Genomic DNA, 113,963 nt, shown 5'->3' on the forward strand with positions numbered 1-113,963 from the left:
GCCAGACTCCCGTGTTGCCGCGGTGCGGCCCGTCAGACCGGCCATTCGTCCACCCCGCAGCATTTTCGAGGGTCGGATGTCAGCTGAGCGGACAAACCAGACCTTCATTCCCTCGGACCTGCGCGTCAGAATGTGACGACGATCTTCCCGGGTAGCTTTTCCCTGGCATAGGCCACAACGGCCTCGACCGCGTGATCGAACGGGAAAACCTTGCTGATTTCTACGGTCAGCTCGCCCTTGCCTGCGGCCTCCGCGACGTCCGGCATGCCTCCATACACGCCGTCCATATCCAGCATGAAATGATACTCCACGTCGTCACGCCCAAGATCAGCTACGGTTGCAGCAGGGTGCATGATCGAGAGGAGCTTGCCCCCAGTTCTGAGGCTTGCAGCCGCGTGCCAGATACGGTCTTCGAAAAGTGCCATGTTAAAGACAGCATCCACATCCTTGGGATAGTCTGCAGGATCATGACCAACTGTGGAAACAGCGCCAAGACGCAGCAACATGTCCGCCTTTTCAGATGAGCCGGCCGTTGCGGTCACGCGGATGCCCTGGTTTGCCAGCAGCGATACCAAAGACGTGCCGGACCCACCGGTCGCCCCGATGATCAAGGCGGATGTTCCTGCTTCCATCTGAGCGATCTTCATGAGCGCGCGGGCGGTCATTCCCGAAATCGCCAAGGCTGCTGCGGTTTCGACCGGAACTGAATCGGGTCTGTGCGCAAGCAGGGGAGTGTCCGCCTCGAAGACTGCGTATTCAGCCAGGGAGCCTGTGCTGACAGAGGGTTTGGTGGGCGAGCACGCCGCCCGCAGATCCCGCGGAAGGGCCTGACCGAAGACTTCGTCCCCAACCTCGTAGGCCGTTACGTCCTTGCCGACCTGGGTGACGATGCCTGCGAAATCGTTCCCCGGAACATAGGGAAAGCTCACCGGAAGCATGTCCTTGTATCCGCCTGTGATGACGCGCAGATCGGTGGGATTGATCGTCGCCGCCTTGATCCGCACCTGGATCTGCCCGCGACCCGCCGACGGGATAGCGCTTTGGATCATCACCAGGTCTTCCGGGCGGCCGTAGTCCATCGCCGCCAGTGCTTTCATCGTCGTGTTGGTCATCTTGAGGTCCTTTTGATTGACCCCTCTCAGATATACGCCGTATATCTTAGCGCAAGAACGCACCTTGGATAGCCTAGATATGATCGACGATACCGACCTCGCAGCCCGTGCCAGCCTTGCACTTGAAGATGTGCCGCTGATCAGGCCAGTTCTCGACAAGATTGCCGACAAATGGACGATCTTGATCCTGATCGTCCTGTGCGCGGAACCCGTGCGCTTCAATGAGCTTAAACGGCGTCTGAACGGCATCACGCACAAGTCGCTTGCAGATGCGTTGAAACGGCTGGAGCGCGACGGATTCATCAGCCGCAAGGTGCTTCCGACGCTGCCTCCGGGCGTCGAATATGCGATTACACCTCTAGGGTATTCGCTCCGGCAACCTTTCGAAGAGCTATGCCTTTGGGCCAATGAGCATCAACGCGAACTCGGCGGTTCCTGAATGCCTGCAAAGGGCTCACTGCCGACCTTCGCTGCACTTGCAAACGAAATCAGCGTCAAACCGGAGGGCGAGCGGCGGCACTGCGGACTTTCCTGCCGTTCGCTGCCGTTGCGAAAGATCGGCTGGTGCTGGCTCAGCGGACGTTATGTTGGGCGGAGATCCGACATTCGCCACGAGCGCGAGACAGCCCCACTGAGCCGTCGGGTCCCGACATTGGCGGAACTCCGAAATCTGGCGTCGTGCTGCGCCGCCGCAAGGCGGCTCCGAGCCAGAGTGACCGCGGCATGCTAAACCCTCTTCACATGGGCAACAGTCCATTTCGTCGTAGTCGTAGATGGGCGACAGCTGGCGCTCCCGCCACCGGAGTATGAAGCATAACGCGTTACGCATCGGCGGGGTGTCTGCCGCCACGATGGCAAAAACGCTTTTTTTCACAAGGGCCCGACGTCCTAGATGCGAGCGGCGCTTCGTGATATGAAGGTTTACGATGGATACCAAGGCGCGTTAAATACTCATCTTGGATGAAGCGTCAGGGGGCCCCTCCATGGAACTGGAAACGATCTGCTTCTCCTCGGACTGCCGCAGCCGCGGGCTATTCGATCAGATCGCCGACAAGTGGTCGGCAATGGTACTGGCGATCCTGTCCGAGCGACCGCATCGGTTCAACGTCATTCGCAGGCGGCTGGAGGGCGTCAGCCAGAAGGCATTGACACAATGTCTTCGTCGGCTTGAACGCAACGGGTTGATCAACCGACGCGTCGTCTCCCTCTCACCCGTGGCTGTCGAGTACGAGATCACCGAGCTTGGCCTCTCTCTGCAAATGCCACTTCGCGCGTTGCACCAATGGACGCTGGACCATCTCGTCGAGGTCGATGCGGCACGCGAGGTATTTGATGATCGACAATCGGATGAAACTTTCGGCGGCGTTCAGGTTGGAAAGCGTCCGGATTAGGCGCGGAGTGGCGGATTTCAGGTTACCTCGGACCTACTACGTCACTCTTAAGTGCCTAATTGACACCAGGTCTACGATGTATACCTAGACTCCAGATCAACTGGAGTGTCAAATGACCGACCTGAAACTACTGTCCCCGCTGAAGACCGACGCGTTCGAATTCAAGAACCGCGTCTTCATGGCCCCCATGTCGCGAAGCAGGTCACCCGACCGCGTCGCGAACGAACTGACCGCACGCTATTACGCGCAACGCGCCACGGCTGGCCTGATCATCACAGAAGGCACGCAGATCAGCGAGCAAGCGATCGGCTGGACGAATTCGCCCGGGATCTACACCGATGACCAGATTGAAGGCTGGCGAAAGGTCACCCAGGCCGTGCACGAGGCCGACGGCCTCATTTTCGCGCAACTCTGGCATACGGGCCGGGCCTCGCATCCCGACTTCCACGGCGGTGCCCTGCCAGTCGCGCCATCGGCGGTTCCCTTCGACAGCCAGGTTTTTACGCCCGAAGGACCGAAGCCTGCCGTTACGCCCCGGGCGATGACCTTGGAGGAGATCCAGAGCACGATCCAAGACTACGAGACCGCCGCACGCGCAGCAAAAGATGCGGGCTTCGACGGCGTGGAGGTGCATGGTGCCAATGGCTTTCTGCCCGCCCAGTTCCTCGAAAACGGGCCAAACAAACGAACAGACGCCTATGGTGGCCCTGTCGAAAATCGCGCCCGTTTCCTGCTCGAAGCGACCGATGCCGCGATCCGAGTTTTTGGGCCATCCCGCGTGTCCGTTCGTCTTTCGCCGCGGATCCCTTATAACGACATGGGCGATAGCGACTTGGAAGGCACTTACATGTTTGCCGTCGAAGCCCTCGAAGCGCGGAAGGTGGGAATCCTTCACTTCATGGAGCCGGTCCAGCTTCCGGACGGCCTAAAGCTGTTGGCACCCGAAGCGAGAAAGCGGTTTACCGGTCAGTTCATCGTGAACGTCGGATATGATCGCGAAACTGCCGAACAGGCGATAGCCACCGGTCTGGCCGATGCCGTGGCGTTCGGGACGCTCTTCATCAGCAACCCTGATCTCCCGGAACGCTTCCGTCGTGACGTCGCCTTGGCGCCGTCCGACCCCGCCACGCACTATGTGGGTGGCGAGCAGGGCTACACCGATTACCCGCCTCTCGACTGAAGCTTCTGCCAAGGCAATCTTCTCGATCCGGCCGCCCCGTTTTAAACGGATAATGCGAGCGGCCGGATCGAGACATTTACAAGTCTCGTCCCGCTGTCACGTTCCGCCCTTCCTTGTGTCTTTGCCGTTGCAGCGCAAACTGAGAAGGTGCTGCAAACGGCCGCAAAGTCCGCTCTGGTGACCTTCCCCCTCCGAAATGCTGCACGATGGACGAATGGCCGTGAGCACCGATTTCGAATTGCTGCATGGGCGAAATACTGCGCCTGCATAGTCCGGTGGTAAGGGCTCACTGCCGACTTTCGCTGCGGCTGCACACGAAATCAACGCGAAATCGGAAGGCGAGTGGCGGCACTGCGGACTTTTCTGCCGCTCGCTACGCGCGCATCATCTGGCGCTTCGCTACCGCGGTATCCTGAAGAAGGGCGGAAGGCGGTCCTTCGCACTGTGACTGGACCGCCTTGACAGGTGGTCAATCGGCTTCCGCTTCCGCGCGGAACTCCTGCAATTTCCTGCGTTGGTCTCCTGACTCATCGAAGTTCGCGGGTGACAGCCATGCCTCGTAGGCCGACCGCAGCTTCGCCCACTCCTTGTCCAGCATCGAGAACCAGGCCGTATCGCGATTTCGACCCTTCACGATGAGATGTTGGCGAAACACCCCTTCAGGCCGGAAACCAAAGCGCAAGGCCGCCCGTCTGGACGGCAGGTTTTCATTGTTGCACTTCCATTCAAGGCGGCGATAGCCAAGGTCGTCGAAGATGTGGCGGGCGAAAAGGAACAGCGCCTCGGTCGCCGCGGGCCGACGTGACACGAGCGGCCCCCAATAGATGTGACCGATCTCGGCTACTCCGTTTGCGCGATCCACCCGCATGAAGGTCTGCCGCCCCGCAACCTTTCCCGAGACCTTGTCGATCACCGCGTAAAAGATCGGATCTTTGCTGACGGCGGACTGCTCGACCCAATCGCGAAAGACATTGCGATCCGTCGGTGGGACATCGGGCAACCAGCGGAACCGCTCTTCCCCGTCCGGCTGGGCAGAAGCGTCGAACAGGCCATCGGCATGGCGCGCAGCGTCCAGTTTTTCCAGCCGGACGAAATGCCCCTCCATCGGTTCAGTTTGGGGTTCGGGGCGCGGGGTCCAGTGGGACAGGTCTTCGGCCATCTCAGGCTCCTTCTTGCAATTCCAAACATAGATCCGTCTGCCTCAGGCGTCTGGACCGTCAACATTTTCCAGTGTCTCGCCCTGGCCGACGCGCAGGAATACATAGCGCACGTCCTCACCCTCAAGGATCTGGGCGCGGTGGATCACGCGGCGGGGAAAATAGGCGTAATCTCCAGCGCCAAGCTCAAAGGACTTCGTTCCGCCCGGGCCATGATCGACGCGAATACGGCCCGACAGCATATACATGACGCTGTCAAAATCTTTGTGGTGGTGCCACTGGCTGGGTTGATCGAGCGCAGTGACGTGGCATTCGCCGACCCAAAGGTCGCCGACTTCCAGTGCCTTGCGGCGGATTTGGCCTGGCGTGATCGGGCCTTCTTCAAGCTCGTTTGCGCGTATGATGCCGATGTCCGAAAACAGGGGATTGCCCATCTGTGTGCCTTTCTCAGCAGTGATGATCTGACCCGCACTATCAACAGTTCATTGAAAGACAGGAGGACAAGTTTTGTAGCGAAACGGACAGATTTATGCTGGATCGAGGTGGATTGTCCTGGCCTGCGCCGGTGTCATGCCAAAGGTGCGGCGGAAGGCGGTCCCAAAGGCTGACTGGCTGGCAAAACCGACCTTGTACGCGATGAGGGCAATTTCGCCGTCGGTCATCAGAAGGATAAAGGCGACGTTCAGCCGCGCCTGCAAACGCCACTGTCCAAAGGTCATGCCAGTGTCCTGAACGAACAGTCGCGCCAATGTCCGCGCCGATGCGCCGCAAACCTCGGCCCAATCTTCCAGTGTGCGGGGATCGGCGGGAGTGTCCAATATGGTACGGGCTATGGGCGCGAGGCGAGGGTCGCGAAGTTGCGGCAAGCGAGTCATAACGGTCTTGGCCCGTCGGATTTCCTCGATGATGAGCGCGATAAGATGCGGGGTCCGACCTTGTTCGGGCCAGTCGACCGGCTCTTGGCAGATCGCCAGGACCAGTTCCCGCAAGAGGGGGCTGACCGTCAGAACCCTTGGGGCCGAAGCGATGGCCTCGCCAAGACCGCGCGTCATGAACACCTCACGCATGGCAACGTCGCCTTCCATGCAGATGGAATGCTCCACTTCTGCAGGCAGGAACAGTGCTTTCGTGGGGGGAAGCAGAAAACTGGCCTCCGCAGTCGTGACGTGCATCATCCCCGAGATTGCGTAAACAAGCTGGGCCTTGCGATGGCTGTGCATGCCCGACGCCAGCCCGTTCGGATAATCCATCGAAAAACCGACCGCAGAACGATCCGCGCGCTCGTAGCGGTCGATCATCCTCTGTCGCTCCGGCGATAAAAAGACTATCTTTAGCTTCATACGGACGGAGTAGCTGGCAAATGTCAATTTGACAATCACGCGCAAAGTCAGGAGCAACCGTCGGCTGTGGGCTGGTAGCTACCGGCGCGCCCATGCTGCAACTGCGAACTCACTCAAGATCGACGCGGTCAGTTTGGGCTCACTGTCGACCTTCGCTGCAGATGCACCCCGAAAAATATTGTGCGGCGGCCCCGAGCGGCCGCTTTGTTCGGCTTCCCCATTTTAGTTTGCGGGCGCAGCGAAGGTCCGTTCTCCGCCCTTTGGGTCCGGTGAGTTGACGAGGTCACAGGATACCGTGCAGTCGCAGCGAACGGCCGCAAAGTCAGCACTGTTGCCGGTCGGCGGTTAATGGATGATGCACCTGCAGCGAACGGCGGTTTCCATTCGCCGCGCGGCAGCATGGAAGGTCGCCTGATCGCCTCAGAAGGCTGAGTTTGCAACGCCAGCTTTTTGCGCATCTCTGACGGTAGAGTGCTCTGCAGCATCACCGACAGCAGCGTCGCTTTGCTGAGCGTCCGCTGTCTGGATCACAGCCCCTGCATCTCATGGGAGAAACGCCGAGTAGAAGCGTTCTGCCTGCGCGATGTCGTCCGCTCCAACGGTAACGTGAGAAATCATATGTTGGCATTCCTTGCAGCTGGCAGCTGCAACAGGCCACCTGCCTTCAGCCAGAGTGGTCGGTCTGCCCCCGAAACACCGATCTCATTGCAGCCATCCTTGTCAGCTGAGTTCGTTCCCGTGCTCCACATCTTGCCAGTGTTTATTCACCGGAAGCTTTGAGGCACGCTTGGCGATGTCTGTGATCTGCAAGGGGCGAAATTGCCACTGATCCACGCCGACATTCACGCTGTTACGTGAGCCGGGCCATTGGTCATGCACGTGCCCGAACAACTGCAGGGCGCCCCTACGGGCGCCGTTCCAGGTAATCATCGGATAGTGGCACAGAACGAGGCTCTGATCGCCGTCCTGGATCTCGGCCATGTACTCGGTACTGACCCAAGGCAAGGAGATGACGGCTTCGTCGTCGTGGTTGCCAATGATGAGGTGCTTGCGTCCGGGGAGGCTGTGAAACCAGTTCTCGAACTGCGCACTGTCTTCGGCGCTACCGAAGGCGAAATCACCTAGTATCCAGAGGTCGTCATCATGACCAACGCAGGCTTGGAAATTCGCGATCAGGGCTGCGTTCATCTCGCCGGTCGAGGCGAAAGGGCGTTTGCAGAAGTCGATGATGCGGTGATGGCCGAAATGCAGGTCGGCCGAATACCAGTTGGCCATTTCCGTGCCCTCCGTGTTCGTCAGGCTTCAGTCTAGAAGACAGACCGCCACGGCGCAAATGTCTGCCAAGAAAGCAAGGGTCTGGAGGCCTCGGCGCTCAAAACAGCACTAAGTGCCAGTCTTGCCCGGACAAAGTTCCAAGTCAGACCGGATAAGTTCCAATCTTGGGCGAACGTCACAACAGGTGTGAAATGGCTGGGATGGTAGGATTCGAACCTACGGTACACTGTACCAAAAACAGTTGCCTTACCACTTGGCTACATCCCAACGTGGGGGGCTAATTAGTCGCTTGCTGGGAAGTGTGCAAGCCCTTTTCGTGAAATTCTTTGACTTGGAATGAAAGAATTTGCCGGAGGCCCTAACTGCGGTTTCCGATAGGGCCTCTCTCCGGATTTTATCGAGGCGGAGAGAGGATATGCGGGGCATCAGGCGCGGGCGCGGTTTTGCTTTGGTCCCTATTGGCCAAAGTCCGCAAGCGTCACTACGCCGTCGCCTGAGCGGTCCATACGGGCAAACCATTGCGCGCCATTGCCGATGAATTCGTCGCGCGTGACCACGCCGTCGCCATTCATGTCATTGAAGCGTCGGGTCATGGCGTCTTGAACGGCGTCAATGCCGACCGCCATTTGGCTCATGCCTGATCTTGGCTCTGACCCTGACCCATAGCTTGGCCTTGTCCCGGAACACTCCCGTATGCCTCAAGATGCATTTCGCGGTCTGCGGCGCGGGTTTCGTCAAACATGGCATATTCGTCGTCATTCAACATGCCATCTTCATTGGCGTCAAACATGTAAAACAAATCGCCACGACGCTCTTGCACCTCGGCAAGCGTCACTTGACCATTTTCATCCAAATCCCAGTTGGTCATGAACTCCGCACCAAACCCCTGTGCCAATGTGAGGCCGGGCAGGGCGGCGAGGGGGAGGGCGGCCAGCAGGGCAAGCGACAGGGGGAAGCGTTTCATGATGCGATCCTTTCACATTCCGCGTGTTGAATGCTTTTAATACGCGGGGCCTGTGCCACTCCGTCGTGCCAAACTGTCGCAGGGGGGGGCCAAATACAAGGACCCGCACGACCCTTTGCTGAGGGCGGGCCATCATGATTTCAGGTTTAAAGCGTTCCGCCTTTCTCCTGAGACAGGGCAAAGGCGTGACGCCGCCAGACGTATCAATGGTGTGGACGTTTCGCCATAAACCCGTGAGTCAGGTTTATAGCGCAACGCTTTAGGCAGAGACCTGTTCGCGCAACACGGCCGCGGTCAAAGACGCCATCAGATAAATGCCCGAAAACAGCAGCATCGACAAAAGTGTGCTTTCGAATTTGCGCGGATAGGTGGGTTCGTCCGGGGCGATGGGACGCGAGGACAGGGACAGGTAGCGTACCTGACGGTTGGCCTCGATCCGCGCCATTTCGAGCGACTGAATGGCCTGTTGGGCCATCGTCTGACGGGTGGCAAGGTCCACCTCCGCCATCCGCAATTCTGCGGAAATACGTGCCAAGGACCCCGAGGCACCTGTGGCCTGTGTCAACTGCGAGCGCAGTTCGGCAATCAGCGTTTCAAGGCGGCCAATGTCGCCACGGGTGCCATCGACGCGGGCCTGGTTCGGACGCGGGTTGTCCAAAAGCTGTTGCAGTTGCAGTTTCTTTTCCTGAAGCTGGGTTTCAAAGCCGGACACCTGACCCATGATCGCCGCCGTTTCGGCATCGGGCGAGATAATGCCAAGCTGTTCTTGCAGAAGGACAACTTTTTCTTGCGCCGCTTTCATTTTGGCTTCTGCGTCATCAAGACTTTCACGCGCGCCTTTCATTTGGTCTTCGCGCATCCGCTGGGTCAGATGATCCACGCTTTCCTCGGCATATTCGACCAACATGTCACTGAACAATTGAGAGGTCTGGGGCGTCGCCGCGACCACCTCCATTTTCAAAAGCCCTTCGGTCGGATCATAGCCGATGCTGACGCGCTCCTGGTAGACTTTATAGGCTTGTTCATTGGTCGGGTTTTGCGGCAGGCGTTGGATCGGGTCAATCGCGTCAGAGGAAAAATGCGCCTTAAACCCGGCGTCCGCATCCAGACGCAACATGGCGTCGCGGCTTTCAAGAAACTCCTGAACCGCGATCGAATCCTGAGCGCCACCCAGCCCAGACGCGCCCATAAGGCCGCCCAAACCGCCAGCCCCCCCGGCGGAATCCGCCTGTTGGATCAAAAACGCCGACTGCGTGGCGTACATGGGCGTTGCGATTGTATAGAAATAAATCCCGGCCAGAATCGTTGGGATGCCAACAAAAACGGCCAAACGCGCGATCAAAAGCAGCATTTTGCGCCGCCGCCGCCGCGCGATGTCGCGTTGAATGGTGGAAATCTCGTCTTCTCGGGTCAGCCGTTCCAAAATATCTTTGGACGGCAGTTTTGGGGCGTTGTCGATGGTCTTCGGAAGTTTTGGGCCCTCGGTGGTAGTCAACTCCCGTGAGGGCGGTTTGCCCTCGGTCGTGACCAGATCCAATATCGCGGCGCGTTGAAACGGATCAATCCCCTGTTTGCGCAACTGACGCACCGCGTCAAAATCAGAAGTGGCCGCAATGCCGTGCTTTTGCGCCACACGCCGCGCCATGCGCAATTGGCGCCCGGTCAGGCCCTCGCGGCGGATGGCGTCAATTTCGGCGTCAATGCTGGCCTCATCCGCGGGGGTGACATCGCCGGTCAGCGCCGTGTTGGTGTCTGTGGTTTGGCCAAGGGCGCGGCTACGCCGCCTTTGATCCGGCCCCCGCGCCCCGTGGCGGAGGGGGCCGCGTTTTGGGTCTCGGTTCCGGGCGTTTTTTGCGGCGTTTTTTGTGCTGCCGCTTGTGCCGCCGCGGACCCGGCAAAAGGTGCATCGCCAAAGCCATCGGCGCTGGCGTCATTGTCAAACAATTTGTCGTCATCAAAGGCCTTAGTTGCCGCTTCTTTTGACGGGGCTTGGCCTGTGGCATCGACGATGGGGGTCTCTCCCCCTTGTACGGCGGGCGTTGCGGCCCGCGGCGCGCGGCGCACCCGGAATTTTTGAGCTTTAACCTTCGTAGTCATAGAGCGCCTTGGCCTCTTCCAATGTGTCGAACATGTAAAGCTTGCCGTTTCTCAAAACAGCCGCCGAACGACAGAATTTCTCAAGCGTGGCGGCCTGATGCGACACCACGATGATGGTGGCATGTTCAAGCCGCTCGCGCAGAATGCTCCCCGCTTTACGGTTGAAATTCACATCCGCCGTCGACGGCATGCCTTCGTCGATCAGGTAGATGTCAAAATCAAGCGCCAGCAAAAGCGCAAAAGACAGGCGGGATCGCATCCCCGCCGAATAAGTTGCCACCGGCATATCAAAATATTCTTTGAGCTCACAGAGCCAACGGCAGAAGGCCTCGACATAATCGGGATCGAGATCGTAAAGCTCGGCGATAAAGCGGACGTTTTCGCGCGCGGTGTGTTTGCCGATCAGCCCGCCCATGAACCCAAGTGGGAAAGACACACGACAGCCACGGCGAATTTCGCCCTCGTCGGGTTTTTCCAAACCACTCATCATGTTGATGATCGTGGTCTTGCCGGTGCCGTTCGGGGCAAGGATGCCAAGACTGTTGCCAAGTTCCACGCGAAAAGATGCGCGATCAAGGATCACCTTGCGCTGCGTCCCAGTCCAAAAGGACTTACTCACATTGTCGAACTCGAGCATAGTTACGCGCCCTGATACTGCCTACACACCACCCTTAACGGGTTTTTGTTAATGGGGCGTCTTAATCCGCCATTTTGTCGAAATTATGCCGAGACGCCCGCGATAAATCCATCTCAGACTGCTTTCATGTGGCAAAAGTGAGGCCAAACCAGCGTATAGCCCCTGTGGTTTTGCCTCATTTTAGAAACGATTCCGTGATTTTAGCGTGTTTTACGCCGATTGTTTCTGAACGCGGCACAGTTTGCCGGCGACAATCGAGATGATCGCGGCGGCGAAGGAGAACAGCGCGCCCATCTTGGCGGCGGCCTGAACCGGGGTTGACCCAAGCATCGTATCGGCGTCAAAGGCGACCGAGGCGATAAACAGCGACACGGTAAAGCCGATGGCGGCGACACAGCCGATCACCAAAAGATCAATCGTGCGCATCCCGGCCGGAAGGCCCAGTCGGAACACATGCGCCGCCAGCGCTCCCATGATCAGGATGCCCACAGGTTTGCCGATCAACAGCCCGCCCAAAACCAGCCATGTCGGATCACCGATGGCGTTGAATTCAACACCGGCATTGAGCAGGCCAAAGAAAAACAGAATGATTTCAACCGGGGTTTTCAGCTTGTGTTCGATGTCGTTCAACAGATCGGAGAGGTGTTGTTCGGCATCGGCAAACAGGCCAAAGGCGCGGTCGGCATGCGGGATGGTCGGAACAATCGGCAACAGGCCCAAAGCCGGGTGAATACCGGCGCGCATGAAGCCGTACCACGAGATACAGGCGGCAATCAGATAGGGCCAATAGGACAAGGACTGGCGCACCCAGGTCGAGGTTGGGCGGACTTCTTTGCCGGCGTCCAGTTTGCGCGGCAACCAGTTGGCCAGCACAAAAACCAGCACAGCAGCGGCGATAGAGAGCAACAGCCACTGAACGGCCAGTTCGCCGGTCGGATAGAAGATCGCCAAGATCACAAGACCCGCCGCATCATCGGCGATGGCCAAAAGCAACAGAAAGCGCACGGCAGGGTGCCCCGCGCCAAAAACAATCCGGCCGACGAGATAGGAAAACGCGATATCGGTGGCGGTGGGCACGGCCCAGCCGTTTTTGACCGCATCATAGGTGTCCGAGCCCAAAACCATGGCCAGTCCAAGATAGACCACAATCGGCCCCAACATCCCACCCAAGGTGGCGATCAGGGGGGTGGCCGCCTTTTTGCCTCGCAAAGAGCCGTTTTTGAGGATCACAGCCTCCCAGACCTCTTTTGCGGCAATGGCAAAGAAGAAGGCCATGAGCACGTCGTTGAACAGGTAATGCAGGGTCAGGGTCCGGTGAACATGTCCGGCCTCATCCATATGCGGATGACCGATAAAGAAATTTTCCGCCAGAGGGTACTCGACGAAGGCGTGGTAGGACTGCGCATCCGTGTTTGCCCAGATCAACGCAAGAACTGCGCCGATGATCAGCAAAAGCGAATAGTTCGTGACGAAATTCCAGACCTTGTACATATGTGCCCTCCGATCCCTGTACCCATGCGTGCTTGGGGAATAATCCAAGCAAGGGGGTAGGGCAAGCATGCAAACCCCTGTTGCCGTCGAACAGGGGTCAGTTTTCATGGCGATTTCCAAGAGTTGATCAGAAAATAGTCTGGAAACCGGTCCAGATTATTCCGGCCAGCACCGCCCCGATGAGGGCAAAGCCGATATAGGCGGCAAAGACGCGCGGTTTGACCAGTGCCCAGACCGCTACCGCCGCCGGGATGCAGGAAATGCCGCCCGCCACCATGAAAGCCATCGCCGCGCCACCAGACATGCCTTGGGACAAAAGCCCGGACATCAGGGGCACGGCGGCATAGCCATTGAGATAGGCGGGGGCACCGATGGCGGCTCCGATCAGGATGGGGCGTAGGCCGGTACCGCCCATCACTGAGGCGATCATATCAGCAGGTACATAGCGGATCATCACCGCCTCAAGCACATAGGCAACCAACATCCATTTGCCAAGAAACATCAGGTTTTCACGAAAATTGCCGCGGAAACTCTCGATGCGCTTGGACTCGGTCCAGACCTTCCAGTTTGGCGTGCCTCGCAACGCGGTCGACGCACACCGAGACGGCGCGGCGCGCGGTTTCAAAGGGGCCGCGAACAGCGCGGTGCCACCCATGAGTTTGACGCCAAAGCCGCCCATGAGGCCAATGCAGACCGCAGCGAGGGTTTTGGCGATGGCAAAGTCCACGCCCAACCCGTTGGCCGTGACGATGAACATGGCCGGGTCCATCAATGGCGAGGCCAACCAAAAGGCCATGACGGCAGAGAGCGGTACACCAACGGCCAAGGCCCCGGCAATAAAGGGAATGACCTGACAAGAGCAGAACGGCGACACACCACCAACAATTGCGGCCGCCATGATCATGCGCAACTCGCGACCTTCGAAAGCCTTGGACAGCAATGTCTCTGCACCGGAGGCTTTGACATAGGCCGTGGCGAGAATGGCAAACAGCAAAAACGGTGCCGCCGCCCAAAGCGCCTCTGCCGTAAAGAGAATCGTGTCCCACAGCGCCGAGGTGTCAAACAGCGCGACGGCCAAAAGGACCAAACCCGCGAGCAACAGGGCTTTGTCGGTCTTTTTCCACAGCATCGGGAGTTTCGGCGGGGTTTGGCTGAGATCAGTCATGACACTGGTCCTTCATGGCAATGGGCCTCTGGGGTACAGGTGTCTGCGTCGCAATCGGCGCAGCATTCGGACAGAAGGGCGGATAAAAGCCCCTCCAACTCATCGTAATCGGCCGCGATACACAGAATAGATCGCCCGTGGCGCTCTTGTGTCACAAGCTTTGTGGCCGCGAGGATTTTCATGTGATGGGTCAGGGTCGCGCCGGTGATCCCGGTGCGCTCTCCCAGCGTGCCAATGGTCAATCCCTTTGGACCCGCTCGCACCAAAGTGCGCAACACGGTGAGGCGTTGTTCGGAGCCAAGGGCGGCAAAGGTGCTTGCCGCTTCGGCTATGGAAATGTCGTCAGAATGGGGGGCGCTCATGGCGGAGTTTCCTGTGCGTATCTGTGATTCATTTTCATAATTCTAGAAATATAAAAATGAGTCAAGTGGTCAAACCCAAACCGATGCGCTAAAACAAATCCATGAGCCTGACCCAAGAGATACGCGCCTGTCGCCTCTGTACCGACCGGTTTGCCGCCACGGCAACTGCCCACACACCGCGCCCTGTGGTGTGGTTTCGCCCCTCTGCGCGCATTTTGATCGCCGGACAGGCACCGGGTGCGCGGGTCCATGACAGTGGGCGGCCCTTTACCGATCCGTCGGGGGACCGGTTGCGCGCATGGCTTGGGCTGGATGAGGAAACGTTTTATGACCGCGACCGCATTGCCATCGTGCCGATGGGGTTTTGTTTTCCGGGCTATGACGCCAAAGGCGCGGATATTCCGCCGCCCAGACTGTGCCGCGAGACATGGCACGATCAGGTGATGACCGCGTTGGGCGAGGTGGATCTGATCTTGCCCGTGGGGCTGCATGCGATCCGCTATCACCTTGGGGTGAAAACTGCGTTGACAGAGACAGTGCGCAATTGGCGCGACTGGCGCAATCATGCGCCGCGCGTCTTTCCCTTGCCTCATCCGTCTTGGCGCAATACGGGTTGGCTTAAGAAAAACCCGTGGTTTGAGGCCGAACTTTTGCCCGAGCTGCGCGTCTGCCTTCGGGCCAGCCTTAAGGACCTGCCATGACCGAACTCACTGCTTCCGCACAGACCCCCATTGACCGTGCCCATGCCGCGATGCAAGCCGCCCCGGATGACGACACCGCCCGGTTGCGGTTTTTTGAACGTGTCGCGGATGGCGAATGGTTTTTGCTTTTGGACGAAGAACATGACGGCGAAGGTCCGATCACGCCCAAAGTGTTTCCGGTCGAAGAGGATCAGTTCGTCTTGGCCTTTGACCGTGAACAGCGTTTGGCCGAATTCGCCGGTGGCGCGCCCTATGCGGCGATGTCCGGGCGGGTGCTGACCGAAATGTTGGCGGGCTCTGGCTTTGGCTTGGGGTTGAACCTGTCTGTGGCCCCTTCCGAAATGCTCTTGCCGGGGACTGCGGTCGATTGGCTGCACGCCACTCTGGGCAATGCCCCCGCTGAGACCCATGGCAAAGCCAAAGAGATTTTTCCGCCGCATGGCCTGCCCGAGATTTTGGTCACCGCGCTGGACGCCAAACTGGCGATTGCGGGTGGATTGGCGCGGTTGGTCTACCTGTCAGGGGTGACATACGAGGACGGGGTGCGCTCGCATCTCTTGGCCTTCGTTGATCACATTCCCGGTTCCGAAGATGTCTTGGCGCGGCTTGTGTCCGAGGCGTTGATTTTTTCGGGCGTCGAGGCCGGGGCGCTGGATGTGGCGTTTTTCAAATCCTCCGATCCGCTCTGTGCCGCCTTTGCCCGTTTTGGCCTGCGGTTCGATTTGCCAGACCCCGAACCATTGCAAACCGGCCCCGCCGCGCCCGGCATGGACCCGAATGCCCCGCCGAAACTGCGGTGATGTGAGTATTTAGGTCACGGTAAAGGGGGGCTGCGGGGCTCAGTAACCGGCCGCGCGATCGACCAGATGTAAAAACGGTTCACCCGCCTCGCCACGGCGAATGTTTTCCGCAATGACCTCTGAGGCGGTTTTTGCGCGGGTTTCCGCGGCGATATGCGGCGTGACGGTGACGCTGGGGTGAGCCCAATAGGGGTGCTCTTGCGGCAAGGGTTCGGTGCGGAACACGTCCAAAGTGGCGTGACCGATCTGGCCTGCGTCCAAGGCGGTCAGCAGGGCATCATCGTCGATCAAACTGCCACGTCCGGGATTCACGATCCGTGCGCCCTTGGGCAAAAGCGCCAGTGTTTCTGCGTTCAGAGTGTTTTCCGTCTGTGGCGTGTTGGGCAGCAACAGCACGACGATTTCTCCGGTCTTTAACGCCGATTTGAGGCCTTCGGGGCCGTTGACACAGGTCAGGCCTGCGATCTGTTTCGGACGCCGCGACCATCCCGTGACGTGAAAGCCAAGGGCGGCCAGCGCCCGCGCGCAGCTTTGTCCCAGTTCACCCAAACCCAGCACCGTGACAGAGCGGTCGCGCGCCAAAGGCGGGGTGATGTGATCCCATGCGCCATTGAGGCCATGAATATGACGGTCCATCCCAAGGTGATAGCGCATCACATGCCCGACCACATAATCGCGCATCCCCTCCGCCAGGCCGGGATCGACCATTCGGCAGAGCGGCTGGGTGAGCGTGGGGTTGGGGGCGATTTTTTCGACGCCTGCCCAGAGGCTTAGAACCGCTTTGGTGCGGGTGTAGGGGGTGAAATCCGTGAGCATGTCGTTCGGGGCATAGAGGATGTAATCGACCGCATCCGGGCCGGCGCTGCGCGTCAGATCGGCGTCAATCCCCGCCGTTTTGAGCGCCTGAGGCAGCACCGTTTCATAGGCGGGCCATGTCCGATCCGGGGCGGAAAACAACAGGGTCAGGGTCATCGTTTGCCCCTTGGGCGATGGATATGCGCTGATTGGACGATGCCGAAGGCGGCCAAAAGCACCAGCATGGCAGAGCCGCCATAGGACACGAGTGGCAAAGGTACGCCAACCACGGGAGCAAGCCCCATGACCATCGACATATTGACTGCGAAAAACAGGAAAAACGTTGCCGCGATGCCGATGGTCACCAGCGCACCAAAGCGATCTTTGTTGTTCATCGCCGAGACAAGACAAAACAGGACAATCCCCGCATAGAGTGCCAAAAGGGAGATGCCGCCGATAAAGCCGAATTCTTCGGCCAGGGTGGTAAAGATAAAGTCGGTGTGTTTTTCAGGTAGGAAATTCAACCGGCTCTGCGTGCCCTGCATAAACCCGCGACCTGTCCAACCACCTGATCCCAAAGCAATTTTCGATTGAGTGATGTGATAGCCCGCCCCCAAGGGATCGGTGGAGGGATCGAGAAACGTATCAATCCGGGCAAATTGATAGTCTTTCAAAAGCTGCCAAGAGGTGCCGCGCGAGGCGAACACAGCGCCGACAAGACCAACCGCAATACCGGCGACGGCGGCGAAATACCACCAACTGACGCCAGCGGCGAACATCACGATGGCCCCACCCGCGAGCAACAGGATCGAAGTGCCAAGATCGGGTTGTTTGAGCACCAAAGCTGTGGGCATGAGGATCAACACAACAGGGATCAAGACCCACAACGGCTTTGAGACCTTGTCGATGTCGAGCCAGTCGTAATAGGCCGCCAACAACATCACCAGCGAGATTTTCATCAATTCGGAGGGTTGAAGTTTGATCGGCCCGAGATCAATCCACCGTTGCGCACCCATGCCGACATGGCCGAAAAATTCGACGAAAATCAACAGCGTAAACGAGGCGATATAGGCCAGACCGGCGATGTTGCGCCAAAACCAGATCGGCACCATGCCGATCATCAACATCGCCACCATGCCAAGGGCAAAGCGTTTCATCTGTGGCTCGGCCCAGGGTTGGAACGACCCCCCCGCATTGGAATAGAGCATCAAAAAACCGACCGAGGCGGCGGCAGCCAGCAACAGCACCAGCGCCCAGTTGACATAAAGGACTTTTGACAGACCGGTTGGGATGGTTTTGAGGGTGCTTTCAAGATAGCTCATGCACGGCCTCTTGTGGTCTCGTCGCCATCGAGGTCGCGCAGGGGCATGGCCTTGAACCGTTCGCGGATGGTGTTGCGTTGCGAGCTTGGATAGGCGGCCAGAGGTGGCACCGCACCATGGAGGGCATAGAGCATCAAGTCGCGGGCAATCGGGGCGGCGACAGAGGAGCCGCCGCCGCCGTGTTCGACCACGACCGAGACGGCATAGCGCGGCGCATTATAGGGCGCGAAGGCGACGAACAGTGCGTGATCGCGTTCGATCCATGGCACGTTATTGTTGTTCACCACGGCGGAGCGGACCTGTGCCGTGCCGGTTTTTCCCGCCATTTTCGTGGTGTCGTCTTCGATGCGCGCAGAAAAGGCGGTGCCACGATTTGAGTTGATCACCTCAAACATGCCCTGACGTACCGAGCGCAACATGTTCTCATTGAGCCCCAAAGGCGCGCCGCCGAGGATGTGTTGTTCCACCCCGTCGATGGATTTGATCATCCGGGGCAAGATCTCGCGGTTGGTTGCCAAACGCGCGGTCATCACCGCAAGCTGCATGGGGGTCGCTAGGACAAACCCCTGGCCAATGGCGGCGTTCAAACTGTCGCCCACCACCCATTCGGCACCGCGGTTTTCCAGTTTCCATTGCTTATCGGGCATGAGCCCGGAATTGATCCCCGGAAGCGGCAGATCATAGCGCAGACCCAGCCCAAGTTTGCGGCCCATCTCAGCGATGTTTTCAATGCCTGCGCGCTGGGCCATCTCGTAATAATAGACGTCACAGGAATGGCGCAAGGAGCCGACCAAATTGACGTTGCCATGCCCGGCACGTTTCCAACAGTGGAACCGTCGTCCGCCAATTTCGGTGTGACCCAAACAGCGGACCGTATCTTCGGGGGTGACAACGCCCGCTTCAAGCGCTGCCATGGCCGTGACCATTTTGAAGGTTGATCCGGGCGGGTAGGCGCCCTGAACCGATTTTGACGGCAAGGGCCGGTGGTCGTTTTCCAACAGCTCATTATAAGCGGCCGAAGAAATCCCACGCACGAACAGGTTTGGATCAAAGGCCGGGGTCGATCCGGCGGCCAAAATGTCGCCCGTTTCCACATCCATGATCACCGCAGAGGCGCTTTCACCGGCAAGTCGGGCTTGCACGAAATTTTGCATGTTGCGATCCAGGGTGAGTTGCAGGTTCACCCCCGGTTCGCCTTCGTGACGGTCCAATTCGCGAATGATCCGACCATAGGCGTTTTGTTCCACCCGCAGCGATCCGGCCTTGCCGCGCAAAACATCCTCAAGTCGGCTTTCCGCTCCGGATTTGCCAATCTGGAATTTCGGAATGCGGTAAAGCGGGTCGATATTGTCCATTTTCGAGAGGTCATAATCGGACACGGGGCCAACATAGCCGACGACATGGGCGAAATCCTCATGCAGCGGATAATGGCGCGACAGGCCGACCTCCGGCGTTACCCCCGGAAGGGCCGGACCATTGGCGGAGACGGACGAAAACGCTTCCCAACTCAAACGATCGGCGATGGTCACGGGGGCAGAAGGGCCGGCTTTTTTCAACTCGGCGCGCACACGCTCCTGTTCTTCAAGCGGCAGGCCGATCAAGCGCTCCAGTTCGACCAAAACTTGGTCCAACTCACTGGCGTCCTCTTTGCGGATCACGATGCGAAAGGTCTGTTCGTTTTCAGCAATCACCGCGCCGTTGCGGTCATAGATCAACCCGCGCGCCGGGGGTAAAAGCCGGAATTTGACACGGTTTTCCTCGGCCAAAAGCCGGAATTCATCGGCTTGATCGACCTGCATATAGCGCATTCTGAGGCCAAGAATGCCCATAAACGCCAATTGGCTGCCGCCCAAAAACAACGCCCGACGCGAGATTTTGCGGGCAGATTGCGCGGTGTCTGCGGGGGAACGCCTCATCGCACATACCTCATCTCATCGGCCTCAGACGGGGTGATCTTGGTCACATTCATCGCCAAGGCGGATATCAGAACGACGGCCGGATAGGCGATCACCGTCGAAATTTGTCCCAAAATCGTCAACATGAGAGGCGCTTGATCGACCATGAAGAGTGCCAGGACGAAACGGTACAGAAGCGCCATGGCCAGCATCACCCCGGCCACCATCGCCCATTCGACAACAAAGGACATGTCGCGCGATGTCGGTTCGCGCCGACGCAGGAATTCAAGGCCGATCACAGCCAGCGCGGTCCATAGTCCGGGCGGGCGCATAAAGATGAAATCCGCCAAAAGCAGGATCGCGGCGAACAAAAAGACCGGGACATAATCCGGGCGTCTGAGCACCCATGCAAAGGCAAACGCCAACAAAAGATCCGGTCCCGGCCAATGGCCGTATCCGACCTTAAGAGGCAGAAGATAAAAGAAAAACGTTATCATAGAGAGGGCGAGAAACGCGACTCTGTAGCTCCACCGTCGTGTGGTGCGCGGGTCAACCATCGGGATTGGCCTCCGCGTCTTGCGGCAGGGTCGTCAATGGCGTGTCCGGCAGGATCAACCCACCCGGATCGCTGATCTGTTCGCTCTCATGGGTTCTGAGCACCCTCAGATAATCCAGACGTTCGTAATCCGCCGCCAAAATCACCCGCAGGCGCCGATCCGGGCCCATCGCAACCTGTCCGATCAGCAGATCGGTGGGAAACACGCCGCCATCGCCCGACGACACCACGCGGTCGCCGGGACGGACAAGTTCGGGGCTTTCGATGAAATCCAAAGGTGGGCGGCTGCTGTTGTCGCCAGACAGGATGGCGCGTTGGCCCGAGGGTTGGATCGTGGCGGGCAGGCGCGAATTGCTGTCGGTCAGCAGGATCACCCGTGAGGTGTTGGTGCCAACGCCCGAAATCCGTCCAACCAGCCCGATTCCGTCCATCGTGGCCCAGCCATCGCGGATGCCATCGCGCGACCCGACGTTCAACAGCACGGATTGCCGAAAGGGCGAACCCGAATCCGCCATCACCACGCCGGTGACATAGGTGTATTTCGGGTCGATCCGCACTTTGTTGAGGTCCAACAGCTTGGCGTTCTTCTGTTCCAACTGTAGCGCCGCCTCTTTCCACGCCTGCATCTGACGCAGTTCCCGGCGGAGCTCCTGGTTCTGGTCATAGATGCGTTGATAGCTTTGGAAATTCTCTACCATGCCAACGGTTTTGGTCACGGGAACCAAAGCCCATTCGAAAGAAGGCACAAATTTATCAATGAGTTGCGCGCGCATGCGCTCAACGCGCGGACTGTCAATCCGCCAGAGGATGAACAGCCCGACAAGGCACAGCAACAGAATCCCGATCAGCAAACGCCGGATCGGGCGGACATAGTCCTCTGAATTGCCTCTGTCTTTGGCCACGGTTCGCTCCCGACGTCTTCGTCACGGCTCAGCCGAAAAAAAGGCTCTGCACGCGGCAGGGCTTAGCTGTCGTAATCAATAACGTGCCGGAGTTGTTTCTCAAATTCCAGCGCTTTGCCAGTCCCCAGCGCTACACAATTTAGTGGTTCGTCCGCGACGGAGATCGCCAAACCGGTCTGTTCGCGCAGCGCCAGATCCAAATCGCCCAACAAAGCCCCACCGCCAGTCAGCATCACGCCACGGTCGACAATATCGGCGGCAAGATCGGGCGGGGTGGTTTCGAGCGCGGCCATCACGGCCTCGCAAATCTGTTGCACCGGTTCGGCCAAGGCTTCGGCCACCATCGCTTGGTTGATTTCGATTTCTTTCGGCACACCGTTGAGCAAATCCCGTCCCCGGATGACCAAAACCGAGCCACGCCCATCGTCAGGCATTCGCGCGGTGCCGATGGAGGTTTTGATCCGCTCGGCGGTGCCTTCGCCGATCAACAGGTTCTGTTGGCGGCGCAGATAGGCGATGATCGCGTCATCCATCCGGTCGCCACCGACACGCACGGAGCGTGCATAGACGATGTCACCAAGGGACAAAACGGCTACCTCTGTGGTGCCGCCGCCGATGTCGACAACCATGTTGCCGGTCGGGTCGGTGATGGGCATGCCTGCCCCAATGGCGGCTGCAATCGGTTCGGCAATCAGACCGGCGCGGCGTGCGCCTGCGGACAAGACAGATTGACGGATCGCACGTTTTTCAACGGGGGTGGCACCGTGGGGCACGCAGACAATGATCTTGGGCTTGGAGAAGGTGGTGCGTTTGTGGACTTTGCGGATGAAATGTTTGATCATTTCCTCGGCGGTGTCAAAATCCGCGATCACCCCGTCACGCATCGGCCGGATCGCCTCGATGGAGCCGGGGGTTTTGCCGAGCATGTGCTTGGCGTCTTCGCCCACGGCCAAAACCTGTTTGCGGCCATCTTTGACGTGATAGGCGACCACGGAGGGTTCATTCAAAATGATCCCCTTGCCTTTCACATAGACCAGCGTGTTCGCTGTCCCCAAGTCGATTGCCATGTCTGAGGAGAAAATCCCGCCAAATCCCGCCATAGTGTCCCTGATGCCCCGTCGTCGTTCAAAAGGAGAGAATCCCCCATGTCGGAGGACTTATAGAACCGTCATAGGTTTTGTAAAAGGGCGTGGTTGCCAGAGGGTGGCGAAGTCTCGCCACAGGCGACGTAGAGAGGCCTGCCACGTCTCACACGCGACAGGCCGAAATGTTGGGTTTGTCTTATTTCAATTATCTTTGAAGCATAACTCGGGGCACATGTGCCCGATATGTGCATGTTGGCGTTGCGCTACATTTTTACGCGTGCCTCAGAAACCTTCGTTACGGGCGCAATAAAACCTTGCCTTTATGGCTCGGAATCAGGGCGGATTTGACCGCGTTCTGGATTTTTCCAAGCGGGAAAATCGCTTCTGTGTCGAGGGTTAATTTGCCCTGCGCGGCCAATGACATCAGCCCTACAATGAGAGTGCGACGCTTTTCTGGGTCCATCTTTTCGATGACTTTCGCGCCCCAAAATCCCTTGATCGTGATGTGTTTGGTGATCAGCGTCCCGGACGACAGTTTGAGCGGCGCGCCTGTTGCGGTGCCGAAAGTGACCAAAAGCCCCTCCCATCCGAGCAAGGCGGTGAGGTCTTCGGCCAAAGCGCCGCCGACGGAGTCGATGGCCGCGTGCGCACCCATGTCGCGGATAAGCGCCTTGGCTTTGGCGATCCAATCCGCGTTATCAGTGGAGCGGGGAGGGTTTGGTGCGGGAGTGATCAGATACTCAGATACCATGTGCGCAAACGCGTGCCGGGTATGAAAAGGGGCGCACCGAAGCACGCCCCAAAGGATCAAGCCATGTAGCTGTATTACCCGGCGTCGGTGTATTTCACCGTTTTGACATCCGCGTCAGGCGCGGATTTTTCGCGGCGCACCAACAGGCGGTTGAGCGCGTTGACATAGGCCTTGGCCGAGGCCACCACCGTGTCGGTGTCCGCCGATTGCCCGGTGACGATTTTGCCATCTTCCTCCAAACGCACGGACACGGTCGCCTGCGCGTCCGTCCCCTCGGTCACGGCATGCACTTGATAGAGTTGCAGCCGCGCGGTGGTCGGAAACAGCTCTTTGATCGCCTTGAACGTGGCATCGACCGGGCCGTCGCCTTCACAGGTTTTCTGATGCTCGACGCCGTCGATTTCCAAAATCAGATCGGCGGATTGCGGGGCTTGCGTGCCACAGATCACGCGCAGGAATTTCACCTTGATCCGTTCGTTTTGCTCGGCCGCACCAGAGTCGCGCAAGAGCGCGATCAGGTCGTCGTCAAACACTTCTTTCTTGCGATCTGCGAGGTCTTTGAAGCGCACAAACACGTCTTTGAGTTGGTTGTCCGCCAGCGCAAACCCCATCTCATCGAGCTTGGCGCGCAGTGCCGCACGGCCCGAATGTTTGCCCAAAGGCAGCGACGTTCCCGCCAGGCCGACGTCCTGCGGGCGCATGATTTCAAAGGTTTCTTTGTTTTTCAGCATCCCGTCCTGGTGGATGCCGCTCTCATGGGCAAAGGCGTTTTTGCCGACGATGGCCTTGTTATATTGCACCGGGAAGCCCGACACCTGCGACACGCGGCGCGAGATGTTCATGATCTTGGTGGTGTCGATCCTGGTGCTGTAGGGCATGACGTCGTTGCGCACTTTCAATGCCATGACGACCTCTTCAAGTGCTGTGTTGCCCGCCCGTTCGCCCAAGCCGTTGATGGTACATTCGATCTGACGCGCCCCGGCCTCCACGGCGGCCAGCGCGTTGGCGGTCGCCATGCCCAGATCGTTGTGGCAATGGGTGGCAAAGATGATTTCATCCGCGCCCGGCACACGTTGCAACAGCATTTTGATGATGTCGGAGCTTTCGCGCGGGATGGTGTAGCCGACTGTGTCGGGAATGTTGATCGTGGTTGCCCCGGCCTTGATCGCGATTTCTACGACGCGGCAGAGATAATCATGCTCGGTGCGGATCGCATCCATCGGAGACCATTGCACATCGTCGGTCAGATTGCGGGCATGGGTCACGGTGTCGTGGATTTTATTGGCCATCTCATCCATGGTGAGCGCGGTGATGTCGCGGTGCAAGGGCGAGGTGCCGATAAAGGTGTGAATGCGACCACGCGGCGCGTGTTTCACCGCCTCCCAGCAGCGATCAATGTCATTCGTGCTGGCGCGCGCCAAACCACAGATCACCGAATTTTTCGCGTTCAGTGCAATGTCGCGCACCGCCTCAAAGTCGCCCTCAGAGGCAATCGGGAACCCGGCTTCGATGATGTCGACGCCCATTTCATCAAGCAGGCCAGCGATCTCGACCTTCTCATTGTGGCTCATTGTGGCTCCGGGGCTTTGTTCGCCGTCGCGCAGGGTCGTGTCGAAGATCAGGACGTGATCCTGTTTGGAAGTCTGGGTCATTTTGAAATCTTTCTCATAGTCCTCAACGCGTTTTGCGAAAAACCTAGCGCACAGATTTTTGTAAAACGCCGTTCAACATTGCAATGTTGCAGCCCTTTTACACATAATCCGTGTCTCAAATGAATGGCAAAAGGCTTTAGCTGCGTGATCCGGCGCATTTGGTCACCTCTGAGCCTCGCGCCGAAGGCACGCTCAGAGGCAGCTAAGAAGAAGGAGGCCACGACGAAAGCCCGCGCAAAGGCGCAGGGGCTGGGCAGCGATCGCTAAAAGGATATGTGCCTGGTTCGTCATGGGGCGACTATACGCGCCAATGCGGCGTTGAAAACCCCAAAATTGGCTTTTCACTGAATTCAAGTTTATGAATATCAATGCATACAAATCCCGATTGCGCAAAGACTCAGATCAAGTCGGTTCTCTTTAATCGGTGGTATACTGAACCAAAGACCGGGCCCGCGCCCGGATCAAAGCGTTGCGGGAAAACACAAAGGGGAGAAGATTATGGCGCATATCGTTGTACTCGGAGCAGGCCTTGGGGGGACCATTCAGGCCTATGAATTGAAAGAAACCGTGGGGCCGAACGACACAATCACGGTGATTTCCAACAAAAGTTATTTTCAATTTACGCCGTCAAACCCCTGGGCGGGTGTGGGTTGGCGCAAAAAGAAAGACCTGATCATCGAGCTTGAGCCGGTGATGAGAAAGCGCGGCATCGCGTTTATCTGTGATGGCGCTAAAAAGCTGATCCCGCAGGAAAACAAGATCATTTTGGACAGCGGAAAAGAAGTCACCTACGACTACCTTGTCTTGGCCACGGGTCCCGATCTGGCCTTTGACGAGATCGAGGGCTTTGGTCCCAAAGGCTTCACCCATTCCGTCTGTCATGTCGAACATGCCGAAGTGTCGGGCGACGGTTGGGATGCGTTTTGTGCCAATCCCGGTCCGATTGTCGTCGGCGCGGTTCAGGGTGCGTCCTGTTTTGGTCCGGCCTATGAATATGCCATGACCATCGACACCGATCTGCGCCGCCGCAAGGTCCGCGATCAGGTGCCGATGACCTTTGTCACGCCTGAACCCTATATCGGCCACCTTGGCCTTGGCGGGGTGGGCGACACCAAAGGGATGCTCGAATCCATCATGCGCGAACGCTCGATCCGCTGGATCACCAACGCCAAGGTGAACCGGTTTGAAGAGGGCAAAGTGTTCGTGACAGAACATGACGAGGACGGCAAACCGAAGAAAGAGCATGAATTGCCCTTCAGCTATTCGATGCTTTTGCCCGCCTTCCGGGGCATCCCGGCGCTGATGGGGATCGATGGGTTGGTCAACCCGCGCGGCTTTGTTATCGTTGATGAATTTCAGCGCAACCCGACGTTTCCGAACATCTTCGGCATCGGCGTGTGCATCGCGATTGCCCCGAAAGAGCCGACCGCCGTGCCGACAGGCGTACCAAAAACCGGGTTCATGATCGAATCCATGGTCACCGCCACCGCTCATAACATCCCGCTGGTGATGGCAGGCAAAGAGCCGCAAAAACTCGCGACATGGAACGCGCTGTGTCTGGCCGATTTTGGCGATGGCGGGGCGGCATTTTTGGCCATGCCGCAAAACCCACCGCGCAACGTCAACTGGGCGGCGTCTGGCAAATGGGTGCATTGGGCCAAGCTGGGCTTTGAATGGTACTTCATGCGCAAAGTTCGCAAAGGCGTCTCCGAGCCGTTCTATGAGCGGATGGTGATGAAAATGCTGAAAGTGAACAAGCTCAAGAACTGAAACTTGTGCTCTGTTAAGACCGGCCCCTTCCGATCCGCATCGGGAGGGGTTTTCTTTTGGCCAAGCCGCGCCATCTTTAACGCATGTTTAAAAATGCACTCATTCTGGGGGCCTCGGGCGGGATTGGCGGCGCGTTGGTCGCCGCACTCACCGAAAAAGGCACAAACGTCACCGCCCTCTCGCGCAGTCGCGATGGGTTTGATGTCACCGATCCGGCCTCTGTTACGGGTCATCTTGGGGCTCTCAAAGGCCCGTTTGACCTGATCATCCTAGCAACAGGAAAACTCGATGGGGCAGGGCTGCCGCCCGAGAAATCTCTGAAAGCGCTCAGTGCCGAGGCCATGGTGGATCAATTCGCCACCAATGCCATCGGTCCGGCATTGGTGCTGCGCGAACTGCCGCGGCTTTTGCCAAAGGACGCGCCCTCGACAGTGGCCATCTTGACCGCACGGGTCGGATCGATTTCCGACAATCATCTGGGCGGTTGGTACAGTTATCGTGCGGCGAAAGCGGCGGCGAACCAAGTGATCCGCACTGCCGCGATCGAGATTGCGCGCAGCTATAAACAGGCCTGTTTGATTGCCTATCACCCCGGCACCGTGGCCTCCGATTTCACCAAAGACTATGCCCGTGATAAGCTCCCGCCCGAGGCGGCAGCGGCGCATTGCCTTTGCCTGATGTCCCGCCTGAGTGCGGCTCAAACGGGACGGTTTTATGACTGGAAGGGCGACGAAGTGCTTGGTGAGTTACTCAGACGCAGGCGTTTCCGCTGGGGTGTCCTCGGTGTCAGGCGTGGTGGCGGGCGTGTCCGCAGACACCAAAGCGCCATCGACCCAATCGCCCGAAACGGTGCGGCCATCGGCATAGGTGATCGTGCCGCGCCCGTTGGATTTTCCGGCCACAAACAGCCCCTCATAGACATCGCCATTGGCATAGGTCGCCACACCGCGCCCCTGAATTTCACCGCCCGCCCATTCGCCGGTATAGGTGAACCCTGAGGGCATGGTGATCGTGCCCATGCCGTCGCGTTTGCCGGCCACGTAATCGCCCTCATAGACCGTGCCGTCGGCATAGGTGGCGCGGCCTTTGCCTTGGCGCTGACCCTCGACCCAATCGCCCTCATACACAAAGCCATCGACATAGGTCATTTTGCCGGTGCCGTGGTTTTGCGCGTTCTTGAATGTGCCCTCATAGACAAGCCCATTGGCATAGCGCGCCACACCGTCGCCGTCGATCACGCCATATTGCCACTGACCCTCATAGGTGGTGCCATTGGGATAGGTGATCTTGCCGGTGCCGTGCGAGAGGTCATCGAGGAAATCTCCAACGTAAACAGAGCCATCCGGGTAGGTCACCTGACCCTTGCCTTCAATGCGCCCGTCGATCCATTGGCCGGTGTAAAGATAGCCGTCCGAGCCGGTGAAAACGCCCTGGCCGTGGCGTTTGTCATCGTCGAAATCGCCCTCATAGACATCGCCATTGGCATAGGTCACGCGGCCTTTGCCCTGACGTTTGCCAGCAACCAGATTGCCGACGTAGACATCGCCATTGGGCTGGGTGACCGTGCCGGTGCCATTGCATTGGTTTTCAACCCAGTCGCAATCCAGAATCAGCCCGTCTTGGGTGGTCAAAACGCCTTTGCCATGGCGGGTGTCGCGCGACATTTCACCCTCATAGGTGGCGCCTTCGGGATAGGCGATTTTGCCCCGGCCTTCTTTGGCACCATTGACCCAGCCGCCCTCATAGACATAGCCGGAGGGGCTTTCCATCCGGCCCTGACCATGCAGCTTTGCGGCCAAAAATCCGCCCTCGTATTTCACGCCATTGGCATAGACCGCCACGCCTGATCCCGTGGCCTCGCCATTGACCCAATCACCCTCATAGGTGCCGCCATCGGCATAGGTGATTTTGCCAAACCCATGCGGTTTGCCTTTCTCGAACGCCCCCTCATAGACCGATCCGTCGGTGAACCGCGCGATGCCCTGACCTTTGATTTCGCCCTTCACCCATTCGCCGGTGTACTCATAGCCATTGGGCAGGCGGTAGGTGCCAACGCCATCTTGTTGGCCATCGGTAAAGGTGCCCTCATAGACGCCGCCCTCGTCAAATTGGTGGGTGACCACTTTGCCATTGTCCTGAGCGAGAGCCGTCATGGGACTCCATAGGGGCATCCATGCCACCAAAGCCATCAGACTTGTCAGGCCCATCCGGGGGCGCGCGAAACGCTTGCGTGTCACTATGTTGTCCTCATCCCAGTCATGCTGGTCCGTCATATGGGTGGTGGTCCATGGGCCGATCGCCGCACAGCCCTGCGCGCCAAGCCGTTTACTTCAACTCTCGCCGCGCGGTCACGCGCAGCCTAAGGATAAGCGCGGGCCTCTTCAAATGTTTTTGCCCCAATCGGCTTTCCCTTGCCGGTCTTTCTGCTAAACCCAAGGGCAAGGCCAGCGGGTCCGGCCCAAAGGCATGGCCCAACGGTACGCAGAGACAGGACCTGTGAGCATGACCGAGACATTCCGCCTGAGCATGGCGCAACTCAATCCCACCGTGGGCGCGATCGCCGCCAATGCCGAGAAAGTGCGCACCGCTTATGCCGAGGCCAAAGCCGCCAAGGCGGATATGATCGCTTTTCCCGAACTGTTCCTGATCGGCTATCAGCCGCAGGATTTGGTGATGAAACCGATCCTTGTGAACACGGCCATGGCGATGATGGAAGAGCTTGCGGCGCTGACGTTGGATGGCCCGGCCATTGGTCTCGGCGCGCCATATGCTTACGGTGATGCGCTTTATAATGGCTATTGGATTCTGGCGGAGGGCCGGGTCAAACAAGTCCTGCGCAAACATCACTTGCCGAATTTTAATGTATTTGACGAAAAGCGCCTGTTTGCCGAAGGTCCGATTGAGGGACCTTACGCGATCAACCTGTTGCGGATCGGTTCGCCGATTTGCGAAGACGCCTGGCACGAAGATGTGGCCGAGGCGCAGGTTGAAAGCGGGGCGCAAATCCTACTGGTGCCCAATGGGTCGCCGTATTTTCGCAACAAATTCGATGTGCGCCTGACCCATATGGTGTCGCGCGTCACCGAGAACGATGTGCCTCTGGTCTATCTCAACATGGTTGGCGGGCAGGATGATCAGGTCTTTGACGGCGGCTCTTTCGTGCTCAACCGGCATGGTCGCCCGGCGCATATCCTGCCGGTGTTCGATGAATGCCTCCGCCATGTCGATTTCACCCTGACCGACGGGAAATGGGTCGCCGAGGAGGGTGAGATTGCCCATCACCCCGACGCGTGGGAGCAAGATTACCGGGTCATGGTCGAGGCCCTGCGCGATTACCTTGGCAAGACCGGGTTTAAAAAGGTGATTTTGGGCCTGTCCGGCGGGATTGACAGCGCGATTGTTGCCACCATCGCCACGGATGCCATCGGTGCCGAAAACGTTCATTGCGTGATGCTGCCGTCCGAATACACCTCGCAAGGCTCGCTTGAGGATGCCAAAGACATCGCCACGCGGCTGGGCTGTCGCTATGATTTTGTGCCAATCAAGGCGGGGCGGGACGCGATCACCGACACGCTTGCGCCGATCTTTGGCGATCTGCCGTTTGACACCACAGAAGAGAACATCCAATCGCGCCTGCGTGGTCTGTTGCTGATGGCGATGTCCAATAAATTCGGCTCTATGTTGTTGACGACAGGTAATAAATCCGAGGTCGCTGTGGGCTATTGCACGATTTATGGCGACATGAACGGCGGCTATAACCCGATCAAAGACCTCTACAAAACCCGCGTCTTCGAGCAATGCCGTTGGCGCAATGCCAATCACCGTCCGTGGATGAAAGGCCCCGAAGGCGAGGTCATCCCGGTGGCGATCATCGACAAACCGCCCTCGGCCGAGCTGCGCCCCGATCAGCGCGATGACGACAGCCTGCCGCCCTATGAGGTCTTGGACGCGATCCTCGAAGGGCTGGTGGATCATGAGGAATCGGTGGCCGATCTGGTGGCCAAAGGCTATGCGCGCGAGACGGTGAAGCGGGTCGAGCATCTGCTCTATATTTCCGAGTATAAACGCTTTCAATCCGCCCCCGGTCCGCGCCTGACGCTCAAGGCGTTTTGGCTTGATCGCCGCTATCCGATTGCCAATGGCTGGCGTGATCCGAGTTAAACCGTTTCGACGAAAACCTGAGACAGGTTTGAATGGAAACGTCGTGCCACATATCAAGGGTGCGCGCGGTGGGGTCAAAACCGGTGAAGAAGGATTTTTGCCCCGCCGCTTTAAGGCGGATTAAGGCTTTACGCCCACCGCCTCAACGCCTATGACCGCGACTTTCTGATTGAGGAGCGCGTCATGGATCTCACCGTTGGTCTCGATTTCGGCACGTCCAACTCCGCCGTCGGCGTGGCGGTGAATGGGCAGCTTGGCTGGTCGAACTGGAACCCGGTGAAAAGACTTTGCCGACGGCGGTGTTTTTTGATCCGAAAGGCGGGATGCGGCTTGGCTCTGCCGCCAACCGCGCGCTGATTGACGGCGAAGAGGGGCGCTATATGCGGGCACTCAAATCCGTTCTGGGCACGCCTTTGTTGCGCGAAACCCGGCCCATTGGCGGCAAAAGGCAAAGCCTTTTGGATGTAATCGCGCTGTTCCTGCGTGACTTGCGTGTGCGCACCGAAGATCAACTGCGCAACCCGGTCACTGGTGTGGTCTCTGGCCGGCCGGTGCATTTCCATTCCCGCGATGCCGCGATGGACGCACAGGCCGAACGCGACCTGCGCGAGGCCTATACGATGGCCGGATTTTCCGATATTCGCTTTCTGCCCGAACCCGAAGCGGCGGCGCTTTCTGCACGCGATTTGGCCGCGGGAGAGATCGGTTTGGTGGTGGACATCGGTGGCGGTACGTCCGATTTCACTCTGTTTCGCAAAGCGAATGGCCGCGCCGAGGTCCTCGCCTCCCACGGCATCCGTCTGGGTGGCACGCATTTCGACCGTGCGCTCAGCCTGCGCCACGCCATGCCCTTGCTCGGTGCCGGGACCGAGGTGCGCCGCGCCTTGGCAGAGGGGCGTTTGCCCGTGCCCGCCAGCCTGTTCAACGATCTGGCGACTTGGCAGAAAATCCCGTTTCTCTACACCCGTGACACCCTGTCTCTGGCCCGCGATCTGGCCCGTCACGCGGTTGAACCGGAAAAATTGGTGCGTTTGATCGAGGTGCTTGAGGCCGAGCTCGGCCATGACATCGCCTTTGCCGTGGAAGCGGCCAAGATCGGTGCCAATGGCGGCAAGGATGCGGCCGTGAACCTGTCTTTGGTGGAAAAGGGCCTGTCTGCGCCCTTAACACCTGCCGATTTGGCGGTCTGTTTGGCGGGCAACCGGGCCGAGCTGTCCGAGGCGATCCGAGATACACTCGCACTTGCGGGGCTTGCCCCTGACGCCATTGGTGCGGTGGTTTACGTTGGCGGATCTAGCCTGATGGATGTGGTGGCGCGCGCGACCGAGGAGGTGCTGCCACAGGCGCGGGCCTTGCGTGGCGAGGCCTTCACCGCCGTGATCGACGGGCTGGCCTTGGCCTCATCCGAGGCGCGGCAAGGCGCTTAAACCTCGACCAAGACACAGCCGGGCAAAAGCCGCGCCACATCCTGCGCTGAACAGAGCTGCGTGCCCGCCGTCAGCACAGCAGCCGAGGCCGCAGCCGTGCCAAAACAGAGCGCCTGTTGGAACGTATCGCCCCGCGTCAGGGCCATGGAAAACGCCCCGACAAAACTGTCGCCCGCGCCCACGGCAGAGACCACGTCAGCCGGATCAATGGCGCGCGAGGCGTGCCAGCGGCCTGTGGCATTGGCCAAGGTCGACCCGTCCGATCCGCGCGCCACGATGACATTTTCGGCCACGCCGCGCTCGACCAGGGCCTGCGCGAAATCGGCGGTGTCTGTGCGGGTCGGCAAGGCGCGCCCGGCGAGGTCTTCGGCCTCCACATCATCCATTCGCAACACATAGGGATTGGCCGGATGTTTGACCAATTCATGCAAGGGTGCCCCCGAGGTGTCGACAAAAAGCTGAATGCCATGGGCCGAGAGGCGCCGGGAGAGGCGTGCGGTATAATCTATCGGCACGCCGGGAGGTTGCGAGCCGGACAGCACCACGATCCCGTCAACGGTGGCCGCGGCGGCGATGGCATTGAGCGATTCGTCCACCATGTCGTGGTTCCAATAGGGGCCGGGCATGACAAAGCGGTATTGTTCGCCGGTAGATTGGTCGGTGATCGCCATGGATTGCCGGGTATCGCCGCCGGAGACCGAAAAGGCGGTAAAGCGCACGCGTTCTTCGGCCAAAAGCCGCAACAAAAGCGCCCCTGTTTCGCCACCAACAGCAGTGAACGCCGTGCTTTCCCCGCCCAAAAACCGGATCGCGCGCGACACATTGATGCCGCCGCCGCCGGGGTCCGCCTCAGGAGTTGTGCAGCGCAATTTGGGGCCGGGGGTCACAGAGGCGGCACTGGTGGACAGGTCCACAGTCGGGTTGAGTGTGATCGTGAGGATCTGTGCCATCTGCGTCTCCAATTCTGGGTGAGTCACATTTTACATCACTCTAGGCGTGGTAGCGTTAACATCTTTGATGCAGGTCACGAACAACGATTTTTCATCAATTTTTTCGCAAGCTGCGCGCAACAATTAAGCGGAAAGTAATCTGTGGACGTCAGAAAGCAACGAGACGTGCAATGCATGTTCGAGTTTTAATTTTTAGGGAGATGCAAATGGTTCCTGCTGCAACTGACCCGCGCTGGCAGCGCGTTTTGACCTCGGATGGTGATCTTTCAAGCGCCAGCCTCGCCACAAAAATTCTGATCACGCGCCTGCGGCGCGAGGTGCGCAATGCCCCCGCCGCAATTCAGGAAAAGATTGGCGAACTGCGTGCCTATTTTGAGAAAAACGCCTTTGCCCAAGCCGATTTTGCGGCATTTTGAGAGGATAACGACATGAAGAACTCCATGATGTCTGTGGCAGATGCCACGCGTAAAATCAATGAGGGTGCGGTGCTGCTTTTGGCGGGATCGCAAGAGGCTTTGTCGCAACTGCCGAAAGGCAAATGGATTGGTGGCACCTCGGTTTATTTCGTAACCGAAGAGGGCGGTAAAGTGGATCGCGAAAATGTCTTCGTGACCGAACTTGATCAAGCCACCGATGCGCGCGCCGTGATCTATGCCGGGGATGATCTCGCCAACCTGTCGATGAACCGCTTTGACAACGGCTTGTCGATGATCTTGATCCCGGCCTTCTCACAGGCGCATTCGGAATTTGCCATCAAGGGCGCGGAATTTCCGGGGGTTTTCGACCAGCCGCTTTTGGGCTGGATCACCGGTGTGCATCTGGATGATCTTGGTTCCACCACGCCAAAAATCTTTGACGGCGCAACCGGCGCGTCCTTTGAAGAGGGGGCTGCGGTGCTTCACGTCGAAATGCCTGCGGGCTACGTCGCAGACATTGGTATTCTGAACCTGTTCCAACCCGATACAGAGGCGGATCTCATCACCTTCTCCGAGAACGGTTTCGGTGCAAAAACCGCGTCTGTGAATGGCGAGATCGTTGATTTTGCGGCCTATTTGACGCAAAAAGGCATCGACACGAAATTGCCTTTGGTGGCCAATTACGCTGGCGCTATGGTCAATGTGTCGTTCCAGTCGGTGGATGCAGAAAACGGCGTGGCCTTTTATGCGCCGGTTGTCGCCGGGGCGGAATATCACATTGCCAAGCCGACGGGCGACTATGCGGCCAGTTTCGCTGCAAAAGTTGAAGGCGACGGGGCCAATGAATTGTCCTGCAACTGTATCCTCAATTATCTCTATGGTGAGCTTGAGGGCAAAAGCACGGGCACGTTTACCGGCCCTGCGACCTTTGGTGAGATCGCCTATATCCTGCTCAATCAAACGATGGTGCGCGTCGGCGTTCAGCCTTTGGTACAAAGCGCCGTGGCCTGAATTTATTCCAACAATGGCCGCAGAAGCATCTGCGGCCATTGTTGGCCTGAAATTCGTTGGGGGTCAGCCCTCGATCATGGTCTGATAGGACGCCGGGACATAGTCAAACCCACCATCGCGGGCGGCGACATAGCCAAGCGCCGGGAACGGCATGTGATATCCAATGAAGGGCACGCGATCCGTGGCCATCATGTCCAACATGTTGCGCCGGGTTTGTGCGGCCATGGATTTGTCGGTGTCATAGAGCACCTCCCAATCCGGGTGGGCCAATGAATAGACATAGTGGTTGGCGAAATCGGCGCCCAAAATCAGGCGTTCACCTTCGCTCTCGACGTGAAAGGCCAAATGGCCCGGTGTGTGGCCAAAGGCTTCCATTGCGGTGATGCCGGAGGCCACCGCAGAACCTTCTTTCATCAGGTCGAATTGATCTTGGATTGGGCGGATTTTGGCCTCAAACCCGTCGTTGCCGGACATGTCCCAATGGTCCATTTCAACCTCACCTGTGGAATAGCTGGCATTGGCAAAGGTCGGCGCGCCCTCATAGATGCCGCCAATATGGTCGCCATGCATATGGGTGATCACCACGCGGTCGATTTGATCGGCGGTGTAACCCGCCGCCTCAATCGCGGCAATTGTGCCTGCGGGCGATAGACCGGTGTCAAACAAGATCACCTCTGAGCCGGTGTTGATTAATGTGGGCGTAAAAAAGAACTGCGCCGCATCTGTTGGGATGAAATTGGCCTTCGAGGCGGCCGCAAACTCTTCGTCACTGGCGTTGAGACCAAAGATTTTATGGGGATCTGGCACGGTGCGGGTCCCGGCCAACAAGGTGGTGACTTCGAACGCGCCCAGTTTAAAGCGACGATAGGGGGCCAGGCTTGCACCCATCATCGGCGCATCGGCACGGGCAGAAAAGGGCAAGGCAGAGGCCAAGGGCGTGGCAGCGGCGGCCAAAAGCAGATGGCGGCGAGACAGATAGGGTGTGGTCGTCATGTGCGTCCTCCCGGAACAGGTTTCTCGTGTTGGAAACGGGTTTCGTGAAGGCAAAGATAGCACGGTTTGGGCAAAGCCAAACATGAGATCACGCGGTCGTGAGCGGGGCGTCAGTCCCATTCCCACCATTTGTCTATCGAAGCGATGTCCTCGTCCGACCAGCCAAAATGATGCGCCAATTCATGCACGGTCACATGGGCCACCATTTGCTGCAACGTCACATTGCCACGCGCCGCCCATTCATCCAAAATCGGACGGCGAAACAGCCAAATCGTGTCCGGCGCCGTCGCCTGATCCATGGTCGATTTTTCGGTCATCGGGATTCCGGTGTAAAGCCCGGTCAATTCAAACGGGTCCTCGATACCAATTTCTGCCAACAAATCCTCGGGCGCGAAATCCATCACCGCCAGGCCCAATTGCACGGCCAGCACTTTGAACGCGGGCGGCAGGGCGGCCATGGTGGCGCGGGCGATGTCTTCGATCTGATCAAGGTCGGGGGCAATGGCCGCAAGCGGGGGCAGGGATGGCACGTCTGTCATGGGGCTTTCCTTTGCGGCTTTCTCACATCTGAACACAGGTTGCGATATGGACTCTTTGCCTGCGATATGAAAGAGGAAGCGCAACAGGAGTTCGAAAATGATCGTCACACGTTTCGCCCCGTCTCCCACGGGTTTCATCCATGTCGGCAACCTGCGCACAGCGTTGTTCAACTACCTCATCACGCGCAAGGCCGGGGGGCAGTTTATCCTGCGTCTCGACGACACGGATCAGGAGCGGTCGAAACAGGAATATGCCGATGGGATTCAAGAGGATCTCGAATGGCTGGGCTTCACTTGGGATCGCTTTGAAAAGCAATCCGAGCGCATTGAGCGCTATGAAGAGGCGGCGCAGGAATTGCGCGATAAGGGGCGGTTTTACGAGGCGTTTGAAACGCCGACCGAACTGGATCTGAAGCGCAAGAAATTGCTCAATATGGGCAAGCCGCCTGTTTATGATCGCACCGCACTGACCCTGTCCGATGAGGAAAAAGCCAAACTGCGCGCTGAGCGCGGCAATGGCCATTGGCGGTTTAAGCTGATCCAAGAGCGGATCAACTGGGCCGATGGCATCCTTGGCGATATTTCTATTGATGCGGGCTCGGTCTCCGATCCGGTGCTGATCCGCGGCGACGGGCAGTTTCTCTACACGCTGGCCTCCGTCTGTGATGACGTCGATTTTGGCGTCACCCATATCGTGCGCGGCTCGGATCACGTCACCAACACCGCAACGCAAATTCAGATCATCGAAGCCTTGGGTGGCACTGTGCCGAGCTTTGCTCACCATTCGCTTTTGACGGGGCCGCAAGGCGAGGCGCTGTCCAAACGTCTTGGTACGCTGAGTCTGCGCGACCTGCGTGCGCAAGGTGTTGAACCGATGGCGCTTTTGTCGCTGATGGCGCGGATTGGATCGAGCCAGCCGGTTGAGGTGCGCACGTCCATGGACGAGCTGATCGAGGGCTTTGATCTCTCGACCTTTGGCTCTGCGCCGACGAAATTCGACGTGCAGGACCTGTTCGCCCTGACCGCCCAAGTCAATCACGCCCGTCCTTTTGCGGATGTGGCCGACGAGGTGGCCGCCCTTGGCGTGCCTGCTGAGATTGCCGAACCGTTCTGGACCGTGGTGCGCGAAAACATCACCGTCAAAGCCGATATGAAAGGGTGGTGGGAGCTGTTCCGCGATGGCGCGACGCCGCTGATCTCTGACGAGGACAAGGATTTCATCCCCGCCGCCTATGCGCTTTTGCCGGAACCGCCCTACACCAGCGAGACATGGAAAGAGTGGACCAGCGCCGTCAAAGACGCGACAGGGCGTAAGGGCAAGGGCCTGTTCATGCCGCTGCGCAAGGCGGTGACGGGCATGGAACGCGGGCCGGACATGTCCCATGTCATGCCGTTGATGCAGAAAAAGCCAACGCTTTAAACGCTGCTTTTGAGAAAGACAAACCGCCGCCGGGAGAACCGCGCGGCGGTTTTTTCATGTCGTGTTTCCGATAGGAACTTCCCCTCTTGCGCCGAATCCACGGCTCGCATATCGTCGCGTTCAATCGCACGTTGGGAGAACGGGAGACTCGCAGGTCAAACCCGTACCGAAGGAGCAACCGCCCCGGTAAACTCTCAGGTAAACGGACCTTCGTGCGCGCAAAACTCTGGAGAGAGGTGCCTGTTTGCAAAGAGGGCATCCGCCGAAGGGATAACGATCTCAGGCGCACAAGACAGAGGGGGCATCGGGCGGGCGTAGACCCGTCAAGGTGCCGGGCGTCATCGACCCTTCGGCTTTATCTTAGGCGCAGACCCTTAGGCGCAATGGCGCAAGGAGACGGAACAGATGAGTGAGATGACGGGGCTCAAACGGACACCGCTTTATGATTTTCATGTCGAGCAGGGCGGCAAAATGGTGCCCTTCGCGGGCTATGACATGCCGGTGCAATATCCGCTGGGCGTGATGAAAGAACATCTGCACACGCGGGCTGAGGCGGGGCTTTTTGATGTCTCACATATGGGGCAGGTGATGTTGACCTCGCCTGAGGGCATCGAGGCGCTGGGTTTGGCGCTTGAGACGCTGGCGCCTGTCGATGTTTTGGCGGTGAAGCCGGGGCGGCAACGCTATGGCGTGTTCACCAATGACGCGGGTGGTATTTTGGATGATCTGATGATTTCCAATACCGGAGACGCGTTGTTCCTTGTGGTCAATGCCGCCTGTAAACAGCAAGACATCGCCCATCTGATCACCCATCTGCCCGGCCATGTCACTGTGACAGAGATCACAAATCGTGCACTTTTGGCGCTGCAAGGCCCGAAAGCCGAAGCTGTTCTTGCACAAATCGTGCCGCAGGTGGCTGAAATGCGGTTCATGGACTCGCTGCGCATTGCTGTGGGCGGTTCCGAGTGGTGGATTTCACGCTCGGGCTACACTGGCGAAGACGGGTTTGAGATTTCTGTGCCAGCGGGTGAGGCGGTCGATTTTGCAAAGACATTGGTCGCGATGGATGCGGTCGAACTCATCGGTCTTGGCGCGCGCGACAGCCTGCGACTTGAGGCCGGGCTGTGTCTCTATGGTCATGACATCGACAGCACCACCTCACCGGTCGAGGGCAATATCGCTTGGGCGATGCAAAAGACGCGCCGTTCCGGGGGCGCACGCGCGGGCGGTTTCCCCGGCGCGGATCGCATCCTGTCTGAACTGCACAACGGCGCGGAGCGCAAGCGCGTCGGGCTTTTGCCGCAAGGCCGTGCGCCGATGCGCGAAGGCACGCCGTTGTTTGCCACCAGTGAGAGCGCGGATCAGATCGGTGTGATCACCTCGGGAGGCTTCGGCCCCTCGGTGGAACGCCCCATCGCAATGGGCTACCTGCCCGCAGAGTTCACAAAAATCGGCACCGAAATCTATGCGGAATTGCGCGGCAAACGGCTGCCCGTTACGGTCGCGGATATGCCGTTCCGGCCTTCCACTTACAAACGCTAAATTGATCAAAGGGACACTCCCACATGGCACTTGAAACCAAATTCACCGAAGAACACGAATGGCTGCGCATCGAGGACGATTTGGTCGTCGTCGGCATCACCGAACATGCCGCCACGCAATTGGGCGATGTCGTGTTCATCGAACTGCCGGATGAGGGCACCGTGGTGTCGAAAGACGACGAAGTGGTGGTGATCGAGTCCGTGAAAGCGGCCTCCGATATTCTCGCGCCTTTGGACGGCGAGATCGTTGAGGTCAACGAAGCGCTGGCCAATGATCCGGGCAAGGTGAACGAAGACCCTCTGGGCGACGCTTGGTTTTTCAAGATGAAGATCGAAGACCTGTCTGAGCTCGACGACTACATGTCCGAAGCTGAATACAAAACCTATATCGGCTGAGGAGCATCAGGCGTGGCCTATACCCCATCGACGTACAATCCCTATGATTTTGCCAACCGCCGTCACATCGGCCCCTCTCCCGAAGAGATGGATGCGATGTTGGCAGTGATCGGCGCGCCCTCTTTGGATGCGTTGATTGACGAAACCGTGCCCATGGGCATTCGGCAGATGGAGCCCTTAAACTGGGCGCCGATGACCGAACATGAGGTTCTGGGTCACATCCGCAAAGTGGCGAAAAAGAACGTGGTCATGACCTCGCTCATCGGTCAGGGGTTTTATGGGACGGTCACGCCGCCCGCCATTCAGCGCAATATCTTGGAAAATCCGGCATGGTATACGGCCTATACGCCCTACCAGCCGGAGATCGCGCAGGGGCGTCTTGAGGCGTTGTTGAATTTCCAGACCATGGTCTCCGACATGACCGGACTGCCGGTCGCCAACGCGTCTTTGTTGGACGAAGCCACCGCCTGTGCCGAGGCGATGACCATGGCGCAGCGTGTGTCGAAATCGAAAATGACGCGGTTCTTTGTCGATGAAAACTGCCATCCGCAAAACATCGCGGTGATGCAGACCCGCGCCGCGCCTTTGGGCATCGAGATCGTTATGGGGGACCCGCGCGATCTGGACGCGGCCAAAGTCTTTGGCGCGATTTTTCAATATCCGGGCACCTATGGTGAGGTCACGGATTTTACGCCACAGATCGCAGCCCTGCATGAGGTCAAAGCCGTGGCGATCATGGCGACCGATTTGATGGCGCTGACGTTGCTCAAAGACCCCGGCGCAATGGACGCCGATATTGCCGTCGGCTCGGCGCAACGCTTTGGTGTTCCGATGGGGTTTGGTGGCCCGCACGCGGCCTTTATGTCCTGCAAGGACGAGATGAAACGTGCCATGCCGGGGCGGATTGTTGGCGTCTCTGTCGACGCCGCAGGCAACCGTGCCTATCGCCTGTCGCTTCAGACCCGCGAACAACATATCCGGCGTGAAAAGGCGACCTCCAACGTCTGTACCGCACAGGCTTTGCTCGCCGTTATGGCCTCGTTTTATGCGGTGTTTCATGGCCCTGCGGGCCTGCGTGCCATTGGCGAAATGATCCATTTCAACGCGGTGCGTCTGGCCGAAGGCCTCAAATCCGCCGGTTTCAAAATCGCCCCTGCGGCGTTTTATGACACGTTCACGGTGGAGGTCGGCGCGATGCAGGGTGTGATCCTGCGTTCGGCGATGGCCGAGGGGATCAACCTGCGCAAGGTCGGCACGGATAAGATCGGCATTTCGGTCGACGAGCTGACCTCGCCCGAAATCATCGCCCAGGTCTGGCGCGCCTTTGGCTCTGACGCCGAGGTGCCGGGCGGCTTTCCGGGGCTTGGGGTCCCGGAAAAAATGCTGCGCAAAAGCAGTTACTTGAGCCATCCGATTTTCGGGATGAACCGAGCCGAAGGCGAAATGATGCGCTATATGCGGCGTTTGGCGGATCGGGATTTGGCGCTCGATCGCGCGATGATCCCGCTGGGCTCTTGCACGATGAAACTCAACGCCGCGGTCGAAATGATGCCGATCACATGGCCGGAATTCAACGCGATCCACCCCTTTGCCCCCGAAGATCAATCCGAAGGCTATGCCTTTATGATCAAAGACTTGGCGGACAAACTGTGCGACATCACCGGCTATGACGCCATGTCGATGCAGCCGAATTCCGGCGCGCAGGGCGAATATGCCGGGCTGTTGACGATTATGGCCTATCACCGTGCCAACGGGCAGGGCGGGCGCAACATTTGCCTCATTCCGATGTCGGCGCATGGCACCAACCCGGCCTCGGCCCAGATGGTCGGTCTCAAGGTGGTGGTGGTGAACACGGCGGCCAATGGCGATATTGATCTTGAGGATTTCCGCGCCAAAGCCGAAGCGGCGGGGGACAAACTGGCCGCCTGTATGATCACCTATCCCTCGACCCATGGCGTGTTCGAGGAGACAGTGAAGGAGGTCTGCCAGATCACCCATGATCACGGCGGACAGGTCTATCTCGATGGCGCGAACCTCAATGCGTTGGTGGGCTTGGCCAAACCCGGCGACATTGGTTCGGACGTCAGCCACCTCAACCTGCATAAGACCTTTTGTATCCCGCATGGCGGCGGTGGGCCGGGCATGGGGCCGATTGGGGTCAAGGCGCATTTGGAACGGTTCTTGCCGGGTCATCCTGAGACCGGTGGCGAGACCGGTCCGGTGTCGGCCGCACCTTATGGCTCGGCCTCGATCCTGCCGATCTCATGGGCGTACTGCATGCTCATGGGGGGGGCGGGCCTGACGCAGGCGACCAAGGTGGCGATCCTAAACGCCAACTATATCGCCGCGCGTCTGGATGCGGCGTTTCCGGTGCTCTACAAGGGCAAACAGGGGCGCGTGGCGCATGAATGTATCGTCGATCCGCGGGGGTTCGAAAAGCCGACAGGCGTGACCGTGGATGACATTGCCAAGCGTCTGGTCGACAGTGGATTTCACGCGCCGACCATGTCGTTCCCGGTGCCCGGCACGCTGATGATCGAACCGACCGAGTCAGAGACCAAAGCCGAGTTGGATCGGTTTTGTGAGGCGATGCTGTCGATCCGTTCCGAGATTGCCCAGATCGAAAACGGTGAACTGCCGCAGGACAACAACCCGCTCAAACATGCGCCGCATACGGTCAATGATCTGGTTGCTGAATGGGATCGTCCCTATTCGCGTGAACAGGGCTGTTTCCCGCCGGGATCGTTCCGGGTCGACAAATATTGGCCGCCTGTGGGCCGGGTCGACAACGCCTATGGCGACCGCAATCTGATCTGTCTCTGCCCGCCGCCGGAGCATTATATCGAAGCGGCAGAATGATCATTTGCGCCGCGGGAGGTCGTCCAGATCAAAGGACACCCCCTGCGGCGCGAGCCAGGCGTTAAAGCGGGCGATTTTTTCGTCCAATGAACAGGTCTTTGCCTGTGGTTCCATCTCTTTGGCATAGGTGTCACGCAATTGTGCCTGAACCTCGGGCGGCAGGGTTTTGAACGGTGTCATTTTGACCTCTTGAACAGGGCAGGGGCAGGGTACATATATTCCTTAACTGGAATGTGAAAAGCCCGAATATGAAAAGGAGGCCATCATGGCCGCGACTTTGCAAAAAGATGCCGTCAAACTCGCCTGTGCCACCTGTGGTCAGGTCAACCGTGTGCCAACCGACAAACTCAGCGCCGGGCCGAAATGCGGCACCTGTGGCGAGCCGTTGATGTCCGGCAAAGTGGCGGAGCTGGACCCGAAGGGGCTGACAGCGCTGTCGAAAAAGGACGACCTGCCGGTCTTGGTGGATTTCTGGGCGCCGTGGTGCGGCCCCTGCCGGATGATGGCGCCAGAATTTGCGAAAGCGGCGCAGGAGCTGAAAGGCCGTGCGCGTTTTGCCAAGATCAACACTGAGGAGCACCCGAAAGTGTCGATGCAAAACGGCATCCGGGGGATTCCGGCGCTGATCCTGTACCAAGGCGGCCAAGAGGTGGCGCGCATTGCAGGTGCCCGTCCGGCGCGTGATATTGTGGCCTTTGTGGTGGAAAACGGCAAACTGCCCGCCTGATATCTGGCGCGATGGGCGTGACAGTCTGGCGCAGAACCCTCTCCCATGCCCGTCTTGACTTTGGCGTCGGAGAGGGACAAAAATCGCGCCATATGGGGTTGTAGCTCAGTTGGGAGAGCGCGTCGTTCGCAATGACGAGGTCGTCGGTTCGATCCCGATCAACTCCACCAAAATCTCAGTTTGTCATTGTCATTGGACCATAAGAGTGCATTTTTGGAGCATAAACGTGCATCTCAGTGTCAAGAAAATTCTGAAACACAAGATATAGTAGCTGTTTCGCAGGTCCAACACAAACGCGCTCCGTTTTACGCTCTCTCCGAAAGGTCTCCGATGTCCGAAAATCGCTATGGCGTGATCTCTGGAGTGCGAAGCGCGGAGGATCGGCAGCTCGCGATTGCACGGCTTGAAGCGGAAGGTGTTCCGACGGAGCGGATTCTCGCGACCGACCCAGAAGAGCCAAATGCACCGCCCGTCTGGCTTAACGATCTGAGTGCAGACGCGGAACTCATCGCCCCGTCTCTGAGCGACCTCAATCTTTCAACACAAGGCATCGCCGCCACGGTCGAGGCAGCGCGGGAGTTGGGCATTCATGTTCGCTGCCTTGATGAGGCATTCGACAGCCGAAACGATTGGCAGTCCCAAATCGGCACTCTGCTGACCGCCCTCAACCGCCTCGACCGCAAAGGCTTCTCCGACCGGACCAAGATCGCGCTGCAAGAGGCCAAGGCCCGTGGCCAACGTCTGGGGCGCATGCCGAGCATGACAGACCTGCGAAAAGCCGTCGCCATCCAAATGATTGAGGCCGGGTACAAAAGGGACAAAAATATGGAAAACCCTCGCGGTTCTGGAAGGCCCGCCGATCAGCCAATCAGCCTATTACCTCTGGCAGAAAACGTGGTAGGCTGAGAGGGAGTGATCAGACACGAGGGGCGGATTGTGTTGAAAAACTCTCATGCAGCGCTTTGGGGCCAATTGGCAGAACAATATTCCGAATTATTCAAATTCTAGCAGCATCACGGGGTGCGGAATTGGACTCTTTCAAGTCTATCCTGAAATCCGAGATCCGGCCTTTCTTGCTGGTATTGTCGGGCATCCCTGAGCTGGATGACAATATCCAGAACTTTGAGCAGCTGGGCCGGAAGGTGGGGAAAACGGAACCTCGAAGATTGCGGAAGAGCCTGCTTTGCGCATGCTTCTCCTTGTTCTGTCTCTTATTGTTTTGGATTTCTGGGTAAGACGTCATCTCCGCCATTACTCATGGCAACGCATTGGGTCTTAAGGAGATGCGTCCGTCTTCCTCAGCCAGCGCCGCCAAGTCATTGAGGCGCTGAGCGCAGGCTTTGTGTCGATCCGGTTCAGGTCAGGAAAAATTGCGAGAACATCGGTTCGGCGGCGGCCCCGATCACGCGGGCATTGCCGCCGATTTGGGCGGGTTCGATCCGGGGTGTGATCAAGCCGCGCAGATCGAGCGCCTGAAGTTCCGTGCGGGTTTCGGCCACAAGCCGCTCGCGTACGTCGGCGGGAAAGGCTCCGTCGATCAACACCGCTTCGAAATCAATCACGCTACAGACCGTGCGGCTGGCGGAGGCAAGGGCCTTGGCGGACTGGGTGATCCAGTCATCCAAATCTGTGCCAAAGCCGGTCCAATCTTGTGGCATGCGCCACATCGCGGCGGTGTCGCCCCCGGCTTTAAGCACGGCGGCCTCTAACAGATAGAGCGAGGCGGCGTCGATCAATTGCACCTCTTTGCCCTCGGCGGTGATGTGGGGCAGGGAGCCAAAAGCCCCGGCATTGTGTTGCCGGCCTTCGACGACCGAGGAGGCCATGACAATGCCGCCGCCGATGAAGGAGCCAATGAAGAAATAGGCGTAGTCGGAAAAGGCGCGTCCGCGGCCAAAAAAATGTTCGGCGCGGCAGGCGGCCGTGGCGTCATTGTCGGTATATTGCGGCAGGTCGGAGAATGTCGCGATCTCTGTTGCAAAGTCGATTTCGCGCCAAATGTTGAAATCCTCCGGCGCGCCCAAAGCGTCGCTCCAGCGCCAAATTTCCGACGGCGCCGCGACGCCAATGCCGCACAGGCGCTTGCGTTGATAGGGGGTCAACGCCCCGGCGAGCGCCTCCATACCCTCACGCAAAAAGGTAAAGATTTGGTCGGGCATCGGATAACGGTAGGTGATCAAGCGCTGTTCCAACACTCGGCCAGACAGATCCATCACCGCCAAATCTGACGAGCGTCGCCCGATTTTAAGGCCAAACGACAGCGCTCCGTCCGAGTCGATTTCCATCGGAATTGAGGGCTTTCCTACCTTGCCACGCTTAGGGGTTCCGCGTTTGAGAAAGCCTTCATTTTCAAGTTTTCTCAATATGTTAGATACGGTTTGAGCCGAAAGATCAGTGCGCTTGGCAAGCTCGCTTCCGGGCATGCCTCCATGGCGTTGAATGAGCGAGAGGATCAGTCTTTCGTTGATCTCACGCACGCCAATCTGATTGACGCCGGATCGAAGCTGGCGCACCTCAATATCATTCATCTGTCGTCCTCCCGTAGGTCATATTGTCGAACTCGCATTAATAAATCAAATGGATTTATTTATTGACGGGACGTTAGGAATCATGTCTTTTCACCGTGAGCCGCTCGGAGGAAGTGGTGAGAGTGATGCGTGATCCTGTAAAGGCAGCGCGACGATATTTTGGGAGGACGACCATGAAAAAACTTCTGACTGGAAGCGCAATTGCGCTGGCTTTGACGGCATCCGGGGCCTTTGCTGAGGACATCAGCGCATGCCTTGTGACCAAGACGGACACCAACCCTTTCTTTGTGAAAATGAAAGAGGGTGCAAGCGCGCAAGCCGAGGCTTTGGGCATCAAACTCAATACTTATGCGGGCAAACTTGACGGTGATGTGGAAACACAAATCGCAGCCGTTGAATCCTGTATCGCAGGGGGTGCCAAAGGCATCCTGATCACCCCGTCTGACAGCCGCGCCTTGGCACCTGTCGTGACCCAGGCCCGCGAAGCCGGTCTATTGGTGATCGCGCTCGACACCCCGTTTGAGCCGACCGACACCGCAGACGCGACCTTTGCCACCGACAACTTTTTGGCTGGCGAATTGATCGGCCAATGGGCGGCGGCGAAAATGGGCGATACGTCCAAGGCGAAAATCGCGCTTTTGGACCTCAATCCCTCCGAAGTGTCCGTCGATTACCTGCGTGACAACGGCTTCTTGCAGGGGTTTGGCGTCGACATCAAAGACCCGAAAGACATCGGTGACGAAGACGACGAGCGCATCGTTGGCAATGACGTGACCAACGGCAACGAAGAGGGCGGTCGCACTGCGATGGAGAACCTGCTGCAAAAAGACAGCGGCGTGAATGTGGTTTACACCATCAACGAACCGGCCGCAGCTGGAGCTTATGAAGCGCTCAAATCCATGGGCCTTGAGTCTCAGGCCTTGATCGTGTCGGTCGATGGCGGTTGCCCCGGCGTGCAAAACGTCAAGGACGGCGTGATCGGCGCGACCTCCATGCAGTTCCCGTTGTTGATGGCCTCCAAAGGCATCGAGGCGATCAAAGCCTATGCCGACACGGGCAAAAAGCCGATGAACTCCGAAGGTCTCGATTTCTTCAACACGGGTGTTGAGCTTGTCACCGATCAACCGGTCGAAGGTATCCCGTCGATCACCTCCGAAGAAGCGCTCGGCAAGTGCTGGGGCTGATCTGATCTGCATCGTTTCACCGGGAGAGGCAGCGTGCTGCCTCTCCTCCCTCTTTTCGCCCTCCGACCTCGAAGGACAGGGAAATGAGTGACACCACCTCGGCCAAAAAAGGCCAAGATTTTGAACAGGTTCTGGATAAAAGCGACCGGTCTGTCGCCTCGTTTGAGACCTCCCAGAAAAATATCATCGAACGGCTTCAGTCGGCTTTGCATGGCAATCCGACGCTGGTCCCGGTGATCGTTTTGGCCGCCGCCGTTGTTGTGTTCGGCCTGATTGCAGGCGGTAAATTTTTCTCTGCCTTCAACCTGACTTTGATCATGCAGCAGGTGTCGATCATCGGTATCCTCGCCGCCGCGCAATCCCTGATCATCCTCACCGCAGGGATCGACCTGTCGGTTGCGGCGATCATGGTTTTGATGGCGGTGATTGCGGGCAATTTGGCGGTGTATAACGGCGTACCTGCGCCCATCGCGCTCATCGTTGCCTTTGTTGGCGGGACCGTGGCGGGGCTGATCAACGGCTTCTTGGTCACCAAGATCAAATTGCCACCTTTTATCTCCACCTTGGGCACGTGGTCGATCTTTTTCGCGCTCAACCTATGGCTATCAGGTGCGCAATCCATCCGCTCGCAAGACATCGACGCCAATGCGCCTTTGCTGAAATTCTTTGGCCAGACCATCGAAATGGGCGGCGCGCGCATCACCTATGGCTCGATCCTAATGGTGCTGGTCTTTGCGGTGCTATGGTACATGCTCAACAAAACCGCCTGGGGCCGTCATGTTTACGCCGTGGGCGACGACAAAGAGGCGGCGGAATTGGCGGGCATTCGCACCGACCGCACGCTTTTGTCGGTCTATGCGCTTTCCGGTTTCATCTGTGCCGTCGCCGCATGGGCCTCTATCGGTCGGGTTGGGTCTATTTCGCCGCAGGCTTCTATGAGGGCAACCTGCAATCCATCACCGCCGTTGTGATCGGGGGCATCTCGCTCTTTGGCGGGCGCGGCTCGATCCTTGGCGCTCTGTTTGGCGCGCTCATCGTCGGCGTGTTCCAATCCGGGTTACGTCTGGCCGGTGTGGATGTGCTCTGGCAGGTCTTTGCCATCGGTTGGCTCATCATCATCGCGGTCGCCATCGACCAATGGATCAGAAAGGCTTCGGCATGACACAGTCCAACACTCAGCCCATTCTTTCGGCCAAGGGCCTGACCAAACGCTATGGCCGCGTCACCGCGCTCGACACCTGTGATTTCGAACTCTATCCGGGCGAGATTTTGGCCGTGATCGGGGACAACGGCGCGGGCAAATCCTCCTTGATCAAAGCGCTGTCTGGCGCGGTCAAACCCGATGCGGGTACGATCAAACTGGATGGTGAAGAGATTCATTTCCGCTCGCCGCTTGAGGCCCAGGACGCAGGCATCGCCACGGTCTATCAAACCCTCGCGCTCTCGCCTGCGCTGTCCATCGTCGACAACATGTTCCTAGGGCGCGAGATTCGCAAACCCGGCTTTGCGGGCAAGTTCCTTCGGGCTTTGGATCATGGGGCGATGCGCGATTTCGCCCGTGAAAAACTGTCCGAGCTGGGTCTGATGACGATCCAGAACATCGACCAACAGGTGGAAACCCTGTCGGGGGGGCAACGGCAAGGCGTCGCCGTGGCCCGCGCCGCGGCCTTTGGCTCAAAGGTGATCATTTTGGACGAACCGACAGCGGCTCTTGGCGTCAAGGAAAGCCGCCGGGTGTTGGAGCTCATTCAGGATGTGCGCTCGCGTGGCATTCCGATCATTTTGATCTCGCACAACATGCCGCATGTGTTCGAAGTGGCGGATCGGATTCACATCCACCGCCTTGGTCGCAGGCTTTGCGTGATTGATCCGAAAGAATACACCATGTCGGATGCCGTGGCCTTTATGACCGGGGCAAAAGAGCCACCGGCCGAGGCCGCAGCCGCCTGATGGAGAGCCGCCTGAACGCTTTGGTTGCCAAAATCCGCGCCGCCGCAGACGGGCGGACGCGGCTTTTGGTTGCCGTTGCCGGACCTCCCGGCGCGGGCAAATCGACGCTGGCCGAGGCGTTGGCCGATCAGATCGGACCAGAGGCGCAGGTCATCCCGATGGACGGGTTTCATCGCGACAATGACTGGTTGAGCCAGCACGACCTTCTGGCGCGCAAAGGTGCGCCAGACACCTTTGATGCGGCGGCTTTTTTGAGCCTGATCACACAGTTCGCCACGGGTGACAGCCCGCGCTTTCCGCTGTTTGACCGTACCAAAGATTGCACCGTGCCCGAGGCGGGGGCGCTGTCTGACGCCACGCGTATTCTGCTTATCGAGGGCAATTACCTCTTGCTCGACCGCCCCATTTGGCGCGATCTCGCCCGGTTTTGGGATATGACGGTCTTTATCGACGTGCCAAAGGCGGAGCTTGAACGCCGCCTGATCGCGCGTTGGTTGGATCACGGCTTGGACCCGGATGCGGCGCGCGTGCGGGCGCAGAGCAATGATTTGATCAACGCCGACACAGTGATCACGCAAAGCACGTCCGCCGATTGGACCATATCGAGCGATTAAAGGCGGTTATTACAGGCCGCGCACCGCTTGCGGCAGGTCCGTCCGCCGCCCGCCATTGTCCAAATCCAACGCGCCAAACCAGACCTCGCGCGCGCGCAGCATGGGCAGAGCGCGGACGGTGGTCGCCGCGCTATCAGGCAGTGTCAGCGGCATGTCCCAATGCGCATCGGTGAGGTCACGCCAACAGACGTTCAAATGCACCTCCGAGTGATGAAACAAGTGCCGCAGGGCGCGCGCCGGCAAGGTCGCGGCCAGGTCCAAAGCGGGCATTTGGTGCTTTTCGTCATTCGGCGGCGTATAGGCCACGCCCTTGACCAACGCCTCAAGCAGCAAAGCCTGATGGCGGGCATGATAGCTGACATGGGCGATCACATGCCGTCGGGTCCAGTCGGGGCGCAAGACTGCCCCGTCCAGATCGTTATCCGACAACTCATTGAGTTTGCGGGCAAAATAGGCGGTGCCACGACGCGCCATCAACAGGTCTTCGGCGGGCGCACCGGCGGCGTCATAGCGCGCGCCCTTGCCTTGGCGGGCCTTGAGCGCTGCGCGGGCGACCTGATCGGTCTCGCCAAGCGTCATCAGCTTTGCCCCTCGACTTTCGTGCGCATGAACGACAGCGCTTCCATGATCGGCGCGTCAGAGAACCGGAACAGATCGAATTGGCTCTCCGCTTGCAACGACCATTTGACCCAGCTCGGCACGACGAACATATCGCCGGTTTCAAGTGGGGTGGTCACGCCGTTGAGCACCACCGAACCCTTGCCCTCGAACACTTGGAACACACTCGATCCGACCTCTTGGCGCGGTGCGGTTTCAACGCCTGCGCGCAGACGGTGGAACTCGCAACGGATCGTCGGCATCACATCATTGCCGGTGGTCGGATTGACGTAACGGATCGCGGCATGGCCTTGGGCGACGGTGGCGGGTTGGCCTTCGTCCTCCAACAAAAGCTGCTCGGTCAACGCCCGGTCGGTGAACTCCCAGCGATAGGCCCCGATCGGTGAGGACACGGTGTTTTGCAACTGCGACAGTGGCCGCAGGCCCGGATGACACCAAAGCCGCTCGCCACGCGAAAAATTCGGCGTGGCGTAATCGGTCACCCGGTCGGAGCCGAATTCAAAAAAGCCCACATCCATTTGCTGGCTGAACGGAATATCGAGCCCGTCGATCCATGCCATCGGTTTGTCCGTGTCATTGTGGTGGCCATGGAAATTCCACCCCGGGGTGAGCAACAAATCGCCGCGCGACATCCGCACCGGATCGCCGTTGACCACGGTCCACACGCCTTCGCCCTCGACGACAAAGCGAAACGCATTTTGGCTATGGCGGTGTTCGGGCGCGGTTTCTCGCGGGCCGAGATATTGGATCGCGGCCCACATGGTCGGTGTGACATAGGCGTTGGGCGCAAGGCCTGGATTGGCTAGCCCAAGGGCCCGGCGCTCGCCCCCGCGACCCACCGGCACCAGTTCGCCGGATTTTTCCGCCAAGGGCAGCAGGTTCGACCATTTCCAAACATGCGGCACAGCTTTGGATTTTGGATGGATCGGCATCAGATCGCCAAGCTGGGTCCAAAGCGGGATCAGGCTTTCGGCCTCAAACCCTTTGTAAAGCGCGCGCAATTCTGGCGTGTCGTCGGGCTGCATCGCATGGTCTACACTGTCGTGATCAAGCTGTTCATTCATGGGAACCTCCTTGCGGGTTGGGGACGCTCAGGCTGCGTCCGGCTGTTGGGGCGGGGCCGCCTTGGCAAAGGCGGGGAGTTGGTCGAGGGCGGCATAAATGCGCGCAATCGTCGGCCAGGGATCAAGCGGAATGCCGAAGCGTTTGTTGTTCCAGACCTGCGCGTAAAGGCACACATCCGCCAAAGTGGGCGTGTCGCCGTGGCAATAGGTGCCGGTGTCTGCGCTGTGCGTCAGGGCCGCTTCAAACGCGTCAAAAGTGGTGGTGACCCAATGGGTGAACCAGTCTTTTTGTGCCTCTTCGTCGGCGTCGAATTGATCGCGCAGGCGGAACAGCACCCGCAGATTGTTGAGCGGGTGGATTTCGCAAGCGATCATGTAAGACAGCGCCCGCACCCGCGCCCGCCCGTCGGCATCTTTAGGCAAAAGCGCGGGTTCGGGGTGGGTTTCCTCCAGCCATTCGATGATGGCCAGAGACTGGGTCATAAACGTGCCGTCTTCACGCTCCAAGGTCGGCACCAAGCCTTGCGGGTTTTTCGCCAAATACTCCGGCGTGCGGGTTTCCCCCGTCCGCAGCACATAGGGGATATAGTCAAAATCCACCCCCTTGAGGTTCAACGCGGCACGCAGCCGCGTTGAGGTGGAGGAGCGAAAGAAGTTGTGTAACTTCAATGTCATGGCATTCGGCCTCGCTCAATCTTCTTTGGGGCCAATAGGGGTCTCGATCGACCCTAGGCCCTCAATGGAGACGACACAGACATCACCAGAAACGAGCGGGCCGACGCCTGCGGGCGTGCCGGTCATGATCAAATCGCCGGGGGCCAGCGCAATGGAATGCGACAGGATCGAAATAATCTCTGGCACCGACCAAATCAGTTCATTGAGATCCGCATCCTGTTTCACATCGCCATTGACGGTGAGCGTGATCGCGCCGCTGGACGGGTGGCCGACCTTGGCGACCGGGAACACCGGGCCAATCACGGCAGAGCGGTCAAACGCCTTGCCCCAGTCCCACGGGCGGCCCTGTTCACGGGCTTTGAGTTGCAGATCGCGCCGGGTCAAATCGTTGCCCACCGCATAGCCCCAGACATGGGACAGGCTGTCGGCCTCGGTAATGTTTTTACCGCCGGTGCCGATTGCCACGACCAATTCGGCCTCGTAGTGAAAGTTCTCGGTCTCGGGCGGGTAGGCCACGGTCTCGCCACTGTCCACAACCGCATCCGCCGGTTTGGTAAAGAAAAACGGCGGATCGCGATCCGGGTCTTTGCCCATCTCGCGGGCATGGGCGGCGTAGTTGCGGCCGACGCAGAAAATGCGACGCACGGGGAGGCGCTCGTCGGTGCCCTCAACTGCAATCGTGGCCTGAGGCGCGGGGGGGAAGACATACGTCATCTGATCTGTCCTTTGGTTTTTGGGGAGGTTACTCAGCCGCCAAAGCGGTTTCGTCGAGGCCTGTGGAGCCATAAATCCATGAGAGTTGGTCGTACCATTGTGCGGGGGACATGCCCTTCATCACATGGTTGCGCACGGCCGCTTTGGCGTCATCCGGGTGGTAGATATATTCACCGATCAGGCGGGAATTCATCTGAACCCGGGCGGTGCGCACGCGGCGCATATCTTGGTAGCGCTGAAGCGCGCTTTCGACATGATCGCCATAGTTTTCAATGCAATGGGACAAGGCCACCGCGTCTTCCATCGCCATGCAGGCACCTTGGGCAAAATATTGCAGCATCGGATGCGCGGCATCACCCAGCAGAGCCACACGGTTCTCAACCCAGTTGGAAATCGGCTCGCGGTCGCACAAAACCCAAAGCTTCCAATCGTTGCCATGTTCGATGATCTGACGCGCTTTCGGGTGGATGTGCTCAAAGCCCTGCGCGACTTCTTCTTTCGACACAGGTTTGCCGGCAATCGCCTCTTTGACGTCACGGTGATAGGTCACCACGAGGTTGAACATTTTCCAGCCCTTGAGCGGGTAATGAACGATGTGGCATTTCGGACCGGCCCACAATGTGGCGGCGTTCCACCGCAGGTCTTCGGGCATTTGTTCGGTCGGGATCACTGAGCGATAGGTGGTGTGGCCGGAAATGCGCGGCTCGCCATCACCGATCATCTGGGCGCGAACGGACGAGCGCAGCCCCTCAGCCCCGATCAAAAACGAGCCTTTGATCGCATCGCGGTCTTTGAGTTTGAGCGTGACCGAGGTGCCGTCTTGGTCGTAGCCTTCGACAACATGGTTGGTGCGGATGTCGATCAGCGGGCTGTCTTCGCAATATTTCAACAAGACCCCATGCAAATCGGCGCGGTGGACCACGGCGTAGGGGTTGCCAAAACGCTCGCGAAACGGCGCGTCGAGCGGGATCGAGGTGATGTCTTCGGCGGTTTGCGCATCCATCAGACGCAGGGCGTCGATATAGACCGCCTTGTCGCGGGCCTCGTCACCGATGCCGAGATAGTCAAAGCAATGAAAGGCGTTCGGGCCGATTTGAATGCCCGCGCCAATCTCGCCAAGCGCGGGGGCCTGTTCGACGACAATGGAGCGATGACCTTTGCGGGCGAGGCCACAGGCGGCGGCGAGCCCCCCGATGCCACCACCGGCGATGAGGATAGGAAGATCAGACATGAGATGTCTCCTTTTTCGGAACTTAAAGCGTTTCGTGAAAGGCCTGGATCACAGATTTTCGCGAAACGCCGTGCAAGATTTAGATGTTGTGCGCGTTTCGCATCAAACTTGTGTCTCAAGTTTAACGCGAAACGCTTTAGCCGCCGATCAGGCGCGGAATGGTGAGGGTAAGGGCGGGGATCAGGATGATCAGCGCCACACGGATGACTTCAGAGCCAAGGAAGGGCATGACACCGCGAAACACGGTCGACATCGGCGTGTCCTTGGCCAGAGAGGAGATGATGAACACGTTGAGACCGACAGGCGGCGTGATCAGGCCAAGCTCGACCACGATCAGCGCCAGAATGCCGAACCAGATTTTCAAATCCTCGATGTCCATGCCAAAGGCGGCATCGGCGGCACTGACATATTCGCCGCCATTGAGGGCAATCAGGGTTGGCCAAAAGAACGGCACGACGACAAGGATCATCGCCAGGCTTTCCATGAAACAGCCAAGGATCACGAAGGCGATCAACATGATGACCAGCACCAACATCGGGTCCAAGCCAGAGGTCGCGGCCCAGTCAGACAGAGCTTGCGGCAGGCCGGATCGGGTGAAAAAGCCCTTGAGCACTTCGGCGCCAAACAGGATCAGATAGATCATGCCGGAGGTGATCGCCGTCGCCTGAACCGCGCGTCTGAGGCCTTTGAGGTTCAGCCCCTCGCCGGTCAGTGCCCGCAAAACAAAGCCATAAGCGGCGATCATGAACACGCCAATGGAGGCGGCGGGGGTGGGGGTAAACAGGCCAAACCCCAGCCCCAAAATGATTGCGCCGAAAATGGCGATGACCGGGAACAGGCGTTTGAGCGCGATGTTGCGTTCGTCGCGTGGCATCGGGCGCGGTTCGGGGGCCAGGGACGGGTTGATCCGCACCTGAATGGCAACCACGAGGATAAAGGACAGCACCGCCAAAAGGCCGGGGAGGACCGCGGCTTGGAACATTTTGAGGATCGATCCCTCAACGATGATCGCATAGATCACCAGCGCGACAGAGGGCGGAATGAGAATGCCCAACGTGCCGCCTGCCGCCAAGGCGCCCGCCGACAAACGATCCGCGTAGCCGAGTTTTTTCAACTCCGGCAGGGCGACTTTGCCCATGGTCGCGGCCGTCGCCAAGGACGATCCGCAGACCGCGCCAAAGCCACCACAGGCCGCAATGGCCGCCATGGCCACGCCGCCGCGCAGACGCGAAAGAAGCGCTTCTAGCCCTTTGAACAGGTCAGAGGACAGCCGTGCTTCGGCGGCGATATAGCCCATGAGCACGAAAAGCGGCACGACCGAGAGGTCATAATTGGCCACGTTTTCCCAAAGCAAAGACTTGAACTGGCGAATATAGGGCACAAACCGCACATATGGCACAGACAGAGACAGCGCATAGGTGCCGCCGACGCCGACCAAGATCATCGCGATGCCCACAGGCATCCGCAGCATCAAAAGGGCGAACAGGACAACAAGGCCGACCACGCCGATGGTGATGGGATCAAGCATAGCGGGCATCTCCGAAAATTTGGCTCACAGAGACGATGGCCCAAAGGATCATCGAGGCGATGCCAGGGATATAAAACGGCCAGATCGGCCAGCCGAGCACCCCGGCCACCGCTGCGTCCGAGCGCGATTCCAGCAAGCCGTTGATCATCCAATAGGCCAAAAACAACGCCACAGCGGCGGTGAGGATCAGCCACATGTGATCCAGCACACGTTTGACCACCATCGGCGCGTTGGCGACGAAAAGGTCGACCGCGACATGGCCGCGCGAGGCCTGCGTGTAAGGGAAAAACATCAAGGCTGCGCCGGAAATGGCGAGTTGAACAAAGTCTTCATAGCCGGGCAGGCCAGAGATATTGACGCCAACGGGCGCAAGGATGCGGTCGAGGATGAAAGCGCCGGTGTTGGTGGTGGTGACCATCACGATGACAAAGAGGATCACGCCTCCAAGCATCGCAAAGATGTCAGCCAGACGCGTCACATGAGCGTGCATAGCAGGCCTCCCGGTTGGGTGGTGGTTTGGGGGTCGGTTCAGCGGGGGTATTGGGCGAACCAGCGCCCCCGCTTAGGTTTGGTTTATTGGGCTTCGGCTTTGGCCACTGCGGCACGGGCCGCTTCGACAAGCGCCGCGCCATCAATGCCTTTGCTGGAGACTTCGTCGATCCAGCGGGTCACGACAGTGTCATTGGCGGCGTCAAATTTCGCGCCCTCTTCGGCAGAGAACACGGTGCGGGTCACGCCCGCCGCGTCCAAGGCGGCAATGCCTTCGACTTCGAAATCTTCCCACATCTGGCCGATTTCTGCGGCGACATTGACGGTGGAGTTGGCGTCGATCACGGTTTTGAGATCATCCGGCAGCGCGTCATAGGCGTCTTGGTTCATCGCCACCATGAAAACGGCGGTGCCAAACCGGTCGCCATTGGGCAATTCGGCGGTGTATTTTTCAAGTTCCTGCAATTTCAGTGCGGGTACGATTTCATAGGTGGTCAGGGCGCCGTCGATCACGCCTTTGGCCATGGATTCCGGCACGGCAGGCACGGGCAGGCTGACGGGTTCTGCGCCCATGGCCTCAATCGTCCAGGCGCCAGAACGACCCGGCGTGCGCAGTTTCATGCCCGCGACGTCTTCGAATGTGTTGATTGGTGTGCTGGCGGAATGGATCAGGTTGCCGTCATTGGCGTGCAAAAACAGCACGTGGATGTCCTTGAAATCCTCGGCCAACAGATCAAGCGAGGCATTGAGCGCGATGGTGGTGTCGCGGGCGGAGCCTTTGTGAACGCGAGGCAATTCAAACACTTCGGTGCGCGGGAATACCCCCGGCGTGTAGCCCAAGAGGGTCCAAACGATGTCGGCGGTGCCGTCGCGGACCTGACCGTACAACTCGCTGGGTTTGCCACCCATTGACATGGCCGGATAGATTTCAATGTCGATGCGACCGTCGCTTTCGGCTTCTATGGTCTGGGCCCAAGGTTCCAACATCACCTTATGGGCATTGGCCACCGGCGGCAGGAAATGGTGCATGATCAGCGTGACGTCCTGCGCCATGGCGGTGGTGGCCGACAGGATCGCGGCGGCCGTGAGTGTGCCGAGAATTTTGGCTTTAGAAAACATATGAGCTCCTCCGAATTTTATCTGGGCGCACTCCCGTTGCGCAGATAGTGGGTATACTTACTATTGATCTGGGTCAAGTCTGTAAGCATACTTATTATTGACCTGCCTCAAGTCCCGTGGGCTATGGAGGAGGCATATGGTGGCAAAAATAATGATAAGAGGGCCGATGAAACTTGAGATCCACAACATGGCAGGACATTTGATTCGCCGACTGAATCAGATCTCGATGTCGATCTTTAATGAGCGGATGCGGGCCACGGGCCATGCGCTGACCTCGGTGCAATTCGCCGCGATGAATGCGCTGCACGCCAAACCCGGTCTGGATCAGGCCAGCCTTGCCGGGGTGATCGCCTATGACCGGGCGACCATCGGCGGCGTGGTGGATCGATTGGAGGGCAAGGGGTTGGTCAAACGGATCGTGAATGAACGCGACCGCCGCGCCCGCACGATCACGCTGACGCCCGAGGGGGAGCAGATTTTGCAAGAGTTGATCCCGGTGGTGAAGCGGTTTCAGGATGAGATCCTATTGGGGCTGAACGAAGCGGAGCGGGCGGAGTTTTTGCGGCTTGCTGCCAAGGTTGCGGATGCCGGCAATCACCTCAGCCGCGCGCCACTGATTCTTGATCGAAAGCCCTGATCTGATTTTTCTGCGCTGCCGCGTCTTGTCTGTTTTAAGGCCGAAGAAACCACACAGCCTGCGTGCCGTGTGGTTTTTTATTTGCCTTTTCAAATCGCGCTGCAGGGACGTCTCTCATGCTGCATCTGCGAGATAGATCACTCCATTAATTGTTCATTGACATAACAATTAAATCTTCGCATGGTTTGCTCAAATGGGAGGAGATCACATGAAGATCGAAGGGCATGTCGCCGTTGTGACGGGTGCGGCCAGTGGGCTTGGCCTTGCCACCGCCAAACGGCTCGCGGCGCTGGGCGCGAAAGTGGTCGTGTTGGACCTGTCAAAAGAGGCCGCCGAACATGCCGCCGCCGAGATCGGTGGTGTGGGATTTGGCGTTGATGTCAGCGATGCCGCCGCCGTTGAGGCCGCGTTTGCCAAGATCGAGGATACCATTGGCACCCCGCGCGTCACCGTATCCTGCGCCGGGATCGGCACCGCCGCGCGTATCCTGCCGCGCAATGGCAGCCTGACGATTGACGCCTTTGCCAAGGCGCTGAACGTCAATCTTTTGGGCACTTATGCGGTGATGAACATCGCCGCGCGGGCCATGGCCAAAGCCGACCCGCTGGACGACGACGGCACCCGCGGCGTGATCATCAACACCTCTTCTGTCGCCTTTGAAGACGGTCAAATCGGCCAAGCGGCCTATTCCGCCTCCAAAGGTGGGGTGGCCTCGATGACCTTGCCCGCCGCGCGTGAACTCGCGCGTTTCGGCATTCGGGTCATGGCGATTGCACCGGGCTTGTTTGAAACCGCGATGAGCGCGGGCCTGCCCGAGGACATCAAAGCCGACATTCTCAAATCCGTGCCGTTCCCCTCGCGCATGGGCCATGCGGAAGAATATGCGCAGCTTGTGCAGTCGATTGTGGAGAACCCGATGCTCAACGGCACGGTGATCCGACTGGATGCCGCCGCGCGTATGCCGATCAAATAACTGAATAAAAAGAAGAAAATAAAATGACAGCTGATACAGAGATCCTGAAGGTCGAGATTGAGGGCACCATCGCCACGCTGACGATGAACCGCCCGGCCAAACGCAATGCCATGTGCGACGCGCTTTTGGACGCGATCGACGCGTTCTTTTCTCGCCCGCCAGAGGGCGTGCGCGTGGTGATCCTGACCGGGACGGCGGGGCATTATTGTTCGGGCCTTGATCTCTCTGAACATGTTGCCCGCGATGCCGAAGGCACGATGCGCCATTCGCGCAATTGGCACGGCGTCATGGACAAAATTCAATTCTCCGGCCTGCCGGTGATCTCCGCCATGTTTGGCGCGGTGATCGGCGGTGGCTTGGAATTGGCGGCGTCGACCCATGTGCGCATTGCCGAACCTTCGACGATGTTTCAACTGCCCGAAGGGATGCGCGGCATCTTTGTGGGCGGTGGCGCGAGCGTTCGGATCGGGCGCATTCTTGGGGCCGACCGGATGTGTGAAATGATGCTGACCGGGCGCAAATATAACGCAATTGAGGGGCTTGATCTCGGGCTGGCGCATTATGCGGTGGGCGAGGGCGAGGCGATGGATTTGGCGCGCAAACTGGCGACCAAAATTGCCAAAAACGCCACCCTGTCGAATTACATGATGATTCAGGCGATCAGCCGGATTTCCGACATGTCCAAATCCGATGGTCTGTTCATGGAAAGCATGTGTGCGGCGGTGTCGCAGACCAGTGAAGATGCCGGGGAGGGCCTGAAAGCCTTTCTCGAAAAACGCGCGCCGGTCTTTCGGTAACGCGCGGTGAGGGGCCTTGCGCGGAGGAGCGCGGGGCCGCTGCAGGAGGATCAAGGCTCGGGCGAGGGGCCAAATGTCATCAATGGGAGGAACCAATATGACGACTATGACACGCCGGATGGCGATGACGACACTGGGGGCGGCTTTGGCCACACCCGCATTCCTGAAAAAAGCCCATGCCGCAGAGGTGACCCTGCGCGTGCACCATTTCCTGCCGGGCGTCGCCCCGATGCAGACGCGGTTCTTTGACGTCTGGGCCCAGGAAATCTCTGAGGCCTCGGGTGGCGCGATCGAGATGCAAATGTTCCCGTCGATGCAGCTTGGCGGCAAACCACCGCAGCTCGCCGATCAGGCCCGCCAAGGCATCTGTGACATTGCATGGACCCTGCCGGTCTATACGCCGGACCGGTTCCCGGTGGCCGAAACCATGGCGATGCCCTTTATGGTGACCAATGCCGAAAAGACATCGGTGGCGATGCACACGCTGATGGAAGAATTCGGTCAAAACGAATACAAAGGCATGAAACCTTTGGCCTTCCACACCCATGATGGTGGCAAAATTCACACCCGTGGTCAGGTCGTCTCCTCCGCCGAGGACATCAAAGGTCTGAAACTGCGCGCACCGAACCAAGCGACCGGCGAAATGCTGGCCTTGATGGGGGCGGAAACGGTGTTTTTCCCGGTGACCGAAATGGTTGTGGGGCTCTCAAACGGCGTGATTGATGGCTGTTGCCTGCCCTATGAGGTGGTGCCGGCGTTCAAGCTGCAAGAACTGACCAAAGTGACCAACGAACCCGAAGCGGGCGGGCGCGGCATCTATGCCAACACCTTTGCCCTCGTGATGAACGAACGCAAATATGAAGGCCTGTCCGATGATCTGCGTGCGGTGATCGACGCCCATTCCGGGGCCGACCTGTCGCGTCGTCTGGGCGCGCAATTCGATGAATTCGAGGCCTTTGGTAAATCCGTTGTCGAAAAACAGGGCAATGAAATTCACACCATCGCGGCCTCTGAAATCAATACATGGCGCGAAATGGCGGCCCCGATTTATGACACATGGATCGGCAAGCTCAATGACGCAGGCCATGATGGCGCGGCGATTGTGGCGCGGGCCAACGCCCTGTTGGACGCGGGGTAACCCATGGCCGAGCGGCTCCCAAATGAGACGGAACAGGCGCCGCATGGCCGCGTGTTCCTGATCCTGCAACGGGTCTGCCTTGGCGCGGCTGGCGTGGGCGGGGCGGTGATTTTTGCCGCCTCGATCACGGTCGCCGCCTCGGTGATCATGCGTAACCTTGGCCTTGGCGGTATTCGTGGCGATTTCGAGCTGGTCGAATTGGCCTGTGCCGCCTGCGCCTCGCTGTTTTTGCCTCTGTGCCAATTCAACAAAGGCCATGTCATGGTCGATCTTTTCACCCTTTGGCTTTCGCCTTTGACCCAACGCCGCATGGATGGGGTTTGGACATTGCTCTTCGCGTTCGGCTGGGCCTTTTTGGCGTGGCGTTTGTCGGTGGGGCTTGGTGAAATGCACGAGTATGGCGACCGCACCATGTTGCTGCGCGCGCCTGTTTGGTGGGTCTATCTGCCTGCCCTGTTCGGCACTGCGCTGTCGGCCGTTGTCGCATTTTTGCAAAGCCTGCCAATGTTGAGCCACGCTTTTCGTGCCATGGAGGTCCGCTGATGGAACCGCTGACAATCGCGATCATCATGGTCATTGTGCTGTTGATCCTGATCTTTGCCCGGATGCCGATTGCTTTGGCGATGGGGATGGTGGGGGCCGTGGGCTATATGGTGCTCGCTTCGCCCTATGCGCTCATGGCCTATTTCAACACCGCCTGGGTCGACAAATTCATGTCCTATGAGTTGGCCATCGTGCCGCTCTTTATCCTCATGGGTCATCTTGCGACCCGCTCGGGCATTTCCGCCTCGATCTTTGCCGCCTCCAATGCCTGGATCGGGCATTTGCGTGGTGGTTTGGCGATGGCATCGGTTGCGGGCTGTGCGATGTTCGGGTCCATCTCGGGGTCGTCCTTGGCCACCGCCTCGACAATGGCGCGGGTGGCTTTGCCGGAGATGCGCAAAAACGGCTACTCCGGTGCTTTGGCGTCCGGGTCCTTGGCGGCGGGCGGCACATTGGGCATCCTGATCCCGCCCTCCGTCGTGCTGATCATCTATGCGCTTCTGACCGAGCAAAACATCGTCAAACTGTTCTTGGCGGCGACCATTCCAGGCATTTTGGCGGTCATTGGCTTTTTCATCGCCATTGCCATCTACGTCCGCCTGTTCCCGAACGAAGGCCCGACCCACGCGCCCGCCGATATGAAAACCCGGTTCAAGGCACTGCGCGACATTTGGCATGTGGTGGCAATTTTTGTCGTGGTTTTGGGCGGCATCTATGGCGGCTTCTTTACCCCGGCCGAAGGTGCATCCGTGGGCGTCGTCCTGATGCTGATTGCGGGGCTGTTCACCGGCGGGCTGACGCCAAAAACGATCCTTGATTGCCTGATCGACACCGCCGGATCGACCGCAATGATCTTTGCCATCGTTTACGGCGCCGATATTTTTAACGTCGCTTTGGCACTCTCGCGGATGCCGTCTGATGTGGCTGCGTTTTTCTCCGCCGCAGATGTGGCGCCCATCGTGGTGCTTTTGGGCATCATCGCCTTTTATCTGGTGATGGGCTGTTTGATGGACAGCCTGTCGATGATCCTTTTGACCGTGCCGGTGTTTTTCCCAACAATCATGGCGCTGGATTTCGGCCTCATGCCAGAACAACAAGCGATGTGGTTTGGCATCATCTCTTTGGTGGTGGTCGAAATGGGGCTGATCACGCCGCCGGTGGGGATGAACCTGTTCGTCATCTCGTCGATGGCCAAAGACATCCCGACCAGCCAGATTTTCCGGGGCACCACGCCCTTTATCATCGCCGAGTTCTGCCGGATCGCCATTCTGGTGAGCTTCCCGGTTCTGAGCTATTGGTTGGTCGATATCGTGGCCAATTGATCGGGAGAGAGACGTGAAAAAAGAGTGTGCCGCCAAAGAGATCACCGACGAGAACCTGCGTCAGTTCGTGGGCTATAATATGAAACGCGCCTTTCTCAACGTGCGCGCGGATTTGGCCGATACATTGGAGCCGCTCGGGCTGCGCATGACCTCGTTTTCGGCTTTGGCGGTGATCATCGAAAATCCTGACATTTCCCAAAGCCGCCTCGCCGAGGCGCTTCGTATCGAACGCTCCGGCGTGGTGGTTTTGGTCGATGAACTGGAAAGCGCCGATTTGATTTCGCGCGGACGGGTTGAGGGGGATCGACGCCAATACGCCCTGCGCGCGACCAAGGCCGGAATGGCAAAATGGAAAGAGGCAGAGACCGCCGTCAATGCACATGAGGCGGCGATGTTTTCAAAGCTCACAGAGGCGGAAGTGACTGTTCTCAAAGAGCTGTTGCGCCGGGTCAGACGCCCGGAGGCATGATCGGATACCGGCCCTCAATAAGGGCCAAGGGAGGAAATGATGAAAGATCAAACCACGGGGCTCACGCTGGTTGGGCATTCTGTTCGGCTGGAAAAACGTGACGATACGAGCCTGATTTTGACCTCTGACGTGCCGCTCGACCCGGTCGTGGCGCACACGGGCGTGTGGTTGGAAAAATGGGCCGCAGAAACACCTGATACGGTGTTTTTGGCCGAACGCGACGGGGCAGGGTGGCGCGAACTGGGCTATGGTGAGGTGTTCGCGCGTGTCAAGGCCATCGCCGCCTCGCTGGCCGCCCGCGGGTTGGGACAAGACACGCCGATCCTGATCATGTCCGGCAACTCGGTTGATCACGCCTTGCTCTCCTTTGGCGCGCAATGGGCCGGGGTGCCGACCGTGCCTTTGGCCGAACAATATTCGCTCATTGAGGAAGCCCATTTCCGCCTGCAATACGCGATCAAAAAGACCAAACCGAAACTGGCCTTTGTCGATGACGCCGCCCGCTACGGCAAAGCCATCGCCCTTGCCGATCTCGACGGGATCGAAATTGTCGCCTCCAACACCGAAGGCGCGCCGCGTCCGGTTACGGCCTTTGCCGACCTGCTCAAAGGCGACGCTTCTGTTGATCTTGACGCGGTCCATGCCAAGGTCGGTCCCGACACTTTGGCCAAAATCCTCTTCACGTCGGGGTCAAGCTCTGACCCCAAAGGCGTGATGACGACCCAGCGGATGATGTGTGCCAATCAGGCGCAAATGGCCTCGGTCCTGCCATTCATGAAAGAGCGCCCGCAGCGCATCGTTGATTGGCTGCCGTGGAACCACGTTTTCGGCGGCTCGCATAACGTCAATATGATGCTGATGCACGGCGGGTCTTTCTACATCGACAATGGCAAGCCAACCAAGGCGCTGTTTCAGCATACCATTGATAACGTAACGGAAAAATCCTGTACTGCGGCGTTCAACGTGCCGGTGGGCTTTGCCATGCTGGTGCATGAGATGGAGCACAATCAAGCCCTCAAAGAGGCCTATTTCAAAGACCTCGACATGCTGTTCTATGCCGGGGCCTCCCTGCCACAAGATGTTTGGACGCGACTCGAAGAGATGGCCATCGAAGTGCGGGGCAAGCTGCCGCTGATGATCTCAAGCTGGGGCCTGACCGAAACCGCCCCCGCCAACGTCATGGTGCATGAACCGATCGGTCGCTCGGGCGTCATCGGCGTGGCCTTGCCCGGCGTTGAGGTCAAACTCATCCCCGATGCCGACATGCGCTGTGAAATCCGGGTCAAAGGCCCGAATGTCATGCCCGGCTATCTCAACGATCCCGATAAAACCGCCGAGGCCTTTGATGACGAGGGCTTTTTCATCACCGGCGATGCGGTCAAGTTTCTCGATCCCGTGGATATGAACCGCGGACTGGTGTTTGATGGTCGTGTGTCCGAGGATTTCAAACTCTTGACCGGCACTTGGGTGCAGGCGGGCAAGCTGCGGCTTGACGCTTTGGAAGCGCTGCGTGGGTTGGTGATGGATGTGGTCGTTTGTGGTCACGATCGTGGCGAAATTGGTCTGATGGTCTTCCCGCGCCCCGATCATGTTCATGGTGACAACAGCTCTGAAGGTGCCGTGATTGACGAGCATCTTCAGGCCGAAATTCACCATGTGTTGCGCAAAATGGCCCGCGCCGCCTCCGGCTCCGCCAAACGCATCGCGCGTGCCATCATTTTGGCCGAACCGCCCTCGGTCAAAGACGGCGAGATCACCGACAAAGGGTCACTGAATACCCGCAAAATTATCACCCGTCGTGCCGCGCTTTTGGAGCGGATGTACGACAATGAAGACCCCGCATTGATCCGGGTATAAGGAACTGAACATGGTCGATTTTACCTCTGTCCGCGCGATTGATTTTCACACCCATGCCGAAGAGGCCTGTGGCTGTCATCATGATGACGGTTACGATGATCTTCAGCCTCGATGGCGTCCTATTTTGGTGCGCCCTGGTCGCATCCGCCGACGATTGATCAAACTGCCGCGCATTACCGCGAGATGAACATCGCAGCGGTGATTTTCCCGGTCGATGCCGAGCGCGAAACCGGCTACCGCCGCTACAACAATTACGAGGTGGCCGACGCCGCGGCCAAGCATTCCGACATCCTCATCCCCTTTGCCTCGATTGATCCGGCCAAGGGCAAATTGGGCGCGCGTGAAGCCCGCGATTTGGTCGAAAATCACGGCATTCAGGGCTTTAAATTTCACCCGACGATGCAGGGGTTCTATCCCAATGATCGCAATGCTTACACGCTCTATGAGGCCATCGCCGAGTCTGGCAAACCGGCGCTGTTTCACACCGGTCAAACCGGCGTTGGATCGGGAATGCCCGGCGGCAACGGGATGCGGCTAAAGTATTCAAATCCCATGTATATTGACGACGTGGCTGTGGATTTCCCCGACATGCCGATCATCCTCGCTCACCCGTCATTCCCCTGGCAGGAAGAGGCGTTGTCGGTGGCGACCCACAAGCCCAATGTCTACATTGATTTGTCCGGTTGGTCGCCGAAATACTTCCCGCCGATCCTTGTGCGCTATGCCAACACGATGCTGAAGGAAAAGATGCTCTTTGGCTCCGACTGGCCGATGATCGCGCCGGAAAAATGGTTGGCGGCGTTTGAGAAAGCCGAGTTTCGCGACGAGGTCCGCCCGCTGATTTTGAAAGACAACGCGATGCGGCTTTTGGGGGTGGCTGAATGACCCCGTTTCAGGCCCCTCTTGAGGATATTCTCTTTTGTTTGAAAGAGGTTGCAGGCGCAGATCGCCTGCCCGATTGGGATGATGAATTGGCCGAGGGCATCCTGTCGCATTTTGCCAGTTTTGCCGAGGGCGTGATCGCGCCCTTGGACGAGCCGGGCGATGCGCGGGGCTGTGCCTTGGTGGAGGGCCGCGTCACCATGCCGGACGGGTTCAAGGACGCCTTTGCTCAACTCGCTGACGGCGGCTGGCAGGGCCTCACAGCCCCCGAAGCCTTCGGCGGCATGGCGCAAAGCGCGGTGATCGCGGCGGGTGTGTCCGAGATGTTTTCGGGCGCAAACCACGCGTTGCAAATGGTCTGTAACCTCGTGCCCGGTGCCATTTCGACGCTGATGAAATTCGGCACTGAGACGCAGCAACACACTTGGATCCCGCGACTGGTGTCAGGTGAGGTGCTCTCCACCATGTGTCTGACCGAACCGGGGGCGGGCTCCGATCTCTCTCGTATCCGCACCAAAGCCACCCGTGAAGGCGATTTTTGGCGGATCGAGGGGGAGAAAATTTTCATCTCCGGTGGTGATCAGGACATGTCGGAGGGGATTTTGCACCTCGTTTTGGCCCGCACCGGCGCGCCGGACGAGGGGATCAAAGGCCTGTCACTGTTCCTCTGTGGCGCTGATATCGACGGCGCACGCAATGCCGTCACCGTGACCCGGATCGAGGAAAAACTCGGCCTTCACGCCTCGCCCACCTGCCAATTGGCCTTTGATGGCGCGCGGGCCGAATTGATCGGCCCAGAGGGCGGCGGGCTGATGGCGATGTTTACCATGATGAACCACGCCCGTCTGGATGTGGCGCTGCAAGGTGTCGCCCACGCCAGCCGTGCCCACCAGATCTCGGAAACCTACGCCCGCGAGCGGAAACAGGGCCGCAAGCCGGACGGCACAGACGCGGTGTTGGCCGATCACCCGGACGTGCGCCGGATGCTCGATACCCAGAAATCACTGGCCCTTGGCGCCCGCGCCATGACCTATTTGACCATGGTGGAATTGGCTTTAGGCGAAAATCGTGCGCTGGTCGATTTCCTCACGCCGATCTGCAAAGTGTTCTGTACCGATGCCGGGATTGTGTCGGCGGATTTGGGCATGCAGGTGCTGGGCGGCTATGGCTACCTGACGGAATATCGCGTGTCGCAGACCTGGCGTGATGCCCGCATCACTTCGATCTACGAGGGCGCGAATGGCATTCATGCCATCTCCACCGCCACGCGGGGCCTGCGTGCGCCTGAGGGGCCCGATGCGTTCGCTGCGCTGATTGAACGGCTTGCGGGCGGGGATGCGGCGTGTTTGGCGCTTTTGTCTGATTGGCAAGGAGAACGTGCGGCAATGTCCAAAGAGACCTTTGAGAAAGCCCATGATTTCATGACCTTAACTTCTGAACTTTTGTTTCAAGCCCTCTGGTGTAAACTCGCATCTACGGGCGATGCGGAGCTGATCCGCCTGTCCAAACGCGTGGCACGCCGTCCTTTGCCGGTGCGTCTGCCTTTGGCGGTTTAACCGGCCTCTCCCGCGACCCGGGCGCGGTATCTGGTGGGGGTTTCCCCCATGCGCGCCCGGAAGCGGCGGGAGAAATACGGCGGGTCAAAATAGCCCAAACGATAGCCCACTTCGGCCACGGACAGCCGCGTGAAGGCCAGGAGGCGGCAGGCCTCGGTCATCACGGTTGTTTCCAAAAATTGCGACAGGCTCGCTCCGGTCTGATGTTTGACAATCCGGTTCAAATGCCCCGTGGTCATATGCAGCGCGGTTGCAAACTCGCTTGGTCCCCATCCCTCATTCAGATGATCGGAAATCAGTGCTTCAAGCCGTTGCATTTGCTGGGTCGGGGCGTGATTTGGCGGCGCGCCCTCATCACTTTCCTCGGCCAGTGTCACCAGCAGGGCGTTTGAGAGGGCAATCAAGCGCTGTGTGCGAAATGTACCAGTATACGCATACGATTGTGCAATCGCATTGAGCAATTGCGTGCCCGCAGTGCCCAATGGACCGTGATGGGGCGTGTTCAGCCACGCGGTAAGGGCCGGCGTGCGGGGGCCCACGCGTTGCACCACTGGGGACGGGAGGGAAAGGACCAAACCTTCGGTGCCCTTTTGAAAGGAAAACCCATGCACGATTTTTGTCGGAATATATAGGAATTCTCCGCTTTTAAGGGCTTTTTCTTCGCCATCCAAGGTCGCGCGGGCGTGACCCTGTTCGATGTGGAAAATCTGGGTCATTTGATGGTGGCGGTGCGGCGAGATCACCCAATCATGCAATCCCGCCCGGTCAAACACCCGTTCGCAATGCACCACATCGGGAAAGGCGCTGGTTTCGCCAAAGAGGTTGAAGGCGGGGATGATGTTTGTGTCACTCATGCCTGAATAATACCATTCATTGCCGACCCCGTCCATTCTGGTGAGGGCGAGATGGCATTAATGTCATTCCTAAGAAAAGGGAGAGACGCATATGAAAACCCAAGTCGCCATTATCGGCGGAGGCCCATCTGGCCTCTTGCTGTCACAACTGTTGAACAAAGCGGGAGTCGAGACCGTCGTTTTGGAACGCTCCACCCGCGCGCATGTCCTGTCGCGCATCCGTGCCGGTATTTTGGAATGGGGCACGGTCGAACTTTTGAACGAGGCGGGCGTCGGCGCGCGTATGGCGCAAGAGGGCATCCCGCATGACGGTTGTTACCTCACCGACGACGAGTTGATGGTCCATATCGACTTTAAGGAGCTGACCGGAAAACAGGTCATGGTCTACGGTCAGACCGAGGTCACCACCGACCTTTACAATGCCCAAGACGCCATCGGCACCACCGTGATCCACGGCGTCGAAGATGTGTCGATCCACGATCTTGATCAAGCCACGTCCTATGTCGAATTCACCCATGAGGGTGCGCGCAAGCGGCTTGAGTGTCTTTATGTGGCGGGTTGTGATGGTTTTCACGGCGTGTCGCGCAGAACCATCCCCGAGGAAAAACGCAGCGAGTTCGAACGCGTCTATCCCTTTGGTTGGCTTGGGATATTGTCCGAAACCCCGCCCGTTCATGACGAGTTGATTTATTCCAATTCGCGCCACGGCTTTGCGCTTGCCTCGATGCGCAACGAAAATCTGGTGCGCTATTATGTGCAGGTGCCGCTGTCGGATAAGGTCGAAGATTGGTCGGATCAGCGGTTTTGGGACGAATTCTCCCGGCGTATTCCCTCTGACGCGGCCGCACGTTTGATCACTGGCCCGTCGATCGAAAAATCCATCGCGCCGCTGCGCAGTTTCGTGGCAGAACCTTTGCGTTGGGGCAATATGTTCCTTGTTGGGGATGCTGCACATATCGTGCCACCGACCGGGGCAAAAGGGCTTAATCTTGCGGCTTCTGATGTTTATTACTTGTACAAAGCGCTCATTGACGCGGTGAAGGGCGGCTCCAAGACGGGCATCGACGAATACTCTGCCCGCGCCTTGGAGCGGATCTGGAAAGCCATGCGTTTTAGTTGGCAAATGACCACGATGTTGCACCGGTTTGATGGCGAAGATGCCTTTGCCGAACAGATGCGCAAGGCCACGCTCACTCATCTCGCAACCTCGGAAACCGCGCGGCGCGATTTGGCGGAAAACTACATCGGCTTGCCGTTTTAACGCGTGCCGATCCGGTCAACATTTTTGATCAAGGTGATGGCCATGGCGAGAGACCGCCCCGTGGCCATCATCATTTGCGGCAGGACCATCCATTCCAGTGACCATGCCGCGCCCGAGCGTTCCTGTTCGTGGATCATGGCGTGATGCATGGCTGAGACCTGCGTGGCGTTGAACCGCGCGAGGGTGACGAGAAGCTCGGCCGCGACGGGGTTTTGTTTATGCGGCATGGCTGATGAGCCGCCGCTACCCGAAAGGGCAATCTCTTCAATGCCTTGTTGCGACATAAGGGCAATGTCTTGGCCGATTTTACCAAGGCTTCCGGTGATGAGGGAGAGGAAAGAGGCGTAGCCTGTGAGGCCATGCCGCATGCTGTGCCATGCCTTGTCTGTGGGAGCGAGACCAAGGGTTTTTGCGACCTCAGCGACAACCAGATCGGCCTGATCCCTAAGCGCCTTGCGGTCGCCCGAGGCGCCACCGATTTGCACTTTTTCAACATCCACACGTTTTTGGTCGAGCGTTTTGAGGTGATCCGCAAGCGGCAACCGCCAGCTCAAAACCCGATCCCACACGGTGATCTCGGTGGCTGCCTGCATTCGGGTACGACCCATCAAGGGCGTATCGCCAAACCGGTCTTCCAGCGCTTTCAATGCGGTTTCCAACGCCATCAATCGCCCGGCAATCAAAAAGGACGCCTCGCGGAGGCAGAGCACCAAAGCCGTGTCGACCACGTCTTGCGAGGTCGCGCCTTTGTGCAGAGCTGCGGCGGGGGCGATGGTTTTGAGTTGCGCAATCAGGCGCGGGATGGGCACGCCGTCTTGCGCCATGCCCTCGGCAATATCGGCAAAGTCGATTGTCGCGCGTTCAATCGCGCGCGCGGCTTCTTCCGCCAGCGCCGGATCAAATATGCCCGCTGTGCCACAGGCGCGCGACCATGCGGCTTCGAATGCCAACATATGCGCCATCTGCCGCTCAGGCGACAGGATCGCGGCCATCTCAGAATCGCCAAACAGACCGGACAACCACGGGTGATCAAAAACAGAGCTGCTCATCGAATTGTCCTTGTTTACGGCGAAAGGGGCGGTGGTTTCCGCCCCTTATAGTTTGAATTGTGCAAAAGTTACAGGTCGAGAAACACTGTCTCACCGGCGCCCTGAAGGCGAATGTCAAAGCGATATGTGCCCTCGGCGGTCTTTTTTGCGATCAATGTGTCCACGCGCGGGCGCTGTTCGATCCGGTTCAACAGCGGGTCATTGGCATTGTCCTCATCCTCGAAATAAATTCGGGTGTTGAGACCAATGTTGATCCCGCGCGCCACCACCCAAAGGGAGATATGCGGTGCGCTTTTGACGCCGCCCCGGCCCGTATAAACGCCGGGTTTCACGGTGCGCAGCGTAAATTCGCCGGTCTCGGCATCGGCGGCAAACCGGCAATGTCCGGTAAAGGCCGGATCGGCACACTCAGCGCCCGGGAACACGCCATTCCCATCGCATTGCCACGACTCAATGAGCGCATCGCGCATCGCCCAGCCGGTGCCATCAAACACCGATCCGACGATCTCGATGACTTCTCCTTGGGCTTTGCTCTCGTCCAAAAAAGGCGTCGTGGCGATTTCTTCGTCGTAATAGCCGCCATTGCCCGCGTAGGTCGGCATCAAGCCGATGTGGACATAGGGGCCCGCCGTTTGAGAGGCGGTTTCAATCAATGTGTCAAGTTTCTGGACCATCTTACATGCCCTCCAGCTTGTTCTCGAACATGGTCTGGCGGCGACCGCGCAGCACGATGTCAAATTTATAGGCGAGGAAATCGAGCGGACGCGATTTCGAGAAATCCAGCGGCGCGACCAGACGATCCAGCGAGCTGCGGTCTTTGATTGTCGCCGCAATGGGGCAGTGATTGATCAAAGGATCGCCCTCAAAATACATTTGGGTGATCAGGCGCTGGCCGAAGCTGTGGCCATAGACCGAAATATGGATGTGCATCGGTCGCCAATCATTGGCGCGGTTCGGCCAAGGGTAGGCACCGGGGCGCACGGTCAGAAACTCATAATATCCGTTTTCATCGGTGATGGTCCGACCGCAGCCGCCAAAATTCGGATCAAGCGGCGCGAAATAGCTGTCTTTCTTATGACGATAGCGCCCGCCCGCGTTGGCTTGCCAAATCTCGATCAATGTGTTCGGCACTGGGCGACCCATTTCGTCCAAAACCCGACCATGCATCAGGATACGTTCGCCCACCGCGGGGGCCGCGCCCTTGGTCCAGTTCAGGATCAGGTTGTTGTCCAAAGCGCCGAGTTTGTTGTGGCCGAACGTCGGGCCGGTTTCCTCGGACGGGCTGCTTTCCATCGACAAAAGCGGCAGGTTGGGCGAGCGCGACACGCTCGTCTTGTAATCCGGGTCGTAAGGCACCGGATGGATCGCGCGATTGCGCGGGATCAAGGGACCCATATCAGTCATTTCCACTCTCCTCCATTTCGGCAAAGGTCTGCTTGGCCAATTTCAGCGCGTGATTTGCCTTTGGCACACCCGCGTAAATCGCCACATGTTGCAACGCCTCGGCCACATCCTCTTTCGATGCGCCCGTGCGCGCGGTGGCGCGGATATGCATCGGAATTTCCTCAAAATTTCCGGTCGCGGCCAAAAGCGCGATGGTCAACATCGACCGCTCGCGACGCGAGATTTTGTCCGACGACCACACCGTGCCCCAGGCCCCTTCAGTGATCAGCGTTTGAAACGGCAGGTCAAATTCGGATTTCGCAGCCTCGGCGCGGTCGACATGGGCATCGCCCAAGACCTCGCGGCGGGTTTTCATCCCCTGATCGAATGTCTTGCTCATGCGGTGATCCTTTCGACAAATCGGACAAGCGCCTGCGTAAAGGTGTCGGGTGTTTCAATTGCGGGCAGGTGCCCGGTGGTGTCGAACATCATGAAATCGGCGCGGGGCAGGGCGCGCGCGAGGGCCTCGACCACCGGCGCGGGCGTGGCCAGATCGTGTTTGCCCGCGATGACCAGCGCGGGTTGGGGGATTTCGCTCAGGCGCGCGGTGATGTCGGTGCCCGCAATCGCGGCACAGGTGGCGATATAGCCGACCTGATCGGTGCGCGCGAGCATGGTGCGCCAAAGTGCTGCATCGGGGTGGGTTAGGAAATCCGGCCCGAACCACCGCGGCAAAATCCCCTCGGCCATCGCGGCCATGCCAGTGCTGCGAATGGCCTCGATGCGCGCAAGCCAACCCTCAGCCGGGCCCAGTTGCGGCGCGGTGTTGGACAGCACCAGACCGGTCACCCGTTCGGGTGCCATCAGAGCGACATGTTGCGCAATCAGCCCGCCGATGGAACAGCCGACGATCACAGCGCGCTCAATCCCGGCGTGATCCATCGCGGCCAAAACATCTTCGGCCAAATCGGGGATGCCGTAGCCTTCGGGCGCAGTTTCGGACAGGCCATGCCCGCGTTTGTCCATCCGTAGCGTGGTCCACCCCTGCGGCAGGCGCGTACAAACCGCGTCCCACATCCGCAGGTCGGTGCCCAGAGAATTCAGGAACACCAAAGCGGTGCCCTCGCCCTCTGTCTGGCTCAAATGCTGTGTGCCCCAAGGGCGGGTGAATGCGTGCATGTGATCCTCCTTGCCTCAGATTGCCATAATATTTTCATTGGAAAAAATACAATATCGTGCAAAAAGCATAACCAAATGAATATACCTAACGGTCTCAAACTCCGCCACCTTGAAGCCTTCCTCTCCGTTGCTGAGGCGGGCACAATCTCTGCTGCGGCGCGGGTGCGCAATGTCTCGCAACCGGCGCTCTCGAAAACCGTGTCGGAACTTGAGGCGCAGCTTGGCACGGAGTTGTTTGAACGCACAGGGCGGCGTGCGATCCTCACCCCCGGCGGCGAGGCCTTTCGCCGTCATGCTATAGCTGCCCTGCAAAGCCTTGAGGCCGGGTGTCGCGTGCTCAGTGGCCCGTCGCATCGCGATCTCGTCAAGGTTGGCGTCCTGCCCACGGTTGCGGGTGGATTTTTTCCCTCGGTCGCTTTGGAATTTCACGATCTGCGGCCAGAGGCGCGCATTGGCGTGATGACCGGCCCCAATCGCTACCTGATCGACATGCTGCGGTCGGGTAAAATTGATCTGATGATTGGGCGCATGCCGGGGTCCAAGGACATGCCCGGCCTGTCCTTTGAATATCTCTATGATGAGCCGATTGAATTGGTCGCACGCGCCGGTCATCCGGCCTTGAGGCGTGATCCGGTTCAGGCGCTTTCGACCTATCCGCTGATCCTGCCCAATCCCGGCGCGATCATCCGGGCCACGGTCGATCAATATCTCTCTGCAATGGGGCTGTCGGCGCTGCGTCCGGTGTTTGAAACCGTGGCTTTGCCGGTGGCGCTGACGTTGTTGGAGCACTCGGATATGCTGTGGTTCATCTCGCGCGGGGTGGTGGCGCGGGAATTGGCGGCGGGCACATTGGGGACGCTTGATATGAAGGCCGATTACATGTCCGGCGCGGTCGGTTTGACGCGCAAATTCGCCTTTGGTCAAAACACCCCTGCCGATCTTTTGGCGAGCTTGCTTCATCGGCGGGCAGAACAGATGTCCGCCCGCTGATCTTCGATCTTACACGGCCTCCAACGCGATCGCGATGCCTTGGCCGACGCCGATACACATGGTGGAGAGCGATTTTTCACCCGGTTTCAGTTCCAACATCGCCGTGCCAGTGATCCGTGCGCCGGACATGCCGAGGGGGTGGCCGATGGCAATCGCGCCGCCATTCGGATTCACCCGCACATCATCGTCGGAGATGCCCAGATCGCGCAGCGTCGCGAGGCCTTGGGAGGCGAAGGCTTCGTTCAACTCGATCACTGCAAAGTCCGCTTGTGTGAGGCCAAGCCGCGCCATCAGTTTTTTCGACGCAGGTGCCGGGCCAAAGCCCATGATCCGCGGTGCAACTCCCGCCGTGGCCCCGCCGAGCACCTTGGCAATCGGCGTAAGGCCATGTTTTTCGGCGGCCTCGCGGGTCGCCAAAATCAAAGCCGCCGCCCCGTCGTTCACGCCAGAGGCATTGCCCGCCGTCACCGTGCCGTCGGCTTTGACAAAGGTTTTGAGCTTTTGCAAATCCGCCAATGTGGTCGAAGGGCGCGGGTGTTCATCGGTGTCGACGACAATCGGGTCGCCTTTGCGCTGTGGGATCGTCACCGCGACGATTTCGCGCGCCAGACGCCCGTTGGCCATCGCCACCCCTGCCTTTTGCTGCGAGCGCAGGGCAAAAAGGTCTTGGTCCTCGCGGTTGATATTGAAATCCTCGGCGACGTTTTCGGCGGTTTCGGGCATCGAATCCACCCCATGCGCCGCTTTCATCAGCTTGTTGACAAACCGCCAGCCGATGGTGGTGTCATAGACTGCATTGGCACGGGCATATGCCGTTTCGGCCTTAGGCATCACGAAGGGCGCGCGGGACATGCTTTCGACCCCGCCCGCAATGATCAATTCGGCCTCTCCCGCCTTGATCGCCCGCGCGGCGGTGATCACCGCGTCCATGCCGGAGCCGCACAAACGGTTCATTGTCGTGCCGGGCACAGAGTCCGGGAAACCCGCCAGCAAAAGCGACATCCGCGCCACGTTGCGGTTGTCTTCGCCCGCCTGGTTGGCACAGCCAAAGATCACCTCGTCAATCGCCGCGAGATCCATTGACGGATTGCGCTCGGCCAAGGCTTTCAAGGGGATCGCGCCCAGATCATCGGCACGAACAGAGGAAAGCGCACCGCCATAACGGCCCACAGGCGTGCGGATATAGTCGCAGATGTAAACGTCTTGCATTACAAATCCTCCGGTACATTCAGGTCGGCCACATCGCCGTCAATATGAAGCGTTGCGCCCGTGACGGCTTGCAATTGCGCCAAATTGATCCCCGGCACTTTTTCGCGCAGGATGAATTTTCCATCTTCAATGTCGACGACCGCCAAAGAGGTGTAGACGCGGGTCACGCAGGCGACGCCGGTGAGCGGAAAGGTGCAGGTCTCGACCAATTTCGGTTTGCCGTCTTTGGTGACGTGATCTGTGACCACGGCGACGCGTTTGGCGCCATGGACCAAATCCATCGCCCCGCCGACCGCAGGCACGCCTTTGGACCCCACGCGCCAATTCGCCAAATCGCCGTTTTGCGCGATCTGATAGGCACCCAGCACGGCGAGATCGAGGTGCCCGCCGCGGACCATGGCGAAACTGTCGGCGTGGTGGAAAAATGACGCGCCCGGATTGAGCGTGATCGCCTTTTTGCCCGCATTGATCAGGTCCCAATCTTCCTCGCCCTCAAGCGGCGCTTTGCCAAAGCCCAGCACGCCGTTTTCGGTGTGATAGGTGACATCGCGGCCTTCGGGTTGGAACTTGGCGATCATCTCGGGAAAGCCGATCCCAAGGTTCACATAGGAGCCATCTTCGATGTCTTGGGCGGCGCGCCAGGCGATTTGGGCGTTGTTCAGCGCCACGTCGGAAATGTTGAAATCGGACATTTAATGGACCACTCCCGTGCGTACGAGCACTTCTTCTTGTTGAGGATGTGCAACTTCGACCACCACGTCGACAAACAGGCCGGGGGTGATGATCTGCTCCGGGTTGATGCCGCCGGGGGCGACGAGTTCGGAGACTTGGGCGATGGTTTTGTTCGCAGCCATTGCCATCAGCGGATTGAAGTTGCGGCCTGCAAGGCGGTAGGTCAGATTGCCGACCGTGTCGCCGATTTGGCCTTTGATCAGCGCAAAATCGGCCTTGAGCCAGCGTTCACGGACATACATTTTGCCGTCGAACTCTTCGGCCGGTTTGCCGATCGCGAGTTCGGTGCCAAACGAGGAGGGCGTGTAAAACGCCGGGATGCCCGCACCGGCCGCGCGGATGCGTTCGGCCAATGTGCCCTGCGGCACCAGTTCCAATTCGATCTCGCCCGCGAGGTATTTCTCGTTGAAGGCTTCGGCGTTGGAGCTGCGCGGGAAGGAACAGATCATTTTAGCGACCATGCCCGCTTTGATCATTGCGGCAATGCCGATGCCGCCATTGCCCGCGTTGTTGTTGATCACGGTCAGGTTTTTCGGGCTACCCGTTTCGCGAAAGCGGTCGATCAGCGCGTGGATCAATTCGATCGGCGCGCCGGAGCCGCCGAAACCGCCGATCATGACCTGTGCACCGTCCGGAATCTCGGCGATGGCCTCGGCCACGGTAGAGATGGTTTTGTCCATGAGACTCTCCTTTTCTTAACGCTGATCTAGCTTTGCCATCGCGAAAGGCCGAGTCATTTTGTGCGTATCTTGACATTTGTTCGCGTTGTGACAATTGTCGTGCGCATGGCGAACAAATCATCCGATACCATCTCTTCTCTGGCCAAGGGCCTGCATGTTCTCGAATGTTTCGGGGCGGAGACGCCGAAACTGTCGATCACCGATGTGTCGAAACAAACCGGGCTGGATCGGGCCACCGCGCGGCGCTGTCTTTTGACACTGCATGCGGAGGCTATGCCGAGTATGACGGTAAATTCTTTACGCTGACCCACCGCGCTTTGCGACTTGGGATGGGGGCGATATCCGCCTTGCCGCTGCCGCAAATCGTGCAGCCTTGGTTGGATCAACTGACGGAAAATATTGGCGAAAGCTGTTCGGTGTCGATTTTGGATCGCACCGAAATCGTCTATCTTGCCCGCGCGGCGCAAAAACGGGTGATGTCGATCGGGTTGATGCCCGGCTCGCGCCTTCCGGCGCATTGTACCTCGATGGGGCGGGTGCTTTTGGCCGCTTTGCCGCGCGACGAAGCAGTGGCGGTGGTCGAGGCCTCTGACCTTTCGCCGCGCACGAAATTTAGCGTCACTGACCCCGAAGAGGTCATGGCGCGGGTCGATTTGGTGCGCAGCCAAGGCTATGCGTTGATTGATCAAGAGGTCGAGATCGGGCTGCGCTCCATCGCCGTGCCCTTGGTGAACAGCCATGGTGCAGTCGTGGCGGCGCTCAACACCGGAATGGCCGCCACACAGGCCCGCGTGGACGCCCTGATCCCGATCTATTTGCCGAAATTGTTGAAGGTACAGTCGGGGTTGAAGCGGGTGTTGTAACCCGCCTCAGATCCGAAAGATCGGTTGCAACAGGCGCGGCACAAGCGACAAGAACCGCAATTTTGCGTCGGTCGCGGCCAGACAAATACAGGCCTCTCCCGGCTCTGCAATGGGCGTGTGCTCCAAACTGCCATCGGCAGTCTCAAGATCGCCCACGCCGTACCGCCCGGTTTCATCGCGAAACGCGCCTTGCAACACCAAGGTCAACTCCAACCCGTTGTGGCCATGATCGGGCACGGCCATGCCGCCGGGGATATACAAAAGCCGCACGCTTCCGGCCTTGTCATGCTGCAAAATCGCCTGTTTCGTGCCGAGCCCCATGTGTTTCCACCGCGGTTCAGAGCCACCAAGTGTGGCCATCACCGGGGCCGGGTAGGGGCCTTTGGTTTCATACTCGGGCTCTTCCTCCAAAACGGCGTCGAGTTCGTCAAACAGCCGCGATTTTAATATGCCCGAGACATCAGACACGGCACCCGTGTCCATCACCACACCACCTGCATGGGCATGGGCCTCAGAGCGTGCGCGACAGTCGTCGCAGAGCGACAGATGGCTGGCGACCACCACCGCATAGGGCTGAGGCAGGTGACCCGACACATAGGCCAAAAGAACATCGTCAGAGACGTGATGGGTGATATGGCTCATGATCGTGCTCCTTTCATGTCGTGTCTGAGTTTTTCCAAGGCGAGGCGGATGCGGGATTTGATGGTTCCAAGCGGCAATCCGGTCGCTTCGCTGATTTCACTGTGGCTCAGTTCGCCCATATAGGCCTGTTCGACCATCTGCCTTTGATCCGGGCTGAGTGCCGCCATCGCGCGTTTGAGGTGCTGAACCTCTTGTTCGAGCGCAATGACGTGGCTGACGTCTGGTTCGGGCGGCTCCGGGGTTTTCAACGCCTCTGGCACAGGCCGCGCGTTTTTGCGGAAATGATCGGTCTGTTGGTTGCGGGCGATTTGATAAATCCACGCCGAGACCTGCGCCCGTTCGGGATCAAACAAATGTGCCTTGCGCCAGACCTTTAACATTACCTCTTGCACCACATCTTCGGCCTGCGCCGAGGAGGCGCCAGAACGCATCACCATGCCTTTGAGGCGCGGGGCGAAATGGTCAAACAGGGCAGAAAACGCCGCCTTGTCGCGCTGATCGCGCACCTTGAGCATCCATTGGGTCTGATCCGATGGGGTGTCGGTCGAGGAGGATGTCACGTCGGTCGGCCCTTTCGCGGTGCTCCGTGGGCTGGTCGCGCGCCGTTGAGTGCGGGACGGGCCCGTCTTTTCAATCGGCACCACAAACGCCCCAGCCTCAAAGGAAGCAGTGGGCTCCAGCACGGATGCAAACATATGATGGTCTTGGGTCAACATATCTGGTTTACGCGGCCCGTCGAGGGATGGATCACTTTGGCTCTCCCTTTTTTGCGATTTATCGCACCACCTCTCCGTTCGGTTCGGTTTGTGATCATCGTTTTGATCCAAAAGCGCACGCGCCGCGTAGTGCTTTGTAACCAAGGAGATATTATATGTCATTTGACGCATCCCCCGCCCCCGTCCAACGGATCGCCATCATCGGCGGCGGCATTTCAGGCCTCGCAGCCGCCTACCGTCTGGCCGGAACGCATCATGTGACCCTGTTTGAGGCTGAGCCGCGTTTGGGCGGTCATGCCCGCACGGTGATGGCCGGGGCCAAGGGCGACAGGCCGGTGGACACTGGGTTTATCGTGTTCAACTACGCCAATTACCCGCATCTCACCGAGATGTTTGCCGCGCTTGATGTGCCGGTTGAGCCGAGCGATATGAGTTTTGGCGCGACGATTGATGGCGGGCGGGTGGAATATGGGCTGAAATCCTTGGCGGCTTTGGTGGGGCAAAAGCGCAACCTGCTGCGTCCCGGTTTCATTCGCATGGTCCGCGACATTTTTCGTTTTAACGCCGGCGCCGAAGCCGCCGCCAAAGATGAGCACATGACCATTGGCGAGATGGTCGAGGATATGAAGCTCGGGGCGTGGTTTCAACGCTATTATCTGATGCCAATCTGTGGCGCGATCTGGTCGACCTCACCCGAGGGCATCCGTGCCTTTCCGGCTCGCGCTCTGGTGCAATTTTTCCGCAATCACGCGCTGCTCAGCGCAACAGGTCAACACCAATGGTGGACGGTGTCGGGCGGATCGGTCGAATATGTCCGCCGTCTTGAGGCGCATCTTATGGGACGTGGCGCCGATTTGCGCACAGGCGCGCCGATTGCCAAGGTTCGGCGCGACGAAATGGGGGTTGAGATCACGCCTGCCGGGGGCGCGCCCGAGCGGTTTGATCAGGTGATTTTTGCCTGCCATTCCGACACCGCGCTCAAACTTCTGGAGACTCCTTCGGCACCTGAAACCGGCGCACTGGCCGATCTGCGTTATCAAGACAACCGGGTCGTGCTGCATCGTGACGCCTCCTTTATGCCAAAGCGCAAAACCTGTTGGTCCTCTTGGGTCTATCAGGCCAAATCAGACGAGAGCCGCACCCAAATCGGCGTCACCTATTGGATGAACCGGCTACAAAATATCCCCGAGCACGACCCGCTTTTCGTCACCCTCAATCCGGCCCATACACCGGACCCGGCCATGGTCTATGACGAAGTGACATTTCGTCATCCGGTGTTTGATCACGCGGCCCTGCGCGCCCAAGGCGAGATCGCAGCGCTTCAGGGTCAAAACCGCACATGGTTTGCGGGGGCTTACCTTGGCAACGGGTTCCATGAGGACGGGTTTGCAAGCGCGGTGCGTGTCGCCGATGCGCTCACCGCACAGGTTGCTGTGTCCGCGACCGCCGCCACGATTGCGGCACAATGATCGCCCCCGAACATATCGCGGGCCAGACGGTTCATGCCCGGCGCGGGGCGCTCAAACATCGCTTTCGCTATGGCGTTGACTATGTCTTGATCGACCCCGAAAGCCCCCGCCACCCGCGCCTGTTCTCGCGCAATCGCTTTAACCTGTTTGCCGTGCATGACCGCAATCATGGTGGCATTCGCGAGGCCGGGCAGGGCGCGGTTTGGGCGCGGGAGACGTTGGAAAACGCTGGTTTGTCAGAGGGCTACAGTCTACGCCTTTTGACGCAGCCCGCGTTCCTTGGATTCTCATTCAACCCGGTCAGCTTTTGGTTGGCCTGTCGCGAAGATGCGCTTGTCGCCGTGATTGCCGAGGTCAACAACACCTTTGGTGATCGGCACAATTACCTCTGCCACCTGCCGGACTTTGCCCCTATCGCCGCCACGGACGTGATCACCGCCCACAAAGTGTTTCACGTCTCGCCGTTCCAGGAGATCAAAGGCGGCTATCGCTTTAGCTTTGCCATTCACACTGACCGCATCGCTATCCGTATCCTGCATGACAATGGCCAAGAGGGGCTGATTGCCACACTCACCGGCGCGCGGCGCAAACTCACCAATGGATCGATCCTACGGGCCACGCTGCGCCGTCCTTTCGGGGCGTTGCGCACGTTGATTTTGATCTACGCCCAAGCGCTCCGGCTCAAATTCAAAGGCGCACGGTATCGTCCGCGTCCCGAGCCGCCAAAAGACAGTTTGAGCCCGCCCCAAATACCCCTCACATCCTCGGCCAAAAAGGTCCAATCATGAAACTCATCCTCATCGTGCTCGTCGTCATCCTGTTGCTGGCTGTGGTGGTTCTCTGGCGACCCGGAAATAATTTTCGCGCGCAAAAGCCTGCGGATTATGCCGACACATTGCCGGGGTTTGACCCGCAGGTTCACCTCAACGGACTGATTGAGTCCGAGGGCGTGATCTATGGTCTTGATGGCCGGGTCGCGTCGCGGTTCGTGGCCCGAATGAGCGGGACGTGGGATGGGTTGAACGGCACGTTGCGCGAGGAATTCACCTATGCCAGCGGCGGTCAGCAGATACGCGAATGGACGCTGTCCTTTGATGCCACTGGCGCGCTGACCGCAACAGCGCCCGACATCATCGGCACCGCCACCGGGCAATTGTCCGGGGCGACGCTTTCGATGCGTTACAAAATCAAACTCGAAGACGACGCAGGTGGGCATGTGTTGGATGTAACCGATTGGCTCTATCTGGCCCCAAATGGCGTGATCGTGAACCGCTCTGAGATGCGTAAATTCGGCATCAAAGTGGCAGAACTGGTGGCGACGATGCGGCCCGCTGAGGCGGCAAAATGATCTATCTTGGCAAGACCTATTGGATCATCGGTGGCAGCGAAGGATTGGGCCGGGCTTTGGCCGAGGCACTGGACGCGAAAGGCGCGCGGCTGATCCTGTCGGCGCGCTCCGAGGATCGGTTGAAGGAGGTCGCAGCCAGTCTCAACGCCGCCCGCGCCGTGGTGATGGATGTGACCGATGCGGCCTCTGTGGAACAGGCTTACACGGCGGCGGGGGCGGTCGATGGCGTGATCTATGTCGCGGGCACTTACGATCCGATGACGGCGCAACGGTGGCAGGCCAAATCGGTCTCCACCATGTTCGCGGTCAACCTGATGGGGGCGGTCTCCGTGCTCAATCATATCGTGCCGGAGTTTACCAAACGCGACGCCGGTCATATCGTTTTGATCGGCTCGCTGTCGGGGCATCGCGGCCTTCCGGGGGCCATCGGATATGGTGCGAGCAAGGCGGGGCTGATGCATTTGGCCGAGACGCTATACGCCGATTTGCACAAGAGCGGTGTGCGGGTGCAATGCGCCAATCCGGGCTTTATTCGCACCCGGCTGACCGACAAAAATGACTTTGACATGCCGATGTTGATGGAGCCGAAAGAGGCCGCCGCCCACGTCATGCGGGCGATGGACAGTGGCCGGTTCGAAACCAATTTTCCACGGCCCTTTTCATGGCTGTTCTCATTGGCGCATTTTATTCCACGTCGTATTTTCTTGAAAATAACAGGCGCTTGAGGGTCAGTCCTCTAAGGACCGCGCGTGGATCGCCTCTGAGATTTCGTCGGCGGATTTGAGAGTGCGCACAATAATCGGCACGAACAAAGCGGTCATGTTACGCCCCAGTCCGCGCGCACTTTGTGCCTCGCGCACCTCGTCAAAAATGCCGCGCACCATCGGGATAAACCGCCAGACCAAAGACATCGCCAGTGCGATTTTCGCCTTTGGTACCCAAGCGGGCGCATAGGTCAGCGCGGCCAAGATGCCGTCGATGAATTCGCTGGCTTTGGTGGTGAAGGTCACAAGGCTTGCCGCCATTAAAAGACAGGCAAATCGCGCGACGATATAGGCGGCCATGCCGGGGCCTTCGAGCCAAAGCTGCACAGCGAATATGATCACCAAGACGTAAAATGCCGGGCGCACGGCCATCACCGCGTGAGAGGCTTTCAGCCCGGAGAGGCCATAGCCAAGCGCGACCAAAACCGCGCCAATCGCCAACACGCCCGGATGCGGGATCACAAACAACAGGGTGCAATAGACGAACAACAGCCCCAGTTTCAGCGCCGGAGGCGCGAGGTGCAGCGGGCTTTGCCCTACGACGTAGAGTTCGGTCAGCATGTCGAGCGCGCGATATAGGCCGGGATGACCACGTCGGGCACGCCATCAGCGATGATATGGCCGTCCTCGATGTGGAGGATGCGATCAAAACCCGCCAGCAAATCGAGATCATGCGACACCACCACCGCAGGGTGCGGCAGAGCGTCGAGCACGGACATGAAGCGTAGCTTGTTGCGCAGGTCCAACAGTGTGGTCGGCTCGTCAAACACGATGAGATCGGGACGGGTGATAAGCACGCCCGCCAGCGCCACCATCTGCTTTTCCCCGCCCGACAATTGATGGGTCAGGCGTTCACGCAGATGGGTCAGGGACAGTTCGGTGAGCACGGCGTCGATCCGCGTTTTGATCTCGGGTTTCGACAGTTTGCGCGCCTTCAGCCCAAAGGCGAGATCCTCGTCCACCATCGGGAAAACGATTTGATTGTCGGGGTTTTGAAAGACAAAGCCAACATGTTGACGCAGGTCGGTTTTGTCCTCTCCTTTGTAGCGCACGCGCCCCGAGGTCGGGCGTTCCAAGCCATTGAACAGGCGTAGAAATGTGCTTTTTCCGGAGCCATTGTTGCCGATCACGCCAATACGGTGTTCGGGCAAATCAAGGCTGATCTCCGACAGGATCGTGCGACCCTCTTTGGCAACAGTGACCCTGTCGAACTGCATCATCTGAGTGTCTGATCCAGATTACGCCACACGCGCGCCGATGATCGGATAGCTGCGTTTCACAGTGATCATGACACCCGCCGCAATCACGCATTTGACCAGATCGCCGGGAATAAAGGCGATGGAGCCGCCGATCGCCTTGGCCAAGGGCACGCCTGCGGAGAGGGTGATCCACGGAATACCGATCAGATACATCACAACGATGCCGCCAAAGGCGCAAATGAGGGCGGCGTGGATGAAGGACAAACCGTCCCAAAACCGCTCGGTCAGCCAGCCGATGACAAAAGCGGCGACGACCCAACCGGCCAAAAAGCCCGCGGACGGTCCCAGGAAGACGGCCAGACCGCCGCGCCCGCCCGACAAAAGCGGCAGGCCAATCGCGACCAGAACCAAGAGCAGGATGATCGACAAAGCGCCACGTTTTGCACCTAGAACGCCGCCAGCCAACATCACGCCCAGGGATTGCGCGGTGATCGGCACAGACAGGAGCGGCAAGGTGATCGGCGGAAAGATCCCCGCCACGGCGGTGATGGCGGCGAACAGGGCGATGAATACGATGTCGCGTGTGGTCATGGGGTGGGTCCTCTGTCAGGTGCGTTTTTGGTTTTGGCCGTGTTTTTGGTCGTGTTTTAGGTTGTTTTGCTTGGCGGACGAAACGGAGGTCTCGAGAGCCAAAGGTCTTGGCCCCGAGTGTTACCCGGCTGGGGCAGGCGCGGTAAAGCCTTATTTTATGGGATTTTACTCCAAACCGCTTTAGCAGGTCGGGTTTGCAAAAGGGTATTCAAACCCCGGATGGACCTGCCCGGATTGCAGAGAGATTGCAAAGCAGGGTGCTGTGTGGCCCGGATCAACGGGTCAAACGCCGGACCGAGAGAAAGCTCAATCCGGCCATGATCCCCGCTGTCGCCAGACAAAGGGGCAAGCCCCCCGCCTGATAGGAGAGGCCCGACAAAAGCGTGCCCAAAAGCCGCCCCCCGGCATTGGCCATATAATAAAATCCGACATCCATGGTGACGCGTTCGGCACCGGAAAAGGCGAGGATGAGATAGGAATGGACCGAGGAATTGATCGCGAAGACAAAGCCAAAGAGCAAAAGCCCGGCGACCAAAGAGAGCGTGAGCCAGAGCGTGGGGGCGCCAGCGAGCAGGGCCAAAGCCGCGAGGGCGAAAGGGATCGGTGTCAAAAATCCAGCCCAATGCATGGCGGATCGCGTGGTCTGCGTGACGCTATGAGCGGCGGCGTTGAGCAGTTTCGGAGCAAGGCCTTGCACCGCGCCATAGGCGATGATCCACAGGGCCATAAAGCCACCGACGATAAAAAACGCCTCTCGCCCGCCCTCGGGTGTGCCATCCGAGAGCACATCATGGAAATAGATCGGCAGACCGACGACAAACCACACATCACGCGCGCCAAACAGGAACATCCGCGCCAAGGAGAGTTGGTTGATGCGTCTGTCTTTGGAGAAAACGGCGGAGAATTTCGTACCTTTTTTGCCAATGGGCAAGCCTTTAGGCAAGAACAACACCACGGCGATCAGGATCGCCGCCAAGATCGCCGCCATACCCCAAACGGCGGGTTTGAACCCGACCAGAGCCAACAAGGCCGCGCCGATGAAAAAGCCCAGACCTTTGATCGCGTTTTTCGATCCGGTCAGCACCGCAACCCAGTGAAACAGCGCGCCATCATGTGAGGGTGCCAACAGTTTAACCGCTGATTTCGACGACATTTTCGCTAAATCTTTTGCCACGCCGGAGGCGCCTGAACGGCCATGACATAGACGACAGAGGCGGAGACAGACCATGCCGGATCGAGCCCCGCAAGCGCAATCAGTGCCGCGATTTGGATCGCCAGCCCGGCAAACAAGGTGGCCGCCAAACCAAACCGTGCGGCCAGCCACCCGGCGGTGAGGTTGGTCACAATCCCAGCCACTTCATAGAGTAAAAACAGCCATGCCAATTGGATCGGAGAAAAACCCAACCCATTGAAATGCAACAAAACCAGCATGCGCAGCGCGCCGTCGGAGAGCATGAACGCCCAATAGGAGGCGGTCACCGCCATATAGGCGCGTAAGGGGTTGTGCGCAGGCGTGGTCGGGGTCATCACATGGTCCCCACAACCAAACGCGCGACATCGGCCAAGCGGCAGGCATAGCCCCATTCATTGTCGTACCAGGCATAGATTTTGACCTGTGTGCCGTGAATCACCATGGTCGATTGCGCATCAACAATGCTTGAGCGCGGATCGTTGATATAGTCGCAAGACACCAGCGGGCGGGTCTCATAGCCCAAAATGCCTGCAAGTTCGCCTTCGGATGCGGCTTTGAACAGGGCGTTGACCTCTTCGGCTGTAGTTTCGCGTTCGACCTCAAAGACGCAGTCGGTCAAAGAGGCGTTGAGCAAAGGCACCCGCACCGCATGGCCGTTCAAGCGGCCTTTGAGTTCGGGATAGATTAATGTGATCGCCGTGGCCGAGCCGGTTGTGGTCGGGATCAGGTTCATCATCGCCGAGCGCGCCCGGCGCATGTCTTTGGCGGGACGATCAACGATGGTCTGTGTGTTGGTCACGTCATGGATCGTGGTGATCGACCCATGTTTGATACCGAGGTTTTCGTGGATCACCTTGACCACCGGAGCCAGACAATTGGTGGTACAGGACGCCGCCGTGACCAGATCATGCGTGGCCGGATCGTAGAGGTGATGGTTCACGCCATAGACCAGATTAAGCGCGCCGCCGTCCTTGACCGGGGCAGAGACCACGACTTTTTTCACCCCGGCCGCGTAATAGGGCGCAATCTTGTCAGCGGTTTTGAACACCCCGGTGCAGTCGATCACCAGATCGACGTCGAGTGCGGCCAAAGGCAGGTCTTCGATCCGGGCGTGATGGGTCATCCTCATCTGGGTGCCGTTCACGGTCAGGCTGTCCGCATCATGCGAAATCCGTGCGCCCCAGCGACCATGTACCGAGTCGAACTCCAACAAAAGCGCGTGCTGCTCCGTGTCCCCGGCGAGGTCATTGATCAACACGATATTCTCGCCAAGCCCGCGGTCAAACAGGTCGCGAAGGGCCAGTTTTCCCATCCGGCCAAGGCCATTGAGCGCGATTTTAGGAGCTGAGGTCTGGGTCATGAGAGGGTCCTTTAAGACTCTGAAATTTGGTCGATCTGAGCCTGAAGCGACAGCCGGCTCAGGCCATCAATCCGGCGGTTGTCGTCCAGCGCGACAAAGGCTTTGATCCGATGAAAGAGCTGGCTGTAGGTCTGTGCAAAGGCCAGGGCTTTCTCGGCCTCGGTGCCTGTCACTTTGACCGGGTCAGGCAATCCCCAATGGGCGCTCAACGGCTGGCCAATCCATGGGGCGCACTCTTCGCTTGCGGCCAGGTCGCAGACGGTAAACACGAAATCAAACGCAGGGGTGTCTTCGGTTTGGAATGTGGCAATGTCTTTGGATGTCAGACCCGTGATGTCATGCCCGTTGCGCTCCAAAAGCGCCAGGGTCATCGGGTGGACCGCACCATTGGGGCGGGTTCCGGCCGAATAGGCCACAAATCGGCCTTTGCCCAATGTGTTCAGGATCGATTCGGCCATGATGGAACGCGCGGAATTGCCTGAACACAGGAACAATACGCGGTAAGGGGATGTGTGGGACAAGCTGGCCTCCTGTGGGCAAATTTCGGGACGTCCGCGGCAACAATCGTTGACCAGATAACCGACCAAGCCCTCGCAGGCGGCCAAATCGACCTGATAATACAGCGATCGCCCATCGCGTTTGGCGTGGATCAGCCCGGCCTGCGTCAGATCAGACAGGTAACCGGACAGGGTATTGGCTTTTAGGTCCAGTGCTGCGGCCATTTCGGACGGGCGCACCGGATGTGGCGCAAAGCGCATCAACAGGCGAAACACCGCAAGTCGGCCTTCGTGACCGAGAGCGGCAAAGGCGGTTTGGGCCATGGGTGAGTCGAATGCTATCTTTTCCATAATTCACGAATAGTAGAATTAATAACAAAGCCCAAGTGAAGATTTTGTAACAGTCGTCCTGTTTCGCCCCAAAGGTGAGACACCCCGCCGCAGATTGGCCCCTAGACGGCATCAAAGATTGCGCTGCCTGTCTGAGCATGTCAGCAAAGGCAGATAACAATCAAAAACACCGCTCGGATCACGCGCGCATGACAAAAACGAAAAAAGACAAAACCGTCGCGCCCGAGCGACAGGTACTCGCAGTACTTTTGTCGCGCGAGGCCAAGGGGATCAGAACCGCCTCAAGGCTCACGGCCCTGTCTGCGCTGCTCTGGGTGCCGCAAGCGGCTTTGGTGGCCTCGGTGTTCTCTCGGCTTTTGGTGGGGGCAGGGGGCGTGTCCGTTCTCGTTGGCACGTTGGGCTTTCTGGCCCTCGCCGCGCTGCGCCTTGCGCTCTCATATCTTGCCGAGGGTCTCTTGTTTCGCGCAGGTCAGTCGATTGTGACCCACACCCGCCAAGAGATTTTGGACCGTGAAGCCCAAAGCGTCGGACCCTCTGCCTTTGGCGGTCCCGGCGCGCTGGCCGCGTTGGCTTGTGAAAAACTCGACGCGCTTTTGCCCTATATCACCCGTTACGCCCCGGCGCAGGCGCGAGTCAAAACCGTGCCCTTGGTGATCCTCGCGCTGGCGTTTTGGCATTCATGGGCGGTGGGCGTGGTGCTTTTGATCGCCGGGCCGCTCATTCCGGTGTTCATGGCGCTCGTGGGCTATGCCGCCAAGGAGGCCTCAGAGCGGCACATGTCCGAGATTGGCACGCTCAACGATTTGTTGGTCGATCGGTTGGCAGCCTTGGCGGATATGCGTCTTTTGGGCGCCAGCCCGCGGGTGATCGCGCAATTTGAAATCGCCGCCAATGACCTGCGCGCCCGCACCATGGCCGTGTTGCGCGTGGCCTTCCTGTCCTCGACCGTGCTCGAACTTTTCGCCGCTTTGGGCGTTGCGATGGTGGCGGTCTGGGTCGGGTTTTCGCTTTTGGGCGAACTGTCGTGGGGGACTTACGGCGCAGGGGTGACGCCTTGGGCTGGCATGTTCCTGTTGTTGCTCTCGCCGGATTATTTCCAGCCTTTGCGCGACCTGTCTGCGGCGTGGCATGACAAGGCGGCGGGGTTGGCTGTGGCCAAAGATTTGGCCGCTTGGCAAGAGGCAGACACGACGCCGCTTTTGGGCAAGGGCGCTGCCTCGAAGGCTTTGCCCGGCTCAGCAGAGATCACCCTCGCAGGCGTGTCGGCCCAACGTGGCCGGCGCCTGATCACCTATCCCGATCTCACAATCGCCCCCGGCGCGCGCATCGCGTTGTCCGGCCCGTCCGGGGCGGGGAAAACCACGCTTTTGCGTCTGATCGCCGGGCTTGAACACCCGGCCTCGGGCGAGATCACCGTGGCGGGACAGCCGCTCACCGACGAGAGTGCCGACGCATGGCGCGCCCGTCTTGGCTGGATGCCGCAAGCGCCGATGTTTTTGGGCCGCTCCCTGCGCCACAACATCACGTTTGGCGCGGCTTTGACGCCCAACTTGATCGACACGGCGGCGCTTGCGGACGTGCTCAAAACCCTGCCAAAGGGCGATTTGACCCCGTTGGGTGAGACGGGAGGAGGCTTGTCTGGCGGCGAGGCGCGGCGGGTGATGTTGGCCCGCGCGCTTGCGGCGCAACCGGACGTGGTGCTGGCCGATGAACCCACCGCCGATCTCGACCGCGACACCGCAGATCGCATCACCGAGGGGCTGATGGCACTGGCCGCCCGTGGCGCGACGTTGATTGTCGCCACCCATGATCCGGTGTTTATCGCGCGTATGGATCAGGTCGTTGATATTCAGCCCGAAGATCGCCCCGTTGATGCGGAGGCGGCCCAATGACCGCTTTGTGGCGCATTTTCACCCTCATGGTGCAAGGCGAAACCAAATCGCTGTTGCGGGGCCTGCTACTGTCCGCCCTCGTGCTGATGATGGGCGCGGCCTTGCTGGGCCTGTCGGGGTGGTTCATCACAGCGGCCTCCGCGGCGGGATTGATCGGGGCGGGGGCGGTGTTTGACGTGTTTCGCCCTTCCGCCATGGTGCGGTTTTTGGCGATTGGCCGCACCGCCACGCGCTACGGCGAACGCATTCTCACCCATGACGCCACGTTGCGGGCGCTGACCCGGCTGCGGGTGGCGCTTTTGAGCCGGGTTGCGGCGCGCTCTTATGATTGGCTGATCCGTCTGCGCGGCGCACAAGCACTCAACCGGATCGTTGCCGATGTCGATGCCCTTGATGGCGTGCCTTTGCGGTTGTTTTTGCCGCTGATTGCCGGGGCGGTGACCCAAATCGTGGCCTGTGCGATGATCGCATGGCTGGTTGATCTGCGCGTGGGATTGGCGATTTTCGGGCTGTTCACCATTGGCGGCGCGGCCGTGATGATCTGGGGGATTCGACGGGCGCAAACCCCATCAAAGCGGATGGAAATGGCAGCGCAGGCCTTTCGGTCGCGCCTGATCGATCTGATCAACGGGCGCGAAGATTTGGCGGTTTATGGCCAATTGACCACACAGACTGAGACCACCCGCGCCGCAGAAATGCGGCGTCAAGGGGCTGCCACGGAGACCGATCGTTTGGAGCGTCAGATTGGCGCGGCCCTTATGGCGGTCAGTGCGCTGGCCGCCGCCTCTGCGCTCTGGATTGGTGGGCATTTGGCCGAAATGGGCGAGATTTCCCCCGCTCGCGCCGCCATTGGATTTTTTGCCGCCCTTGCACTGATGGAAACACTTGTGCCTTTGCGCCGCGCCGTCGCCGAGATCGGCCGGATGATCGGCGCGGCACGGCGGGTGTCGGAGCAGCTTGGCCCGGAGGTCGCATCCATCGTGCATCCTGAGCCGGACGGCCCGGCGGATTTGGTTTTTTCTGACGTCAGCTTTGCCCGCAATGCGGGCACGCGTCGGGTGATTGACGGTTTTGATCTGACGGTTGCCCCCGGCGAATGGGTCGCGCTCAAAGGGCCGTCGGGTGTGGGCAAAACCACGGTGCTTTTGCTTGGAGCAGGGGCGCTTGTGCCCTCGGGGGGACAGGTGCGTCTTGGTGTTCATCCCGTCACGCAATGTTCACCCGGCACTGTCACTTTGGTCGGGCAACGCGCGGCGCTTTTGCGGGGCAGTGTTGCGGAGAATTTGCGGATTGTTGCACCAGAGGCCGATGATGATGCGCTTTGGGCGGCGCTTGCGGCGGTGGCTTTGGACGATGTGGTGCGGGCCAAAGGCGGATTGTCGATGCAGCTTGGGCCGCGTGGTGCGGGCCTGTCCGGTGGCGAAGCGCGTCGGCTTGTGTTGGCGCGGGCGGTGTTGCGCAAGCCTTTGGTTTTGCTTTTGGATGAGCCGACCGAAGGGCTGGATCACGCCACGTCCCTGCGGGTTTTGGCCGGGCTTCGGGCGGCTTTGCCGGACACCGGCGTTTTGATGGCGGCGCATCGGGCCGAAGAGCAGGGCGCGTCTGATCGGATTTTGACACTGGGCTAAATTGGGCCCGATGTCACATGAAATTGAGTGTCAATGGCGTGGGCGCGCGCCCATGTCGCGGTCACAAAAAGATATATCTATAATATTGCATTTATTGACATGAGTCAAAGTACCGATCTGTGCCGAGATTTATGCTACGTTTTAAATACATATCTGCGAGATATGTTTCTCGCGCAATAGGAGCATGAGACAATGGAGTTTGGATTGGTCGAGCTGTCGCGTCTGCAATTCGCGATGACAGCCCTGTATCACTTTCTCTTTGTGCCGCTGACGCTTGGTCTGTCGATCATCGTCGCGATTATGGAGACGGTGTATGTGATGACGGGCCGCCCGATTTGGCGGCAGATGACGAAATTCTGGGGCACGCTGTTTGGGATCAACTTTGTCCTTGGCGTCGCCACCGGTATCACGATGGAATTTCAGTTCGGGATGAACTGGTCCTATTATTCCCATTATGTCGGTGACATTTTCGGCGCGCCTTTGGCGATTGAGGGCCTGATGGCCTTCTTTCTTGAGGCCACATTCGTTGGGTTGTTTTTCTTTGGCTGGGACAAGCTGTCGCGCACCGCACACTTGGTGGTCGCGTGGTTGGTCGCCATCGGGTCAAATTTCTCGGCGCTGTGGATTTTGATTGCCAATGGTTGGATGCAAAACCCGGTGGGGGCCGAATTCAATCCCGACACGATGCGCATGGAAATGACCAATTTCTTCGAGGTGGTGTTTAACGAAGTGGCACAGGCCAAATTCGTTCACACCGTCTCGGCAGGCTATGTCACGGCCTCTGTGTTCGTGCTGGGTGTCTCGGCGTGGTATCTCCTGAAGGGCCGCCATACGGAATTGGCCCGCCGCTCGATTGCTGTTGCTTCGGCCTTTGGTTTGGCGGCCGCCTTGTCCGTGGTGGTTTTGGGAGACGAGAGCGGGTACTCCGCCTCGCACACCCAAAAAATGAAACTCGCAGCGATTGAGGCGATGTGGGAAACCCACGATGCTCCGGCGCCTTTCACCCTGATCGGCTTCCCCGATAAGGAAGCGCGCGAAACCCATTATGCCATTGAAATCCCCTATGTGATGGGGCTCATCGGTACGCGGTCACTGACCCAGGAAATCCCTGGCATCGACCAGCTTGTCGCTGAATCAAAAGACAAAGTGCGCTCTGGCATCATCGCCTATGACGCGCTGATGACGATCCGCTCCGAGCGCGATGCGACTCCGCCGGAGGTGCGCGCCACGTTCGAAGCGCATTCCGAGGATCTGGGCTATGCGCTTTTGCTCAAACGCTATGTCGATGATCCGCGCGACGCCACAGAGGCGCAAATCCAACTGGCCGCCGATGACACAGTGCCGGGGGTTTGGCCGATCTTCTGGGCCTTCCGTATCATGGTCGGACTTGGGTTTAGCTTCATCGCGGTCATGGCATTTTTCTTTTACCGGGCTTCGTTCAAAGGCATGCAATTCCCGCGCTGGGCGCTGCGTTTGGGCGTGATCATCATCCCGACCCCGTGGATTGCCGCCGAGCTTGGTTGGTTTGTCGCCGAATTCGGTCGCCAACCCTGGACAGTGGACGGCATTCTGCCCACCGCGCTGTCGGCCTCGAACCTGTCGATCACCGATCTTTTGATCACGCTGACGGGCTTTGTGGTCTTCTATACGGCGCTCTTCATCGTCGAAATGGGTTTGATGCTCAAATACATCAAAAAAGGCCCCTACATGGATGTTGAAGAAACAGACAAATGGATGGAACGCCATTCGCACCGTTTGCGCACCCATGATGGCCAAGGCCCCTTTGCTGAAACCCCTGCGGAGTAAATGATATGATCCTTCACGACTTGATCTCTTTCGACATCCTCCGCGTGATCTGGTGGGCGCTTTTGGGTGTGCTTTTGATCGGCTTTGCCCTGACCGATGGGTTTGATTTGGGCGTGGGTGCATTGCTGCCCTTCGTTGGCAAATCCGACACCGAACGCCGGGTGATCATCAACACCATCGGCCCGATTTGGGAAGGCAACCAAGTGTGGTTCATCTTGGGTGGTGGGGCGATTTTTGCCGCATGGCCGCCGCTTTATGCGGTCTCATTCTCGGGCTTTTATCTTGCGATGTTCCTGGTGCTGGCGGCGCTGATCCTGCGGCCCGTTGGCTTTAAATACCGCTCCAAACGTGAAGGTGCCGCATGGCGGACCACATGGGATTGGGCGTTGTTTGTTGGCGGTGCCGTGCCTGCGCTGATCTTTGGTGTGGCGGTCGGCAACGTGTTGCAAGGTGTACCGTTCTACCTCACCCCCGACATGTTGATGCCGATGTATGAGGGCAATTCGATCATGAAGCTCTTGGGCCTTTTGAACCCCTATGCGCTCTTGGCCGGTGTTGTTTCGCTGTCCATGTTGTTGATGCATGGCTCTGCGTGGCTTGGCCTTAAAACCGAAGGCGTGATTGCCGACCGGGCCCGTCGCATCGGGTCCATTGCCGGGATCGTCGCCGCCCTGTCCTATGCACTCGCGGGGCTTTGGTTGGCTTTCGGCATCGAGGGCTATCAAATCGTGGGTGAAGTGGTCAAAGACGGGCCGTCCAACCCGCTGTTCTCCGAAGTCGTCCGTGGCGGGAGTTGGATGGACGCCTATGCGATCCGGCCCTGGATCGCCGTGGCACCGATCATGGGCTTTGTCGGCATCGCTTTGGCCGTGATGGGGCTGCGCGCAGGCCGTGAAGTGTCCACGCTGTTGTGGTCCAAACTCGCGATCTTTGGCATCATCTCTTCGGTCGGGCTGACCATGTTCCCGTTCATTCTGCCCTCCACCGTCGATCCGTCCAGTTCGCTCACCGTCTGGGACAGCTCCTCCTCGCATCTCACCCTTTTCGTGATGCTGGTCTGTGCCGTGATCTTTATGCCGCTCATCCTTGCCTACACCTCTTGGGTTTACAAAGTCCTCTGGGGCAAAGTGGCCGAAGACGACGTCACCCAAAACTCGCAAAGCTACTGAGAAAGGAAAGACTTATGTGGTATTTCGCTTGGCTCTTAGGCCTCCCGCTCGCCGCCCTTTTCGCTGTGCTCAACGCGATGTGGCTTGAGATGCGCGAAGATGCGCGCCTGATCCGTGAGGCCGACGAAGACACGACCACCTGACCTGCGTCCCGGTCAGGGTCGACCTCCGAGGGCGGATGCCATTCCCCGCCCTCGGGGCCAATTTTCCAACATGGACCGCCCTTCGGGGCGGATTTCTTACACCAAAACAATGCATACATATGCATACGACAATGCGGAGACACCCATGAACACCCGTTCTTCACCTACGTTGGATCGGCCGTTGGATCGGCGCGGATTCTTAGGCCTCGCGATCGGCGCCACGGCCCTTGCCGCAAGCTCTGGCACGGTCCAGGCCGCGCCGCTTAAAACGGCCGCCAAAATCGTCATCATCGGGGCAGGCGCGGGCGGCACCGCCCTTGCCAACCGATTGGTCACCCGGCTTGACGGGGCACAGATCACCCTCATTGATCCGCGCCAAGAGCATCTCTACCAACCGGGTCTGACCTTGGTCGCCGCCGGTCTGAAATCTGCCAGCTATGTCACCTCAAAAACCACCGATTGGTTGCCCAAAGGCGTCACGTTGATCGCGCAAAAAGCCGCCGCCATCGACCCCGTCGCGAAAACCGTATCGACCGAAGGTGGTGACACGCTTGGATACGATTTCCTCGTCGTGGCCCCCGGGCTTGTGCTGGACCACGATGCGATCGAAGGGTTTTCCCTTGATATGGTGGGTGAAAATGGCATCGGCGCTTTGTATGCCGGGCCGCAATATGCCGCCGCCACATGGAAAGCCGCCTCTAAATTTATCGAAGAGGGCGGGCATGGCGTGTTCACCCGTCCGGGCACCGAAATGAAATGCGCCGGCGCGCCTTTGAAACACACGTTTTTGATTGATGATCGCCTGCGTCGTGCGGGACACCGGGGCAAAGCCGAAATCACCTACGCAGCTCATGATGGCGCGTTGTTCGGGGTGCCGATTGTGTCGGAAAAGGTCCGTATGCTCTTTGGTGATCGCACCATTGCGCCGGTTTATCATCACGTTCTGAAATCCCTCGACCCCGGCAGCAAACGCGCCACCTTCACCACCGCAGACGGCACGGATGAGATCGACTATGATTACCTCCATGTCATCCCGCCACAACGCGCGCCTGAGGTGATCCGCCAATCCGGTCTCTCCTGGGTCGACAAATGGACCGATCAAGGCTGGGTCGAATGCGACATGGCCACGCTGCAACACCTGCGTTACCCTGACATTTGGGCCTTGGGCGATGTGGCCGGTGTGCCAAAGGGCAAAACTGCCGCTTCGGTGAAATGGCAAGTGCCGGTGGTTGAGGACCAAATCCTCTCCGCCATCGCGGGTAGGGAACCGACCGAGACCTACAACGGCTATACCTCTTGCCCGATGATCACCAAAATCGGCCGCGCGATGTTGGTGGAATTCGACTACAACAACAACCTCACCCCCTCTTTCCCCGGCATCATCCCCCCGCTCGAAGAGCTGTGGATTTCCTGGTTGATGAAAGAGGTTGCCCTCAAAGCCACCTATAACGCCATGCTGCGTGGCAAAGCGTAAGGAGCGCGTGATATGAAAGATATGACATTCCAAACCCTTCTTGCGGTCTTCGAGGAAATCTTTGGCCGGGGTCTGTTTTGGATCATGGTTATCGCTGCTGTGCTGGTGACCGTCGGCTATGTCTATGTGCTGATCCGGGACCGGTCGGTGAGTTGGCACAAATTTCTTTGGGCGCAACTCTCCATGCCTTTGGGCGCGATTGCGGCCGTCTGGTTCGTGATGGCGATGACCCATTCGGCGCTTTCGGATATTGGCGGGGCCATTGATGTGATCGTGCTGTTGGGGGTGGCCGCTATGGGCGCGGTCGGCATGGCGATTTTGGTCTACACCGTTCAGTCGCTGATCAAAAAGCCGCACAGCGACCCCTCATCCTGACGGCTGCGAGAGCGACCCGAAGGTCAAGCCCCCCATCTCGTGCGGAGTGGGGGGCTTGTTCATAGGCGGCGTCTCTCCCCCGTCCAAAGGGGCTTGCTCTTTACATCAAGGCACCGCTCCTTTAATCGCACAGTGATGGACCGCGTGAACGGAAAAAGGCTTTGAGTACGAGATATGTGCGACACTTCCATCATCATTCCCGCCCGCAATGAGGCCGAAAACATTGAGGCTTTGCTCGATGGCATTGCGCAAGCCTGTGCCTCCATTGGCCCTTGGGAAGTGATTGTCATCGACGACGCCTCTGATGATGGCATGGCCGACATCCTTGCCCGCCGCATGACGCAGATGTCCGAGCTTCGGGTGATCCGTCACGACCGTTCCGGCGGTCAGTCGGCGGGCGTGCATTCCGGTGTGCGCGCCGCGCGGGGCACCTATATTTGTACCCTTGATGGCGATGGTCAAAACCCACCGTCGGAAATCCCCAATATGTTGGCACCTTTCAAGGGGCCGAACAGCGCGAAGATCGGGCTTGTCGCCGGTCAACGCGTGGCGCGGCAAGACACTTGGTCCAAACGCTATGCCTCGAAATTCGCCAATGCGCTGCGGGCGAAACTGCTCAAAGACGGCACCCGTGACACCGGTTGCGGCCTCAAGGCCTTTCGCCGCGATGATTTTTTGGCGCTGCCCTATTTCGATCACATGCACCGCTATTTGCCTGCGCTGTTTGCCCGCGATGGCTGGACCATCGCCCATGTCGACGTGTCCCATGCGGCGCGCGGCGGCGGGCGCTCGCATTATTCCAACTTTCAGCGCGCGCTTGTCGGTGCGATTGATCTGATCGGGGTGGCATGGCTTTTGAAACGCCGCAAAAAAGCCCGGCCCACCGAAGTTACCCGTTCCGAAAATCGAGGCTAACCCTATGCAAATGCTGATGAATATGCTTCATGTCGACAGCGTTGTCGAGCTGTGGTGGGTGGTTTTTGGACTGGCCGCGCAGCTCATGTTCACAGCGCGGTTCTTGTTGCAATGGATCGCCTCAGAGCGCGCCAAAGACAGCGTCATGCCGGTCGCCTTTTGGTATTTTTCCCTGATCGGCGGCGTGATGCTTCTGGCCTATGCGCTCTATCGGCGTGACCCTGTGTTCATTCTGGGGCAGGCCCTCGGCGTCTTTATCTACGCCCGCAACCTTTGGCTGATTTATGCAAAACGACGTGCCCAACCCACCCCGTCTGAATGAGTGGCTTCCAACCGCTCTGATCCTTGTGGTCGTCGCCGTTGGCCTGCGGCTTTTGGCACTTGCCTTTGATCAAACAGACCTGTTCGTGGATGAGGTTCAATATTGGTTTTGGGGCCAAAATCTTGATTTCGGATATTATTCCAAACCGCCTCTGATCGGTTGGGTGATCCGTTTGGTCACCGATCTGGCCGGGTCCGATGCAGCGTTTTGGGTGCGGATGCCCGGCGCGGTGTTGCATGGCATCACGGCTTTGATCTTGGGTGCCTTGGCCGCGCGATTGATCGGACGCGCCGCCGCGCTTTGGACCGTGGCGCTCTATCTCTCGCTGCCCTTTGTCAGCCTCGGTTCGGTGATGATCTCGACCGATACGATCATGGCGCCGTTTTATGCCGCCGCGCTTTTGTTTCTGTTCCGCACCGCCGACACCCGCCGCGCCTCGGATGCGTTGGCGGTCGGCCTGTTCGCCGGGCTGGCCTTTATGGCGAAATATGCCGCCATTTATATTTTGGCGGGGGCCGGGTTGGCGATGATCTTTGTGCCCATGCTGCGTCCCGGTTGGCGCAATCTTGCGGTGATGATCGCAGGCTTTGCCCTGGTGATTTCTCCCAATGTCATGTGGAACCTGTCGCATGATCTGACCACAGTGTCGCACACGATGGACAATGCCGGGTGGGTGCGTCACGGCGCAAAATTCGACCTTGGCTCACTCCTGACGTTCCTTGGTAGCCAGTTCGGAGTCTTTGGCGTGATCCCGATGGCGGCGCTGATCTGGGCATATCTGCGCCCGCGCACTCAGGCCCATCGCGCCCTTGTGCTCTTGTCGATCCCCGCTATTTTTGTCGTTTCTGTTCAGGCGCTTATGGACAAAGCCTACGCCAATTGGGCGATTGCCACTTATTTTGCCGGCACAGTTTTGGTGGTGATGGTCTTACCACGTTGGGGCCGCATTGCCGCCCTTGCGCTCAATGGCATTTTGGCTGTGGCGCTCCCGGTCTTACTCATCCTTGTGCCTTGGCCGATGTCAGGGGACAGGCCGCTTTTGAACCGCTATCTTGGCCGTCATGCCCTTTCCGAGAGCATACTTACCTTGGCCGAGCGTGAGGATCTGCCCGTCGTGACTTCAAATCGAGACATCTTGGCCGATCTGTTTTATACGGGCCGCGATCGTGACGTGGCCCTTTATGCCACGCCCGAAACGGGGCGTCCGTCGAGCTATTATGCGCAAAATTTCGCGTTGCCAGAGGATATAGCCGGTCCTGTCTTGGTGGTGTCCTTAGGCGACATCCCCTGTCCGGGGGACGCTTTGGACGGGTTGGTGCGTGACGGCACATGGTCGACCACTGAGCTGCATGCAACCCGTGTGGACGCCGGGTGTTTGTTTGCCAAATAATCGCTGAGGCTTGGGGCGCTCAGTGCCCGGTTTGTTTCAAAACGACCCCGGCCGTGCGCGCGATCAACGCCACATCCGTGCGCAGGCTCAGGCGTTTGTAATACAGATGATCGTAGCGGACGCGATCGGTGAAACTGGTCTCGCCGCGCCCTGAAATTTGCCAAACACCGGTGATGCCGGGTCGCATTTCAAAATAAGCCCAGCCATTGGCCGCCTCATAGAGCATTTGTTGACTGGTCATAAATGGACGCGGGCCGACAAAACTCATGTCACCTTTGATCACGTTCAAAAGCTGCGGCAACTCATCCAAACTTGTGGCGCGAATGAACCGTCCGACTTTGGTGATCCGGGGATCATGTCGCAATTTCTGATATTTATGCCATTCTTCCGCGATCTCGGGGTCCTCACGGCACAACCGTTCCAAAAGCTCATCGGCGTTCTGACGCATCGAGCGCAGTTTATAAAACTGGAATAATTTTCCGTTTCGGCCAACCCGGCGCTGCATATAAAAGGCAGGCCCGCCGTCGAGACGCACCAAAAAGGCGAGCATCAGGATCACCGGCAAAATGAACGGAGTCATTGTGGCGGCGAGCAGCAAATCAAAAGCGCGCTTGCCACCCTTTCGATACAAAATTCCCGACTGAGGAGGCGCGGGACGGACCCCCTTTGAAAACTGCGAATTTCCTTTTGATAAAATGGACATTTCCGCCCCCCGCGACGTGTACAGTAAACATAATATCAACCGTGCCGATGCACGATTCTTTTCACGGGGATAACAGTCCCGCGACTTAGTATCACGGTTTAATGGCATAAGCGTAGATTTATGTGGCATTTTTATTTTTAAGCCGCAAAAAATTGCCGATTTTCAGACGGTTTTACGCGATCATTGGGAAAATGGCGACAGGGCACAAAGCCCTGAGGGGGCTTGCACTTTGGTGCCTGCCAACCATTATGGGGCGAATTTCCGTGACAAGGGGAGAACTGATAGGGATCGGATGAATACGAGGCCTGAGGTCAGTCTTGCTTGGTGTCGGCTGACACGCGGTTGATACAAATGGGGCTGTGGCGATGACGGAGGACAAATGACCGAGCAGGTGGCACATTGGTTCGGCTTGGGCGCTGCGGAATGGCAGGCCGTGGCCCTGTCTCTCAAAGTGGCCTTTTGGGCGGCGCTTCTCAGCCTGCCTTTGGGGGTATTTGTGGCCTATGCTTTGGCGCGGTGGCGGTTTGCGGGGCGCGAAATTCTCAATGGTTTTGTGCATTTGCCGCTGATTCTACCCCCGGTGGTCACCGGCTATCTGTTGTTGATGACCTTTGGTGCGCGCGCGCCGTTTGGCGCGGCGCTCCAAGAGATCGGGATTGTCTTGGCCTTTCGCTGGAGTGGTGCCGCTTTGGCGGCAGCGATTATGGGCTTTCCTTTGATGGTGCGGGCGATCCGCCTGTCCATTGAGGCGGTTGATCCCAAATTGGAAGAGGCCGCCACCTCGCTCGGAGCCTCACCGATCCGGGTGTTTTGGACCGTGACGTTGCCCTTGGCCTTGCCCGGTGTGCTCGCCGGAGTGGTTTTGGCCTTTGCCAAGGCTTTGGGCGAATTTGGCGCGACGATCACCTTTGTCTCCAACATTCCTGGTCAAACCCGCACGCTGCCCTCGGCCATCTACGCGTTCCTACAAGTGCCCGGCGGTGAAAGCGCGGCCCTCAGATTGGTGATGATTTCGATTGTTTTGGCGATGGGGGCGTTGATCCTGTCTGAGTTTTTGGCCCGGCGTATGGCCAAACGGGGGCGTGGCGCATGAGCATTTCGGTTCAGCTCCGTCACCAGTTTCAGGGGTTTGCCCTTGAGGCGCAATTTGATGTGCCCTCGGGTGTGACGGCACTGTTTGGTCGGTCGGGCTCCGGCAAATCCACGGTGATACGCGCGATTGCCGGGCTGTTTGCCCCGGATGAGGCGCGGGTGGTGATCAATGGCCGGGTGTTGTGCGACACCGGGGCGGGGATTTGCTTGCCGCCGCACAAACGTCGGATCGGCACGATTTTCCAAGATGCCCGGTTGTTTCCGCATCTGTCTGTGCGGCAAAATCTCGACTATGGCCGCCGATTTTCCGCCCGCGATGTGCCCGAGGCTGAGGTGGCACAGATGGTCGAGATGCTGGGCATCGGACATTTGTTAGATCGGCGTCCAGCCGGGTTGTCTGGCGGTGAACAGCAACGGGTCGCCATTGGTCGTGCGCTGCTGTCCGGGCCGGATTTGATCTTGGCCGATGAACCTCTGGCCGCACTTGATGAGGCGCGAAAAGACGAAATTCTCCCATATTTTGAACGGCTTCGCGATGAGGTTTCTATCCCGATCCTCTATGTCAGTCACAGCCCCGCCGAGGTCGCGCGTCTGGCGACAACCGTGGTGGCCTTTGAGGCCGGGCGCGTCACGGGGCAGGGCGGGGCAGTTGAAATCCTTGGCGATCCAAACCTCATGCCCGCAGGTGTGCATGGCGCGGGGGCGCTTATTCCGGCGCGGGTGCAGGCGCATCATGCGGATGGTCTGACCGAACTGTCCGCCGGGGGCGTGCCGTTGTTTTTGCCCACATTGGACGCGGTCCTCGGCGCGCAGGTCCGCCTGAGAATTGCGGCGCAGGATGTGATCTTGTCGCCCGCGCGTCCAAAGGGGCTTTCGGCACTCAATATTATGCCCGGAACCATCGCGCAAATCCGCATGGGCGAGGGGCCGGGGGTCATGGTTTCGCTCGCAACACCTGCGGGTGTGGTTTTGGCGCGGGTGACCAAACGTTCCGCCGCCGCTCTTGACCTAAAACAAGGTATGCCTTGTCACGCTGTGATTAAATCCGTCTCGATTGCGCGTCAAACAGTGGCGCGTGGTGCGGTGCCGCTTGGGGCAGGCGAGGTGAGGGACGGAAAATAGAGTAATCCGTGACAGATTGCTTATTTTCTCCTACTCAAAGACCAAGCTGCGCTTGCACATGGCATATGATTTGCTACATATGCAAAAAATTGAATATTATGTGATGACACTCACAGAACCGAAATGAGGACCTTATGCGCCGCACCCTAATGCTCATCTTACCGCTGATGTCCGGAAGTTTTCTGGCCATTGACCCCGCCTTTGGCGAGACTTTGACTGTGACCCCACAGGCGGTCATCGAATGGAAACCGGTTTATGCCGAGGTTGAAACCCGCGATCGCGTCCCCGCCCGCGCCCGGATTGGCGGAACGATTTCCGCGCTCGATGTGACCGAAGGCGATATGGTTGAGGCTGGTCAACGGGTCGCCATCATCGAAGACACCAAACTGTTGTTCCAAATCGAAGGTATCGACGCCCAGCTCGACGCTTTTGGTTCGCAATTGGATCAGGCTCAGGCCGATCTGGAGCGCGGACAATCCCTCTCGGAACGCGGGGTGATTTCCAACCAAAGCCTGCAAGCCTTGCAAACCAACGTGAATGTGCTCGAAAGTCAGATCACCAGCCTGAAATCCGAACGCCAAGTCGTAGCACGTCAGATCGAAGAAGGCGAAGTGCTGGCGCCCGAGGCGGGTTTGGTGCTCTCCGTGCCGGTGTCCAAAGGCGGCGTCGTGTTTGCCGGTGAAGAGGTCGCAACCATCGGCGCAGGCGGTGCGTTCTTACGTCTTGGTGTCTCCGAACGTTACGCCGATACGCTCAAACAGGGCGACACCATCGAAATCACCGAAGCAGGCACCGCCACATCCGGCACGCTTGCCAAAATCTATCCACTGATTGAGGGCGGTCGGGTGCAAGCCGATGTCGAGGTCGAAGACCTTGAGACCACCTTTGTCGGCCGTCGGGTTCAAGTGCGCTTGCCGGTGGGCAGCCACGACGGGCTTTTGGTCCCTGAAACCGCGCTGACCCAATCTGGTGGGCTTGATTTCGTTTCCGTCGAACTGCCATCCGGCCCCTCGGACCGTGTGGTCGTTCCTGGCAATCGGGTTGAAGCAGACGGCATTGTTTGGGTCGAAATTCTAAGCGGGTTGACCGCTGGCGATGTGGTGGTGACGTCTCATGAATAATCCGCACGGTCCCTCGGGTGCGCTCGGCCTCGCCGGGCGTTTGACCCGTACATTCATTCTCTCCCCGCTCACCCCCTTGTTTCTCTTGGCCTCTTTGGCCGTGGGCATGATCGCGCTGGTGTCTTTGCCACGCGAAGAGGAGCCGCAGATCTCCGTACCCATGGTCGACATTCATGTCGATACCTCTGGGCTTAAGGCGCAGGATGCGCTCAAACTCGTGACCGAGCCGTTGGAGACCATCGTCAAAGGCATTGATCAGGTCGAACATGTCTATTCGGACAGCCGCGATGATCACGTTATGGTCTCTGCGCGCTTCATGGTCGGCGTGTCGTCCGACACAGCCATCCTGCGGGTGCGCGATAAAATCATGGCCAATCTCGACCGTATCCCGGTCGGTATTCCCGAACCCTTGGTCGTGGGCCGGGGCATCAATGACGTGGCGATTGTCGCGCTGACCTTTAGCCCTGCTGAAGGGAATGAAGGCATGATGCCTTCTGATCTCACCCGGATCGTCAAAGAGGTTGAAGTGCGCCTCGCCCGGATCGAAAACGTCGGTCTCACCTATGTGATTGGCGGCACCGAAGAGGCGCTTCGTGTTGCCCCCTCGCCGGAAAAACTGGCGCTTTATGGTATTACCTTACAACAGCTTGCAGGCAAAGTGCAGAGCGCAAACGCCTCATCCCCGGCGGGTTTGCTGCGCGATGGTGGCGACCAAATTGGCCTGATTATCGGCAAAACCCTGACCACGCCGGAAGAAATCGGCAACCTCGAACTCACCGCCCGCGATGGCCGCACGGTCTATGTCCGCGATGTGGCTGATGTTGGGTTTGTCTCCGATCTGGACGAAAAACATGTGGCGACCCTGACGCGCGCGGGGGTCGACAGCGGGGTCGAAGGCGGCCATGCCGCGATCGACATGAGCGCCGAGATCGTCCGCCGCCCCGCCGTGACCTTGGCCATTGCCAAGCGCGCGGGGGCCAATGCGGTGACTGTGGCCGAAGAGGTTTTGGCCCGTGTGTCCGAGATGGAAGGCAGCATCATTCCCGACAGCGTCAGCATCGAAGTGACCCGCGATTACGGCGAAACCGCCAATGAAAAAGCCAATGAATTGCTGTTTCACCTGGGGCTTGCGACCGTCTCCATCGTTATTTTGGTGTTGATCGCCATCGGTTGGCGCGAGGCCGTTGTGGTCGCCATCGTGATCCCGGTCACCATCCTTTTGACCCTCTTTGCCGCCTATATCATGGGCTATACGCTCAACCGGGTGTCGCTGTTTGCGCTGATTTTCTCCATCGGGATTTTGGTCGATGACGCCATTGTGGTGATCGAAAACATCGCCCGTCATTGGGGCATGAAAAAGCCGGGTCAGAACCGGTTTGGCGCCGCGGTTGCCGCCGTGGCTGAGGTTGGAAATCCGACCATCGTGGCCACGTTGACGGTGGTCGTGGCGCTGTTGCCGATGCTCTTTGTCTCGGGGTTGATGGGGCCATATATGTCCCCGATCCCGGCCAATGCCTCGGCTGCGATGATCTTTTCCTTTTTCGTGGCGGTGATGATCACGCCTTGGTTGATGTTGAAAATCGCAGGACGCGCGGATCTTCATCACGACGAAGAGGGCGCGTTTCCCGGTGGCACATTGGGCAAGTTTTACGCCTCCATTGCGCGGCCCGTTTTGGCGTCGAAAAAAGTCGCTTGGATGTTTTTGTTGGCAGTGATCGTGCTGTCTTTTGGCTCGCTCGGCGCGCTGTATACCAAAGACGTCACGGTCAAATTGCTGCCCTTTGACAACAAATCCGAACTGGCCATCATGGTCGATTTGCCGGAAGGCGCATCTGTCGAGGCCACGGATGCGATTGTCCAACAGGCGGCGCGCCTCGCCATGGGCCTGCCTGAAGTGATGTCGGCCCAGACCCATGCGGGCACCTCCGCCCCCTTCAACTTCAACGGTCTCGTGCGGCATTACTATTTGCGCGAAAACCCGGAAATGGGCGAGGTGCAACTCAAACTTTTGCCGAAAACCGAACGTGACCGGACCTCGCATGATATCGCGCTCGAACTGCGGGAAATAATCCTTGAGGGTATCACTGTACCGCCTGGCACCGCGATGAAAGTGGTCGAACCTCCGCCTGGACCGCCGGTGATTTCGACGCTTCTGGCCGAAATCTATGGCCCCGATGGCGAAACCCGGCGTGCAGTTGCAGGCAAGGTGCGCGACGCCTTTGAAGATGTCGATTTCATCGTCGATACCGATGATAATTTCGGGGTTCAGGCACGGCGCATCCGGGCCGAAATGCAGCCGTCTGATTTGAACTTTTATCAGGTCAATGAAACCGATGCCGCGCAGACGCTTCAACTTTTGAACAGTTATACCACGGTGGGCTATTCGCACCGGGGCGAAGGCCGCCGCCCGATCCCGATTGTAATCGGACGTGATCGTGCGGATCGGGTTTTGGATGCCGAAACACTGTCCACCCCGGTGCCAGCCAATGCATTGCCCGGTGGGCGTGGCGTGGTGGAGCTGGGCGATGTGGTTCAAATCACCGAGGAACAAACTTCCTTTCCGATTTTCCGTCACAATGGCTACGATGTGGTGATGGTTCAGGCCGAACTCGCCGGTGAATATGAAGCGCCGCTTTATGGCATGATGGCTGTTGCGGATAAGTTGGATGCGATGGACTGGCCGGAGGGGACGAAGCCTGAGATTTCGCTGCATGGTCAACCGTCGCAAACCGAGCATCCGACCTTGTTGTGGGATGGCGAGTGGGAGGTGACTTGGATCACCTTCCGCGACATGGGGGCGGCGTTCGGTGTGGCGCTTTTGGGGATTTACATCCTCGTGGTGGCTCAGTTTGGCTCGTTCCGCTTGCCCTTGGTGATCCTGACGCCGGTGCCATTGACCTTTTTGGGGATCATGATCGGGCACTGGTCGTTTGGGGCGCCGTTTTCGGCCACGTCGATGATTGGCTTCATCGCTTTGGCGGGGATCATTGTGCGAAACTCGATCCTCTTGGTCGATTTCATTCGCAACGCCGATGATCAAGGCAATGTGACGCTTGAAATTCTCATCGAAGCAGGGGCCACGCGGTTCAAGCCGATCCTGTTGACCGCGATTGCCGCGATGATTGGGGCGGCGGTGATTTTGGTGGACCCGATCTTCCAAGGTCTGGCGATTTCGCTCTTGTTTGGGCTGTTGTCTTCGACGGCACTGACCGTGCTGGTTATCCCAGCCATCTATCGCATTTTCAAAATGTGATGGGCGGAACCAGCCCTGCGCGAGGTCACATGGTTCTCAATCAGGAATAGGAAATAAAGAGGGGGCGTAATACGCCCCCTCTTTTGCCTGATACCACGAACGATGTCAGCCTTATGAGCCTCGCCGGAACTGTCCGTGAAACGCGCTACGCGCTACGGGACAACCCAACCTCAAATGGTTTGACACTTGCACTGCTCTGAGTGTCTTGCACCGAGAAAAAGCTGACGTCTTGTTCCATCGCGGCAATGTTGTTTTGCAAGCTGACTGTTGCGGCGTTGGTTTCTTCCGACATGGCGGCGTTTTGTTGTGTGGTTTGGTCAAGCTGGTTGATTGCCGAGCTTAATTCGCCAAGGCCGGTGGCCTGTTCCGTTGTTGAGGTTGCGACCTGCTCGATCCCGTGATTGATTTTCTCGACGGCTTCACGAATACGGCCAAGGGCGGCCCCGGCTTCGCGGACCAAATCAACGCCATTCGCGACCTGACGGTTCGATGTGTCAATGAGCGTTGCGATTTCACGCGCGGCATCTGACGACCTCTGCGCCAAGGCGCGAACTTCCGAGGCAACCACGGCAAAGCCACGCCCCGCATCGCCTGCACGCGCAGCTTCCACACCGGCATTTAGAGCCAAAAGATTGGTTTGAAACGCGATGTCGTCGATGACGGAGGTGATCGAAGCGACTTGTTTCGACGAGTTTTCAATCTCGTCCATTGCATTCACAGCGCGATCCACGACATCGCCGGCTTGGACTGTGTAACCCTGTGCTTCTTTGGATTGACTCTGGACCGTACCGGCAGTGTTTGCCACGCCTGTGACAGAGGCCACCAACTCGTCGAGGGCCGAGGCACTTTCTTCGAGGGTTGCCGCCTGGGCTTCCGTGCGTCGGGCAAGATCATCCGTGGCATGGCCGATGGCGTCGGATTCTGCTTTGATGATTTGCGTGCTGTCAGCCACGCTGCCAATCGTGTGATTGAGTTTCGAGAGGGCAATGTTGAAATTTTTTCGAATGTCATCGAATTCACCCAGATCGGCGTCGAGTTGTACCGCCAGGTTGCCATGTGCCAAGGCATCAAGACCTGCCATGAGGGTTTCAGCGGTGCGGCGGTAGATGGTTGTGTCGACGGCAAATTTGACGACTTTCACAACTTGTCCCGCCGCATTGCGGATCGGATTGTAGCTGGCTTTGATGGTGATGCGTTGGCCGTTTTTGCCAAGACGCGCGTATTCGTCACTGAGCGCTTCGCCCGATCTCAGACGCGCCCAGAATTGTGCATAGTCAGAAGACGCCGCATAGGCCGGGTCGATGAAGAGTCTGTGGTGTTTGCCAATGATTTCGGATTCGTCATAGCCCATGACGTGACAAAAGTTGTCATTGGCGCGGCGGATTGTGCCATCTGGATTGAATTCGATCACGGCCTGAACCTTTTGGATGGCGTCGATTTGACCGCGTGCATCCGCTTCCATGTTTTTGGCTGTTGTGATGTCAAAAGCGTATTTCACCACCTTAAAAGGGCGCCCTTCAGGGTCGATCAGGGTTTCATAGGTGCTTTCAAGCCAGACCACCGAGCCGTCTTTCGCAATGCGTTTCACCGGCCCCTTTTCGGAGGCGCCTTGTCCGAGGCGGGTCCAGAAGTCACGATAGGCCTGAGTATTGACCTCATCCTTTGGCATGAAAATGCTGTGGTGTTGACCCTTCAATTCCTCCATGGAATAGCCGGTCGCAGAGAGAAAATGATCATTCGCGATGAGGATATTGCCCTGAAGGTCAAATTCGATCACCGCCATCGAGCGCTTGATCGCATCCTCTTTGGATCGGTTGTCACGGCGGCGCAGATGCATTTCAGAAATTTCGCGGGCAATGATCGCAATATAAGCAACGGCCCCCTGATCATCTTTGATCGGAACATAGGTGGTATCAAGCCAAACCTCTTCGCCCGAGGCATTGAGGCGCGGCATGATTTGATTGTGCGGCTCACCTTTGGCGAGTTCCGCCCAAAGTGCGGCACATTCGGTGTGATCTTTGTTGCGGACAAGGGTTTTATAGGGGATGCCGACAATCGACGTCTCATCAAATCCCATGCGACGACAGAACTGTGCGTTGGCGGAGAGGATGAATCCGTCTGGCGTACAGTTGAGCATAAAATGGGTTTTGTCGACGGCGGTCAAAAGGGCCGCATCCGTCGGACGAGAGAGTGTCGTAGATTTTGTGCGTTTAAACTTACTGAACATTTGAGCCCTATGCCGTCACTTTATGGCGGGAGTTCGCCACGATCTGACAGCACAGTATCGGCAATCCCTTAAGGAGGGGTTTAAGGCGCCCAAAAACTAAAAAAGGGAGCCAAGATGGCTCCCTTTCTGTTTTAAAACCGCTGCTTAGATCAACCAATGATGGCGTTCAGCGTGGCCGAAGGGCGCATCACAGAGGCGACTTTGGCCGGATCTGCGTGATAATAGCCGCCCAAATCGGCGGGTTCACCTTCGGAGATTTTCAACTCGTCCAGGATGATCTCTTCTTTCTCGACCAACTCTTTGGCAATCGGGGCGAAATGCGCAGCCAGAGCGGCATCGGTGGACTGAGCGGCCAAGGCTTCGGCCCAGTAGCGCGCAAACCAGTAGTGCGATGAGCGGTTGTCGTTTTCACCGACTTTGCGCTCCGGCGACTTGCCATTCAACAACAGCTTTTGGGTCGCCTCTTCGACAGCAGTCGCCAAAACGGCTGCTTTGGCTTTGCCTCGCGAGGCGGCCAAGAACGCGTAGCTTTCGCCCAAGGCACAGAATTCGCCAAGGCTGTCCCAGCGCAGGTGGTTTTCTTCGATCACCTGCTGCACGTGTTTCGGCGCAGAGCCGCCAGCCCCGGTTTCAAACATGCCGCCGCCGTTCATCAATTTGACGATGGAGAGCATTTTCGCCGAGGTGCCCAGTTCCAGGATCGGGAACAGATCTGTCAGATAATCGCGCAGCACGTTGCCGGTGATGGTCACAACGTCTTTGCCTTTGCGCATCTCGACAAAGGAGAAACGGGTGGCCTCACGCGGGGCCATGATCGGGATGTCTTTGCCTGCGGCTTTCAGCGCCGGTTCGACATATTTGATCAGCTCCGCATCATGCGCGCGGTTGGCATCCAACCAGAAGGCACCGGTGCCGGTGGCGTCAAAACGTTCGACGCCGAGTTGAATCCAATCGAGGATCGGCGCTTTTTTCGCAGTACACGACCGCCAGATGTCGCCCGCTTCAACCGCGTGGGAATGCAGGACATCGCCGTTGTCCAAAACGATCTCGACTTTGCCGTCTGCCTTCATTTCGAAGGTGGTCGGGTGGGAGCCGTATTCTTCGGCCTTTTGTGCCATCAGGCCAACATTGGACACGGCACCACAGGTGGTGATGTCCAGCGTGCCGGTCTCTTTGAAATACTCGACCGTTTCGTCATAGACGCAGGCGTAGGAATTGTCCGGGATGCAGCATTTGGTGTCAGCCGCTTTGCCGTCCGGGCCCCAACCGATGCCACCGGCTTTGATCACAGCGGGCATGGAGGCGTCGATGATCACGTCGGAGGGCACATGCAGGTTGGTGATGCCCTTGTCAGAATTCACCATGTAAAGTGGCGGACGGGCGTCAAGGGCGGCTTTGAGGTCCGCTTTCATCTCGGCATTGTCCGCGATCAGTTTGTCCAATTCACCGATGCCGTCGTTCGGGTTCCAATCCAGAGAGGCCCCGTGTTTGGCGATGAAATCTTCGAGATAAACCGACACGAAGTGACCGAAGATGATCGGGTCAGAGACCTTCATCATCGTGGCTTTGAGGTGCACGGAGAACAAAACGCCCGGCTCCATGCTTTCGATTTCGGCTTTGATATAGGCGCGCAGGGCCTTGGCGGAGAGGAAGGTCGCGTCGACCACTTCGCCCTCGGCGTATTTCAAACCGGATTTCAGAACGGTCTCGGTGCCGTCTTTGGCGGTGAAAACGATCTTTGCGCCGCCCGCTTGGGCAGCCGTGATGGTGGCGGCTTTTTCATTGGCGAAAAAGTCGTTGCCCGGCATCGAGGCGACCGTGGTTTTGGAGGCTGAGGTCCATGTGCCCATGCGGTGCGGGTTGGCCTTGGCGTATTCTTTCACGGCTTTGGCGGAGCGACGATCCGAGTTCCCTTCGCGCAGAACCGGGTTCACGGCGGAGCCTTTGATCGTGTCGTATTTGGCGCGGATCGCCTTTTCTGCGTCGGTTTGCGGATCGGCCGGGTAGGACGGGATCGGGTAGCCTTGCGACTGTAATTCTTTGATCGCGGCTTCAAGTTGCGGTACGGAGGCCGAGACGTTTGGCAGTTTGATCACGTTGGCTTCGGGGGTTTTCACCAACTCGCCCAGTTCGGCCAAATCGTCAGACACTTTTTGATCGTCCGAAAGCAGCTCCGGGAACAGCGCGAGGATGCGGGCGGCGACCGAAATATCGCGGGTCTCGACGTTGATTCCTGCGGCTTCGGAGAACGAGGTGATGATCGGCAAAAGCGATCCACGCGCGAGTTCAGGGGCTTCGTCTACGATGGTGTAGATGATATCGGGGGTCTCTTGGGCCATGGGGTCCTCCACTAGTGGGTCTGCCACTTTAAGCGATGCTTTTCAGCGATTCTGCATTGGGGCAATTGCCCTTTTGCGCTTGGGCTTTCGGGTAGCGGAGTATGGGTCTCAAGTCAATGTATCCCGAGGTATACAATGCAAATGCTGCGGCGGATTGCGGCGGGAAACGGCGTCTTATGATCCGGTTTGCCAAAGTCTTGTGATTAAAAAATAAGCTAATGCGCATTTCATCACCGTAAAACGCGTGATTCCGATTGTGAAGCGCTCAACCGAACCTCTAAATTCTGAGCATGAGCGACACAAAAATCTTTGACGAAATGTGGGGCCGCAATGAGACCCTGCGCGATCCTTACGCAGGATTTCAAAGCTGGTTTGAAGGCGAAGACCTCAAACGGCTCCGAGCAAAACAACGCGAGGCGGAAGAGGTCTTCCGGCTCACGGGCATCACCTTTAACGTCTACGGACGCTCGGAGGCCGAAGAGCGGTTGATCCCGTTCGACATCATCCCGAGGGTGATCTCCGGGCGTGAATGGCAAAAGCTGTCCAAGGGGATCGAACAGCGGGTCCGTGCGATCAACGCCTTTCTTCACGACATCTATAATCGGCAGGAAATCATCAAAGCGGGCCGTATCCCTCTTGAGATGATCACCCGCAACGAGGCGTTTTTACCGCATATGATGGGGATGTGTCCGCCGGGGGGCATCTATACTCATATTGTGGGCACCGACCTTGTGCGCACCGGCGACGATCAGTTCTATGTCCTCGAAGACAATGCCCGCACCCCCTCCGGCGTCTCCTACATGTTGGAGAACCGCGAGACGATGCTGCAAATGTTCCCTGAACTGTTTTCCAAGAACCGCGTGCAGCCGGTGCAAAACTACCCGTCGGACCTGCGCCGTTCGCTGGCCGCCTGTGCGCCGCCCGCCTGTGATGGGCCGCCAACCGTGGCCGTCTTGACGCCGGGGATTTACAACTCCGCCTATTTTGAACACGCGTTTTTGGCCGATCAAATGGGCGTGGAATTGGTTGAGGGTCATGACCTTCGGGTTGTCGACGGGCGTGTCGCCATGCGCACCACCCGCGGCTATCAACCGATTGATGTGCTCTACCGCCGCATCGACGACGATTTCCTTGATCCGCTGAACTTTAACCCGGAGTCGGCTCTGGGCGTGCCTGGCATCATGGATGTCTACCGCGCGGGCGGCATCACCATCGCCAACGCACCGGGCACCGGCATCGCCGATGACAAAGCGATCTATAGCTATATGCCGGAGATCGTTGAATTCTATACTGGCGAAAAAGCGATCTTGGAAAACGTGCCGACATGGCGCTGTTCCGAGCCGGACAGTCTGGCCTATGTGCTCGACAACCTCTCTGAACTGGTGGTCAAAGAGGTGCATGGCTCTGGCGGCTACGGCATGTTGATCGGACCGACCTCAAGCAAGAAAGAGATCGAAGCCTTCCGCGCCAAATTGACCTCGCGCCCCTCGAATTATATCGCCCAGCCGACGCTGGCCCTCTCGACCGTGCCGATCTTTACCAAGGCGGGGCTTGCCCCGCGCCATGTCGATCTGCGGCCCTATGTGCTCTGCTCGCCTGAGGGGATCAACATCACGCCCGGCGGATTGACCCGCGTGGCGCTGCAAAAAGGCTCCTTGGTGGTGAACTCATCCCAAGGCGGGGGCACCAAAGACACTTGGGTGCTGGAAGATTAAAGGGTAGGGGACAGATATGCTTGGGAAAACCGCAAATGGCCTCTACTGGATGTTTCGCTATCTGGAGCGGGCCGAAAACACCTCGCGGCTTGTCGATACGGGGCAGCGCATTGGTCTGACCCGTCTGGGCGATGCCGATGATGAATGGACCTCGGTGATGCAATCGGCGGGCGTTATTGAGGCTATGACGCCCATTACGATGAGACCAGCAAAGACAGCGCGATTGATTGGATGCTGCGCTCTCGGGACAATCCGTCCTCGGTACTCTCGACCATCTCGGAAGCGCGCCAAAACGCCCGCCTTGTGCGCACGGCCTTGACCGGCGAGGTCTGGGAGGCCTTGAACGGCTGTTACATGGCCACCCGCGAGGCGTTGAAACGCAAAGTCTCCGAACGCGACCTTCCGGCCGTGCTGGGCCTCATTCGTCAACGCACCGCCTTGGTGCGTGGCGCGACCCATGGCACGATGCTGCGCAATGACATCTATGATTTCGCCCGCATCGGTACGTTTATCGAACGCGCCGATGCCACGGCGCGGATTTTGGATGTCAAATATTACGTGCTTTTGCCGTCGAATTTCTCGGTCGGTTCCTCGATCGACAATGTGCATTGGGAAACCATTCTGCGCTCGGTCTCGGCGCGGGGCGGGTTTCGCATGGCGTACGGCTCGCAAGTCAACGCCCGCGACATTGCGCAGTTCCTTGTGCTCGACAAACGTATGCCGCGTTCGCTGAATTTCTGCGTGTCAAAAATCTACGACAATCTGGCCTATCTTGGGGCCGATTACGGTGCCAAATTCCCCTCGATGGACTTGGCCGAGGCGCTGGTCAATCGGTTCAACGCGCATGATATCGACGCGGTCTTTGAATACGGGCTGCATGAGTATATTCAAAACGTCTTGACGAGTTTGCGCCAACTTGGTGGTCAAATCGAACAAGACTATCGCTTTTATGAGTGAGGACCCATGCGCCTGACGATCCGCCACACCACCCGATATTCCTTTGCCGATCCTGTGGCTTACGGGCTGCAACAGTTGCGCAAAACGCCAAAATCCGGCCATGGTCAGGAGGTGATCCGCTGGACCACCACCCTGTCTGGGGCCAAAAAGGAACTCGAATATCATGATCATATGAACAATGCGGTCGAGCTGATTTCCTTTGATAAAGACGTCACCGAAGTCACCGTGCGCTCGGAGGGTGAGGTCGAGGTCTCTGACACCACGGGTATCATTGGCGCGCATCGCGGGCCTGCGCCACTGTGGCTGTTTGAAACCGTCACGCCGCTGACCAAACCGGGGCCCGGCGTGCGCGCGTTGATCAAACAGGTGGAGGGCGAGAGCTCGGTCGGCAAGCTGCACGATCTCTCGCGGGTGATCAGCGAGACCGTGGCCTATGAGGTCGGCACCTCGCAATCCGAGACCCGCGCCGAAGATGCGATTGCCGAGGGCAAAGGCGTGTGCCAGGACCACGCTCATATCTTTATCGCGGCGGCGCGTGAAATGGGATTTCCGGCGCGCTATGTCTCCGGTTATCTGATGATGGATGATCGCATCGAACAGGACGCCACCCATGCCTGGGCTGAGGCGCATGTCGATGGTCTGGGCTGGGTCGGATTTGATGTGTCCAATCAGATTTGCCCGGACACACGTTACGTCCGTGTTGCAACAGGGCTGGACTATCAGGGGGCGGCCCCTGTAACTGGCACACGATACGGCGGGGCGGGAGAGACTCTTTCGGTCGCCATTGAAGTTGCCCAGCAACAATAAAGTTCCCGGAGGGACAGATGACCTATTGCGTCGGCATGATGCTCGATAAGGGCCTTGTGATGATGTCGGACACCCGCACCAATGCAGGCGTCGATAACATTTCCACCTTCAAAAAGATGTTCACCTGGGAAGCCCCCGGCGAACGCGTTTTGACGCTGATGACGGCGGGCAATCTGGCAACGACACAGGCTTTGGTCTCTTTGCTCGACGAGCGTACCAAAGCGCCGGAAGAGCGCGAACCTTCGATCCTGGCCGCCCCTTCGATGTTCCAGGTGGCGCGGATCGTGGCCCAGACCCTCAAGGATCTGATCACCACCCATGCCGACGAAGGCCAACGTGCGTCGAGCACGTTCAACGCCACCGTGCTTTTGGGCGGTCAAATCAAAGGCAACCCGCCACGCCTGTTTTTGATCTATCCCGAGGGCAATTTCATCGAGGCGGGGGATGAGACGCCGT

At 58.5% G+C, this 113,963-nt stretch carries 106 protein-coding genes, 2 tRNA genes, 5 pseudogenes and 2 riboswitches (1 of these 115 running past the window's edge); of the genes and pseudogenes, 57 read left to right on the plus strand and 56 right to left on the minus strand.

The annotated features are described in order from the left end of the window. Window positions 1–125: 125 nt before the first annotated feature. Window positions 126–1,112 (minus strand): NADP-dependent oxidoreductase, encoded by a 987-nt coding sequence (locus C8029_RS13020; RefSeq protein WP_009573903.1) that lies wholly within the window; start codon window positions 1,110–1,112, stop codon window positions 126–128. Window positions 1,113–1,191: 79 nt separating this feature from the next. Between C8029_RS13020 and C8029_RS13025 the strand changes: the two genes are divergently transcribed. From C8029_RS13025 to C8029_RS13035, 3 genes are all read left to right on the plus strand, one after another. Continuing rightward, the gene (locus tag C8029_RS13025) at window positions 1,192–1,551 is read left to right on the plus strand and encodes a winged helix-turn-helix transcriptional regulator (protein WP_009573902.1); all 360 of its coding nucleotides are present in this window, start codon (window positions 1,192–1,194) and stop codon (window positions 1,549–1,551) included. Window positions 1,552–2,095: 544 nt separating this feature from the next. Further along, window positions 2,096–2,503 carry a winged helix-turn-helix transcriptional regulator gene (locus C8029_RS13030; protein ID WP_009573901.1) on the plus strand — a complete coding sequence of 136 codons (408 nt, stop codon included), beginning with the start codon at window positions 2,096–2,098 and terminating at the stop codon, window positions 2,501–2,503. A gap of 112 nt (window positions 2,504–2,615) precedes the next feature. Then, a complete protein-coding gene (locus tag C8029_RS13035) occupies window positions 2,616–3,683 on the plus strand; it encodes an alkene reductase (protein ID WP_009573900.1) in 1,068 nt (355 codons plus the stop codon). A 469-nt stretch (window positions 3,684–4,152) separates the two neighbouring features. On the opposite strand, the gene C8029_RS13040 is transcribed toward C8029_RS13035, so the two are convergent. The 13 genes from C8029_RS13040 to C8029_RS13100 all read right to left on the minus strand — a co-directional run bounded on the left by C8029_RS13040 (window position 4,153) and on the right by C8029_RS13100 (window position 14,171). Then, the gene (locus C8029_RS13040) at window positions 4,153–4,842 is read right to left on the minus strand and encodes a GNAT family N-acetyltransferase (protein WP_009573899.1); all 690 of its coding nucleotides are present in this window, start codon (window positions 4,840–4,842) and stop codon (window positions 4,153–4,155) included. 42 nt (window positions 4,843–4,884) lie between these two features. Next, the gene (locus C8029_RS13045; RefSeq protein WP_009573898.1) at window positions 4,885–5,274 is read right to left on the minus strand and encodes a cupin domain-containing protein; all 390 of its coding nucleotides are present in this window, start codon (window positions 5,272–5,274) and stop codon (window positions 4,885–4,887) included. Window positions 5,275–5,367: 93 nt separating this feature from the next. Then, on the minus strand, window positions 5,368–6,138 hold the full coding sequence (locus C8029_RS13050; RefSeq protein ID WP_009573897.1) for an AraC family transcriptional regulator: 771 nt from the start codon (window positions 6,136–6,138) through the stop codon (window positions 5,368–5,370). 762 nt (window positions 6,139–6,900) lie between these two features. Beyond that, entirely contained in the window at window positions 6,901–7,455 is a 555-nt protein-coding gene (locus C8029_RS13060) for a metallophosphoesterase (RefSeq protein ID WP_009573896.1), read from the minus strand. A gap of 192 nt (window positions 7,456–7,647) precedes the next feature. Further along, window positions 7,648–7,722 (minus strand) — tRNA-Gln (locus C8029_RS13065). Window positions 7,723–7,910: 188 nt separating this feature from the next. Continuing rightward, window positions 7,911–8,090, minus strand: a complete 180-nt coding sequence (locus C8029_RS22420) for a hypothetical protein (RefSeq protein WP_226946330.1) — start codon at window positions 8,088–8,090, stop codon at window positions 7,911–7,913. Continuing rightward, on the minus strand, window positions 8,087–8,419 hold the full coding sequence (locus C8029_RS13070; RefSeq protein WP_226946331.1) for a hypothetical protein: 333 nt from the start codon (window positions 8,417–8,419) through the stop codon (window positions 8,087–8,089). Before C8029_RS13070 ends, C8029_RS22420 begins: the two co-directional genes overlap by 4 nt. A 259-nt stretch (window positions 8,420–8,678) precedes the next feature. Next, window positions 8,679–10,064 (minus strand): KpsE/RkpR family capsule polysaccharide export protein, encoded by a 1,386-nt coding sequence (locus C8029_RS13075; protein WP_152003061.1) that lies wholly within the window; start codon window positions 10,062–10,064, stop codon window positions 8,679–8,681. 89 nt (window positions 10,065–10,153) lie between these two features. After that, window positions 10,154–10,516 (minus strand): hypothetical protein, encoded by a 363-nt coding sequence (locus tag C8029_RS13080; protein ID WP_152003062.1) that lies wholly within the window; start codon window positions 10,514–10,516, stop codon window positions 10,154–10,156. Then, window positions 10,500–11,153 (minus strand): ABC transporter ATP-binding protein, encoded by a 654-nt coding sequence (locus C8029_RS13085; RefSeq protein WP_009573890.1) that lies wholly within the window; start codon window positions 11,151–11,153, stop codon window positions 10,500–10,502. Before C8029_RS13085 ends, C8029_RS13080 begins: the two co-directional genes overlap by 17 nt. A 210-nt stretch (window positions 11,154–11,363) precedes the next feature. After that, window positions 11,364–12,644 carry a Na+/H+ antiporter NhaA gene (locus C8029_RS13090; RefSeq protein WP_009573888.1) on the minus strand — a complete coding sequence of 427 codons (1,281 nt, stop codon included), beginning with the start codon at window positions 12,642–12,644 and terminating at the stop codon, window positions 11,364–11,366. Window positions 12,645–12,771: 127 nt separating this feature from the next. After that, window positions 12,772–13,809 (minus strand): permease, encoded by a 1,038-nt coding sequence (locus C8029_RS13095; protein WP_009573886.1) that lies wholly within the window; start codon window positions 13,807–13,809, stop codon window positions 12,772–12,774. Next, window positions 13,806–14,171 carry an ArsR/SmtB family transcription factor gene (locus C8029_RS13100; RefSeq protein WP_009573885.1) on the minus strand — a complete coding sequence of 122 codons (366 nt, stop codon included), beginning with the start codon at window positions 14,169–14,171 and terminating at the stop codon, window positions 13,806–13,808. Before C8029_RS13100 ends, C8029_RS13095 begins: the two co-directional genes overlap by 4 nt. A 101-nt stretch (window positions 14,172–14,272) precedes the next feature. On the opposite strand from C8029_RS13100, the gene C8029_RS13105 reads away from it, so the two are divergent. Both C8029_RS13105 and C8029_RS13110 read left to right on the plus strand, forming a co-directional pair. After that, window positions 14,273–14,872: a uracil-DNA glycosylase family protein gene (locus C8029_RS13105; RefSeq protein ID WP_009573884.1), complete on the plus strand. Its 600-nt coding sequence runs from the start codon at window positions 14,273–14,275 to the stop codon at window positions 14,870–14,872. Further along, a complete protein-coding gene (locus C8029_RS13110; protein ID WP_009573883.1) occupies window positions 14,869–15,672 on the plus strand; it encodes a hypothetical protein in 804 nt (267 codons plus the stop codon). The genes C8029_RS13105 and C8029_RS13110 overlap by 4 nt, the downstream gene beginning before the upstream one ends. A 39-nt stretch (window positions 15,673–15,711) precedes the next feature. On the opposite strand, the gene C8029_RS13115 is transcribed toward C8029_RS13110, so the two are convergent. The 8 genes from C8029_RS13115 to C8029_RS13150 all read right to left on the minus strand — a co-directional run bounded on the left by C8029_RS13115 (window position 15,712) and on the right by C8029_RS13150 (window position 24,630). Further along, window positions 15,712–16,644: a 2-hydroxyacid dehydrogenase gene (locus C8029_RS13115; RefSeq protein WP_009573882.1), complete on the minus strand. Its 933-nt coding sequence runs from the start codon at window positions 16,642–16,644 to the stop codon at window positions 15,712–15,714. Then, a complete protein-coding gene (rodA, locus tag C8029_RS13120; RefSeq protein ID WP_009573881.1) occupies window positions 16,641–17,789 on the minus strand; it encodes a rod shape-determining protein RodA in 1,149 nt (382 codons plus the stop codon). Before rodA ends, C8029_RS13115 begins: the two co-directional genes overlap by 4 nt. After that, complete coding sequence (mrdA, locus tag C8029_RS13125; protein ID WP_009573880.1) at window positions 17,786–19,705, minus strand: penicillin-binding protein 2; 1,920 nt, start codon at window positions 19,703–19,705, stop codon at window positions 17,786–17,788. The genes rodA and mrdA overlap by 4 nt, the downstream gene beginning before the upstream one ends. Next, on the minus strand, window positions 19,702–20,181 hold the full coding sequence (locus C8029_RS13130; protein ID WP_100220157.1) for a rod shape-determining protein MreD: 480 nt from the start codon (window positions 20,179–20,181) through the stop codon (window positions 19,702–19,704). Before C8029_RS13130 ends, mrdA begins: the two co-directional genes overlap by 4 nt. A gap of 52 nt (window positions 20,182–20,233) precedes the next feature. Further along, window positions 20,234–21,142 carry a rod shape-determining protein MreC gene (gene mreC, locus C8029_RS13135; protein ID WP_009573878.1) on the minus strand — a complete coding sequence of 303 codons (909 nt, stop codon included), beginning with the start codon at window positions 21,140–21,142 and terminating at the stop codon, window positions 20,234–20,236. Window positions 21,143–21,204: 62 nt separating this feature from the next. Then, a complete protein-coding gene (locus tag C8029_RS13140) occupies window positions 21,205–22,242 on the minus strand; it encodes a rod shape-determining protein (RefSeq protein WP_009573877.1) in 1,038 nt (345 codons plus the stop codon). Between the two features lie 280 nt (window positions 22,243–22,522). Further along, window positions 22,523–22,978: a zinc-binding dehydrogenase gene (locus C8029_RS13145; RefSeq protein ID WP_009573876.1), complete on the minus strand. Its 456-nt coding sequence runs from the start codon at window positions 22,976–22,978 to the stop codon at window positions 22,523–22,525. A 74-nt stretch (window positions 22,979–23,052) separates the two neighbouring features. Then, window positions 23,053–24,630, minus strand: a complete 1,578-nt coding sequence (locus C8029_RS13150) for a 2-isopropylmalate synthase (protein WP_009573875.1) — start codon at window positions 24,628–24,630, stop codon at window positions 23,053–23,055. A 498-nt stretch (window positions 24,631–25,128) separates the two neighbouring features. Here C8029_RS13150 and C8029_RS13155 point away from each other — a divergent pair, with 498 nt between their 5' ends. Continuing rightward, the gene (locus C8029_RS13155) at window positions 25,129–26,400 is read left to right on the plus strand and encodes an NAD(P)/FAD-dependent oxidoreductase (protein WP_152003064.1); all 1,272 of its coding nucleotides are present in this window, start codon (window positions 25,129–25,131) and stop codon (window positions 26,398–26,400) included. 746 nt (window positions 26,401–27,146) lie between these two features. On the opposite strand, the gene C8029_RS13165 is transcribed toward C8029_RS13155, so the two are convergent. Further along, window positions 27,147–28,607 carry an MORN repeat-containing protein gene (locus C8029_RS13165; RefSeq protein ID WP_193217653.1) on the minus strand — a complete coding sequence of 487 codons (1,461 nt, stop codon included), beginning with the start codon at window positions 28,605–28,607 and terminating at the stop codon, window positions 27,147–27,149. A 295-nt stretch (window positions 28,608–28,902) separates the two neighbouring features. Between C8029_RS13165 and C8029_RS13170 the strand changes: the two genes are divergently transcribed. The 3 genes from C8029_RS13170 to C8029_RS13175 all read left to right on the plus strand — a co-directional run bounded on the left by C8029_RS13170 (window position 28,903) and on the right by C8029_RS13175 (window position 31,988). Further along, complete coding sequence (locus tag C8029_RS13170) at window positions 28,903–30,561, plus strand: NAD+ synthase (RefSeq protein ID WP_009573871.1); 1,659 nt, start codon at window positions 28,903–28,905, stop codon at window positions 30,559–30,561. A gap of 183 nt (window positions 30,562–30,744) precedes the next feature. Continuing rightward, complete coding sequence (locus C8029_RS22985; RefSeq protein ID WP_353617604.1) at window positions 30,745–30,918, plus strand: hypothetical protein; 174 nt, start codon at window positions 30,745–30,747, stop codon at window positions 30,916–30,918. After that, window positions 30,861–31,988 (plus strand): Hsp70 family protein, encoded by a 1,128-nt coding sequence (locus C8029_RS13175; RefSeq protein WP_353617605.1) that lies wholly within the window; start codon window positions 30,861–30,863, stop codon window positions 31,986–31,988. Before C8029_RS22985 ends, C8029_RS13175 begins: the two co-directional genes overlap by 58 nt. Here C8029_RS13175 and C8029_RS13180 read toward each other — a convergent pair. Continuing rightward, a complete protein-coding gene (locus tag C8029_RS13180) occupies window positions 31,985–32,938 on the minus strand; it encodes a 1-phosphofructokinase family hexose kinase (RefSeq protein WP_009573869.1) in 954 nt (317 codons plus the stop codon). The genes C8029_RS13175 and C8029_RS13180 overlap by 4 nt on opposite strands. Before the next feature lie 206 nt (window positions 32,939–33,144). Here C8029_RS13180 and C8029_RS13185 point away from each other — a divergent pair, with 206 nt between their 5' ends. Then, on the plus strand, window positions 33,145–33,354 hold the full coding sequence (locus C8029_RS13185) for a hypothetical protein (RefSeq protein ID WP_009573868.1): 210 nt from the start codon (window positions 33,145–33,147) through the stop codon (window positions 33,352–33,354). A gap of 12 nt (window positions 33,355–33,366) precedes the next feature. After that, window positions 33,367–34,365, plus strand: a complete 999-nt coding sequence (locus tag C8029_RS13190; protein ID WP_009573867.1) for a DUF6976 family protein — start codon at window positions 33,367–33,369, stop codon at window positions 34,363–34,365. Window positions 34,366–34,428: 63 nt separating this feature from the next. Here the strand turns inward: C8029_RS13190 and C8029_RS13195 are convergent, their stop codons facing one another. Beyond that, window positions 34,429–35,358 carry an MBL fold metallo-hydrolase gene (locus C8029_RS13195; protein WP_009573866.1) on the minus strand — a complete coding sequence of 310 codons (930 nt, stop codon included), beginning with the start codon at window positions 35,356–35,358 and terminating at the stop codon, window positions 34,429–34,431. Between the two features lie 110 nt (window positions 35,359–35,468). After that, the gene (locus tag C8029_RS13200) at window positions 35,469–35,897 is read right to left on the minus strand and encodes a metallopeptidase family protein (RefSeq protein ID WP_009573865.1); all 429 of its coding nucleotides are present in this window, start codon (window positions 35,895–35,897) and stop codon (window positions 35,469–35,471) included. Between the two features lie 97 nt (window positions 35,898–35,994). Between C8029_RS13200 and gltX the strand changes: the two genes are divergently transcribed. From gltX to gcvP, 4 genes are all read left to right on the plus strand, one after another. Continuing rightward, window positions 35,995–37,317, plus strand: a complete 1,323-nt coding sequence (gene gltX / locus C8029_RS13205; protein ID WP_009573864.1) for a glutamate--tRNA ligase — start codon at window positions 35,995–35,997, stop codon at window positions 37,315–37,317. Between the two features lie 127 nt (window positions 37,318–37,444). Next, window positions 37,445–37,532: riboswitch (glycine riboswitch) on the plus strand. 1 nt (window position 37,533) lies between these two features. Next, a riboswitch (glycine riboswitch) is annotated at window positions 37,534–37,623 on the plus strand. A gap of 108 nt (window positions 37,624–37,731) precedes the next feature. Further along, a complete protein-coding gene (gene gcvT, locus C8029_RS13210; protein WP_040403005.1) occupies window positions 37,732–38,859 on the plus strand; it encodes a glycine cleavage system aminomethyltransferase GcvT in 1,128 nt (375 codons plus the stop codon). 23 nt (window positions 38,860–38,882) lie between these two features. Beyond that, window positions 38,883–39,254 carry a glycine cleavage system protein GcvH gene (gene gcvH / locus C8029_RS13215; RefSeq protein ID WP_009573862.1) on the plus strand — a complete coding sequence of 124 codons (372 nt, stop codon included), beginning with the start codon at window positions 38,883–38,885 and terminating at the stop codon, window positions 39,252–39,254. 12 nt (window positions 39,255–39,266) lie between these two features. After that, window positions 39,267–42,113: an aminomethyl-transferring glycine dehydrogenase gene (gene gcvP, locus C8029_RS13220; RefSeq protein WP_152003065.1), complete on the plus strand. Its 2,847-nt coding sequence runs from the start codon at window positions 39,267–39,269 to the stop codon at window positions 42,111–42,113. On the opposite strand, the gene C8029_RS13225 is transcribed toward gcvP, so the two are convergent. After that, window positions 42,114–42,293 (minus strand): hypothetical protein, encoded by a 180-nt coding sequence (locus C8029_RS13225; RefSeq protein ID WP_009573860.1) that lies wholly within the window; start codon window positions 42,291–42,293, stop codon window positions 42,114–42,116. 85 nt (window positions 42,294–42,378) lie between these two features. Here C8029_RS13225 and trxC point away from each other — a divergent pair, with 85 nt between their 5' ends. From trxC to C8029_RS13240, 3 genes are all read left to right on the plus strand, one after another. Further along, window positions 42,379–42,840: a thioredoxin TrxC gene (trxC, locus tag C8029_RS13230; RefSeq protein WP_009573859.1), complete on the plus strand. Its 462-nt coding sequence runs from the start codon at window positions 42,379–42,381 to the stop codon at window positions 42,838–42,840. A gap of 94 nt (window positions 42,841–42,934) precedes the next feature. Beyond that, window positions 42,935–43,010, plus strand: a tRNA-Ala gene (locus C8029_RS13235). A gap of 160 nt (window positions 43,011–43,170) precedes the next feature. Continuing rightward, window positions 43,171–43,746, plus strand: a complete 576-nt coding sequence (locus C8029_RS13240; RefSeq protein ID WP_009573858.1) for a recombinase family protein — start codon at window positions 43,171–43,173, stop codon at window positions 43,744–43,746. Window positions 43,747–44,195: 449 nt separating this feature from the next. Here the strand turns inward: C8029_RS13240 and C8029_RS13245 are convergent, their stop codons facing one another. Then, window positions 44,196–45,368, minus strand: coding sequence for an ROK family transcriptional regulator (locus C8029_RS13245; RefSeq protein ID WP_009573857.1), 1,173 nt, complete (start codon window positions 45,366–45,368; stop codon window positions 44,196–44,198). 173 nt (window positions 45,369–45,541) lie between these two features. Between C8029_RS13245 and C8029_RS13250 the strand changes: the two genes are divergently transcribed. The 4 genes and pseudogenes from C8029_RS13250 to C8029_RS13265 all read left to right on the plus strand — a co-directional run bounded on the left by C8029_RS13250 (window position 45,542) and on the right by C8029_RS13265 (window position 49,116). Further along, entirely contained in the window at window positions 45,542–46,552 is a 1,011-nt protein-coding gene (locus C8029_RS13250; RefSeq protein WP_009573856.1) for a sugar ABC transporter substrate-binding protein, read from the plus strand. A gap of 83 nt (window positions 46,553–46,635) precedes the next feature. After that, window positions 46,636–47,714, plus strand: a pseudogene (locus tag C8029_RS13255) (ABC transporter permease). Next, window positions 47,711–48,502: an ATP-binding cassette domain-containing protein gene (locus C8029_RS13260; protein WP_009573854.1), complete on the plus strand. Its 792-nt coding sequence runs from the start codon at window positions 47,711–47,713 to the stop codon at window positions 48,500–48,502. The pseudogene C8029_RS13255 and the gene C8029_RS13260 overlap by 4 nt, the downstream one beginning before the upstream one ends. Further along, window positions 48,502–49,116: an AAA family ATPase gene (locus C8029_RS13265; protein WP_009573853.1), complete on the plus strand. Its 615-nt coding sequence runs from the start codon at window positions 48,502–48,504 to the stop codon at window positions 49,114–49,116. The genes C8029_RS13260 and C8029_RS13265 overlap by 1 nt, the downstream gene beginning before the upstream one ends. A gap of 9 nt (window positions 49,117–49,125) precedes the next feature. Here C8029_RS13265 and C8029_RS13270 read toward each other — a convergent pair whose 3' ends face one another. The 8 genes from C8029_RS13270 to C8029_RS13305 all read right to left on the minus strand — a co-directional run bounded on the left by C8029_RS13270 (window position 49,126) and on the right by C8029_RS13305 (window position 56,554). Next, entirely contained in the window at window positions 49,126–49,695 is a 570-nt protein-coding gene (locus C8029_RS13270; RefSeq protein ID WP_009573852.1) for a maleylpyruvate isomerase N-terminal domain-containing protein, read from the minus strand. Beyond that, the gene (locus C8029_RS13275; protein WP_009573851.1) at window positions 49,695–50,798 is read right to left on the minus strand and encodes a cupin domain-containing protein; all 1,104 of its coding nucleotides are present in this window, start codon (window positions 50,796–50,798) and stop codon (window positions 49,695–49,697) included. Before C8029_RS13275 ends, C8029_RS13270 begins: the two co-directional genes overlap by 1 nt. A 27-nt stretch (window positions 50,799–50,825) precedes the next feature. After that, window positions 50,826–51,473, minus strand: coding sequence for a maleylacetoacetate isomerase (gene maiA, locus C8029_RS13280; protein WP_009573850.1), 648 nt, complete (start codon window positions 51,471–51,473; stop codon window positions 50,826–50,828). 15 nt (window positions 51,474–51,488) lie between these two features. Beyond that, window positions 51,489–52,187 (minus strand): fumarylacetoacetate hydrolase family protein, encoded by a 699-nt coding sequence (locus tag C8029_RS13285; RefSeq protein WP_009573849.1) that lies wholly within the window; start codon window positions 52,185–52,187, stop codon window positions 51,489–51,491. A gap of 28 nt (window positions 52,188–52,215) precedes the next feature. Further along, window positions 52,216–53,418, minus strand: a complete 1,203-nt coding sequence (locus C8029_RS13290) for a 3-hydroxybenzoate 6-monooxygenase (protein ID WP_152003066.1) — start codon at window positions 53,416–53,418, stop codon at window positions 52,216–52,218. A 136-nt stretch (window positions 53,419–53,554) separates the two neighbouring features. After that, entirely contained in the window at window positions 53,555–54,946 is a 1,392-nt protein-coding gene (locus C8029_RS13295) for a TRAP transporter large permease (protein ID WP_009573847.1), read from the minus strand. Beyond that, a complete protein-coding gene (locus C8029_RS13300; protein WP_152003067.1) occupies window positions 54,939–55,436 on the minus strand; it encodes a TRAP transporter small permease in 498 nt (165 codons plus the stop codon). Before C8029_RS13300 ends, C8029_RS13295 begins: the two co-directional genes overlap by 8 nt. 83 nt (window positions 55,437–55,519) lie before the next feature. Continuing rightward, window positions 55,520–56,554 carry a TRAP transporter substrate-binding protein gene (locus C8029_RS13305; protein ID WP_152003068.1) on the minus strand — a complete coding sequence of 345 codons (1,035 nt, stop codon included), beginning with the start codon at window positions 56,552–56,554 and terminating at the stop codon, window positions 55,520–55,522. 166 nt (window positions 56,555–56,720) lie between these two features. Between C8029_RS13305 and C8029_RS13310 the strand changes: the two genes are divergently transcribed. The 10 genes and pseudogenes from C8029_RS13310 (at window position 56,721) to C8029_RS13355 (ending at window position 66,728) form a co-directional block, all read left to right on the plus strand. Then, on the plus strand, window positions 56,721–57,191 hold the full coding sequence (locus C8029_RS13310; protein ID WP_009573844.1) for a MarR family winged helix-turn-helix transcriptional regulator: 471 nt from the start codon (window positions 56,721–56,723) through the stop codon (window positions 57,189–57,191). Between the two features lie 208 nt (window positions 57,192–57,399). Next, the gene (locus C8029_RS13315) at window positions 57,400–58,164 is read left to right on the plus strand and encodes an SDR family NAD(P)-dependent oxidoreductase (RefSeq protein WP_009573843.1); all 765 of its coding nucleotides are present in this window, start codon (window positions 57,400–57,402) and stop codon (window positions 58,162–58,164) included. 23 nt (window positions 58,165–58,187) lie between these two features. Further along, entirely contained in the window at window positions 58,188–58,961 is a 774-nt protein-coding gene (locus C8029_RS13320; RefSeq protein ID WP_009573842.1) for a crotonase/enoyl-CoA hydratase family protein, read from the plus strand. A gap of 97 nt (window positions 58,962–59,058) precedes the next feature. Continuing rightward, the gene (locus tag C8029_RS13325) at window positions 59,059–60,099 is read left to right on the plus strand and encodes a TRAP transporter substrate-binding protein (RefSeq protein WP_226946333.1); all 1,041 of its coding nucleotides are present in this window, start codon (window positions 59,059–59,061) and stop codon (window positions 60,097–60,099) included. Between the two features lie 3 nt (window positions 60,100–60,102). After that, window positions 60,103–60,642, plus strand: a complete 540-nt coding sequence (locus C8029_RS13330; RefSeq protein ID WP_009573840.1) for a TRAP transporter small permease — start codon at window positions 60,103–60,105, stop codon at window positions 60,640–60,642. Then, window positions 60,642–61,964 (plus strand): TRAP transporter large permease, encoded by a 1,323-nt coding sequence (locus C8029_RS13335; RefSeq protein WP_152003069.1) that lies wholly within the window; start codon window positions 60,642–60,644, stop codon window positions 61,962–61,964. The genes C8029_RS13330 and C8029_RS13335 overlap by 1 nt, the downstream gene beginning before the upstream one ends. Before the next feature lie 13 nt (window positions 61,965–61,977). Beyond that, entirely contained in the window at window positions 61,978–62,433 is a 456-nt protein-coding gene (locus C8029_RS13340; RefSeq protein ID WP_009573838.1) for a MarR family winged helix-turn-helix transcriptional regulator, read from the plus strand. A gap of 39 nt (window positions 62,434–62,472) precedes the next feature. Beyond that, complete coding sequence (locus C8029_RS13345; RefSeq protein WP_152003070.1) at window positions 62,473–64,290, plus strand: feruloyl-CoA synthase; 1,818 nt, start codon at window positions 62,473–62,475, stop codon at window positions 64,288–64,290. 10 nt (window positions 64,291–64,300) lie between these two features. Next, window positions 64,301–65,175: pseudogene (locus tag C8029_RS13350) on the plus strand (amidohydrolase family protein). Beyond that, window positions 65,172–66,728, plus strand: coding sequence for an acyl-CoA dehydrogenase family protein (locus C8029_RS13355; protein WP_152003071.1), 1,557 nt, complete (start codon window positions 65,172–65,174; stop codon window positions 66,726–66,728). The pseudogene C8029_RS13350 and the gene C8029_RS13355 overlap by 4 nt, the downstream one beginning before the upstream one ends. Here the strand turns inward: C8029_RS13355 and C8029_RS13360 are convergent. Then, the gene (locus C8029_RS13360; protein WP_009573834.1) at window positions 66,725–67,582 is read right to left on the minus strand and encodes a helix-turn-helix domain-containing protein; all 858 of its coding nucleotides are present in this window, start codon (window positions 67,580–67,582) and stop codon (window positions 66,725–66,727) included. The two genes, C8029_RS13355 and C8029_RS13360, sit on opposite strands and share 4 nt — an antisense overlap. 91 nt (window positions 67,583–67,673) lie before the next feature. On the opposite strand from C8029_RS13360, the gene pobA reads away from it, so the two are divergent. Beyond that, the gene (gene pobA / locus C8029_RS13365; protein ID WP_009573833.1) at window positions 67,674–68,843 is read left to right on the plus strand and encodes a 4-hydroxybenzoate 3-monooxygenase; all 1,170 of its coding nucleotides are present in this window, start codon (window positions 67,674–67,676) and stop codon (window positions 68,841–68,843) included. Here the strand turns inward: pobA and C8029_RS13370 are convergent. The 5 genes from C8029_RS13370 to pcaD all read right to left on the minus strand — a co-directional run bounded on the left by C8029_RS13370 (window position 68,840) and on the right by pcaD (window position 72,454). Next, window positions 68,840–69,892, minus strand: a complete 1,053-nt coding sequence (locus tag C8029_RS13370) for a 3-carboxy-cis,cis-muconate cycloisomerase (RefSeq protein ID WP_152003072.1) — start codon at window positions 69,890–69,892, stop codon at window positions 68,840–68,842. The two genes, pobA and C8029_RS13370, sit on opposite strands and share 4 nt — an antisense overlap. A gap of 68 nt (window positions 69,893–69,960) precedes the next feature. Then, window positions 69,961–70,566 carry a protocatechuate 3,4-dioxygenase subunit alpha gene (pcaG, locus tag C8029_RS13375; protein ID WP_152003073.1) on the minus strand — a complete coding sequence of 202 codons (606 nt, stop codon included), beginning with the start codon at window positions 70,564–70,566 and terminating at the stop codon, window positions 69,961–69,963. A gap of 1 nt (window position 70,567) precedes the next feature. Further along, the gene (pcaH, locus tag C8029_RS13380; protein WP_009573830.1) at window positions 70,568–71,296 is read right to left on the minus strand and encodes a protocatechuate 3,4-dioxygenase subunit beta; all 729 of its coding nucleotides are present in this window, start codon (window positions 71,294–71,296) and stop codon (window positions 70,568–70,570) included. Beyond that, window positions 71,289–71,675 (minus strand): 4-carboxymuconolactone decarboxylase, encoded by a 387-nt coding sequence (gene pcaC / locus C8029_RS13385; RefSeq protein WP_009573829.1) that lies wholly within the window; start codon window positions 71,673–71,675, stop codon window positions 71,289–71,291. The genes pcaH and pcaC overlap by 8 nt, the downstream gene beginning before the upstream one ends. Then, window positions 71,672–72,454, minus strand: a complete 783-nt coding sequence (pcaD, locus tag C8029_RS13390) for a 3-oxoadipate enol-lactonase (RefSeq protein ID WP_152003074.1) — start codon at window positions 72,452–72,454, stop codon at window positions 71,672–71,674. Before pcaD ends, pcaC begins: the two co-directional genes overlap by 4 nt. Before the next feature lie 75 nt (window positions 72,455–72,529). On the opposite strand from pcaD, the gene C8029_RS13395 reads away from it, so the two are divergent. Then, window positions 72,530–73,444, plus strand: a complete 915-nt coding sequence (locus C8029_RS13395; RefSeq protein WP_193217650.1) for a LysR substrate-binding domain-containing protein — start codon at window positions 72,530–72,532, stop codon at window positions 73,442–73,444. Between the two features lie 9 nt (window positions 73,445–73,453). Here the strand turns inward: C8029_RS13395 and pcaF are convergent, their stop codons facing one another. The 3 genes from pcaF to C8029_RS13410 are packed head-to-tail and all read right to left on the minus strand — an operon-like array spanning window position 73,454 to window position 76,065. After that, window positions 73,454–74,653, minus strand: coding sequence for a 3-oxoadipyl-CoA thiolase (gene pcaF / locus C8029_RS13400; protein WP_152003076.1), 1,200 nt, complete (start codon window positions 74,651–74,653; stop codon window positions 73,454–73,456). Beyond that, window positions 74,653–75,345, minus strand: coding sequence for a 3-oxoacid CoA-transferase subunit B (locus C8029_RS13405; RefSeq protein ID WP_152003077.1), 693 nt, complete (start codon window positions 75,343–75,345; stop codon window positions 74,653–74,655). Before C8029_RS13405 ends, pcaF begins: the two co-directional genes overlap by 1 nt. Further along, the gene (locus C8029_RS13410; RefSeq protein ID WP_152003078.1) at window positions 75,346–76,065 is read right to left on the minus strand and encodes a 3-oxoacid CoA-transferase subunit A; all 720 of its coding nucleotides are present in this window, start codon (window positions 76,063–76,065) and stop codon (window positions 75,346–75,348) included. A 105-nt stretch (window positions 76,066–76,170) separates the two neighbouring features. Between C8029_RS13410 and C8029_RS13415 the strand changes: the two are divergent. Further along, window positions 76,171–76,928: pseudogene (locus C8029_RS13415) on the plus strand (IclR family transcriptional regulator domain-containing protein). A gap of 6 nt (window positions 76,929–76,934) precedes the next feature. Here C8029_RS13415 and C8029_RS13420 read toward each other — a convergent pair. Together C8029_RS13420 and C8029_RS13425 are read right to left on the minus strand one after the other, a co-directional pair. After that, complete coding sequence (locus C8029_RS13420; protein WP_152003079.1) at window positions 76,935–77,570, minus strand: ChrR family anti-sigma-E factor; 636 nt, start codon at window positions 77,568–77,570, stop codon at window positions 76,935–76,937. Next, the gene (locus tag C8029_RS13425; RefSeq protein WP_152003105.1) at window positions 77,567–78,265 is read right to left on the minus strand and encodes a sigma-70 family RNA polymerase sigma factor; all 699 of its coding nucleotides are present in this window, start codon (window positions 78,263–78,265) and stop codon (window positions 77,567–77,569) included. Before C8029_RS13425 ends, C8029_RS13420 begins: the two co-directional genes overlap by 4 nt. 176 nt (window positions 78,266–78,441) lie before the next feature. Here C8029_RS13425 and C8029_RS13430 point away from each other — a divergent pair, with 176 nt between their 5' ends. Genes C8029_RS13430 through C8029_RS13445 form a run of 4 tightly spaced genes read left to right on the plus strand, consistent with a single transcriptional unit; the run spans window position 78,442 to window position 81,828 of the window. Then, complete coding sequence (locus tag C8029_RS13430) at window positions 78,442–79,755, plus strand: NAD(P)/FAD-dependent oxidoreductase (RefSeq protein WP_152003080.1); 1,314 nt, start codon at window positions 78,442–78,444, stop codon at window positions 79,753–79,755. After that, window positions 79,752–80,543 (plus strand): DUF1365 domain-containing protein, encoded by a 792-nt coding sequence (locus tag C8029_RS13435; RefSeq protein WP_152003081.1) that lies wholly within the window; start codon window positions 79,752–79,754, stop codon window positions 80,541–80,543. The genes C8029_RS13430 and C8029_RS13435 overlap by 4 nt, the downstream gene beginning before the upstream one ends. Then, on the plus strand, window positions 80,540–81,103 hold the full coding sequence (locus C8029_RS13440) for a DUF3833 family protein (protein ID WP_152003082.1): 564 nt from the start codon (window positions 80,540–80,542) through the stop codon (window positions 81,101–81,103). Before C8029_RS13435 ends, C8029_RS13440 begins: the two co-directional genes overlap by 4 nt. Further along, window positions 81,100–81,828, plus strand: coding sequence for an SDR family NAD(P)-dependent oxidoreductase (locus tag C8029_RS13445; RefSeq protein WP_152003083.1), 729 nt, complete (start codon window positions 81,100–81,102; stop codon window positions 81,826–81,828). Before C8029_RS13440 ends, C8029_RS13445 begins: the two co-directional genes overlap by 4 nt. A 3-nt stretch (window positions 81,829–81,831) precedes the next feature. Here C8029_RS13445 and C8029_RS13450 read toward each other — a convergent pair whose 3' ends face one another. The 6 genes and pseudogenes from C8029_RS13450 to C8029_RS13475 all read right to left on the minus strand — a co-directional run bounded on the left by C8029_RS13450 (window position 81,832) and on the right by C8029_RS13475 (window position 87,030). Further along, window positions 81,832–82,428, minus strand: a complete 597-nt coding sequence (locus C8029_RS13450) for an energy-coupling factor transporter transmembrane component T family protein (protein WP_009572924.1) — start codon at window positions 82,426–82,428, stop codon at window positions 81,832–81,834. Beyond that, window positions 82,422–83,087 carry an energy-coupling factor ABC transporter ATP-binding protein gene (locus tag C8029_RS13455; RefSeq protein ID WP_009572923.1) on the minus strand — a complete coding sequence of 222 codons (666 nt, stop codon included), beginning with the start codon at window positions 83,085–83,087 and terminating at the stop codon, window positions 82,422–82,424. Before C8029_RS13455 ends, C8029_RS13450 begins: the two co-directional genes overlap by 7 nt. Window positions 83,088–83,105: 18 nt before the next feature. Then, window positions 83,106–83,657, minus strand: coding sequence for a biotin transporter BioY (locus tag C8029_RS13460; protein ID WP_009572922.1), 552 nt, complete (start codon window positions 83,655–83,657; stop codon window positions 83,106–83,108). Between the two features lie 274 nt (window positions 83,658–83,931). Then, window positions 83,932–85,184 (minus strand): annotated as a pseudogene (arsJ, locus tag C8029_RS13465) (organoarsenical effux MFS transporter ArsJ). After that, window positions 85,184–86,209 carry an ArsJ-associated glyceraldehyde-3-phosphate dehydrogenase gene (locus tag C8029_RS13470; RefSeq protein ID WP_009572920.1) on the minus strand — a complete coding sequence of 342 codons (1,026 nt, stop codon included), beginning with the start codon at window positions 86,207–86,209 and terminating at the stop codon, window positions 85,184–85,186. The pseudogene arsJ and the gene C8029_RS13470 overlap by 1 nt, the downstream one beginning before the upstream one ends. A gap of 11 nt (window positions 86,210–86,220) precedes the next feature. Beyond that, window positions 86,221–87,030: an arsenate reductase/protein-tyrosine-phosphatase family protein gene (locus C8029_RS13475; protein ID WP_009572919.1), complete on the minus strand. Its 810-nt coding sequence runs from the start codon at window positions 87,028–87,030 to the stop codon at window positions 86,221–86,223. 215 nt (window positions 87,031–87,245) lie between these two features. On the opposite strand from C8029_RS13475, the gene cydD reads away from it, so the two are divergent. The 10 genes from cydD to C8029_RS13525 all read left to right on the plus strand — a co-directional run bounded on the left by cydD (window position 87,246) and on the right by C8029_RS13525 (window position 98,171). After that, window positions 87,246–88,949 (plus strand): thiol reductant ABC exporter subunit CydD, encoded by a 1,704-nt coding sequence (gene cydD, locus C8029_RS13480; RefSeq protein WP_100220129.1) that lies wholly within the window; start codon window positions 87,246–87,248, stop codon window positions 88,947–88,949. Beyond that, window positions 88,946–90,577, plus strand: coding sequence for a thiol reductant ABC exporter subunit CydC (gene cydC, locus C8029_RS13485; protein WP_152003084.1), 1,632 nt, complete (start codon window positions 88,946–88,948; stop codon window positions 90,575–90,577). Before cydD ends, cydC begins: the two co-directional genes overlap by 4 nt. A gap of 192 nt (window positions 90,578–90,769) precedes the next feature. Continuing rightward, the gene (locus C8029_RS13490; protein ID WP_152003085.1) at window positions 90,770–92,383 is read left to right on the plus strand and encodes a cytochrome ubiquinol oxidase subunit I; all 1,614 of its coding nucleotides are present in this window, start codon (window positions 90,770–90,772) and stop codon (window positions 92,381–92,383) included. A gap of 5 nt (window positions 92,384–92,388) precedes the next feature. Continuing rightward, entirely contained in the window at window positions 92,389–93,552 is a 1,164-nt protein-coding gene (cydB, locus tag C8029_RS13495; protein ID WP_152003086.1) for a cytochrome d ubiquinol oxidase subunit II, read from the plus strand. Between the two features lie 14 nt (window positions 93,553–93,566). After that, window positions 93,567–93,695 (plus strand): cytochrome bd-I oxidase subunit CydX, encoded by a 129-nt coding sequence (gene cydX, locus C8029_RS13500; protein ID WP_009572914.1) that lies wholly within the window; start codon window positions 93,567–93,569, stop codon window positions 93,693–93,695. Between the two features lie 145 nt (window positions 93,696–93,840). Next, window positions 93,841–95,169 carry an NAD(P)/FAD-dependent oxidoreductase gene (locus C8029_RS13505; protein ID WP_152003087.1) on the plus strand — a complete coding sequence of 443 codons (1,329 nt, stop codon included), beginning with the start codon at window positions 93,841–93,843 and terminating at the stop codon, window positions 95,167–95,169. Window positions 95,170–95,181: 12 nt separating this feature from the next. Beyond that, entirely contained in the window at window positions 95,182–95,544 is a 363-nt protein-coding gene (locus C8029_RS13510) for a DUF5368 domain-containing protein (protein WP_152003088.1), read from the plus strand. Window positions 95,545–95,718: 174 nt separating this feature from the next. After that, window positions 95,719–96,459 (plus strand): glycosyltransferase family 2 protein, encoded by a 741-nt coding sequence (locus tag C8029_RS13515; protein WP_152003089.1) that lies wholly within the window; start codon window positions 95,719–95,721, stop codon window positions 96,457–96,459. Window positions 96,460–96,475: 16 nt separating this feature from the next. Continuing rightward, window positions 96,476–96,781: a lipid-A-disaccharide synthase N-terminal domain-containing protein gene (locus C8029_RS13520; protein WP_226946334.1), complete on the plus strand. Its 306-nt coding sequence runs from the start codon at window positions 96,476–96,478 to the stop codon at window positions 96,779–96,781. Next, the gene (locus C8029_RS13525) at window positions 96,756–98,171 is read left to right on the plus strand and encodes an ArnT family glycosyltransferase (RefSeq protein WP_193217651.1); all 1,416 of its coding nucleotides are present in this window, start codon (window positions 96,756–96,758) and stop codon (window positions 98,169–98,171) included. Before C8029_RS13520 ends, C8029_RS13525 begins: the two co-directional genes overlap by 26 nt. Window positions 98,172–98,190: 19 nt before the next feature. On the opposite strand, the gene C8029_RS13530 is transcribed toward C8029_RS13525, so the two are convergent. Further along, window positions 98,191–98,874 carry a sugar transferase gene (locus C8029_RS13530; protein WP_081583732.1) on the minus strand — a complete coding sequence of 228 codons (684 nt, stop codon included), beginning with the start codon at window positions 98,872–98,874 and terminating at the stop codon, window positions 98,191–98,193. Window positions 98,875–99,253: 379 nt separating this feature from the next. Between C8029_RS13530 and modB the strand changes: the two genes are divergently transcribed. The 4 genes from modB to C8029_RS13550 all read left to right on the plus strand — a co-directional run bounded on the left by modB (window position 99,254) and on the right by C8029_RS13550 (window position 105,462). Next, entirely contained in the window at window positions 99,254–99,967 is a 714-nt protein-coding gene (modB, locus tag C8029_RS13535; RefSeq protein ID WP_009572907.1) for a molybdate ABC transporter permease subunit, read from the plus strand. Next, the gene (gene modC / locus C8029_RS13540) at window positions 99,964–101,088 is read left to right on the plus strand and encodes a molybdenum ABC transporter ATP-binding protein (RefSeq protein ID WP_009572906.1); all 1,125 of its coding nucleotides are present in this window, start codon (window positions 99,964–99,966) and stop codon (window positions 101,086–101,088) included. Before modB ends, modC begins: the two co-directional genes overlap by 4 nt. 134 nt (window positions 101,089–101,222) lie before the next feature. Further along, window positions 101,223–102,209 carry an efflux RND transporter periplasmic adaptor subunit gene (locus C8029_RS13545; RefSeq protein ID WP_009572905.1) on the plus strand — a complete coding sequence of 329 codons (987 nt, stop codon included), beginning with the start codon at window positions 101,223–101,225 and terminating at the stop codon, window positions 102,207–102,209. Continuing rightward, a complete protein-coding gene (locus C8029_RS13550; protein ID WP_009572904.1) occupies window positions 102,202–105,462 on the plus strand; it encodes an efflux RND transporter permease subunit in 3,261 nt (1,086 codons plus the stop codon). The genes C8029_RS13545 and C8029_RS13550 overlap by 8 nt, the downstream gene beginning before the upstream one ends. A gap of 145 nt (window positions 105,463–105,607) precedes the next feature. Here C8029_RS13550 and C8029_RS13555 read toward each other — a convergent pair whose 3' ends face one another. Continuing rightward, window positions 105,608–107,689 (minus strand): methyl-accepting chemotaxis protein, encoded by a 2,082-nt coding sequence (locus C8029_RS13555; protein WP_152003091.1) that lies wholly within the window; start codon window positions 107,687–107,689, stop codon window positions 105,608–105,610. A gap of 149 nt (window positions 107,690–107,838) precedes the next feature. Then, the gene (locus C8029_RS13560) at window positions 107,839–110,028 is read right to left on the minus strand and encodes an NADP-dependent isocitrate dehydrogenase (protein ID WP_152003092.1); all 2,190 of its coding nucleotides are present in this window, start codon (window positions 110,026–110,028) and stop codon (window positions 107,839–107,841) included. 290 nt (window positions 110,029–110,318) lie between these two features. On the opposite strand from C8029_RS13560, the gene C8029_RS13565 reads away from it, so the two are divergent. From C8029_RS13565 to C8029_RS13580, 4 genes and pseudogenes are all read left to right on the plus strand, one after another. Further along, window positions 110,319–111,743 (plus strand): circularly permuted type 2 ATP-grasp protein, encoded by a 1,425-nt coding sequence (locus C8029_RS13565; RefSeq protein WP_152003093.1) that lies wholly within the window; start codon window positions 110,319–110,321, stop codon window positions 111,741–111,743. Window positions 111,744–111,759: 16 nt separating this feature from the next. Further along, window positions 111,760–112,700 (plus strand): annotated as a pseudogene (locus tag C8029_RS13570) (alpha-E domain-containing protein). Between the two features lie 6 nt (window positions 112,701–112,706). After that, entirely contained in the window at window positions 112,707–113,507 is an 801-nt protein-coding gene (locus C8029_RS13575; protein WP_152003094.1) for a transglutaminase family protein, read from the plus strand. Window positions 113,508–113,524: 17 nt separating this feature from the next. Further along, window positions 113,525–113,963, plus strand: the 5' portion of a protein-coding gene (locus C8029_RS13580; RefSeq protein ID WP_009572898.1) for a proteasome-type protease. The gene runs 293 nt beyond the window's last position; only the first 439 of its 732 coding nucleotides appear in the window; its start codon is at window positions 113,525–113,527; the stop codon falls past the right edge of the window.

This window comes from Roseobacter sp. TSBP12 (genome assembly GCF_009129705.1).
Classification (GTDB): Bacteria; Pseudomonadota; Alphaproteobacteria; order Rhodobacterales; family Rhodobacteraceae; genus Celeribacter; species Celeribacter baekdonensis_A.

Coding starts and splice junctions, on each gene's coding strand:
- C8029_RS13560 (WP_152003092.1), bottom strand. CDS start 110,028: ATGGCCCAAGAGACCCCCGATATCATCTACACCATCGTAGACGAAGCC.
- C8029_RS13430 (WP_152003080.1), top strand. CDS start 78,442: ATGTCATTTGACGCATCCCCCGCCCCCGTCCAACGGATCGCCATCATC.
- C8029_RS13345 (WP_152003070.1), top strand. CDS start 62,473: ATGAAAGATCAAACCACGGGGCTCACGCTGGTTGGGCATTCTGTTCGG.
- C8029_RS13225 (WP_009573860.1), bottom strand. CDS start 42,293: ATGACACCGTTCAAAACCCTGCCGCCCGAGGTTCAGGCACAATTGCGT.
- C8029_RS13440 (WP_152003082.1), top strand. CDS start 80,540: ATGAAACTCATCCTCATCGTGCTCGTCGTCATCCTGTTGCTGGCTGTG.
- cydC (WP_152003084.1), top strand. CDS start 88,946: ATGACCGCTTTGTGGCGCATTTTCACCCTCATGGTGCAAGGCGAAACC.
- C8029_RS13355 (WP_152003071.1), top strand. CDS start 65,172: ATGACCCCGTTTCAGGCCCCTCTTGAGGATATTCTCTTTTGTTTGAAA.
- C8029_RS13030 (WP_009573901.1), top strand. CDS start 2,096: ATGGAACTGGAAACGATCTGCTTCTCCTCGGACTGCCGCAGCCGCGGG.
- C8029_RS13145 (WP_009573876.1), bottom strand. CDS start 22,978: ATGGTATCTGAGTATCTGATCACTCCCGCACCAAACCCTCCCCGCTCC.
- C8029_RS13085 (WP_009573890.1), bottom strand. CDS start 11,153: ATGCTCGAGTTCGACAATGTGAGTAAGTCCTTTTGGACTGGGACGCAG.
- gcvT (WP_040403005.1), top strand. CDS start 37,732: ATGACGGGGCTCAAACGGACACCGCTTTATGATTTTCATGTCGAGCAG.
- C8029_RS13060 (WP_009573896.1), bottom strand. CDS start 7,455: ATGGCCAACTGGTATTCGGCCGACCTGCATTTCGGCCATCACCGCATC.
- C8029_RS13305 (WP_152003068.1), bottom strand. CDS start 56,554: ATGTTTTCTAAAGCCAAAATTCTCGGCACACTCACGGCCGCCGCGATC.
- C8029_RS13470 (WP_009572920.1), bottom strand. CDS start 86,209: ATGACCCAGACCTCAGCTCCTAAAATCGCGCTCAATGGCCTTGGCCGG.
- cydD (WP_100220129.1), top strand. CDS start 87,246: ATGACAAAAACGAAAAAAGACAAAACCGTCGCGCCCGAGCGACAGGTA.
- modB (WP_009572907.1), top strand. CDS start 99,254: ATGACCGAGCAGGTGGCACATTGGTTCGGCTTGGGCGCTGCGGAATGG.
- gcvH (WP_009573862.1), top strand. CDS start 38,883: ATGGCACTTGAAACCAAATTCACCGAAGAACACGAATGGCTGCGCATC.
- C8029_RS13195 (WP_009573866.1), bottom strand. CDS start 35,358: ATGACGACCACACCCTATCTGTCTCGCCGCCATCTGCTTTTGGCCGCC.
- C8029_RS13300 (WP_152003067.1), bottom strand. CDS start 55,436: ATGCACGCTCATGTGACGCGTCTGGCTGACATCTTTGCGATGCTTGGA.
- C8029_RS13240 (WP_009573858.1), top strand. CDS start 43,171: ATGTCCGAAAATCGCTATGGCGTGATCTCTGGAGTGCGAAGCGCGGAG.
- C8029_RS13155 (WP_152003064.1), top strand. CDS start 25,129: ATGGCGCATATCGTTGTACTCGGAGCAGGCCTTGGGGGGACCATTCAG.
- trxC (WP_009573859.1), top strand. CDS start 42,379: ATGGCCGCGACTTTGCAAAAAGATGCCGTCAAACTCGCCTGTGCCACC.
- C8029_RS13070 (WP_226946331.1), bottom strand. CDS start 8,419: ATGAAACGCTTCCCCCTGTCGCTTGCCCTGCTGGCCGCCCTCCCCCTC.
- C8029_RS13165 (WP_193217653.1), bottom strand. CDS start 28,607: ATGGGCCTGACAAGTCTGATGGCTTTGGTGGCATGGATGCCCCTATGG.
- C8029_RS13110 (WP_009573883.1), top strand. CDS start 14,869: ATGACCGAACTCACTGCTTCCGCACAGACCCCCATTGACCGTGCCCAT.
- C8029_RS13325 (WP_226946333.1), top strand. CDS start 59,059: ATGACGACTATGACACGCCGGATGGCGATGACGACACTGGGGGCGGCT.
- C8029_RS13545 (WP_009572905.1), top strand. CDS start 101,223: ATGCGCCGCACCCTAATGCTCATCTTACCGCTGATGTCCGGAAGTTTT.
- C8029_RS13520 (WP_226946334.1), top strand. CDS start 96,476: ATGAATATGCTTCATGTCGACAGCGTTGTCGAGCTGTGGTGGGTGGTT.
- C8029_RS13275 (WP_009573851.1), bottom strand. CDS start 50,798: ATGAATGAACAGCTTGATCACGACAGTGTAGACCATGCGATGCAGCCC.
- pobA (WP_009573833.1), top strand. CDS start 67,674: ATGAAAACCCAAGTCGCCATTATCGGCGGAGGCCCATCTGGCCTCTTG.
- C8029_RS13250 (WP_009573856.1), top strand. CDS start 45,542: ATGAAAAAACTTCTGACTGGAAGCGCAATTGCGCTGGCTTTGACGGCA.
- C8029_RS13505 (WP_152003087.1), top strand. CDS start 93,841: ATGAACACCCGTTCTTCACCTACGTTGGATCGGCCGTTGGATCGGCGC.
- C8029_RS13575 (WP_152003094.1), top strand. CDS start 112,707: ATGCGCCTGACGATCCGCCACACCACCCGATATTCCTTTGCCGATCCT.
- C8029_RS13395 (WP_193217650.1), top strand. CDS start 72,530: ATGAATATACCTAACGGTCTCAAACTCCGCCACCTTGAAGCCTTCCTC.
- rodA (WP_009573881.1), bottom strand. CDS start 17,789: ATGAGCTATCTTGAAAGCACCCTCAAAACCATCCCAACCGGTCTGTCA.
- C8029_RS13405 (WP_152003077.1), bottom strand. CDS start 75,345: ATGTCCGATTTCAACATTTCCGACGTGGCGCTGAACAACGCCCAAATC.
- C8029_RS13565 (WP_152003093.1), top strand. CDS start 110,319: ATGAGCGACACAAAAATCTTTGACGAAATGTGGGGCCGCAATGAGACC.
- C8029_RS13270 (WP_009573852.1), bottom strand. CDS start 49,695: ATGACGCTTGGCGAGACCGATCAGGTCGCCCGCGCAGCGCTCAAGGCC.
- C8029_RS13025 (WP_009573902.1), top strand. CDS start 1,192: ATGATCGACGATACCGACCTCGCAGCCCGTGCCAGCCTTGCACTTGAA.
- C8029_RS13115 (WP_009573882.1), bottom strand. CDS start 16,644: ATGACCCTGACCCTGTTGTTTTCCGCCCCGGATCGGACATGGCCCGCC.
- C8029_RS13180 (WP_009573869.1), bottom strand. CDS start 32,938: ATGGCACAGATCCTCACGATCACACTCAACCCGACTGTGGACCTGTCC.
- C8029_RS13190 (WP_009573867.1), top strand. CDS start 33,367: ATGAAGAACTCCATGATGTCTGTGGCAGATGCCACGCGTAAAATCAAT.
- C8029_RS13410 (WP_152003078.1), bottom strand. CDS start 76,065: ATGGACAAAACCATCTCTACCGTGGCCGAGGCCATCGCCGAGATTCCG.
- C8029_RS13475 (WP_009572919.1), bottom strand. CDS start 87,030: ATGGCCCAAACCGCCTTTGCCGCTCTCGGTCACGAAGGCCGACTTGCG.
- C8029_RS13140 (WP_009573877.1), bottom strand. CDS start 22,242: ATGGCGGGATTTGGCGGGATTTTCTCCTCAGACATGGCAATCGACTTG.
- C8029_RS13185 (WP_009573868.1), top strand. CDS start 33,145: ATGGTTCCTGCTGCAACTGACCCGCGCTGGCAGCGCGTTTTGACCTCG.
- C8029_RS13265 (WP_009573853.1), top strand. CDS start 48,502: ATGGAGAGCCGCCTGAACGCTTTGGTTGCCAAAATCCGCGCCGCCGCA.
- C8029_RS13090 (WP_009573888.1), bottom strand. CDS start 12,644: ATGTACAAGGTCTGGAATTTCGTCACGAACTATTCGCTTTTGCTGATC.
- modC (WP_009572906.1), top strand. CDS start 99,964: ATGAGCATTTCGGTTCAGCTCCGTCACCAGTTTCAGGGGTTTGCCCTT.
- C8029_RS13080 (WP_152003062.1), bottom strand. CDS start 10,516: ATGACTACGAAGGTTAAAGCTCAAAAATTCCGGGTGCGCCGCGCGCCG.
- mrdA (WP_009573880.1), bottom strand. CDS start 19,705: ATGAGGCGTTCCCCCGCAGACACCGCGCAATCTGCCCGCAAAATCTCG.
- C8029_RS13285 (WP_009573849.1), bottom strand. CDS start 52,187: ATGACGTATGTCTTCCCCCCCGCGCCTCAGGCCACGATTGCAGTTGAG.
- C8029_RS13510 (WP_152003088.1), top strand. CDS start 95,182: ATGAAAGATATGACATTCCAAACCCTTCTTGCGGTCTTCGAGGAAATC.
- C8029_RS13130 (WP_100220157.1), bottom strand. CDS start 20,181: ATGATAACGTTTTTCTTTTATCTTCTGCCTCTTAAGGTCGGATACGGC.
- pcaC (WP_009573829.1), bottom strand. CDS start 71,675: ATGAGCAAGACATTCGATCAGGGGATGAAAACCCGCCGCGAGGTCTTG.
- C8029_RS13360 (WP_009573834.1), bottom strand. CDS start 67,582: ATGAGTGACACAAACATCATCCCCGCCTTCAACCTCTTTGGCGAAACC.
- C8029_RS13435 (WP_152003081.1), top strand. CDS start 79,752: ATGATCGCCCCCGAACATATCGCGGGCCAGACGGTTCATGCCCGGCGC.
- C8029_RS13100 (WP_009573885.1), bottom strand. CDS start 14,171: ATGAGCGCCCCCCATTCTGACGACATTTCCATAGCCGAAGCGGCAAGC.
- C8029_RS13035 (WP_009573900.1), top strand. CDS start 2,616: ATGACCGACCTGAAACTACTGTCCCCGCTGAAGACCGACGCGTTCGAA.
- C8029_RS13075 (WP_152003061.1), bottom strand. CDS start 10,064: ATGGCGCGGCGTGTGGCGCAAAAGCACGGCATTGCGGCCACTTCTGAT.
- C8029_RS13330 (WP_009573840.1), top strand. CDS start 60,103: ATGGCCGAGCGGCTCCCAAATGAGACGGAACAGGCGCCGCATGGCCGC.
- C8029_RS13490 (WP_152003085.1), top strand. CDS start 90,770: ATGGAGTTTGGATTGGTCGAGCTGTCGCGTCTGCAATTCGCGATGACA.
- C8029_RS13020 (WP_009573903.1), bottom strand. CDS start 1,112: ATGACCAACACGACGATGAAAGCACTGGCGGCGATGGACTACGGCCGC.
- C8029_RS13370 (WP_152003072.1), bottom strand. CDS start 69,892: ATGAGCAGCTCTGTTTTTGATCACCCGTGGTTGTCCGGTCTGTTTGGC.
- cydX (WP_009572914.1), top strand. CDS start 93,567: ATGTGGTATTTCGCTTGGCTCTTAGGCCTCCCGCTCGCCGCCCTTTTC.
- C8029_RS13095 (WP_009573886.1), bottom strand. CDS start 13,809: ATGACTGATCTCAGCCAAACCCCGCCGAAACTCCCGATGCTGTGGAAA.
- C8029_RS13445 (WP_152003083.1), top strand. CDS start 81,100: ATGATCTATCTTGGCAAGACCTATTGGATCATCGGTGGCAGCGAAGGA.
- C8029_RS13105 (WP_009573884.1), top strand. CDS start 14,273: ATGAGCCTGACCCAAGAGATACGCGCCTGTCGCCTCTGTACCGACCGG.
- maiA (WP_009573850.1), bottom strand. CDS start 51,473: ATGACATTGAAGTTACACAACTTCTTTCGCTCCTCCACCTCAACGCGG.
- C8029_RS13450 (WP_009572924.1), bottom strand. CDS start 82,428: ATGCTGACCGAACTCTACGTCGTAGGGCAAAGCCCGCTGCACCTCGCG.
- C8029_RS13050 (WP_009573897.1), bottom strand. CDS start 6,138: ATGATCGACCGCTACGAGCGCGCGGATCGTTCTGCGGTCGGTTTTTCG.
- pcaG (WP_152003073.1), bottom strand. CDS start 70,566: ATGGTCCAGAAACTTGACACATTGATTGAAACCGCCTCTCAAACGGCG.
- C8029_RS13170 (WP_009573871.1), top strand. CDS start 28,903: ATGACCGAGACATTCCGCCTGAGCATGGCGCAACTCAATCCCACCGTG.
- C8029_RS13315 (WP_009573843.1), top strand. CDS start 57,400: ATGAAGATCGAAGGGCATGTCGCCGTTGTGACGGGTGCGGCCAGTGGG.
- C8029_RS13425 (WP_152003105.1), bottom strand. CDS start 78,265: ATGTTTGCATCCGTGCTGGAGCCCACTGCTTCCTTTGAGGCTGGGGCG.
- C8029_RS22985 (WP_353617604.1), top strand. CDS start 30,745: ATGGATCTCACCGTTGGTCTCGATTTCGGCACGTCCAACTCCGCCGTC.
- C8029_RS13460 (WP_009572922.1), bottom strand. CDS start 83,657: ATGACCACACGCGACATCGTATTCATCGCCCTGTTCGCCGCCATCACC.
- C8029_RS13260 (WP_009573854.1), top strand. CDS start 47,711: ATGACACAGTCCAACACTCAGCCCATTCTTTCGGCCAAGGGCCTGACC.
- C8029_RS13150 (WP_009573875.1), bottom strand. CDS start 24,630: ATGACCCAGACTTCCAAACAGGATCACGTCCTGATCTTCGACACGACC.
- C8029_RS13530 (WP_081583732.1), bottom strand. CDS start 98,874: ATGTCCATTTTATCAAAAGGAAATTCGCAGTTTTCAAAGGGGGTCCGT.
- pcaF (WP_152003076.1), bottom strand. CDS start 74,653: ATGCAAGACGTTTACATCTGCGACTATATCCGCACGCCTGTGGGCCGT.
- pcaD (WP_152003074.1), bottom strand. CDS start 72,454: ATGCACGCATTCACCCGCCCTTGGGGCACACAGCATTTGAGCCAGACA.
- C8029_RS13045 (WP_009573898.1), bottom strand. CDS start 5,274: ATGGGCAATCCCCTGTTTTCGGACATCGGCATCATACGCGCAAACGAG.
- C8029_RS13200 (WP_009573865.1), bottom strand. CDS start 35,897: ATGACAGACGTGCCATCCCTGCCCCCGCTTGCGGCCATTGCCCCCGAC.
- cydB (WP_152003086.1), top strand. CDS start 92,389: ATGATCCTTCACGACTTGATCTCTTTCGACATCCTCCGCGTGATCTGG.
- C8029_RS13040 (WP_009573899.1), bottom strand. CDS start 4,842: ATGGCCGAAGACCTGTCCCACTGGACCCCGCGCCCCGAACCCCAAACT.
- C8029_RS13555 (WP_152003091.1), bottom strand. CDS start 107,689: ATGTTCAGTAAGTTTAAACGCACAAAATCTACGACACTCTCTCGTCCG.
- gltX (WP_009573864.1), top strand. CDS start 35,995: ATGATCGTCACACGTTTCGCCCCGTCTCCCACGGGTTTCATCCATGTC.
- C8029_RS13295 (WP_009573847.1), bottom strand. CDS start 54,946: ATGCTTGATCCCATCACCATCGGCGTGGTCGGCCTTGTTGTCCTGTTC.
- C8029_RS13515 (WP_152003089.1), top strand. CDS start 95,719: ATGTGCGACACTTCCATCATCATTCCCGCCCGCAATGAGGCCGAAAAC.
- C8029_RS13455 (WP_009572923.1), bottom strand. CDS start 83,087: ATGATGCAGTTCGACAGGGTCACTGTTGCCAAAGAGGGTCGCACGATC.
- C8029_RS13550 (WP_009572904.1), top strand. CDS start 102,202: ATGAATAATCCGCACGGTCCCTCGGGTGCGCTCGGCCTCGCCGGGCGT.
- C8029_RS13335 (WP_152003069.1), top strand. CDS start 60,642: ATGGAACCGCTGACAATCGCGATCATCATGGTCATTGTGCTGTTGATC.
- pcaH (WP_009573830.1), bottom strand. CDS start 71,296: ATGACTGATATGGGTCCCTTGATCCCGCGCAATCGCGCGATCCATCCG.
- C8029_RS13420 (WP_152003079.1), bottom strand. CDS start 77,570: ATGAGCCATATCACCCATCACGTCTCTGACGATGTTCTTTTGGCCTAT.
- C8029_RS13290 (WP_152003066.1), bottom strand. CDS start 53,418: ATGTCTGATCTTCCTATCCTCATCGCCGGTGGTGGCATCGGGGGGCTC.
- C8029_RS22420 (WP_226946330.1), bottom strand. CDS start 8,090: ATGAGCCAAATGGCGGTCGGCATTGACGCCGTTCAAGACGCCATGACC.
- C8029_RS13320 (WP_009573842.1), top strand. CDS start 58,188: ATGACAGCTGATACAGAGATCCTGAAGGTCGAGATTGAGGGCACCATC.
- C8029_RS13245 (WP_009573857.1), bottom strand. CDS start 45,368: ATGAATGATATTGAGGTGCGCCAGCTTCGATCCGGCGTCAATCAGATT.
- C8029_RS13310 (WP_009573844.1), top strand. CDS start 56,721: ATGAAACTTGAGATCCACAACATGGCAGGACATTTGATTCGCCGACTG.